The 108,250-nt window shown below is 68.1% G+C and carries 116 protein-coding genes, 2 tRNA genes and 1 pseudogene (1 of these 119 cut by a window edge); 81 read left to right on the forward strand and 38 right to left on the reverse strand.

Features of this window, described 5'->3' with window-relative positions:
• Positions 1 to 1,670: pseudogene (locus ACFPOE_RS05745) on the forward strand (hypothetical protein); the annotation flags it as partial.
• A 25-nt stretch (positions 1,671 to 1,695) separates the two neighbouring features.
• Here the strand turns inward: ACFPOE_RS05745 and ACFPOE_RS05750 are convergent.
• From ACFPOE_RS05750 to purU, 4 genes are all read right to left on the reverse strand, one after another.
• Positions 1,696 to 3,189 carry an FAD-linked oxidase C-terminal domain-containing protein gene (locus ACFPOE_RS05750; protein WP_376849063.1) on the reverse strand — a complete coding sequence of 498 codons (1,494 nt, stop codon included), beginning with the start codon at positions 3,187 to 3,189 and terminating at the stop codon, positions 1,696 to 1,698.
• A gap of 64 nt (positions 3,190 to 3,253) precedes the next feature.
• A complete protein-coding gene (locus ACFPOE_RS05755; protein WP_376849064.1) occupies positions 3,254 to 4,123 on the reverse strand; it encodes a LysR substrate-binding domain-containing protein in 870 nt (289 codons plus the stop codon).
• Positions 4,120 to 5,229 carry a tetratricopeptide repeat protein gene (locus tag ACFPOE_RS05760; protein WP_376849065.1) on the reverse strand — a complete coding sequence of 370 codons (1,110 nt, stop codon included), beginning with the start codon at positions 5,227 to 5,229 and terminating at the stop codon, positions 4,120 to 4,122. The genes ACFPOE_RS05755 and ACFPOE_RS05760 overlap by 4 nt, the downstream gene beginning before the upstream one ends.
• Before the next feature lie 4 nt (positions 5,230 to 5,233).
• The gene (purU, locus tag ACFPOE_RS05765) at positions 5,234 to 6,082 is read right to left on the reverse strand and encodes a formyltetrahydrofolate deformylase (protein ID WP_376849066.1); all 849 of its coding nucleotides are present in this window, start codon (positions 6,080 to 6,082) and stop codon (positions 5,234 to 5,236) included.
• Between the two features lie 61 nt (positions 6,083 to 6,143).
• Between purU and aptA the strand changes: the two genes are divergently transcribed.
• From aptA to ACFPOE_RS05830, 13 genes are all read left to right on the forward strand, one after another.
• The gene (gene aptA, locus ACFPOE_RS05770; protein WP_376849067.1) at positions 6,144 to 7,478 is read left to right on the forward strand and encodes an omega-aminotransferase AptA; all 1,335 of its coding nucleotides are present in this window, start codon (positions 6,144 to 6,146) and stop codon (positions 7,476 to 7,478) included.
• Positions 7,479 to 7,547: 69 nt separating this feature from the next.
• Entirely contained in the window at positions 7,548 to 8,984 is a 1,437-nt protein-coding gene (locus tag ACFPOE_RS05775) for an MFS transporter (protein ID WP_376849068.1), read from the forward strand.
• Entirely contained in the window at positions 8,981 to 10,390 is a 1,410-nt protein-coding gene (locus ACFPOE_RS05780; protein ID WP_376849069.1) for a NarK family nitrate/nitrite MFS transporter, read from the forward strand. The genes ACFPOE_RS05775 and ACFPOE_RS05780 overlap by 4 nt, the downstream gene beginning before the upstream one ends.
• A gap of 23 nt (positions 10,391 to 10,413) precedes the next feature.
• Positions 10,414 to 14,229 carry a nitrate reductase subunit alpha gene (locus ACFPOE_RS05785; RefSeq protein WP_376849070.1) on the forward strand — a complete coding sequence of 1,272 codons (3,816 nt, stop codon included), beginning with the start codon at positions 10,414 to 10,416 and terminating at the stop codon, positions 14,227 to 14,229.
• Positions 14,226 to 15,749, forward strand: a complete 1,524-nt coding sequence (gene narH / locus ACFPOE_RS05790) for a nitrate reductase subunit beta (protein ID WP_376849071.1) — start codon at positions 14,226 to 14,228, stop codon at positions 15,747 to 15,749. Before ACFPOE_RS05785 ends, narH begins: the two co-directional genes overlap by 4 nt.
• 1 nt (position 15,750) lies before the next feature.
• Positions 15,751 to 16,458, forward strand: coding sequence for a nitrate reductase molybdenum cofactor assembly chaperone (narJ, locus tag ACFPOE_RS05795; protein WP_376849072.1), 708 nt, complete (start codon positions 15,751 to 15,753; stop codon positions 16,456 to 16,458).
• Positions 16,455 to 17,183: a respiratory nitrate reductase subunit gamma gene (narI, locus tag ACFPOE_RS05800; RefSeq protein ID WP_376849073.1), complete on the forward strand. Its 729-nt coding sequence runs from the start codon at positions 16,455 to 16,457 to the stop codon at positions 17,181 to 17,183. The genes narJ and narI overlap by 4 nt, the downstream gene beginning before the upstream one ends.
• Positions 17,180 to 17,968, forward strand: a complete 789-nt coding sequence (locus ACFPOE_RS05805) for a peptidylprolyl isomerase (protein ID WP_376849074.1) — start codon at positions 17,180 to 17,182, stop codon at positions 17,966 to 17,968. The genes narI and ACFPOE_RS05805 overlap by 4 nt, the downstream gene beginning before the upstream one ends.
• Positions 17,969 to 18,134: 166 nt before the next feature.
• Complete coding sequence (locus tag ACFPOE_RS05810; protein ID WP_376849075.1) at positions 18,135 to 19,370, forward strand: NAD(P)H-dependent flavin oxidoreductase; 1,236 nt, start codon at positions 18,135 to 18,137, stop codon at positions 19,368 to 19,370.
• On the forward strand, positions 19,367 to 21,760 hold the full coding sequence (locus tag ACFPOE_RS05815; protein WP_376849076.1) for an adenosylcobalamin-dependent ribonucleoside-diphosphate reductase: 2,394 nt from the start codon (positions 19,367 to 19,369) through the stop codon (positions 21,758 to 21,760). The genes ACFPOE_RS05810 and ACFPOE_RS05815 overlap by 4 nt, the downstream gene beginning before the upstream one ends.
• Before the next feature lie 26 nt (positions 21,761 to 21,786).
• On the forward strand, positions 21,787 to 22,419 hold the full coding sequence (locus ACFPOE_RS05820) for a nitroreductase family protein (RefSeq protein WP_376849077.1): 633 nt from the start codon (positions 21,787 to 21,789) through the stop codon (positions 22,417 to 22,419).
• Complete coding sequence (locus ACFPOE_RS05825; protein WP_376849078.1) at positions 22,416 to 22,964, forward strand: hemerythrin domain-containing protein; 549 nt, start codon at positions 22,416 to 22,418, stop codon at positions 22,962 to 22,964. The genes ACFPOE_RS05820 and ACFPOE_RS05825 overlap by 4 nt, the downstream gene beginning before the upstream one ends.
• The gene (locus ACFPOE_RS05830; protein ID WP_376849079.1) at positions 22,961 to 24,244 is read left to right on the forward strand and encodes an acyl-CoA dehydrogenase family protein; all 1,284 of its coding nucleotides are present in this window, start codon (positions 22,961 to 22,963) and stop codon (positions 24,242 to 24,244) included. The genes ACFPOE_RS05825 and ACFPOE_RS05830 overlap by 4 nt, the downstream gene beginning before the upstream one ends.
• On the opposite strand, the gene ACFPOE_RS05835 is transcribed toward ACFPOE_RS05830, so the two are convergent.
• Genes ACFPOE_RS05835 through ACFPOE_RS05855 form a run of 5 tightly spaced genes read right to left on the reverse strand, consistent with a single transcriptional unit; the run spans position 24,241 to position 28,256 of the window.
• The gene (locus tag ACFPOE_RS05835) at positions 24,241 to 24,648 is read right to left on the reverse strand and encodes a ribonucleotide reductase subunit alpha (RefSeq protein ID WP_376849080.1); all 408 of its coding nucleotides are present in this window, start codon (positions 24,646 to 24,648) and stop codon (positions 24,241 to 24,243) included. The two genes, ACFPOE_RS05830 and ACFPOE_RS05835, sit on opposite strands and share 4 nt — an antisense overlap.
• 57 nt (positions 24,649 to 24,705) lie before the next feature.
• Complete coding sequence (locus tag ACFPOE_RS05840; RefSeq protein WP_376849081.1) at positions 24,706 to 25,452, reverse strand: ChaN family lipoprotein; 747 nt, start codon at positions 25,450 to 25,452, stop codon at positions 24,706 to 24,708.
• A 52-nt stretch (positions 25,453 to 25,504) separates the two neighbouring features.
• Positions 25,505 to 26,482, reverse strand: a complete 978-nt coding sequence (locus tag ACFPOE_RS05845) for a Bug family tripartite tricarboxylate transporter substrate binding protein (protein ID WP_376849082.1) — start codon at positions 26,480 to 26,482, stop codon at positions 25,505 to 25,507.
• A complete protein-coding gene (locus tag ACFPOE_RS05850) occupies positions 26,479 to 27,465 on the reverse strand; it encodes a TauD/TfdA dioxygenase family protein (RefSeq protein WP_376849083.1) in 987 nt (328 codons plus the stop codon). Before ACFPOE_RS05850 ends, ACFPOE_RS05845 begins: the two co-directional genes overlap by 4 nt.
• 38 nt (positions 27,466 to 27,503) lie before the next feature.
• Positions 27,504 to 28,256, reverse strand: coding sequence for a class II aldolase/adducin family protein (locus ACFPOE_RS05855; RefSeq protein WP_376849084.1), 753 nt, complete (start codon positions 28,254 to 28,256; stop codon positions 27,504 to 27,506).
• 69 nt (positions 28,257 to 28,325) lie between these two features.
• Between ACFPOE_RS05855 and ACFPOE_RS05860 the strand changes: the two genes are divergently transcribed.
• Together ACFPOE_RS05860 and ACFPOE_RS05865 are read left to right on the forward strand one after the other, a co-directional pair.
• On the forward strand, positions 28,326 to 28,868 hold the full coding sequence (locus ACFPOE_RS05860) for a MarR family winged helix-turn-helix transcriptional regulator (RefSeq protein WP_376849085.1): 543 nt from the start codon (positions 28,326 to 28,328) through the stop codon (positions 28,866 to 28,868).
• Between the two features lie 5 nt (positions 28,869 to 28,873).
• Positions 28,874 to 29,953: an AbrB family transcriptional regulator gene (locus ACFPOE_RS05865; RefSeq protein ID WP_376849086.1), complete on the forward strand. Its 1,080-nt coding sequence runs from the start codon at positions 28,874 to 28,876 to the stop codon at positions 29,951 to 29,953.
• Here ACFPOE_RS05865 and ACFPOE_RS05870 read toward each other — a convergent pair.
• The 3 genes from ACFPOE_RS05870 to ACFPOE_RS05880 form a co-directional block, all read right to left on the reverse strand.
• Entirely contained in the window at positions 29,943 to 30,215 is a 273-nt protein-coding gene (locus ACFPOE_RS05870) for a BTH_I0359 family protein (RefSeq protein ID WP_376849087.1), read from the reverse strand. The genes ACFPOE_RS05865 and ACFPOE_RS05870 overlap by 11 nt on opposite strands.
• Before the next feature lie 110 nt (positions 30,216 to 30,325).
• Positions 30,326 to 31,384, reverse strand: coding sequence for a DUF3108 domain-containing protein (locus tag ACFPOE_RS05875; protein WP_376849088.1), 1,059 nt, complete (start codon positions 31,382 to 31,384; stop codon positions 30,326 to 30,328).
• The gene (locus ACFPOE_RS05880; protein ID WP_376849089.1) at positions 31,381 to 32,160 is read right to left on the reverse strand and encodes an IclR family transcriptional regulator; all 780 of its coding nucleotides are present in this window, start codon (positions 32,158 to 32,160) and stop codon (positions 31,381 to 31,383) included. Before ACFPOE_RS05880 ends, ACFPOE_RS05875 begins: the two co-directional genes overlap by 4 nt.
• A 98-nt stretch (positions 32,161 to 32,258) precedes the next feature.
• Between ACFPOE_RS05880 and ACFPOE_RS05885 the strand changes: the two genes are divergently transcribed.
• The gene (locus ACFPOE_RS05885; protein ID WP_376849090.1) at positions 32,259 to 33,272 is read left to right on the forward strand and encodes a fumarylacetoacetate hydrolase family protein; all 1,014 of its coding nucleotides are present in this window, start codon (positions 32,259 to 32,261) and stop codon (positions 33,270 to 33,272) included.
• A 41-nt stretch (positions 33,273 to 33,313) separates the two neighbouring features.
• Positions 33,314 to 34,276: a Bug family tripartite tricarboxylate transporter substrate binding protein gene (locus tag ACFPOE_RS05890; protein ID WP_376849271.1), complete on the forward strand. Its 963-nt coding sequence runs from the start codon at positions 33,314 to 33,316 to the stop codon at positions 34,274 to 34,276.
• 163 nt (positions 34,277 to 34,439) lie between these two features.
• Here ACFPOE_RS05890 and ACFPOE_RS05895 read toward each other — a convergent pair whose 3' ends face one another.
• The 4 genes from ACFPOE_RS05895 to otsB all read right to left on the reverse strand — a co-directional run bounded on the left by ACFPOE_RS05895 (position 34,440) and on the right by otsB (position 39,091).
• Positions 34,440 to 35,030, reverse strand: a complete 591-nt coding sequence (locus tag ACFPOE_RS05895) for a fasciclin domain-containing protein (protein ID WP_376849091.1) — start codon at positions 35,028 to 35,030, stop codon at positions 34,440 to 34,442.
• A 95-nt stretch (positions 35,031 to 35,125) separates the two neighbouring features.
• The gene (gene otsA / locus ACFPOE_RS05900) at positions 35,126 to 36,547 is read right to left on the reverse strand and encodes an alpha,alpha-trehalose-phosphate synthase (UDP-forming) (protein ID WP_376849092.1); all 1,422 of its coding nucleotides are present in this window, start codon (positions 36,545 to 36,547) and stop codon (positions 35,126 to 35,128) included.
• 1 nt (position 36,548) lies between these two features.
• Positions 36,549 to 38,348, reverse strand: coding sequence for a glycoside hydrolase family 15 protein (locus ACFPOE_RS05905; protein WP_376849093.1), 1,800 nt, complete (start codon positions 38,346 to 38,348; stop codon positions 36,549 to 36,551).
• Positions 38,345 to 39,091: a trehalose-phosphatase gene (gene otsB / locus ACFPOE_RS05910; RefSeq protein ID WP_376849094.1), complete on the reverse strand. Its 747-nt coding sequence runs from the start codon at positions 39,089 to 39,091 to the stop codon at positions 38,345 to 38,347. Before otsB ends, ACFPOE_RS05905 begins: the two co-directional genes overlap by 4 nt.
• 203 nt (positions 39,092 to 39,294) lie before the next feature.
• Between otsB and ACFPOE_RS05915 the strand changes: the two genes are divergently transcribed.
• From ACFPOE_RS05915 to ACFPOE_RS05940, 6 genes are all read left to right on the forward strand, one after another.
• Entirely contained in the window at positions 39,295 to 40,020 is a 726-nt protein-coding gene (locus ACFPOE_RS05915; RefSeq protein ID WP_376849095.1) for an enoyl-CoA hydratase/isomerase family protein, read from the forward strand.
• A gap of 13 nt (positions 40,021 to 40,033) precedes the next feature.
• Positions 40,034 to 40,387 (forward strand): hypothetical protein, encoded by a 354-nt coding sequence (locus ACFPOE_RS05920; protein ID WP_376849096.1) that lies wholly within the window; start codon positions 40,034 to 40,036, stop codon positions 40,385 to 40,387.
• Positions 40,388 to 40,467: 80 nt separating this feature from the next.
• Complete coding sequence (locus tag ACFPOE_RS05925; protein ID WP_376849097.1) at positions 40,468 to 41,337, forward strand: copper chaperone PCu(A)C domain-containing protein; 870 nt, start codon at positions 40,468 to 40,470, stop codon at positions 41,335 to 41,337.
• A gap of 58 nt (positions 41,338 to 41,395) precedes the next feature.
• A complete protein-coding gene (locus ACFPOE_RS05930; RefSeq protein WP_376849098.1) occupies positions 41,396 to 42,115 on the forward strand; it encodes a PhaM family polyhydroxyalkanoate granule multifunctional regulatory protein in 720 nt (239 codons plus the stop codon).
• A 14-nt stretch (positions 42,116 to 42,129) separates the two neighbouring features.
• Complete coding sequence (locus ACFPOE_RS05935; protein ID WP_376849099.1) at positions 42,130 to 43,401, forward strand: FIST signal transduction protein; 1,272 nt, start codon at positions 42,130 to 42,132, stop codon at positions 43,399 to 43,401.
• Between the two features lie 4 nt (positions 43,402 to 43,405).
• Entirely contained in the window at positions 43,406 to 44,533 is a 1,128-nt protein-coding gene (locus ACFPOE_RS05940; protein ID WP_376849100.1) for a DUF535 family protein, read from the forward strand.
• Between the two features lie 6 nt (positions 44,534 to 44,539).
• On the opposite strand, the gene ACFPOE_RS05945 is transcribed toward ACFPOE_RS05940, so the two are convergent.
• Positions 44,540 to 45,271, reverse strand: coding sequence for a helix-turn-helix domain-containing protein (locus ACFPOE_RS05945; protein ID WP_376849101.1), 732 nt, complete (start codon positions 45,269 to 45,271; stop codon positions 44,540 to 44,542).
• Between the two features lie 117 nt (positions 45,272 to 45,388).
• Here ACFPOE_RS05945 and ACFPOE_RS05950 point away from each other — a divergent pair, with 117 nt between their 5' ends.
• Positions 45,389 to 46,201 (forward strand): hypothetical protein, encoded by an 813-nt coding sequence (locus ACFPOE_RS05950; RefSeq protein ID WP_376849102.1) that lies wholly within the window; start codon positions 45,389 to 45,391, stop codon positions 46,199 to 46,201.
• A 19-nt stretch (positions 46,202 to 46,220) separates the two neighbouring features.
• Positions 46,221 to 48,137 (forward strand): MFS transporter, encoded by a 1,917-nt coding sequence (locus tag ACFPOE_RS05955; protein WP_376849103.1) that lies wholly within the window; start codon positions 46,221 to 46,223, stop codon positions 48,135 to 48,137.
• Here the strand turns inward: ACFPOE_RS05955 and tgt are convergent, their stop codons facing one another.
• Positions 48,138 to 49,298 (reverse strand): tRNA guanosine(34) transglycosylase Tgt, encoded by a 1,161-nt coding sequence (gene tgt / locus ACFPOE_RS05960; RefSeq protein ID WP_376849104.1) that lies wholly within the window; start codon positions 49,296 to 49,298, stop codon positions 48,138 to 48,140.
• Complete coding sequence (queA, locus tag ACFPOE_RS05965) at positions 49,291 to 50,325, reverse strand: tRNA preQ1(34) S-adenosylmethionine ribosyltransferase-isomerase QueA (RefSeq protein ID WP_376849105.1); 1,035 nt, start codon at positions 50,323 to 50,325, stop codon at positions 49,291 to 49,293. Before queA ends, tgt begins: the two co-directional genes overlap by 8 nt.
• Positions 50,326 to 50,384: 59 nt before the next feature.
• On the opposite strand from queA, the gene recG reads away from it, so the two are divergent.
• Genes recG through ubiA form a run of 4 tightly spaced genes read left to right on the forward strand, consistent with a single transcriptional unit; the run spans position 50,385 to position 55,275 of the window.
• A complete protein-coding gene (recG, locus tag ACFPOE_RS05970) occupies positions 50,385 to 52,457 on the forward strand; it encodes an ATP-dependent DNA helicase RecG (RefSeq protein WP_376849106.1) in 2,073 nt (690 codons plus the stop codon).
• 48 nt (positions 52,458 to 52,505) lie between these two features.
• Positions 52,506 to 53,459 carry a LysR substrate-binding domain-containing protein gene (locus tag ACFPOE_RS05975; protein WP_376849107.1) on the forward strand — a complete coding sequence of 318 codons (954 nt, stop codon included), beginning with the start codon at positions 52,506 to 52,508 and terminating at the stop codon, positions 53,457 to 53,459.
• A 59-nt stretch (positions 53,460 to 53,518) separates the two neighbouring features.
• The gene (locus ACFPOE_RS05980; RefSeq protein ID WP_376849108.1) at positions 53,519 to 54,412 is read left to right on the forward strand and encodes a Dyp-type peroxidase; all 894 of its coding nucleotides are present in this window, start codon (positions 53,519 to 53,521) and stop codon (positions 54,410 to 54,412) included.
• On the forward strand, positions 54,412 to 55,275 hold the full coding sequence (ubiA, locus tag ACFPOE_RS05985) for a 4-hydroxybenzoate octaprenyltransferase (protein ID WP_376849109.1): 864 nt from the start codon (positions 54,412 to 54,414) through the stop codon (positions 55,273 to 55,275). Before ACFPOE_RS05980 ends, ubiA begins: the two co-directional genes overlap by 1 nt.
• 2 nt (positions 55,276 to 55,277) lie before the next feature.
• Here the strand turns inward: ubiA and proC are convergent, their stop codons facing one another.
• Positions 55,278 to 56,111 carry a pyrroline-5-carboxylate reductase gene (gene proC, locus ACFPOE_RS05990; RefSeq protein ID WP_376849110.1) on the reverse strand — a complete coding sequence of 278 codons (834 nt, stop codon included), beginning with the start codon at positions 56,109 to 56,111 and terminating at the stop codon, positions 55,278 to 55,280.
• Between the two features lie 40 nt (positions 56,112 to 56,151).
• Here proC and ACFPOE_RS05995 point away from each other — a divergent pair, with 40 nt between their 5' ends.
• From ACFPOE_RS05995 to ACFPOE_RS06090, 20 genes are all read left to right on the forward strand, one after another.
• Positions 56,152 to 57,744, forward strand: a complete 1,593-nt coding sequence (locus ACFPOE_RS05995; protein WP_376849111.1) for a glycerol-3-phosphate dehydrogenase/oxidase — start codon at positions 56,152 to 56,154, stop codon at positions 57,742 to 57,744.
• A gap of 143 nt (positions 57,745 to 57,887) precedes the next feature.
• A complete protein-coding gene (gene rplN, locus ACFPOE_RS06000; RefSeq protein WP_048438475.1) occupies positions 57,888 to 58,256 on the forward strand; it encodes a 50S ribosomal protein L14 in 369 nt (122 codons plus the stop codon).
• Positions 58,257 to 58,266: 10 nt separating this feature from the next.
• Positions 58,267 to 58,587, forward strand: coding sequence for a 50S ribosomal protein L24 (rplX, locus tag ACFPOE_RS06005; protein WP_376849112.1), 321 nt, complete (start codon positions 58,267 to 58,269; stop codon positions 58,585 to 58,587).
• Between the two features lie 2 nt (positions 58,588 to 58,589).
• A complete protein-coding gene (rplE, locus tag ACFPOE_RS06010) occupies positions 58,590 to 59,129 on the forward strand; it encodes a 50S ribosomal protein L5 (RefSeq protein ID WP_376849113.1) in 540 nt (179 codons plus the stop codon).
• A gap of 9 nt (positions 59,130 to 59,138) precedes the next feature.
• Entirely contained in the window at positions 59,139 to 59,444 is a 306-nt protein-coding gene (gene rpsN, locus ACFPOE_RS06015; protein WP_376849114.1) for a 30S ribosomal protein S14, read from the forward strand.
• A gap of 15 nt (positions 59,445 to 59,459) precedes the next feature.
• The gene (gene rpsH / locus ACFPOE_RS06020; RefSeq protein ID WP_376849115.1) at positions 59,460 to 59,855 is read left to right on the forward strand and encodes a 30S ribosomal protein S8; all 396 of its coding nucleotides are present in this window, start codon (positions 59,460 to 59,462) and stop codon (positions 59,853 to 59,855) included.
• A 15-nt stretch (positions 59,856 to 59,870) separates the two neighbouring features.
• Complete coding sequence (gene rplF, locus ACFPOE_RS06025) at positions 59,871 to 60,404, forward strand: 50S ribosomal protein L6 (RefSeq protein ID WP_376849116.1); 534 nt, start codon at positions 59,871 to 59,873, stop codon at positions 60,402 to 60,404.
• Between the two features lie 11 nt (positions 60,405 to 60,415).
• Complete coding sequence (rplR, locus tag ACFPOE_RS06030) at positions 60,416 to 60,781, forward strand: 50S ribosomal protein L18 (RefSeq protein WP_376849117.1); 366 nt, start codon at positions 60,416 to 60,418, stop codon at positions 60,779 to 60,781.
• Between the two features lie 18 nt (positions 60,782 to 60,799).
• Positions 60,800 to 61,318, forward strand: coding sequence for a 30S ribosomal protein S5 (gene rpsE / locus ACFPOE_RS06035; RefSeq protein ID WP_376849118.1), 519 nt, complete (start codon positions 60,800 to 60,802; stop codon positions 61,316 to 61,318).
• A gap of 17 nt (positions 61,319 to 61,335) precedes the next feature.
• Positions 61,336 to 61,521: a 50S ribosomal protein L30 gene (gene rpmD / locus ACFPOE_RS06040; protein WP_376849119.1), complete on the forward strand. Its 186-nt coding sequence runs from the start codon at positions 61,336 to 61,338 to the stop codon at positions 61,519 to 61,521.
• A 20-nt stretch (positions 61,522 to 61,541) separates the two neighbouring features.
• Positions 61,542 to 61,994 carry a 50S ribosomal protein L15 gene (gene rplO / locus ACFPOE_RS06045; RefSeq protein ID WP_376849120.1) on the forward strand — a complete coding sequence of 151 codons (453 nt, stop codon included), beginning with the start codon at positions 61,542 to 61,544 and terminating at the stop codon, positions 61,992 to 61,994.
• A gap of 30 nt (positions 61,995 to 62,024) precedes the next feature.
• Positions 62,025 to 63,344, forward strand: a complete 1,320-nt coding sequence (secY, locus tag ACFPOE_RS06050) for a preprotein translocase subunit SecY (protein WP_376849121.1) — start codon at positions 62,025 to 62,027, stop codon at positions 63,342 to 63,344.
• Positions 63,345 to 63,355: 11 nt separating this feature from the next.
• The gene (gene infA, locus ACFPOE_RS06055) at positions 63,356 to 63,574 is read left to right on the forward strand and encodes a translation initiation factor IF-1 (protein WP_007869286.1); all 219 of its coding nucleotides are present in this window, start codon (positions 63,356 to 63,358) and stop codon (positions 63,572 to 63,574) included.
• Between the two features lie 80 nt (positions 63,575 to 63,654).
• Positions 63,655 to 63,768, forward strand: coding sequence for a 50S ribosomal protein L36 (rpmJ, locus tag ACFPOE_RS06060; protein WP_011481465.1), 114 nt, complete (start codon positions 63,655 to 63,657; stop codon positions 63,766 to 63,768).
• A 24-nt stretch (positions 63,769 to 63,792) separates the two neighbouring features.
• Positions 63,793 to 64,158, forward strand: coding sequence for a 30S ribosomal protein S13 (rpsM, locus tag ACFPOE_RS06065; RefSeq protein WP_376849122.1), 366 nt, complete (start codon positions 63,793 to 63,795; stop codon positions 64,156 to 64,158).
• An 18-nt stretch (positions 64,159 to 64,176) separates the two neighbouring features.
• Positions 64,177 to 64,581 (forward strand): 30S ribosomal protein S11, encoded by a 405-nt coding sequence (gene rpsK, locus ACFPOE_RS06070; RefSeq protein WP_013902952.1) that lies wholly within the window; start codon positions 64,177 to 64,179, stop codon positions 64,579 to 64,581.
• Positions 64,582 to 64,704: 123 nt separating this feature from the next.
• Entirely contained in the window at positions 64,705 to 65,328 is a 624-nt protein-coding gene (gene rpsD / locus ACFPOE_RS06075) for a 30S ribosomal protein S4 (protein ID WP_376849123.1), read from the forward strand.
• Between the two features lie 135 nt (positions 65,329 to 65,463).
• Positions 65,464 to 66,453 (forward strand): DNA-directed RNA polymerase subunit alpha, encoded by a 990-nt coding sequence (locus ACFPOE_RS06080; protein ID WP_376849124.1) that lies wholly within the window; start codon positions 65,464 to 65,466, stop codon positions 66,451 to 66,453.
• 65 nt (positions 66,454 to 66,518) lie between these two features.
• Positions 66,519 to 66,911, forward strand: a complete 393-nt coding sequence (rplQ, locus tag ACFPOE_RS06085; protein ID WP_376849125.1) for a 50S ribosomal protein L17 — start codon at positions 66,519 to 66,521, stop codon at positions 66,909 to 66,911.
• Between the two features lie 32 nt (positions 66,912 to 66,943).
• Positions 66,944 to 67,020, forward strand: a tRNA-Met gene (locus tag ACFPOE_RS06090).
• 73 nt (positions 67,021 to 67,093) lie between these two features.
• Here ACFPOE_RS06090 and ACFPOE_RS06095 read toward each other — a convergent pair.
• Together ACFPOE_RS06095 and ACFPOE_RS06100 are read right to left on the reverse strand one after the other, a co-directional pair.
• A complete protein-coding gene (locus ACFPOE_RS06095) occupies positions 67,094 to 67,900 on the reverse strand; it encodes a 2-keto-4-pentenoate hydratase (RefSeq protein WP_376849126.1) in 807 nt (268 codons plus the stop codon).
• Positions 67,901 to 67,931: 31 nt separating this feature from the next.
• Positions 67,932 to 68,007, reverse strand: a tRNA-Arg gene (locus ACFPOE_RS06100).
• A gap of 130 nt (positions 68,008 to 68,137) precedes the next feature.
• Between ACFPOE_RS06100 and ACFPOE_RS06105 the strand changes: the two genes are divergently transcribed.
• Positions 68,138 to 69,043 carry a c-type cytochrome gene (locus ACFPOE_RS06105; protein ID WP_376849127.1) on the forward strand — a complete coding sequence of 302 codons (906 nt, stop codon included), beginning with the start codon at positions 68,138 to 68,140 and terminating at the stop codon, positions 69,041 to 69,043.
• Positions 69,044 to 69,087: 44 nt separating this feature from the next.
• Here ACFPOE_RS06105 and ACFPOE_RS06110 read toward each other — a convergent pair whose 3' ends face one another.
• The 7 genes from ACFPOE_RS06110 to ACFPOE_RS06140 form a co-directional block, all read right to left on the reverse strand.
• Positions 69,088 to 69,618 carry a DUF2946 family protein gene (locus ACFPOE_RS06110; protein WP_376849128.1) on the reverse strand — a complete coding sequence of 177 codons (531 nt, stop codon included), beginning with the start codon at positions 69,616 to 69,618 and terminating at the stop codon, positions 69,088 to 69,090.
• Between the two features lie 233 nt (positions 69,619 to 69,851).
• Complete coding sequence (locus ACFPOE_RS06115; RefSeq protein ID WP_376849129.1) at positions 69,852 to 71,489, reverse strand: GMC family oxidoreductase; 1,638 nt, start codon at positions 71,487 to 71,489, stop codon at positions 69,852 to 69,854.
• Entirely contained in the window at positions 71,486 to 72,649 is a 1,164-nt protein-coding gene (locus ACFPOE_RS06120) for an acyltransferase family protein (RefSeq protein ID WP_376849130.1), read from the reverse strand. Before ACFPOE_RS06120 ends, ACFPOE_RS06115 begins: the two co-directional genes overlap by 4 nt.
• Positions 72,646 to 74,481 carry a beta-galactosidase gene (locus tag ACFPOE_RS06125; RefSeq protein WP_376849131.1) on the reverse strand — a complete coding sequence of 612 codons (1,836 nt, stop codon included), beginning with the start codon at positions 74,479 to 74,481 and terminating at the stop codon, positions 72,646 to 72,648. The genes ACFPOE_RS06120 and ACFPOE_RS06125 overlap by 4 nt, the downstream gene beginning before the upstream one ends.
• Positions 74,478 to 76,019 (reverse strand): CoA-acylating methylmalonate-semialdehyde dehydrogenase, encoded by a 1,542-nt coding sequence (locus ACFPOE_RS06130; RefSeq protein ID WP_376849132.1) that lies wholly within the window; start codon positions 76,017 to 76,019, stop codon positions 74,478 to 74,480. The genes ACFPOE_RS06125 and ACFPOE_RS06130 overlap by 4 nt, the downstream gene beginning before the upstream one ends.
• Complete coding sequence (locus tag ACFPOE_RS06135; RefSeq protein ID WP_376849133.1) at positions 76,016 to 77,863, reverse strand: acyclic terpene utilization AtuA family protein; 1,848 nt, start codon at positions 77,861 to 77,863, stop codon at positions 76,016 to 76,018. The genes ACFPOE_RS06130 and ACFPOE_RS06135 overlap by 4 nt, the downstream gene beginning before the upstream one ends.
• Positions 77,863 to 78,636 carry an enoyl-CoA hydratase/isomerase family protein gene (locus ACFPOE_RS06140; RefSeq protein ID WP_376849134.1) on the reverse strand — a complete coding sequence of 258 codons (774 nt, stop codon included), beginning with the start codon at positions 78,634 to 78,636 and terminating at the stop codon, positions 77,863 to 77,865. Before ACFPOE_RS06140 ends, ACFPOE_RS06135 begins: the two co-directional genes overlap by 1 nt.
• A gap of 111 nt (positions 78,637 to 78,747) precedes the next feature.
• On the opposite strand from ACFPOE_RS06140, the gene ACFPOE_RS06145 reads away from it, so the two are divergent.
• From ACFPOE_RS06145 to ACFPOE_RS06165, 5 genes are read left to right on the forward strand one after another with little or no spacing between them, the layout of a single operon-like run.
• Complete coding sequence (locus tag ACFPOE_RS06145) at positions 78,748 to 79,866, forward strand: MlaE family ABC transporter permease (RefSeq protein ID WP_376849135.1); 1,119 nt, start codon at positions 78,748 to 78,750, stop codon at positions 79,864 to 79,866.
• Positions 79,866 to 80,702: an ABC transporter ATP-binding protein gene (locus ACFPOE_RS06150; RefSeq protein WP_376849136.1), complete on the forward strand. Its 837-nt coding sequence runs from the start codon at positions 79,866 to 79,868 to the stop codon at positions 80,700 to 80,702. The genes ACFPOE_RS06145 and ACFPOE_RS06150 overlap by 1 nt, the downstream gene beginning before the upstream one ends.
• A 12-nt stretch (positions 80,703 to 80,714) precedes the next feature.
• The gene (locus ACFPOE_RS06155) at positions 80,715 to 81,692 is read left to right on the forward strand and encodes an MlaD family protein (protein WP_376849137.1); all 978 of its coding nucleotides are present in this window, start codon (positions 80,715 to 80,717) and stop codon (positions 81,690 to 81,692) included.
• Complete coding sequence (locus ACFPOE_RS06160; RefSeq protein WP_376849138.1) at positions 81,689 to 82,327, forward strand: ABC-type transport auxiliary lipoprotein family protein; 639 nt, start codon at positions 81,689 to 81,691, stop codon at positions 82,325 to 82,327. The genes ACFPOE_RS06155 and ACFPOE_RS06160 overlap by 4 nt, the downstream gene beginning before the upstream one ends.
• Positions 82,324 to 82,869 (forward strand): cyclic nucleotide-binding domain-containing protein, encoded by a 546-nt coding sequence (locus ACFPOE_RS06165; RefSeq protein WP_376849139.1) that lies wholly within the window; start codon positions 82,324 to 82,326, stop codon positions 82,867 to 82,869. The genes ACFPOE_RS06160 and ACFPOE_RS06165 overlap by 4 nt, the downstream gene beginning before the upstream one ends.
• A gap of 3 nt (positions 82,870 to 82,872) precedes the next feature.
• Here the strand turns inward: ACFPOE_RS06165 and ACFPOE_RS06170 are convergent, their stop codons facing one another.
• Together ACFPOE_RS06170 and ACFPOE_RS06175 are read right to left on the reverse strand one after the other, a co-directional pair.
• Positions 82,873 to 83,505, reverse strand: a complete 633-nt coding sequence (locus ACFPOE_RS06170; RefSeq protein WP_376849140.1) for a MarC family protein — start codon at positions 83,503 to 83,505, stop codon at positions 82,873 to 82,875.
• Positions 83,505 to 84,251 carry an SDR family oxidoreductase gene (locus ACFPOE_RS06175; protein ID WP_376849141.1) on the reverse strand — a complete coding sequence of 249 codons (747 nt, stop codon included), beginning with the start codon at positions 84,249 to 84,251 and terminating at the stop codon, positions 83,505 to 83,507. The genes ACFPOE_RS06170 and ACFPOE_RS06175 overlap by 1 nt, the downstream gene beginning before the upstream one ends.
• 93 nt (positions 84,252 to 84,344) lie before the next feature.
• Here ACFPOE_RS06175 and ACFPOE_RS06180 point away from each other — a divergent pair, with 93 nt between their 5' ends.
• From ACFPOE_RS06180 to ACFPOE_RS06190, 3 genes are read left to right on the forward strand one after another with little or no spacing between them, the layout of a single operon-like run.
• Positions 84,345 to 84,944, forward strand: coding sequence for a 2-hydroxychromene-2-carboxylate isomerase (locus ACFPOE_RS06180; protein WP_376849142.1), 600 nt, complete (start codon positions 84,345 to 84,347; stop codon positions 84,942 to 84,944).
• Between the two features lie 26 nt (positions 84,945 to 84,970).
• Positions 84,971 to 85,654 (forward strand): dienelactone hydrolase family protein, encoded by a 684-nt coding sequence (locus ACFPOE_RS06185; protein WP_376849143.1) that lies wholly within the window; start codon positions 84,971 to 84,973, stop codon positions 85,652 to 85,654.
• A gap of 51 nt (positions 85,655 to 85,705) precedes the next feature.
• Complete coding sequence (locus ACFPOE_RS06190) at positions 85,706 to 86,356, forward strand: glutathione S-transferase family protein (RefSeq protein ID WP_376849144.1); 651 nt, start codon at positions 85,706 to 85,708, stop codon at positions 86,354 to 86,356.
• 34 nt (positions 86,357 to 86,390) lie between these two features.
• Here the strand turns inward: ACFPOE_RS06190 and ACFPOE_RS06195 are convergent, their stop codons facing one another.
• From ACFPOE_RS06195 to hemB, 3 genes are read right to left on the reverse strand one after another with little or no spacing between them, the layout of a single operon-like run.
• Positions 86,391 to 87,134 (reverse strand): DUF72 domain-containing protein, encoded by a 744-nt coding sequence (locus ACFPOE_RS06195; RefSeq protein WP_376849145.1) that lies wholly within the window; start codon positions 87,132 to 87,134, stop codon positions 86,391 to 86,393.
• Positions 87,135 to 87,140: 6 nt separating this feature from the next.
• Complete coding sequence (locus tag ACFPOE_RS06200; RefSeq protein WP_376849146.1) at positions 87,141 to 88,244, reverse strand: magnesium transporter CorA family protein; 1,104 nt, start codon at positions 88,242 to 88,244, stop codon at positions 87,141 to 87,143.
• Positions 88,245 to 88,257: 13 nt separating this feature from the next.
• Positions 88,258 to 89,259 carry a porphobilinogen synthase gene (hemB, locus tag ACFPOE_RS06205; RefSeq protein WP_376849147.1) on the reverse strand — a complete coding sequence of 334 codons (1,002 nt, stop codon included), beginning with the start codon at positions 89,257 to 89,259 and terminating at the stop codon, positions 88,258 to 88,260.
• A gap of 290 nt (positions 89,260 to 89,549) precedes the next feature.
• Here hemB and ACFPOE_RS06210 point away from each other — a divergent pair, with 290 nt between their 5' ends.
• The 10 genes from ACFPOE_RS06210 (at position 89,550) to rpsJ (ending at position 98,306) form a co-directional block, all read left to right on the forward strand.
• The gene (locus ACFPOE_RS06210; RefSeq protein WP_376849148.1) at positions 89,550 to 89,972 is read left to right on the forward strand and encodes a CopD family protein; all 423 of its coding nucleotides are present in this window, start codon (positions 89,550 to 89,552) and stop codon (positions 89,970 to 89,972) included.
• Positions 89,973 to 90,024: 52 nt separating this feature from the next.
• The gene (locus tag ACFPOE_RS06215; protein ID WP_376849272.1) at positions 90,025 to 91,095 is read left to right on the forward strand and encodes a VanZ family protein; all 1,071 of its coding nucleotides are present in this window, start codon (positions 90,025 to 90,027) and stop codon (positions 91,093 to 91,095) included.
• Positions 91,096 to 91,105: 10 nt separating this feature from the next.
• Positions 91,106 to 91,447 carry a (2Fe-2S) ferredoxin domain-containing protein gene (locus ACFPOE_RS06220; RefSeq protein ID WP_376849149.1) on the forward strand — a complete coding sequence of 114 codons (342 nt, stop codon included), beginning with the start codon at positions 91,106 to 91,108 and terminating at the stop codon, positions 91,445 to 91,447.
• 12 nt (positions 91,448 to 91,459) lie between these two features.
• Entirely contained in the window at positions 91,460 to 92,083 is a 624-nt protein-coding gene (locus ACFPOE_RS06225; protein WP_376849150.1) for an alpha/beta hydrolase, read from the forward strand.
• A 4-nt stretch (positions 92,084 to 92,087) separates the two neighbouring features.
• A complete protein-coding gene (locus tag ACFPOE_RS06230; protein ID WP_376849151.1) occupies positions 92,088 to 93,287 on the forward strand; it encodes a D-alanyl-D-alanine carboxypeptidase family protein in 1,200 nt (399 codons plus the stop codon).
• Positions 93,288 to 93,462: 175 nt separating this feature from the next.
• Positions 93,463 to 93,840: a 30S ribosomal protein S12 gene (rpsL, locus tag ACFPOE_RS06235; RefSeq protein ID WP_376849152.1), complete on the forward strand. Its 378-nt coding sequence runs from the start codon at positions 93,463 to 93,465 to the stop codon at positions 93,838 to 93,840.
• A gap of 160 nt (positions 93,841 to 94,000) precedes the next feature.
• On the forward strand, positions 94,001 to 94,474 hold the full coding sequence (gene rpsG / locus ACFPOE_RS06240) for a 30S ribosomal protein S7 (protein WP_376849153.1): 474 nt from the start codon (positions 94,001 to 94,003) through the stop codon (positions 94,472 to 94,474).
• Positions 94,475 to 94,543: 69 nt separating this feature from the next.
• Positions 94,544 to 96,646, forward strand: a complete 2,103-nt coding sequence (gene fusA, locus ACFPOE_RS06245) for an elongation factor G (protein WP_376849154.1) — start codon at positions 94,544 to 94,546, stop codon at positions 96,644 to 96,646.
• A 145-nt stretch (positions 96,647 to 96,791) separates the two neighbouring features.
• Positions 96,792 to 97,982: an elongation factor Tu gene (tuf, locus tag ACFPOE_RS06250; protein WP_376848347.1), complete on the forward strand. Its 1,191-nt coding sequence runs from the start codon at positions 96,792 to 96,794 to the stop codon at positions 97,980 to 97,982.
• A gap of 9 nt (positions 97,983 to 97,991) precedes the next feature.
• Positions 97,992 to 98,306, forward strand: a complete 315-nt coding sequence (gene rpsJ / locus ACFPOE_RS06255) for a 30S ribosomal protein S10 (RefSeq protein WP_298932673.1) — start codon at positions 97,992 to 97,994, stop codon at positions 98,304 to 98,306.
• 60 nt (positions 98,307 to 98,366) lie between these two features.
• Here rpsJ and ACFPOE_RS06260 read toward each other — a convergent pair whose 3' ends face one another.
• Entirely contained in the window at positions 98,367 to 100,370 is a 2,004-nt protein-coding gene (locus tag ACFPOE_RS06260) for a M3 family metallopeptidase (RefSeq protein WP_376849155.1), read from the reverse strand.
• A 245-nt stretch (positions 100,371 to 100,615) separates the two neighbouring features.
• On the opposite strand from ACFPOE_RS06260, the gene rplC reads away from it, so the two are divergent.
• From rplC to ACFPOE_RS06315, 11 genes are all read left to right on the forward strand, one after another.
• Complete coding sequence (rplC, locus tag ACFPOE_RS06265) at positions 100,616 to 101,308, forward strand: 50S ribosomal protein L3 (protein WP_376849156.1); 693 nt, start codon at positions 100,616 to 100,618, stop codon at positions 101,306 to 101,308.
• Positions 101,308 to 101,928 carry a 50S ribosomal protein L4 gene (rplD, locus tag ACFPOE_RS06270; RefSeq protein WP_376849157.1) on the forward strand — a complete coding sequence of 207 codons (621 nt, stop codon included), beginning with the start codon at positions 101,308 to 101,310 and terminating at the stop codon, positions 101,926 to 101,928. The genes rplC and rplD overlap by 1 nt, the downstream gene beginning before the upstream one ends.
• Positions 101,925 to 102,242 carry a 50S ribosomal protein L23 gene (gene rplW, locus ACFPOE_RS06275; protein ID WP_376849158.1) on the forward strand — a complete coding sequence of 106 codons (318 nt, stop codon included), beginning with the start codon at positions 101,925 to 101,927 and terminating at the stop codon, positions 102,240 to 102,242. The genes rplD and rplW overlap by 4 nt, the downstream gene beginning before the upstream one ends.
• 12 nt (positions 102,243 to 102,254) lie before the next feature.
• Entirely contained in the window at positions 102,255 to 103,079 is an 825-nt protein-coding gene (gene rplB / locus ACFPOE_RS06280) for a 50S ribosomal protein L2 (protein WP_376849159.1), read from the forward strand.
• A 10-nt stretch (positions 103,080 to 103,089) separates the two neighbouring features.
• A complete protein-coding gene (gene rpsS, locus ACFPOE_RS06285) occupies positions 103,090 to 103,368 on the forward strand; it encodes a 30S ribosomal protein S19 (protein ID WP_013899633.1) in 279 nt (92 codons plus the stop codon).
• A gap of 9 nt (positions 103,369 to 103,377) precedes the next feature.
• Positions 103,378 to 103,707, forward strand: coding sequence for a 50S ribosomal protein L22 (rplV, locus tag ACFPOE_RS06290; RefSeq protein WP_376849160.1), 330 nt, complete (start codon positions 103,378 to 103,380; stop codon positions 103,705 to 103,707).
• Between the two features lie 17 nt (positions 103,708 to 103,724).
• Positions 103,725 to 104,630, forward strand: coding sequence for a 30S ribosomal protein S3 (rpsC, locus tag ACFPOE_RS06295; RefSeq protein ID WP_376849273.1), 906 nt, complete (start codon positions 103,725 to 103,727; stop codon positions 104,628 to 104,630).
• A gap of 2 nt (positions 104,631 to 104,632) precedes the next feature.
• Positions 104,633 to 105,049 carry a 50S ribosomal protein L16 gene (gene rplP / locus ACFPOE_RS06300; protein WP_376849161.1) on the forward strand — a complete coding sequence of 139 codons (417 nt, stop codon included), beginning with the start codon at positions 104,633 to 104,635 and terminating at the stop codon, positions 105,047 to 105,049.
• 17 nt (positions 105,050 to 105,066) lie between these two features.
• Complete coding sequence (gene rpmC, locus ACFPOE_RS06305; RefSeq protein ID WP_376849162.1) at positions 105,067 to 105,300, forward strand: 50S ribosomal protein L29; 234 nt, start codon at positions 105,067 to 105,069, stop codon at positions 105,298 to 105,300.
• Between the two features lie 10 nt (positions 105,301 to 105,310).
• Positions 105,311 to 105,580: a 30S ribosomal protein S17 gene (gene rpsQ, locus ACFPOE_RS06310; RefSeq protein WP_376849163.1), complete on the forward strand. Its 270-nt coding sequence runs from the start codon at positions 105,311 to 105,313 to the stop codon at positions 105,578 to 105,580.
• A gap of 129 nt (positions 105,581 to 105,709) precedes the next feature.
• Positions 105,710 to 106,216, forward strand: a complete 507-nt coding sequence (locus ACFPOE_RS06315; protein WP_376849164.1) for a peroxiredoxin — start codon at positions 105,710 to 105,712, stop codon at positions 106,214 to 106,216.
• A gap of 15 nt (positions 106,217 to 106,231) precedes the next feature.
• Here the strand turns inward: ACFPOE_RS06315 and ACFPOE_RS06320 are convergent, their stop codons facing one another.
• Positions 106,232 to 106,690 carry a GNAT family N-acetyltransferase gene (locus ACFPOE_RS06320; RefSeq protein WP_376849274.1) on the reverse strand — a complete coding sequence of 153 codons (459 nt, stop codon included), beginning with the start codon at positions 106,688 to 106,690 and terminating at the stop codon, positions 106,232 to 106,234.
• A 128-nt stretch (positions 106,691 to 106,818) separates the two neighbouring features.
• The gene (locus ACFPOE_RS06325; protein ID WP_376849165.1) at positions 106,819 to 107,484 is read right to left on the reverse strand and encodes a cytochrome b/b6 domain-containing protein; all 666 of its coding nucleotides are present in this window, start codon (positions 107,482 to 107,484) and stop codon (positions 106,819 to 106,821) included.
• A gap of 172 nt (positions 107,485 to 107,656) precedes the next feature.
• On the opposite strand from ACFPOE_RS06325, the gene ACFPOE_RS06330 reads away from it, so the two are divergent.
• Complete coding sequence (locus ACFPOE_RS06330; protein WP_376849166.1) at positions 107,657 to 108,112, forward strand: c-type cytochrome; 456 nt, start codon at positions 107,657 to 107,659, stop codon at positions 108,110 to 108,112.
• A 61-nt stretch (positions 108,113 to 108,173) separates the two neighbouring features.
• On the opposite strand, the gene ACFPOE_RS06335 is transcribed toward ACFPOE_RS06330, so the two are convergent.
• Positions 108,174 to 108,250 carry the end of a TlpA family protein disulfide reductase gene (locus ACFPOE_RS06335; RefSeq protein WP_376849167.1) on the reverse strand. The gene runs 421 nt beyond the window's last position, so the window shows 77 of its 498 coding nt (coding positions 422-498); its start codon lies off the right edge, out of view — the gene reads right to left on this strand; its stop codon occupies positions 108,174 to 108,176.

The following is a 108,250-nucleotide window of genomic DNA, read 5'->3' on the forward strand; positions in this document are numbered from 1 at the left end:
AGATCGCCCGCACCGGCGGCAGCTTCAACCTGACCGGCGTCCTGGACCTGGGAGGCGGCACCCTGGACATCGGCTCGGCCACCTTCGGCACCGGCGGGCTCAGCCAGATGTACGGCACGCTCAGGAACGGCACGCTGGTGAGCGGCGACGGCACCCCCCTGTATGGCTATGGCGGATGGCTGGACGCGATCGGCATCGGCAGCAACCTGTCGCTGGTCGGCGGCGGCTACCTGAACGTCAAGAACGGGCTGGCGCTGGCCAACGGCGTCACCTTCAACGCCGGCAGCTCGACCCTGTCGATGTACGGCAGCCAGTCGATCTCGGTTGGCGGCTCCGGCGGCGCGGCGACCTTCCTGAGCCCGGGCGGATACATCTACATCAATGCCGGCGGCACCGGGGAGACGCTGACGCTCGGTTCCGGCATCACGTACCGCGGCCATGGCGGCTTCTATAACTACACCGGCGGCACACTCATCAACAACGGCACCATCGATGCGAGCGACACCGGCCAGACGCTGTACATCCAGCCCGATACGTTCACCAACAACGGAACCTTGAACATCGCGAGCGCAGCGACGGTCTACCGCGGTGTCGGCATGACCAACCCCGCCAGCGGCGTGATCTCGGGCAGCGGCTCGCTCAATCTCGGAACCGGCACGCTGGTGAACCTGGGGACGCTGGCGCCCGGCAGCGCCACGGCGACCGGCACGCTGTCCATCGCGGGCAACCTCGATACCAGCGCCGGCACCGTGGTGCTGAAGACTGCGTCGACAACTGCGTACGACGCCGTGTCGGTGTCGGGCGCCGTCGCCGTCAGTTCGGGCACGGTCATCAACCGCACCGACATGGCGGGTGCGAGCTATGTGGCGAACGATACTTTCGACGTGATCCGCAGCGCCGCCGGGACTGTCAGCGGCGGGCTGCCGACGGTCCCCGGCTTCAACGTATCGGTCACGCCTGCGCCCGCGCCGGTGTCGCTGCGACTGACGGCCCAGGCGCCAGCACCCACTTCAGCGCCTGCACCGACCCCGGCGCCGACGCCTGCGCCGTCGCCGGCACCCACACCCGCGCCGTCACCCGCACCGACGCCCGCGCCATCTCCAGCGCCGACGCCTGCGCCTTCCCCGGCGCCTACGCCAGCGCCGTCGCCGGCACCCACACCCGCGCCTTCCCCGGCGCCTACGCCTGCGCCGTCGCCGGCACCCACACCCGCGCCGTCACCCGCACCGACGCCTGCGCCATCTCCAGCGCCGACGCCTGCGCCTTCCCCGGCGCCTACGCCAGCGCCGTCGCCGGCACCCACGCCCGCGCCGTCGCCAGCCCCGTCGCCGGCACCCACACCCGCGCCGTCGCCAGCGCCGTCCCCGGCACCCACGCCCGCGCCGAGCCCTGCACCGACACCCGCGCCCGCGCCCTCGCCGGCGCCGGCGCCTACGCCTGCCCCGAGCCCCGCACCCGCACCCGCACCCGCGTCGCCGACCGTCCAGCAGATCATCGAACTGCTGCCGACCGCCGCCCGGGACGTGGTGCAGCTGGCGGTGACGGAGCAGCAGAACGTGGTGACCGTGTTCGTGGCGCTGGCGCAAAAGGAGGAAACGCCCCCCGGGCGCGACGACAAGAAGGAAAGCGCCGTCACCTCCAATGTCACCGCCACGCAATGCAAGCCGTGAGCCTTGAGCCGGGCTCCGGCGCCGGCTAGAAGCGCGGCAGCTCGGGGTGCGCGAGCTGGCCGCCGCGCACCAGCATCTTCCCGTACTCGGCGCAGCGGTTCAGCGTCGGGATGACCTTGCCGGGATTGAGCAGCTGCCTGGGGTCGAAGGCGCGCTTGACGCCGAACATCTGCTCGTTCTCGGCGGCGCTGAACTGCACGCACATCGAGTTGAGCTTCTCGTAGCCGACGCCATGCTCGCCGGTGATGGTCCCGCCCATCGCCACGCTGGTCTCCAGGATGTCGGCGCCGAACAGCTCGGCGCGGTGCAGCTGGTCGGCGTCGTTGGCGTCGAACAGGATCAGCGGATGCAGGTTGCCGTCGCCGGCATGGAACACGTTGGCGCAGCGCAATCCGTACCTGATCTCCATCTGCTGGATCGCCAGCAGGATGTCGGCCAGCCGCTTGCGCGGGATGGTGGAGTCCATGCACATGTAGTCCGGGCTGATGCGGCCCGACGCCGGGAAAGCGTTCTTGCGGCCGCTCCAGAAGCGCAGCCGCTCGGCTTCGTCGCGGCTGACCGCCAGCGCGGTGCAGCCGCAGGAGCGCAGCACGTCGCTCATGCGGCCGATCTCTTCTTCCACTTCCTCCGGCGTGCCGTCGCTCTCGCACAGCAGGATGGCCTCGGCCGTCAGGTCGTAGCCGGCGTGGACGAAGTCCTCCACCGCCGCCGTCATCGGCTTGTCCATCATCTCCAGGCCGGCCGGGATGATGCCGGCGGCGATCACCGCCGCCACCGCATCGCCGGCCTTGCGCACGTCGTCGAAGCTGGCCATGATGCAGCGCGCCAGCAGCGGCTTGGGCACCAGCTTGACCGTCACCTCGGTGGTGACGGCCAGCATGCCCTCGCTGCCGACGATCACGCTCAGCAGGTCCAGTCCGGCGCAATCGAGCGCGTCGCCGCCGAACTCCACCGGTTCGCCTTCCACCGTGAAGCCCTTGACCTTGATCACGTTGTGCAGCGTCAGGCCGTACTTCAGGCAATGCACGCCGCCGGAGTTCTCGGCCACGTTGCCGCCGATGGTGCAGGCGATCTGGCTGGACGGGTCGGGCGCGTAATACAGGGCGTGCGGCGCCGCGGCCTCGCTGATCGCGAGGTTGCGCACGCCGCATTGCACCAGCGCCGTGCGGCTGAACGGGTCGACCTTGACGATGCGGTTGAACTTGGCCAGCGACAGCGTCACGCCCAGGGCATGCGGCATCGCGCCGCCGGACAGCCCGGTGCCGGCGCCGCGCGCCACCACCGGCACCTCCAGCGCGTGGCAGGCCTTCAGCACCGCCTGCACCTGGTCGTGCGTTTCCGGCAGCGCCACCACCAGCGGACGCTGGCGGTAGGCGGTGAGGCCGTCGCATTCGTACGGGGTGGTGTCCTCGGCGTTCCAGAGCAGCGCATGGGCGGGCAGCACCGCCTGCAACGCGCGCACCACCTGCGCCTGGCGTTCGGCGCGATTCAGGACAGCGGTGTCGATCGGTGCATTCATGCCGCCACTGTAGGCCAGTTGCGGGCCCGCCCGGCTGAAGTTTTTTGCGGCCTGGGCTGAAATATCAGCCCAGGCTTTTCTTCAGCCACTCGGCGAAGGCGGCGCATTCCCAGCGGTCCATCGTGCCGGCCCGCCAGCACAGGTAGTGTGCGTGCGGGCTGGGTACGTTGCGCTCCGAGATGCGTTCCAGCGTGCCGTTCTCCAGCCAGGGCTGGCCGAGCTTGAGCCGCACCAGCGCGATGCCCAGGCCCTGGGCGGCGGCGTCGCACATCAGGCCGATGTCGTTGAAGGAGGAGCCCTCGCCCGGCTCGCCGGCATCCACGCCATGGGCCAGGAACCAGGTGCGCCAGGGCTCCAGCGGGCTCTTGATCAGCTTGGCGGCGAGCAGCTCCTCGATCGAATCGAAGGGCCCGTTCTCGCGCAGGTAGGCCGGCGACGCGAGCGGCGTCACCTCGTCGGTCATCAGGCAGACATGCTCGACGTCGGCGTAGCGGCCGGTGCCGAAGCGGATCATCAGGTCGGCGTCCTCGGCCACCACGTCCAGCAGCGGGATCGAGACCTGCAGCATCAGGTCGATCTCCGGATAGGCCTCGATGAAGCCGCGCAGCCGCGGCATCAGGATCGAGCGCGAGAAGGTCGGCGTCACCGCCACCTTCAGCTTGCGCTTGCCCTGGGCCGACTCGCGGCCGGGAAAGCGCTCCAGGATGGCGATGCCTTCGCGCACATGGGCCAGGTACTCGCTGCCTTCGGTCGTGAGCGAGAAGTCGGCGCGGCCGAACAGCTTGGCGCCGATGATCTGCTCCAGCTGGCGCACGCGGTGGCTGACGGCGCTCGGCGTCACGCACAGCTCCTCGGCCGCCTGCGTCACCGAGCGCAGGCGGGCCAGCGCCTCGAACGTCAGCAGGCACTGGATCGGCGGAATGCGGGCGGTCATGGCGTGGTTCCGGTGGCGATCCGGTTGCGGGCCTGTTCCAGCTGGCCGGCGTCCAGCGATTGTTCCAGCTGCGCGAGTTCGGCCGGCGCGGCGCCGTTGCCCCCGTTGGCCGCCAGGGCGAACCATGCATACGCGGCCACCGGGTCCGGCGCCACGCCGGTGCCGTCGCGCAGCGCCCGCGCCCACATGACCTGCGCCGGCGCGAAGCCCTTGCGGGCGCCTTGTTCGAACCACCTGGCCGCCGCCGCCGGATCCGGCTCCACGCCCGCGCCCAGCAGGTAGGCGACGCCGACATGCCAGGCATAGCGGCCCTGGGTCGGCGCGTCGTAGGCCACGTGCGCCCGCCCGGAGCGCAGCAGGATGGCCGGGATCTCGCCGCGCCCTTCCGCCAGCGCTTCCATGTCCCGCAGGCGAGCCTGCCGGAAGGCGGCGGTGCGTTCGCGCGCCTCCTGCGGCGACAGCCCCAGGTCCTGCTGCGCCAGCACGGCGTCGCTCAGCACGACGAGCGCGGCCAGCGGCGTGCTGCCCGGCGGCAGGCGCGCCGAATACCAGGCGGCCAGCATCAACTGGTCCAGTTCCATCAGCCGGTCGCGCCGGTAGGGGAAGTAGCTCAGCACCGTCCGGCCCGAGGGATGGCCGGCGATGCCCATGGCGTGCACCGCCTCGTGGTAGGCGCAGCGCCACACTTCGCCGGACCGCATGCGGACATGGACCCGCTCGAGCAACCAGTTGCGGACCTGGAGATATTCCGTCACGCAGGCGTCGCTGCCCAGGTCGTCGTCGCTCACCACCTCGATGTCCAGGCCGGCGGTGGAGGCCGCGTCCGCCTGCTGCGAGACGTCGACCAGGGCGATGCCGGCGGCGTCGCCGGCGGCGGCCAGCGCATTGCGCAGATGCTGGACGTGGCGCGCCGAGTCCGGGCCGTGGATGCGGTAAGCGACGGGGGACTTCCAGCGCATGGTCTGGCGCGCGGTGCCGCCCTGGTCCCACAGGCTTTCCCAGACCGTGCGCAGGCTGTCGTCCAGGGTGTCGGCGCGGACGGCACCCGCGAGCAGCAGCAGCGCGACCAGCAGGCTGGCCCAGGCTGGTGTCGCGCGAGTGCTCATGGCCCTACTTGAAGATCACCGTCTTGTGGCCGTTGAGCAGCACGCGGTGTTCGCTGTGCCACTTGACGGCGCGGGCCAGCACCTGGCTCTCGGTGTCGCGGCCCATCGCGGTGAGGTCTTCCACCGTCTTGCTGTGGTCGGCGCGCGCCACGTCCTGCTCGATGATCGGGCCTTCGTCCAGATCCGCCGTCACGTAGTGCGCGGTGGCGCCGATCAACTTCACGCCGCGGTCATGGGCCTGGTAATACGGCTTGGCGCCCTTGAAGCTGGGCAGGAAGCTGTGGTGGATGTTGATCGCCCGGCCGGCCAGCTTGCGGCACATGTCGTCCGACAGGATCTGCATGTAGCGGGCCAGCACCACCAGCTCCGCGCCCTCGGCCTCGATGATCTCGAACTGCCTGGCTTCCACCTGCGCCTTGGTTGCGGCAGTCATCGGCAGGTGGTGGAACGGCACGTTGTAGCTGGCCGCCAGCTGGTAGAACTCGCGGTGGTTCGAGATGATGGCGGCGATGTCCAGGTGCAGCAGGCCGGAGCGCCAGCGGAACAGCAGGTCGTTCAGGCAGTGGCCTTCCTTGCTGACCAGGATCACGGTGCGCATCGGCTGGGTGGTCGCGTGCAGCTTCCACTGCATCTTGAACGGCTCGGCGAAGAACCGCAGCTGGGTCTTGAGGTCGTCGTGCGTGTGCTGGTCGCAGGCGAACTGCACGCGCATGAAGAACAGGCCGGTGTCGTGGTCGTTGTACTGGGCCGCTTCTTCGATGTTGCCGCCGTGCTCCAGCAGGAAGCCGGAAACCGCGTGCACGATGCCCGGGCGGTCCGGGCAGGAAAGGGTGAGGACGTAGGCGTGGTTCATACGCCTTCAATTGTCGCAGGTGCGAAAATGCCCTTTTGGACCGTTCGATTTGGAGATTTCCATGGCGTACAACGACTTCAACATGGACAGCCAGTGGCTGCCCTTCACCCCCAACCGCAGCTTCATGAAGAACCCGCGGGTGTTCGTGGCCGCCGACGGCATGGAATTCACCACGCACGACGGCAGCAAGGTGATCGACGGCATCTCCAGCCTGTGGTGCGTCGGCGCCGGCCACAACAGGAAGCCGATCAACGAGGCGATCAAGAAGCAGCTGGACACCCTGGATTACTCCACCGCCTTCCAGGCCTCCAACGACCGCGCCTTCCAGGCCGCCGAGATGATCGCGGCCATGGCGCCGGGCGACCTCAACAAGGTGCTGTTCTGCAACTCCGGCTCGGAGGCGGCGGACACGTCGCTGAAGCTGGCGCTGGCTTACCACCGGGCCCGCGGCGAAGGCCATCGCACCGTCTTCATCGGCCGCGAGAAGGGCTACCACGGCGTCGGCTTCGGCGGCATGAGCGTGGGCGGCATCCCGGCCAACCGCAAGGCATTTAGTTCGGCCTTGCTGCCGCGGGTGGACCACATGCGCTTCATCCACGACCCGGTCAACAACGCCTACATCAACGGCGTCGAGCCGGTGTCGCAGGAAGACATGCTGCTGGAGCTGGAAAACCGCATCCTGCCGCTGCACGACCCGTCCAACGTGGCGGCGATCATCGTCGAGCCGGTGGCCGGTTCCGCCGGCTGGTACCTGCCGCCGCAGGGCTACCTCAAGCGGCTGCGCGAGATCTGCGACAAGCACGGCATCCTGCTGATCTTCGACGAGGTGATCACCGGCTTCGGGCGCATGGGCACCAACTTCGGCGCCGATTTCTACGGCGTGGTGCCGGACATGCTCAACTTCGCCAAGTGCGTGACCAACGGCGTGATCCCGATGGGCGGCGTGATCTGCCGCGACAAGCTGTACGACACGATGATGAAGACCGACGCGCCGCCCCACGTGATCGAGTTCTTCCACGGCTACACCTATTCCGGCCATCCGGTGGCCTGCGCCGCCGCCATCGCCACACTGGAGCTGTTCCAGCAGGACAAGCTGTTCGCGCGCGCGGGGGAAATGGGCAAGGTTCTCGGCAACGCGTTCCACAGCACCTTCAAGGGCATGCCCAACGTGATCGGCATCCGCAGCCTGGGCCTGGCCGCAGCGGTGGAGCTGGCGCCGATCGCCGGCTCGCCGGGCAAGCGCGCCTACGACATCTTCATCGACTGCTTCAACAACGGCGCGCTGGTGCGGCCGGCCGGCGACGTGCTGGTGATCGCGCCGCCCTACATCGTGGAAAAGTCGCACATCGACAAGCTGGTCAACACGCTGGCCGACTCGATCCGCAAGCACGCCTGACCGCCGGCTTCTGCGCCGCACTTGATGTAGGTTAAATGCGCACCGGGCCGGCTGCCCTAAGCTGGCCCGATGCAAGCGCGCTGGCCCGTCCCACACGGCCAGGCCGGTGGGGACCGGCCTGAGCCGCCCCCTGCCTGCGCCGGGAAAGAGCCCGGCAACCCAGGCGCGGCCACGGCCGCCACCGGCCCGCCCACCGTCACCCGCCAGGCCTGGTCGGTGCTGGCGGTGAGCACGCTGTCCTTCACCGTCTGCTTCATGGTCTGGATGATGTTCGGCGTGATCGGCATCCCGATCCGCAAGACCCTGAACCTGAACGCCACCGAGTTCGGCCTGCTGACGGCCATGCCGGTGCTGACCGGCTCGCTGGTGCGGGTGCCGCTGGGCATCTGGACCGACCGCTACGGCGGCCGCATCGTGATGGCGCTGCTGATGGCGGCGACGGTGCCGGCAATCTGGCTGATGTCCTACGCCACCGCCTACTGGCACTTCCTGGCGATCGGCCTGTTCGTCGGCCTGGCAGGGGGCTCGTTCTCGGTCGGCACGCCCTATGTCGCCCGCTGGTTCCCCAAGAAGCGGCAGGGCTTCGCGATGGGCGTGTACGGCGCCGGCAACTCGGGGGCGGCGGTCAACAAGTTCGTCGCGCCGGTGCTGCTGGTCAGCTTCGGCTGGACCATGGTGCCGCAGGTCTACGCGGCGGTGATGCTCGGCACGGTGATCCTGTTCTGGTTCTTCAGCTACAGCGACCCGTCGCACCTGGTGCCCAGCAGCGTCCGCTTCAGCGACCAGCTCAAGATGCTCAAGGATCCGCACGTGCTGCGCTACTGCCAGTACTACAGCATCGTGTTCGGCGGCTATGTCGCGCTGTCGCTGTGGATGGTGCAGTACTACGTCGGCGAGTTCGGCCTGGACATCCGCATTGCCGCCCTGCTGGCGGCCTGCTTCTCGCTGCCCGGCGGCGTGCTGCGCGCCGTCGGCGGCTGGCTGTCGGACAAGTTCGGTGCCCACACGATGACCTGGTGGGTGATGTGGGTGAGCTGGATCTGCCTGTTCCTGCTGTCCTATCCGCAGACCGATTTCACCATCCTCACCGTCAACGGTCCGCGCAGCTTCCACCTCGGCCTGAACGTCTACGCCTTCACCGTGCTGATGTTCGTGCTGGGCATCGCCTGGGCCTTCGGCAAGGCCAGCACCTTCAAGTACATCAGCGACCAGTATCCGGAGAACATCGGCACCGTCTCGGGCATCGTCGGCCTGGCCGGCGGCCTCGGCGGCTTCGTGCTGCCGATCATGTTCGGCGCCCTGATGGACCTGACCGGCATCCGCTCCAGCGCCTTCATGCTGATGTACTGCGTGGTCTGGGTGTCGCTGATCTGGATGTACTTCACCGAAGTTCGCCGTACCGAAGTCATGGGCAGCCACGCGGCCGAGGGCCCGTCGTTCCCGCATCTGCTCCAGCCATCGTCGCCACCGCCCCTGGGCCAGGCCTTTCAGAAAGCGTCATCATGAGCACCACCACCGCACCGGCTCCGCACGGCCGCGTCCTGTCGATCTGGACGCCCGAGGACAAATCATTCTGGGAACGCGAGGGCGAGGCCATCGCCAAGATCAACCTGTGGATCAGCGTGCCGGCGCTGTTCCTGGCCTTCGCCGTCTGGCAGGTCTGGAGCGTGGTGGCGGTCGGCCTGCCGGCGCTGGGCTTCAAGTATTCGACCAACCAACTGTTCTGGCTGGCGGCGGCGCCGGCGCTGTCGGGCGCGACGCTGCGGATCTTCTATTCGTTCATCGTGCCGCTGGTGGGCGGCCGGCGCTGGACCGCGATCTCCACCGCCTCGCTGCTGATCCCGGCGATCGGCATCGGCTTCGCGGTGCAGGACAACACCACCAGCTATCCGACCATGATGCTGCTGGCGCTGCTGTGCGGCTTCGGCGGCGGCAACTTCAGCTCCAGCATGGCCAACATCAGCTTCTTCTTCCCGAAGGAGCGCAAGGGCTCGGCGCTGGGCGTCAACGCCGGCCTGGGCAACCTGGGCGTGTCGGTGGTGCAGTTCCTCAGCCCGCTGGTGGTGACCATGGGCATCTTCGGCATCTTCGGCGGCGACCCGCAGACCATCACCAGGAACGGCCAGGCGGTGCAGGTCTGGACCCAGAACGCCGCCTTCATCTGGGTGCCGTGGATCCTGCTGGCCTCGCTGGCGGCGTGGTTCGGCATGAACGACATCGCAGCCGCCAAGGCCTCGTTCGCCACCCAGGCCACCATCTTCCGGCGCAAGCATAACTGGCTGATGTGCCTGCTGTATCTCGGAACCTTCGGCTCCTTCATCGGTTATGCGGCGGGCTTCCCGCTGTTGATCAAGAGCCAGTTCCCCGGCGTCAACCCGCTGGCGTACGCCTGGCTCGGTCCGCTGGTCGGCGCCGTGGTGCGGCCCTTCGGCGGCTGGCTGGCCGACAAGGTGGGCGGCGCCAAGGTGACCTTCTGGAACTTCATCGTGATGGCGTCCGCGGTGGTCGGCGTTCTTTACTTCCTGCCCTCGGGCCCGTCGGGCGGCAGCTTCGCCGGCTTCTTCCTGATGTTCCTGGTGCTGTTCCTGACCACCGGCATCGGCAACGGCTCCACCTTCCGCATGATCCCGGTGATCTTCCTGAACGAGGCGCTGGCGCGGGTGAACCAGTCCGACCCGCAGCAGGTGGCGCTGGCCACCAAGGAAGGCAACACCGAAGGCGCCGCCACGCTAGGCTTCACCGCCGCCATGGCGGCCTACGGCGGCTTCTTCATTCCCAAGAGCTACGGCAGCTCGATCACGCTGACCGGCGGTCCGGAGGCGGCGCTGTACGTCTTCGTCGCCTTCTACCTGGTGTGCATCGCGGTGACGTGGTGGTACTACGCCCGCAAGAACGCGCCGATGCCCTGCTGATATTACCCGCCCGGAGAACAAGAATGAGCCACTTCCTGGATCGCCTGACCTACTTCTCGCAGCCGCGCGAAAGCTTTGCCGACGGGCACGGCCGCACCACCGGCGAGGACCGCACCTGGGAAGACGCCTACCGCAACCGCTGGGCCCACGACAAGATCGTGCGCAGCACCCACGGCGTCAACTGCACCGGCTCCTGCTCCTGGAAGATCTACGTCAAGGGCGGCATCGTCACCTGGGAAACCCAGCAGACCGACTACCCGCGCACCCGCTGGGACATGCCCAACCACGAGCCGCGCGGCTGCGCCCGCGGCGCCAGCTACAGCTGGTACCTGTACAGCGCCAACCGGGTCAAGTACCCGATGGTGCGCGGCCGGTTGCTGCGGCTCTGGCGCGACGCGCGCATCACCCTGGGGCCGGTGGAGGCCTGGGCCTCGATCGTGGAGAACGAGGCCAAGCGGCGCAGCTACCAGCAGGTGCGTGGCCTCGGCGGCTTCGTGCGCTCGGCCTGGGACGAGGTCAACGAGATGGTCGCCGCGGCCAACGTCTACACCATCAAGAAGCACGGGCCGGACCGCGTGATCGGCTTCTCGCCCATCCCCGCGATGTCGATGGTGAGCTATGCGGCCGGCAGCCGCTATCTCAGCCTGATCGGCGGCGTCTGCATGAGCTTCTACGACTGGTACTGCGACCTGCCGCCGGCCAGTCCGCAGGTCTGGGGCGAGCAGACCGACGTGCCCGAATCGGCCGACTGGTTCAACTCCAGCTTCATCATCGCCTGGGGCTCCAACGTGCCGCAGACCCGGACGCCGGACGCCCACTTTTTCACCGAGGTCCGCTACAAGGGCACCAAGACGGTGGCGATCACGCCCGACTATTCCGAGGTGGCCAAGCTGGCCGACATCTGGATGAACCCCAAGCAGGGCACCGACGCGGCGGTGGCCATGGCGATGGGCCACGTCATCCTCAAGGAGTTCTACTTTCCCGAGGGCGGCCAGCGCAGCGCGTATTTCGACGACTACGTGCGCCGCTACACCGACATGCCGATGCTGGTGCTGCTCAAGGAACACACGCTGCCCGGCGGAGAAGTCATCACGGTGCCGGACCGCTACGTCCGCGCCTCCGATTTCGACGCCAACCTCGGCCAGGCCAACAACCCGGAGTGGAAGACGGTCGCCCTCGATGCCTCGGGCAAGGTGGTGCTGCCCAACGGCGCCATCGGCTTCCGCTGGGGCGCGGACGGCCGCGCCGACGTCGGCCAGTGGAACCTGGAAGCCAAGGAAGCGCAGCACGGCGGCGAGGTCAGGCTGAAACTCTCGGTGCTGGAGGGCGGGCAGGCCTCGACCGAGACCGTGCGGGTGGGCTTTCCCTACTTCGGCGGCATCGTCAGCGAGAACTTCCCGAACAACGTCCAGACCGACGTCCTGGTCCGGACCGTGCCGGTGCAGCGCCTGTCGCTGGGCCAGGCCGGCGCGGAGCGCTCGGTGCTGGTCGCCACGGTGTTCGACCTCCAGGTCGCCAACTACGGCGTGGCCCGCGGCCTGCCGGGCGAGTTCGCGGCCAAGAGCTTCGACGACGACACGCCCTACACGCCGGCCTGGCAGGAGCGCATCACCGGCACGCCGCGGGCCCAGCTGATCACGGTGGCGCGCCAGTTCGCCGAGAACGCCCACAAGACCCAGGGCCGCTCGATGGTGATCATCGGCGCGGCGATGAACCACTGGTACCACAGCGACATGAACTACCGCGGCGTCATCAACATGCTGATGCTGTGCGGCTGCATCGGCAAGAGCGGCGGCGGCTGGGCGCATTACGTCGGGCAGGAAAAGCTGCGGCCGCAGACCGGCTGGACCGCGCTGGCCTTCGCGCTGGACTGGATCCGCCCGCCCCGGCAGATGAACAGCACCAGCTTCTTCTACGCCCACACCGACCAGTGGCGCTACGAGAAGCTGGGCATGGACGAAGTGCTGTCGCCGCTGGCCGACAAGAAGCTCTATGCGGGCAGCATGATCGACTACAACGTGCGCGCCGAGCGCATGGGCTGGCTGCCCAGCGCGCCGCAACTGCAGACCAATCCGCTGCAGGTGGTGCGCGATGCGGCCGCCGCCGGCGTCGAGCCGAAGGAGTACGCCGTCAAGGCGCTGAAGGACGGCTCGCTCAAGATGAGTTGCACCGACCCCGACCATCCGGACAACTGGCCGCGCAACATGTTCGTCTGGCGCTCCAACATCCTGGGATCCTCGGGCAAGGGCCACGAGTACTTCCTCAAGCACCTGCTGGGCACCAGCAACGGCGTGCAGGGCAAGGACCTGGGCGCCGAGGAGGCGAAACCCACGGAAGTTGTCTGGCACGACAAGGCGCCCGAAGGCAAGCTGGACCTGCTGGTGACGCTGGACTTCCGCATGAGCACCACCTGCCTGTACTCCGACATCGTGCTGCCGACGGCCACCTGGTACGAGAAGAACGACCTCAACACCAGCGACATGCATCCCTTCATCCATCCGCTGTCCACGGCGGTGGACCCGGCCTGGCAATCGCGCAGCGACTGGGACATCTACAAGGGCTTCGCGAAGAAGTTCAGCGAGGTCTGCGTCGGCCACCTGGGCGTGGAAAAGGAACTGGTGCTGGCGCCGCTGATGCACGACAGCCCCGCCGAGCTGGCCCAGCCCTTCGAGGTGAAAGACTGGAAGCGCGGCGAGTGCGAGCTGGTCCCGGGCAAGACCGCGCCAAACATGCTGGTGGTGGAGCGCGACTACCCCAATGTCTTCAAGCGCTTCACCGCGCTGGGCCCGCTGATGAACAAGGTGGGCAACGGCGGCAAGGGCATCGCCTGGAACACCCAGGCGGAAGTGCAGCAGCTCGGCGAGCTCAACGGCTTCGTCACGGCCGAAGGCGTGACGCAAGGCATGCCCAAGATCGAGACCGACATCGACGCCTGCGAGGTGGTGCTGCAGCTCGCGCCCGAGACCAACGGCCATGTCGCGGTCAAGGCCTGGGCCGCGCTGGGCAAGCAGACCGGGCGCGACCACACGCACCTGGCGATCCACCGCGAAGACGAGAAGATCCGCTTCCGCGACATCCAGGCCCAGCCGCGCAAGATCATCAGCTCGCCGACCTGGAGCGGCATCGAGAGCGAGACGGTCTCTTACAACGCCGGCTACACCAACGTGCACGAGATGATCCCCTGGCGCACGCTGACCGGGCGCCAGCAGTTCTACATGGACCATCCCTGGATGATCGCGTTCGGCGAGGGGTTCTCCAGCTACCGGCCGCCGGTGGACCTCAAGACCACGGCCGGCATCCACGGCATCAAGCCCAACGGCAACACCGAGATCGCGCTCAACTTCATCACGCCGCACCAGAAGTGGGGCATCCACAGCACCTACACCGACAACCTGATGATGCTCACGCTCAGCCGCGGCGGCCCGTGCGTCTGGATCAGCGAAGACGACGCCAAGCGCGCCGGCATCGTCGACAACGACTGGATCGAGCTGTTCAACATCAACGGCGCCATCGCGGCGCGGGCGGTGGTGAGCCAGCGGGTCAAGCCGGGCATGGTGATGATGTACCACGCGCAGGAAAAGATCGTGAACACGCCCGGCTCTGAGATCACCGGCGCGCGCGGCGGCATCCACAACTCGGTGACGCGGATCGTGCTCAAGCCCACCCACATGATCGGCGGCTACGCGCAGTTCAGCTACGGCTTCAACTACTACGGAACCATCGGCACCAACCGCGACGAATTCGTGGTGGTGCGCAAGATGAACAAGATCGACTGGCTCGACACTCCTGTCGCAGAACAACTGGTCAAGGCGACGCTGGAACAAGGAGAGTCAGCATGAAGATCCGCGCGCAAATCGGCATGGTGCTGAATCTGGACAAGTGCATCGGCTGCCACACCTGTTCGGTCACCTGCAAGAACGTCTGGACCAGCCGGCCGGGCATGGAATACGCCTGGTTCAACAACGTCGAGACCAAGCCCGGCATCGGCTACCCCAAGGAATGGGAAAACCAGGACAAGTGGAACGGCGGCTGGGTGCGCAAGGCCAGCGGCGCGATCGAGCCGCGCCAGGGCGCCAAGTGGAAGCTGCTGATGCGCATCTTCACCAATCCCAACCTGCCCGAGATCGACGACTACTACGAGCCCTTCACCTACGACTACGCCCACCTGCAGTCGGCGCCGGAAATGAAGGCCACGCCGACCGCGCGGCCGCGCAGCCTGATCACCGGCAAGCAGATGGACAAGATCGTCTGGGGCCCAAACTGGGAGGAGATCCTGGGCGGCGAATTCGCCGGCCGCAGCAAGGACCGCAACTTCGACGACATCCAGAAGGAGATGTACGGCCAGTTCGAGAACACCTTCATGATGTATTTGCCGCGGCTGTGCGAGCACTGCCTGAACCCGGCCTGCGTCGCCTCCTGCCCCTCGGGCTCGATCTACAAGCGCGAGGAAGACGGCATCGTGCTGATCGACCAGGACAAGTGCCGCGGCTGGCGCATGTGCGTCTCGGGCTGTCCCTACAAGAAGATCTACTACAACTGGAAGAGCGGCAAGGCCGAGAAGTGCATCTTCTGCTACCCGCGCATCGAGGCCGGGCAGCCGACGGTCTGCTCGGAAACCTGCGTCGGAAGAATTCGGTACCTGGGCGTGCTGCTGTACGACGCGGACCGCATCCAGGAAGCAGCCAGCGTCGAACACGACCGCGACCTGTACCAGGCGCAGCTGGACATCTTTCTGGATCCGTTCGATCCCAAGGTGATCGAGCAGGCCCGCGTCGACGGCATTCCCGACAAGTGGATGGAGGCCGCCCGCAACAGCCCGGTCTACAAGATGGCGGTGCAATGGAAGGTGGCCCTGCCGCTGCATCCCGAATACCGGACGCTGCCGATGGTCTGGTACGTGCCGCCGCTGTCGCCGATCAGCGCCGCCGCCAATGCCGGCCACCTTGGCAACAATGGCGAGATCCCCGACGTCAACCAGTTGCGCATTCCGGTCCGGTACCTGGCCAACCTGCTGACGGCTGGCGACACCAAGCCGGTGGTGCGGGCGCTGGAGCGGATGCTGGCGATGCGCGCCTACCAGCGCGAAAAGCATGTGGACCAGCGCATCAACCAGGCGGTGCTGGACCAGGTCGGCATCACGAAAGCCGAGGTCGAGGAGATGTACCACGTGATGGCGATCGCCAACTACGAGGATCGCTTCGTCATCCCCAGCACCCACCGCGAGTACGCCGAGAACACCTTCAACGTGCGCGGCGGCTGCGGCTTCAGCTTCGGCAACGGCTGCTCCGACGGCAGCACCGAGGCCAGCCTGTTCGGCGCCGAGAAGAAACGCACCATTCCCATCAAGGCGGAGATCTGAGATGAAACAGAACAACAGCTCCGCACCGAAGCGCACCCCCGGTGCCGTCGCGCTGCGCATCCTGGCGGGCCTGCTCGGTTACCCCGACGCGCAACTGCGTTCTTATCTTCCCGAGATGGCGGCGCTGCTGAAGGAAGAGAGTGCGCTCAAGCCCACGCGCCGCGGCGAGCTGCTCGCGCTGATGGACGCCCTGGAATGCGGCGACCCGCTTGAAACCGAGGCCGCCTATGTCGAACTGTTCGACCGCGGCCGCGCCACCTCGCTGCACCTGTTCGAGCATGTGCATGGCGATTCGCGCGAGCGCGGCCCGGCGATGATCGACCTGGGCCAGACCTACGAGACGGCCGGCCTGGTCCTGGCCGAGGGCGAGCTGCCCGACTACCTGCCCGCGGTGCTGGAGTTCGTCTCCACCCAGCCGCAGGCCGAGGCAAAGGCTTTCCTGGGCGAGATCGCGCACCTGCTGCAGGGCATCTTCGGCGCGCTGCGCCAGCGTGACAGCGCGTACGCCAGCGTGCTGGGCGCGTTGCTGGAGCTGGCGGGCCAGAGGGCCGAGGCCATCGAGCCGGCGCCCGAGCCGCCGCTGGACGAGAGCTGGGCCGAGCCGGTGGTGTTCGACGGCTGCTCCACCCAGGGCCAGGCCCGTCCGGGCCAGCCGCAGCCGGTCCACATCGTTCGCAAGACAAGTTACGCGCAAGGAGCAGCGTCATGAGCGGCGTCTACGGTTTCCTGTTCCAGGTCTATCCCTATGTCTGCTTCACGGTGTTCGTGGTCGGCAGCCTGATCCGCTTCGACCAGAACCAGTACAGCTGGAAGAGCGACTCCTCGCAGATGCTGCGCGCCGGCACGCTGCGCTGGGGCAGCAACCTGTTCCACGTCGGGGTGCTGTTCCTGTTCTTCGGCCACATGGTGGGGCTGTTCACGCCGCACTCCGTGTACGGCGTCTTCATGAGCGCGGCGTCCAAGCAGATGCTGGCCATCACGGCCGGCGGCATCGCCGGCCTGCTGTGCTTCGTGGGGCTGAGCCTGCTGCTGTACCGGCGGGTGTTCGACGACCGCATCCGCCACACCAGCCACCCGACCGACATCGCGATCCTGCTGGTGCTGTGGGTGCAGCTGGTGGTCGGCCTGATCACCATCCCCCTGTCCTTCCAGCATTCCGACGGCAGCGTGATGCTGATCCTGGCCGACTGGGCCCAGCGCATCGTCACCCTGCGCCCGGTCGATGCCACGGCCATGTCCGAACTGGCCTGGCCCTACCTGTTCCACGTGGTGTTCGGCATGACCATCTTCCTGCTGTTTCCGTTCAGCCGCCTGGTGCACGTCTGGAGCGGCTTTGCCACCGTCGGCTTCCTGTTCCGGCCGCACCAGGTGGTGCGCAGCCGGCGGCTGAACCTGCCGCCCGGCCACGCCGTTCCGACCAGGCGGCTGCCATGAGCGGCGCCACCGCCACCGCCACCGCGATCGCCAGCGTCAACGGCGTGCCGCTGCACTCGCCGCAGGAAACGCTGTCCGCCGGGGAGCTGCGCCAGCGCGCCTGCACCGAGCTGCTGCGCCAGGCGGCGATGCAGGACGGCCTGCTCGCCGGCGACGATCCGGTTCCGGTCGATGGCGCGATCAGCGAGCCGGCCTGCGACGCGATCGACAGCTGGCTGGATCGCGAGCTGCAGGTTCCCGAGCCCTCCGACGAAGCCTGCCGCCGCCATTTCGACGCCCAGCCGGCGCGCTACCGCAGCGGCGAGCGGGTGCGGGTGCGGCACGTGCTGTTCGCCGTCACGCCCGGGATGGACGTGGTCGCATTGCGCAACCGCGCCGAGGCCTGCCTGCTGGACGTGCGCTGCCACGACGGCAGCGCCGGCGACGGCTTCCCCCGCGCCGCCCGCGAGCTGTCCAACTGCCCCAGCGGCCAGCAGGGCGGCGATCTGGGCTGGCTGGCGGCGGCGGACTGCGCGCCCGAGTTCGCCCGCGAGCTGTTCGGCCACGTCGAGGTCGGCGTGCTGCCGCGGCTGGTGCACAGCCGCTTCGGCCTGCACGTGGTGGAAGTACTGGAGCGCGAACCCGGCGCGGCGCAGCCGTTCGCCTCGGTGCAGGGCGCGGTGCGCATGGCCCTGCGCCAGCAGGCGTATGCCACGGCGCTGCGCCAGCGCCTGCAGCTGCTGGCCGGCGCCGCCCGGGTGGAGGGCGTCGAGCTCGATGCGGCGCAGACACCCCTGGTGCAATGACCACATGGGCCGCAGGCGCACGCAGCGGCCATCTGAAGCTGCAGGGTCGGCATGGCGTGCTCAGGCTCGCAAAAGTGCGTGTCTTTGATGCATGACAAGGTGGCTTCGTCCCGGTTTCGGTAGCCTCCAACGGTGGAACCGGCCCGTACCAACCTTGTGGAACACGATGGACACCTCATCTCGGATTGAAGAGGGCGCAGCAGCGCTCAAGGCGCTGGCGCGCGCAGCGGGCCTGAGGCCTTGGACGCTGGGGGAACGGGAACTGGTGCCGGTGGTGCAGGGCGGCATGGGCATCGGCGTGTCGGCCGGCGGGCTGGCCGGCACGGTCGCCGCGGAGGGCGCCGTCGGGACGATCAGTTGCGTCGACCTGCGCCGGCTGCACCCGGACCTGATGGAACAGACCCAGGCCCTCGAAGGCGAGTCCGCCAAGCCCCTGATCGACGCGGCAAACCTGGTGGCCCTGGGCCGCGAGATCGCCAAGGCGCGCCAGCTGTCGGCAGGGCGGGGCCTGCTGGCCGTCAACGTGATGCGGGCGGTGAGCGAATACGAACACTATGTGCGCCATGCGCTGGACTGCGGCATCGACGCGGTGGTGGTCGGTGCCGGCCTTCCGCTGGACCTGCCCGAACTGGCGCGCGATTACCCGAAAGCGGCGTTGATTCCGATCCTGTCGGATGCGCGCGGCGTGCAACTGGTGGTGCGCAAGTGGGAAAAGAAGGGACGCCTGCCGGACGCGGTCGTGATCGAGCATCCCGGACTAGCCGGCGGCCACCTCGGCGCCGCCAAGGTCGCCGACGTGCATGACAAACGCTTCGACTTCGACGTGGTGCTGCCTGAGACGCTGGCCTTCCTCCGGTCGGTGGGGCTGGAAGGCAGGATTGCGCTGATCGCGGCCGGCGGCGTCACCAGCCTGGACGACATCAGACGGTTGCAGGACCTGGGGGCTGCCGCGGTCCAGGTCGGTACTGCCTTCGCCGTCACCACCGAGGGCGACGCTGCGCCCGAGTTCAAGCGCGTCCTGGCCGAGGCCAGGCCAGAGGACCTGGTGGAGTTCACCAGCGTCGCCGGCTTGCCGGCGCGCGCCGTCCGCACCCCGTGGCTGGAAAAGTACCTGCGGCTGCAACCGCGGCTGCAGGCCCATGCCCACGTCAAACCCCACTGCACCATGTGGTTCGACTGCCTGGCCCATTGCGGGCTGCGCGACGGCAATGCGGCGTGGGGCCAGTTCTGCATCGACAAGGTGCTGGGGCATGCGGCGGCGGGCCACATCGACCGGGGGCTGTTCTTCCGCGGCGCCGGCGCGTTGCCGTTCGGCAGCGCAATCCGGTCCGTCCACGAGTTGATGCAGTGGCTGCTGGGCGGCGTCCGCCCGCCGGACCTCGGGCAGGGCGCGGCGGCATGAAGCGCGACCCCAGCCCGGCCGGCACGCTGCCGATGCAGCCGATCAGCCGCGACGTGCTGCAGGAGAAGTACCTCCGGCCCGGCGAAGCGGACGTCGAGGACGTGTACGCGCGCGTGGCGGACGCGCTGGCCTCGGTGGAGCCCGAAGGCCAGCGCGCGCAGTACCGCGAGCTGTTCCACGCCAACCTGCGGGCCGGCGCCATCGGTGCCGGCCGCATCATGAGCGCGGCCGGCACCGGGCTGCAGTCGACGCTGATCAACTGCTTCGTGCAGCCGGTCGGCGACTGCATCCAGGGCCAGGACGACGGCGGCTATCCCGGCATCTACGAGGCCCTGCGCGAGGCGGCCGAAACGATGCGCCGTGGCGGCGGCGTCGGCTACGACTTCTCGCGCATCCGGCCACGCGGCGCCATGGTCAGCAGCACCGGCTCCTTCGCATCGGGCCCCTGCAGCTACATCGACGTGTTCGACCATTCCTGCGCCACGGTGGAAAGCGCCGGCTCGCGCCGCGGCGCCCAGATGGGCGTGCTGCGGATCGACCATCCCGACGTGCTGGAATTCATCACCGCCAAGCGCACGCCGGGGCGCTGGTCCAACTTCAACGTCTCGGTCGCCGTCACCGACGAATTCATGCGCGCGCTGCAGGCCGGCGAGGACTGGCCGCTGCTGCACCGGGCCCAGCCCGGCGCCCCGCTGGTCGCGCAGGGCGCGCACCGGCGCGAGGACTGCTTCTGGGTCTACCGCAGCGTGCCGGCGCGGGAGCTGTGGGAGACCGTGATGCGCTCGGCCTACGACTTCGCCGAGCCGGGCATCCTGTTTCCCGACACCATCAACCGCGACAACAACCTGGGTTACTGCGAAGAGATCAGCGCGACCAATCCGTGCGGCGAGCAGCCCCTGCCGCCCTACGGCTGCTGCGACCTCGGGCCGGTGGTGCTGCCGCGTTTCGTGCGCCATCCCTTCGGTTTCGGCGGCACGCCGCAGTTCGACTTCGAGGCCTTCGCGCAGGCGGTTGCGCTGCAGGTGCGGGCGCTGGACAACGTGCTGGACCTCACCTTCTGGCCGCTGCCGCAGCAGCGGGTGGAGGCGATGGCCAAGCGCCGCATCGGGGTCGGCTTCACCGGCCTGGGCAACGCGCTGGCGATGCTGTGCCTGCGCTACGACCAAGCGGATGGCCGCGAGCTGGCGGTGCGCATCGCCCGCTGCATGCGCGACTCGGCCTACGCCGCCTCGGTGGCGCTGGCGCGCGAAAAGGGCGCCTTCCCGCTGTTCGACGCCGGCCGTTACCTGGAGGGCGGCACCTTCGTCAGCCGGCTCGATCCGGCGCTGCAGGAGCAGATCCGCGCCCACGGGCTGCGCAACAGCCACCTGCTGTCGATCGCGCCGACCGGCACGGTGAGCCTGGCCTTCGCCGACAACGCGTCCAACGGCATCGAGCCCTCGTTCGCCTGGACCTACCGGCGCAAGAAGCGCGAGGCCGACGGCACCACCACCGAGTACATGGTGGAAGACCATGCGTGGCGGCTGTACCGTTCGCTGGGCGGCGACACGACGCAGTTGCCCCGCTATTTCGTCTCGGCACTGGAGATGCCGGCGGCCGGCCACCTGGCGATGATGGAGGCGGTGCAGCCCTTCGTCGACACCGCCATCTCCAAGACGGTCAACATCCCGGCCGACTATCCTTACGAGGATTTCAAGGGGCTTTACCTCGAGGCCTGGCAGGCCGGCCTGAAGGGGCTGGCCACCTACCGGCCCAACAGCATCCTGGGCTCGGTGCTCAGCACCGCGGCACCGGCACTCGACGCGGCGCCGTCGCAGTCCGGCGCCGACCCGATGCGCTCGGTGATCGAGAGCCGGCCGCGCGGCGCGCTGCCCTCGGTGGCGGAGAAGCTCGAATACTGGACCCAGCAGGGCCGGCAGAACCTGTACCTGGTGGTGTCGTTCCTGCCGGTGGCCGGCGGCCGCGAGCGCGCCATCGAATTTTTCATGCCGGTCGGCCAGAGCGCGCAGTCGCAGCAGTGGATCACGGCCAGCATGCGGCTGCTGTCGCTGGCGGCGCGCGGCGGCTTCCTGGAGCGTGCGCTGGCCGACATGCGCAAGGTGGCCTGGGACCGCGGGCCGGTGCGGCTGGGAACCTATGTGCGCGCCGACGGCAGCGAGGTGCCGCTGTGGCATGACTCGGAAGTGGCGGCCATCGCCTATGCGATCCAGAACATCATCGCCCGCCGCGGCGGCGGCGAGGTGCCGGCGCTGGCCACGCCGGCGCACGGCGCCGCCGAGCCGGGCGCGATGGCCGGCGCCAAATGCTCCGAATGCGGGGCCAACGCGATGATCCGCAAGGACGGCTGCGATTTCTGCACCTCCTGCGGCCACGTCGGCGCCTGCGGCTGAGGCGAAGGACCGTAATGCACGCCGTGATGCAAGCAGCAAGGGCGCCGGCCACGGCGGCCGGCGCGGTCGATGCCGCCAGCGCCGGCGAATGGGCCGCTGCCCTGATCCAGTCGCGCTGCACCGTGCTGCCCAAGCGGCTGGCGGCGCCGGGTCCGGACCGGGCCCAGCTCGCGGCGATCCTGGGCGCGGCCGCGGCCGCGCCGGACCACGGCGAGCTGCTGCCCTGGCGCTTCGTGCTGGTGCCCGAGCGCGCGCGTCCCGCGCTGGCCGATGTGTTCGAGCAGTCGCTGCTGGAACGCGATCCGGCCGCCAGCCCCGCGCAGTGTGCCCAGGCCCGCGAGAAGGCATTCCGGGCGCCGGTGCTGCTGCTGGCGATCGCCGCCCTGGGCGGCGCGCCGGAGATCCCCGCGGCCGAGCGGCTGGTGTCGGCCGGCTGCGCGCTGCAGAACATGCTGCTGATGGCGACCGCGCTGGGATTCGGCTCCGCGCTCACCAGCGGCAAGGCGCTGCAGTCGGACGGCCTGCGCCGCCTGTTCGCCCTGCGTCGCGACGAGCAGGCGCTGTGCTTCCTCAGCCTGGGCACGGTGGCATCGAGCCGGCCGCGCCGCGCCCGGCCCGGAATGGAGCAGTATGTGAGCGAACTGGAGGTGCCCTCATGAACCAGACCGTGCGCGTCGACTCCCTGATCTCTTCCCCGGCGGCCAGCTTCGAGCAGCCGTTCGACATGCTGCATGCCTGCCACGAGCGGATGCAGCGCATGGTGGCGCTGCTGCAGCGGCTGCGCGAGCACATGCGCACCCACGGCGCCGACGAGCAGGCGCGCGACGCCGCCCGCGACGTGCTGCGCTACTTCGAGCGGGCGGCGCCGCAGCACCACCAGGACGAGGAGCTGCACGTGTTCCCGCCGCTGCTGGCCAAGGGCGATCCGGCCACCCGGGAGCTGGTCGGGCGGCTGCAGCAGGAGCACCTGCAGATGGAGGAGCACTGGGTGGTCGCGCGCCGGGTGCTGGACGCCGTCGCCGCCGGCCGTCTGCATGCGCTGGCCGCCGCCGACGAGGCGGCGCTGGACGCCTTCTCCGGCCTGTACGCGGGCCACATCGCCGCCGAGGAACAGGTCGTCTATCCGGCCGCGGTGGCGCTGCTCGATGCCGGCGCAGTGCAGGCGATGGGCAAGGAAATGGCGCAGCGGCGAGACGCGGCGTGAACTTCTCTCCCTCCGCGCGGGCCGAGGGCCTGCTCCAGCAGCTCGATGCGTTCATGCAGCGCTACCTGCTGCCGTACAACGCGGCCTGGCACCGCTCGGTGCAGCAGGGGATCTACCCGCCGCCCTTCCTCGACGACCTGAAGGTGCTGGCCCGCGAGGAGGGCCTGTGGAACCTGTTCCTGCCCTCCCTGCACGCGGACGAGCCCGGCACCGCGCTGGGCCATCTCGATTACGCGCCGCTGGCCGAGGCCATGGGCCGGCTGCCGTGGGCGGCGGAGGTCTTCAACTGCAGCGCGCCGGACACCGGCAACATGGAGCTGCTGCACCTGTTCGCCACGCCGGACCAGGGCGCCCAATGGCTGGCGCCGCTGCTGGAGGGCCGGATCCGCTCGGCGTTCGCGATGTCGGAGCCGGACGTCGCGTCGTCCGACCCGACCAACCTGCAGACCACGGTGCGGCGCGAGGGCGGCCAGCTGGTGCTCAACGGCCGCAAGTGGTTCATCACCGGCGCCGCCCACCCCCACTGCCGGCTGCTGATCGTCATGTGCCGCAACGACGGCGAGGCGCAGGCGGACGGCCACCACCGCCACAGCATGGTGCTGGTGCCGCTGGCCACCGCCGGCGTCACGGTGCTGCGCAACATCAGCGTGGTGCATCACCTGGCGCCTGAAGGGCACTGCGAGATCCTGCTGCGCGACGTGCGGGTGCCGGCCGCCAACCTGCTGGGCGCCTGGGGCGAGGGCTTCGCCATGGCGCAGGCCCGGCTCGGGCCGGGCCGGGTGCACCACTGCATGCGCACCATCGGCCAATGCGAGCTGGCGCTGGCGTTGACCAGCGAGCGCGCGCTGGAGCGCGAGGCCTTCGGCCGGCACCTGTCCGATTTCGCCAACGTGCAGGAATGGATCGCAGAGTCGCGCATCGAGATCGACCAGGCCCGGCTGCTGGTGCTGCAGACCGCCTGGCTGCTGGACCGGCAGGATGCGGAGCCGGCGTTGCTGCGGGCCCGGGTGGCCGCGATCAAGGTGGTGGCTGCGCGCCTGCAGACCCGGGTGGTCGACCGCGCGATGCAGGTGTTCGGCGCCATGGGCCTGTCGCCCGACACGCCGCTGGCCGGCTTCTGGACCTGGGGCCGCGCGCTGCAGCTGATGGACGGCCCGGACGAAGTGCACCTGCGCACGGTGGCGCGCCACGAACTGGCGCAGGCCCGGGCCCGGCTGGGCGCGACGGCGGCGTATTACACGACGCCGGAGCAGCTGCTGGCCGAACCCAGAATTCGTTAGCAAAACTCCAGCGGCTGGCCCTGCGCGTCGAGCGTCAGGCAGCCGCAGAACTCGCCGCGCCGCACGCCGTTCACCATCGCGGTGAGCGAGGCATCCACTTCCTGGTCCGAGGGCGGTCGGCCGTCGCGACCGGACAGGCCGGCGACGAAGACCACCTGCCAGGGCGGACTGGCCGTCCGCGATTCCGCCACCAGCGCCTCGAAGGTGCTCAGTTCGTCGGGCCTGCGGTCGACGCAGGCCAACGGCTCGAGCGCGCCGCCCCGGCCCTGCGCGAAGCGCTCGCGTTGCACCGGCGTGGCGTCGGCAGGGAGTTCGGCGGCGGCAAAGACGAACAGCAGGCGCTGCGGATCGGGCTGGGCGGCGGCGGCCTGCAGCAGCTGCTCGAAGACGGTGGATTCGGCCATGCGCCATCCTCGCCGCCCGGCCGCCGCCCGCGTTTGCGCCAGATCAAGCGCCGCGCGTCAGGACGCGGCCGCGGGCGGCAGGCGCTTGCGCATGTCCTCGCAGTAGTCGCGCCTGGGCGTCAGCGGCGTCGGCAGCAGCACCGACTTGCTCACCAGCCCCGCCGGCAGGTGCTGCGGCACGCCGACGTCCGGATCGGCATGGCCGCCGCCGGCGATCAGCAGCACCGTCTTGCCCGGCACCGCCAGCGCCGCCAGCGTCGCCGCCATCGACCGGTCGCGCGCGATCTGCACCCGCGTCATCGGACCGATCTGGCTTTCCGGCAGCAGCCCGCAATGGCCTTCGCGGATCGCCTGTTGCTGGGCCTTGACCGCCGGCCCGCGCAGCAGTGCGTCCAGCGTCGCATCGGCCATCGCGGTGTGAAGTTGCTGGCGTGGCAGGTTGGCGCCGACCACCGGCACGCCGGCCGCCACGGCGGCCATCACGGCCGGCGCGTAGTCGGCCCAGGGCCATCCTTCGTGCTCCCAGCGCAGCGCCCGCCGCACCTCGTCTTCGCTCGCCGTGGGCGCCAGGCCGGCGGTGCTGGCGCCGCGGTCCGCCATCTCCAGCGCCAGCGCCGCCAGCACGCCGCGGCCGGCCAGCGCCGACACCATCTCGCGTTCCAGCGTGTGGTGCCCGGGCTCGTCGTGCTGTTCGCCCAGCAGCAGGATGGGGGTGTCGGACTGGATGGGGTCCGGCGCCTGCGGCGGCGCGGCACAGGCAGCGGCCAGCAATCCGGTCAGCAGCATGGCGAGTCGGCGCTTCATGGCTTCATCCTACAGGCTGCGCCGGCAGGCATCCGGATGCGCGCACGGCGGCTCAGTTGGCCTTGACGCCGACCGCGCGGACGAGGTCGCCGAAGCGCTTCTCGTCGCTGGCGATCAGCTCGTTGAGCGCGGCCACCGACATCGGGCTGGCCTCGACGCCGACCCGTTGCAGCGCCGCGTGCATCTCGGGCGTGTCGAGCAGCTTGTTGATCTCCGCGTTCAGCCGGTTCACCAGCGCCAGCGGCGTCGCCTTGGGCGCCGCGATGGTCTGCCAGGCGAACATGTCGATGCGCGGATAGGTTTCGGCCACGGTGGCGACCTGCGGCAGCGTCGGATGGCGCCTGGCGCCCGCCACCGCGATCACGTTGACCTTGCCGGCCTGGATCTGCGGCAGCCCGGCGACGGCGTCGATGAACATGAAGTCGATCCGCCCCGTCATCAGGTCGCTCAGCGCGCCCATGCTGCCCTGGTACGGCACGTGGGTGGCGTGCACCTTCTCCTGGGTCTTGATCATCTCCACCAGCAGCTGGTGCATCGTGCCGTTGCCCGGCGAGCCGAAGTTGTAGCGGGACGGCTGCGCGCGCAGCAGCGCCACTAGCTCGGCCAGGGTCCTGGCCTTGAGGTCGGGGCGGGTGACCAGCAGCAGCGTGACGTTGCCGATCATCGCCACGCCGATGAAGTCCGCCGCCACCGCGGGCGGCGTGGTGAACATCGCCGGCGCGATCGCCAGCGTGGTGCTGGTGGCCACGATCAGGGTGTAGCCGTCGGGCGCCGACTTGGCCACCTGGCTGGCGCCCAGCAGGGTGCCGGCGCCCGGCCGGTTCTCCACCACGATCGGCTGGCCCAGCACCGGGCGCAGCTTCTCGGCCACCATGCGGCCCAGCGTATCGGTCAGCGCCCCGGCCGGGAACGGCACCACCAGCTTGATCGGCCGGTCCGGGTAGCCGGCCTGGGCGAACGCCGGGAGCGTGCAAGCGCCCAGCGCGAGCGCGGTCCCCTGCAACAGCCGGCGGCGGGAAACCGCCTTCATGCCGATTCCTTGCTGGCCAGGCCGCGCTCGAACTCGCGGATCGGGCGCTTCGCACCCGCCGCCGGCTTGACGTTGTGGCCGTCCGGCAAGGGCTCCACGCCCTCTTCCGGCGTGTAGCTGCCGCTCACGCCCTGCACCGGTTCGCCGCTGATGGTGACGCGGTTCATGGTGCGGCGCTGCGGGTAATAGTCGTGCGGCGCGTAGTGGTGGGTGGAGCGGTTGTCCCACATCACCACGGTGTGCGGCTGCCACTTCACGCGCAGCTGGAACTCCGGGATCTGCGCCCGGCTGTACAGGTACTGCAGGATCATGTTGCTCTCGTCCTCCTTCAGCCCCTTGATCTTCGTGGTGAACTGCGCGTTGACGTTGATCGAGCGGCGGCCGCTGACCGGGTGCAGCCGCACCACCGGATGCGACGGATTGGGGAACTGCCGCTCCAGCTCGCGCAGCTTGGCCTGGTGCGCCTCCGAGCTGGTGAACAGCGGGCGCCAGGGCTTGAAGTCGTGGATCGCTTCCAGCCCGTGGATGTACTGCTTCATCCGCTCCGACAGCCCGGTGTAGGCCGCCGTCATGCTGGCGAACAGCGTGTCGCCGCCGTACTGCGGCACCACCTTGGCCCGCAGGATGGTGATCGACGGCGGGGCGGCGCGGAAGGTCTCGTCGGCGTGCCACTGGTCCGTCAGCGCCGGCGGGTTGTCGGCCGAGTAATCGAGCACGATCACCTCGCGCTTGTCGTCCAGGTTGGGGCTGAACGGGTGGATCGACAGCTCGCCGAACAGGCGGCCGAACGCCATCTGCTGCTCCAGCGTGATGTCCTGGTCGCGCAAGACCAGCACCTCGTGCCGCACGAAGGCGGCGTGCAGCGCCTCGAACTGCCGCGGCGCCAGCGGCTGCGTCAGGTCCAGGCCGCGGATCTCGGCGCCGATGTTGCCGCCGAGGCGGATGACCTCGAAGCCGGCGGCGGTTGGTGTGGGTGTGGGCATGGGATCTCCAGGAAATGGGGTGGCGTGGGGCACCGGGGTCAGAGCGCCTCGGGCCGGATTCCGGCCTTGCGCAACATGGCGTCGAACATCTTGCGGGCGTTGCCTTCCTGGTCGACGTTCATCTTGGCGCGGGTGGCGGGCACCCGCTCCAGGATGTCAACCGGGATGGCGCGGTTGGGGCCCAGCCCGGCGTCGCTGGCCAGCTGGATCTCGCAGGCCCGCTGCAGCATCCACAGCCGCTGGAACGCCTGCGGGATGTCCTGCCCGGTCACCAGCAGCCCGTGGTTGCGCAGGATCAGGCAGCGCCTGGAGCCGAGCGCCTGCACCAGCCGCGGCCGTTCCTCCAGCCCCGTGGTCACGCCCTCGTAGTCGTGGTACGCGACGTCGCCATAGAACGCGGCGCTGTAGAAGTTGTCGTGGCGCAGCCCGCTCTCCTTGCACGCCACCGCGCAGCCGGCCGTCGTGTGCACATGCATGATGCAGTGGGCGTCGTCGCGCGCCTGGTGGATGGCGCCATGGATCACGAAGCCGGCCTGGTTGACCGGGCGGCCGCAGCGGTCGATGTCGTTGCCGTCGACGTCGATCTTGACCAGGTTGTCGGCCGTCACTTCGCTGTAATGCAGCCCGAACGGGTTGATCAGGTAGTGGGGCCGGCCGCCCGGACCGGAATCGACCCGCAGCGTGATGTGGTTGAAGATCATCTCGGTCCAGCCGAGGAAATCGAACAGCCGGTAGCAGGCGGCGAGCTCGCGGCGCGCGCTGGCTTCGTCGGGCAGGAGGGCGTCGGTCATCGAGCCTCCCATTCTGGGTGAACTGCAATAATGGTTGAAAGACACTGTCCTGCGTGTTTCCCCTAGCCAATGAGCATCACCGAGGCGGCCGTCCGCCTGCGCCATCCCCAGGGCTTGCCCGACATGCTGCTGTACCGCCTGAACCGGATCCGGGCGGTCGGCGGAGGGATGGTGCTGCGCTATTGCGAAGGCCAGTTCGGCGTCACCCGGCGTGAGTGGGTGGTGATTGCGTTGCTGGCGGCCGGCGGCGCGACCACCTCGTCGGAGCTGGCGGCGCGGGCCGAACTGGACAAGTCCGCCACCTCCAAGGCGATCGTCAGCCTGGTGAAGAAGGGCCTGGTGACGCGCTTGCCGCGGCCGGGCGACCGGCGCTACATCGAACTGGCGCTGACTGCCGGCGGCAACGACCTTTACCGGCAGATCCTGCCGGTGGTGCAGGAGGTCAATCGCGACCTGATGTCCGGCCTGACCGATGCCGAGATCGCCGTGCTGGACCGCCTGCTGGAGCGGGTCGGCCAGCGCGCTGGCGAAATGGCCGGCAGCGCGCTGTCGCTGCCGCGGGCCGATCGCCGGCGCGGCGGCAGCGCCCGCCGGGCGGCGCCGGCGGCTTAGGGCACATGCCTTCGCGCGCCGCCGCCCGCATCGCCTTGTCCCTGCTGCTCGCGCTGGCCGCCGCCCTGGCCTGTGCGTGGCTGCGAACCCCGCTGCCCTGGATGATCGGCCCGCTGGTGGCGACCGCGGCGGCCTCGATGCGCGGCGCGCCGACCCAGAGCTGGAGTCCGCTGCGCAACCTGGCGCAATGGACCATCGGGACGGCGCTGGGCCTGTACTTCACGCCGCAGGTGGCCGGCCTGCTGGCCAGCCTGTGGTGGGTGATCGGGCTGGCGGTGTTGTGGGCGCTGGCCCTGGGCTGGATGTTCGGCGCCTGGATGTACCGCTGCGAGGCCGGGCGGCTCGCCGGCACCGAGCACCAGAAGCGCGCCACCTGCTATTTCGCCGGCTCGATCGGCGGGGCGTCCGAGATGACGCTGCTGTCCGAGCGCGAAGGCGCGCGCACCGACCTGGTCGCCGCCAGCCACAGCCTGCGCCTGTTGTCGGTGACGATCCTGATTCCGTTCGCCTTCACCTTCAGCGGAATGCACGGCCTGGATCCGACGCCACCCGGGCCGCGGCTGGTGCAGTGGGGCGGGCTGGGGCTGCTGGCGCTGGCCACCGGCGCCGGCTCCTGGCTGGCCGCGCGCAGCGGCCGGCCGAACCCGTGGTTCCTGGGGGCGCTGCTGGTGTCGATGGGGCTGACCACCTTCGGCGTCGAGCTGTCGGCGCTGCCGGACTGGATGACCAAGGCGGCGCAGCTGGTGATCGGCGTCAGCCTGGGCGTGCGCTTCGAGGGGCGCTTCGTCCATACCGCGCCGCGCTGGCTGCTGTCGGTGCTGCTGGGGACGCTGGGAATGATCGCGCTGAGCGCGGGCTTTGCCGCGCTGCTCGCGTGGGGGACCGGGGTGCATCCGGCGACGATGATCCTGGGAACTTCGCCGGGCGGCATCACCGAGATGGCGATCACCGCGAAGGTGCTGCAGCTGGGCGTCCCGATGGTCACCGCCCTGCAGGTCTGCCGCCTGGTGGCGGTGCTGGTGCTGGTCGGGCCGCTGTTCCGCTGGCGCTACGGCCAGGCGAAACAGGAGGGATTCAATGCATGACGAGCGGGTTCTGCGCCAGTTCGGCGTAGCCGTCCAGCGTGGTTTCGACTTCTTCCTGGGTGGGCGTGTTCACCTGCCAGGCGTTGATCTGGCGCTGGAAGGCCTCGGCCCACGAGCCGTCCAGATACACCTCCTTGTTGGAGCGCTTGTCGACGATCTCGAAGCCGTGCCGCGCGATGCCCGGCGCCGGCTCGCCCTCCAGCGGCTCGTTGGCCTGCATGTGCACGACCACGAAGGCGTCTGAGTCATAGAGCATTTGCATGGTGGATTTCCTTTACCGCGTTATCTGGCAACGTTTGAACCCATTTCAAGGTGGACCGGGATAACGCTGGTAGGCCCTTCCTCTGGTTCCCAGACTAAGCAAGAGCGGGCTCAGGACCTGTCGGTTGAGGTCCACTGCTGGTCGACATAATCCCCATTCGACTGTGTCAGACGAATGCGCACGGGCACGTAGTCCATGCCGGTGCCCAGCCAGAGTTCGACACGGATGTCGTACTCGCCGCGCGGCTGGCGCACCAGCTTGCGGGTGGCGACCCTGCCGCCGGGAAGGTCGAGCGATTCCTCCCCCTCCACCGTGAAGACCCAGGCCTGCGCGTCGCGGGTGCCGACCGTCTGCATGGTGATCTCGGTGCCGGGGGGGAACTTGGCCGGCGCGGCCGCCAGCATCGAGGCCAGTTGCAGGAACACGCTCAGGCGGTCCTGCGCGCCGGGCGGCAGCGGCAGCTCGGGCGCGTTGTTGCTGAAGACCAGGGTGCCTTTGTCGCGCACGAAATGGGTGGCCTGTTCGGTGCGGCTCTTGTCGGAAAAGCGCTGCGGGGCCAGGCCTTCGGGCGTGATGCTCCCGGTGCTTTGCTGGGCGCGCGAAGGCAGCAGCGGCGCCGAGTATTCCAGTCGCGCCTCGTACCGGCTGCCGTCGTGGCGCCAGAGCAGCTGGCCGTTGAGCGACCAGCGCTGGCCCTTGACGACGCCGTTGACGGCGTATTTCAGGCGCACCGAGCCGGGGATGGCCAGCGCGATCGCGGCGGCCGGCGCAGTTGTCGGCGCCGCAGGCGGGGGACTGTCGATCAGGGGCGGCGGCGCCGAGGCTGCGGCGACGGCCGGCTCCGCACTCGCGGCTGCCACCGCTGCAACGGGCTCGGGCAGGGGCACTGGCGTGACCATGGGCGCCGGGGCTGGCCGCGGACGCGAGGCGCGCGGAGGTGGGCGGACGCGCGGAGCGACCGGCCTGTCCGGATCGACCTGCCGTTGGACCGGCGCGGGCGGTTGCACCTCGGGGATGAAATTCACGACCCGCGTCACCAGTGCCTTCATCCCGGGCGGCCGGGGCGCCTCGAAGGACGTCGACCACGACAGCAGCAGCGCATGCGCCGCCACCACCGCCAGCGCCAGCAGCACCAATGGCCGCCAGGCCACCGGCTGCCGGGCGATCATCCCCGCCACCCCAGGTCGCTGGACAGCTGCAGGGCGGCCGCGCGCAGCGGCCCGTCGACGGCGCCGTCCCATTCCGGGTCGAAGGTGGCCATCGAGCCGACGGCGATGATGCCCAGCGCGATGTGGCCGTCCGAATCGAACACCGGCACGCAGAAGCCGACGATGCCGGGCAGCAGCGTGTCCACCACCCGCGCCGCGCCGCGCCGGCGCACGTCGTCCAGCAGCTGCCGGGCCTCGGTCAGCGTGCTGGGCAGGTCGGTGCGGCCGGACTTCTGCGCCCGCGCGATCTCCTCCTTGAGCATCGGCGCGATCGCCTCGCGCGACATGTAGGCGGCGAAGCAGCGCCCGGTGGCGGACGTCAGCAGCGGCATCACGTCGCCCAGGCGCAGGTTGACGGTGACGGTGTGCGGCGACTCCTCCCAGTGGATGATGGTCGGGCCGTGGTTGCCCCAGACGGCGAGCGCCAGCGTGTGGCCGCCGATCTGCTCCACGATCTTGGATACGCGCTCGCGCGCCAGCTTGACGGCGTCGATCCGCGACAGCGAGGCCAGCCCCAGCTTCAGGGCCGCGGGCCCGAGGTCGTAGCGGGTGCTGATCGGGTCCTGCGCCACCAGCTCCAGCCGCTGGAAGCTCACCAGATAGCGGTGCGCCTTGGCGGCGCTCATGCTGGCGGCGGCCGCGAGGTCGCGCAGCATCAGCGGCCCGGCGGCCTGTCCCAACACCTGCAGCAAGCCGAAACCCACCTCCACCGACTGGATCCCAGCGCGCTCCTTCATCGCCGGTCCGTTCCGTTAGAATTACGTTTAGGTAAATTCATTTCACAATGCGTAATGTGCTGGGACTCTAGCGCGTTCGCGGTCCCGGGGCAAATCCGATGAAGCTTGCAACGTACAAGGACGGCTCGCGCGACGGCCAGCTGGTGGTGGTGTCCCGGGATCTGGGGACGGCGCATTATGCGACCGGCATCGCGGCCAGGCTGCAGCAGGCGCTGGACGACTGGAGCTTCATCTCGCCGCAGCTGCAGGACCTGTACGAGGCGCTCAACAGCGGCAAGGCGCGCAACGCCTTTCCCTTCGATCCGGCGCAGTGCATGGCGCCGCTGCCGCGCGCCTACCAGTGGGCCGACGGCTCGGCCTTCATCAACCACGTGGAACTGGTGCGGGCGGCCCGCAACAGCGAGGTGCCCAAGACCTTCTACGAGGACCCGCTGATGTACCAGGGCGGCAGCGACGATTTCCTGGGCCCGCGCGACGACGTGGTGGTGCCGTCGGAGGACTACGGCATCGACTTCGAGGCCGAGGTGGCGGTGGTCACCGGCGACGTGCCGATGATGGCCACGCCGGAGCAGGCGCTGGACGGCATCCGGCTGCTAATGATCGCCAACGACGTGTCGCTGCGCAACCTGATCCCGGCCGAACTGGCCAAGGGCTTCGGCTTCTTCCAGAGCAAGCCGGCCACCGCATTCGGGCCGGTCGCCATCACGCTGGACGAAGTGGGCGACGCCTGGGACAAGGGCCGCCTGAACCTGACGCTGCAAAGCGCCTGGAACGGCCGCAAGGTCGGCATGTGCGACGCCGGGCCCGAGATGACCTTCCACTTCGGCCAGCTGATCGCCCACATCTGCAAGACCCGCAACGTGCGCGCCGGCAGCATCGTCGGCTCCGGCACGGTCAGCAACAAGGGCGTCGCCGGCGCCAACGGCAAAACCGAGTGGCCCAAGGGCTACAGCTGCATCGCCGAGAAGCGCGCCATCGAGACCATCCAGGACGGCAAGCCCTCGACCGAATTCATGAAGTTCGGCGACACCATCCGGATCGAGATGAAGGGCAAGGACGGCCAGAGCCTGTTCGGCGCCATCGAGCAGAAGATCGTCCCCGCGGCGAAATGAGCGACAAGAATCCCAACAACGAGACCGACGAGACCACCACCATGCAACGCAGACATTTCCTCCTGGCCGGCGCGGCGCTGGCCGCCGCCGGTGCGCATGCCCAGAGCTATCCGGAGCAGCCGATCCGCTGGATCGTGCCCTATCCGGCCGGCGGCGGCACCGACGTGCTCGCGCGCACGGTGGCGGAGGCGATGCGCCCGGCGCTGGGCCAGCAGATCCTGGTGGACAACCGTCCCGGCGCGTCGACCAACATCGGCGGCGAACTGGTGGCGCGGGCCAAGCCCGACGGCTACACCGTGATGTCGGCCGACAACGCCATCCTGGCCTACAACGAGCACCTGTTCGGCAAGCTGCCCTTCAATCCGGAAAAGGACTTCAGCTACATCGGGGCCATGGCGCGCTTCCCGCTGGCGCTGGTGGTGAACCCGAACTTCCCGGTGAAGACGCTCAAGGAATTCATCGCCTATGCCAAGGCCAACCCCGGCAAGCTCAATTACGCCTCGCCGGGCAACGGCTCGCCGCATCACCTGGCGATGGAGCTGTTCAAGAACCGCACCGGCACCTACATCACCCACATCCCGTACCGCGGCGCCGCGCCGGCGGTGCAGGACGTGATGGGCGGCCAGGTGCCGTGCATGTTCCTGGACCTGGCCGGCGGCCTGGCGGTGATGCAGGCCGGCAAGGTGCGCGTGCTGGCGATCGGTTCGGCCAGGCGCGCGCCGTCGCTGCCCAATGTGCCGACGCTGGCCGAAGCCGGCGTGTCGAACGCCGAGGTGTATGCGTTCCAGGGCCTGCTCGGCCCGGCGGCCCTGCCCGAGGCGATCGTGGCGCGGTTGAACAGCGAGTTGAACAAGGCGCTGCTGAGCGCGCCGGTGCAGAAGCGCGCCGCCGACTACGGCATGGAATTGCTGCCCGGCACGCCCGCGCAGTTCAAGGCCATGGCCCGCGCCGAGGCCATGCGCTGGGGGCCGATCATCAAGGCGGCGGGCGTCAAGCTGGATTGACCGGGCCCTGTCGTCCCGGGATCGAACCGGGACCCCGACGCTGGAAATCCCAACAGCCGTCGATCAATGAGAAGCGCACCAACCGCCCTTCCTTGATGACGGCTGTTTCGTTGGCGCCGAGAGCTCCGGGTCCCGGATCGGGTCCGGGGACGACAACCGTGCATCACCCCGGCAGCAGCACCTTGTCGACCACGTGGATCACGCCGTTGGACTGGTAGACATCGGCGATGGTCACGGTGGCGGAGCCGCCCTTGGCGTCGGTGATCAGCACCTTGTTGCCGCTCATGGTGGCCACCAGGGTGTCGCCGCCGACGGTCTTGAGCAGCGCGCGGCCGTTGCCGGCGCGGATCATCTGCGCCAGCGCGGCCGAGTCCACGCGGCCTGCGACCACGTGATCGGTCAGCACGTGCGTGAGCATCTTCTTGTTCTCGGGCTTGAGCAGCGTGTCGACGGTGCCGGCCGGCAGTTGCGCGAACGCCGCGTTGGTCGGCGCGAACACGGTGAACGGACCGGGGCTCTTGAGCGTGTCGACCAGGCCGGCGGCCTTGACGGCGGCGACCAGCGTCGTGTGGTCCTTCGAATTCACGGCGTTGTCGACGATGTCCTTGCTCGGGTACATCGCGGCGCCGCCGACCATCGGCGCGCCCATGGACATCGAGGACGCGGGCGAGGCGGCCATCGGGCCGTCCATCGAGGTGGCGCAGGCGCCGAGCAGGGACGTGGAAACACAGGCGGCAAGCAGCAGCTTCTTCATGGGGATCGCTCCGGTTGGATGCAGGAGAGGAAGTCCCCTGCTGCCATCGAATACGCGCTCCCCCGGCCGCTGGATGCGGACTTATTGCTCGCTTGCTACAGGCGCAGCCACGGCGTGCCGCTTTCCTCGGCGCTGGCTTCGCCCAGCACCTCCAGGAAGGAATCGCACCACCAGTGCACGTCGTAGCGCCGGATGCTGTTCATCAGGCCCTGGTGGCGCTCGCGCCGCTCCTCCAGCGGCATCATCAGCGCCATGTGGATGGCGGCAGCGGTGCCGGCCGTGTCGTACGGATTGACCAGCAACGCGTCGCGCAGCTGCTCCGCGGCGCCGGCGAACCGCGACAGCACCAGCACGCCCGGGTCCTCGGGATCCTGCGCGGCGATGAACTCCTTGGCCACCAGGTTCATGCCGTCGCGCAGCGGCGTCACCAGGGCCACGCGGCTGGCGCGGTACAGCCCCGGCAGCCGCGCCCGGGCCACCGTGCGGTGCATGTAGCGCACCGGCATCCAGTCCAGCTCGCCGAAGTTGCCGTTGATCGAGCCGCACAGGCTCTCCAGCTCGTGCAGGATGTCGCTGTAGGCGCTGACGTCCTCGCGGCTGGGCGAGGCGATCTGGATCAGCGTCGCGCTGTCACGCGTGTCCGGGTAGCTGGCCAGCAGCTCGCGGAACGCCCGCATGCGCTGCGGCAGGCCCTTGGAGTAGTCGAGCCGGTCGACGCCCACCAGCAGCTTGCGGCGTGAATACTCCTCCTTCATCCGCACGTACATGTCCAGGCCTTCCTTGGCCTGCGCCAGGCCCTGGAATTCGTCGACGTCGATGCCGATCGGGAAGGCGCCGGCATGCACCGTGCGGTTGAAGGCGCGCCAGCGGCCCTCGCCGACGTTCTGCGCATGGGCCTCGGCCTGCGCATAGGCGGTGAAGTGGCCCAGGTCCGCCTTGCTCTGGAAACCGAGCAGGTCGAACGAGAACAGCGCGCGGATCAGCCAGTCGTGGCCGGGGATCGCCGCCAGGATCAGCGGCGGCGGCAGCGGGATGTGCAGGAAGAAACCGATCCGGTTGGCGCAGCCGAGCGCGCGCAGCTCCGCGGCCAGCGGGATCAGGTGGTAGTCGTGCACCCAGATGATGTCGTCCGGCTGCAGCAGCGGCAGCAGCTTGCGCGCGAACAGCTGGTTCACGCGCCGGTAGCCGGCGATGTAGCCGGTGTCGAAATCGGCCAGGTCGAGCCGGTAGTGGAACACCGGCCACAGCACGCCGTTGGAATAGCCGGCGTAGTAGGCGTCGTGGTCCTCGCGCGAGAGGTCGACGGTGACCAGCTTCACCGCGCCGGCCTGGTGCGTGTGCACCTCGCCTTCGCCGGCGACGCCGCCCTGCTCGGCCTCGATCACCTTGCCGCTCCAGCCGAACCACAGGCCGCCGGTCTTGTTCAGCACGTCGCCCAGGGCGACCGCCAGGCCGCCGGCGGCGGTCTTGCGCGGATCGGCAACCCGGTTGGAAACGACGACCAGTCTCGACGACATCCTAGATCACCGAATCCCACGGTGCCGACAGGCGCACCGCGGCATTGATGATTCCCACCATCGAATAGGTCTGCGGAAAGTTGCCCCACATCTCGCCGGTGACCGGGTGCGTGTCCTCCGACAGCAGGCCCAGCGGGTTGCGGCTCTTGAGCATCACCTCGAAGATCTCGCGCGCCTGCGCCTTGCGGCCGATGCGCGCCAGCGCGTCGATGCGCCAGAAGGTGCAGATGTTGAAGGCGGTCTCCGGCTTGCCGAAGTCGTCCGGCGCCTCGTAGCGGCGCATGTAGGGCCCGTCGCACAGGGACTTCTCCAGCGCGTCGACGGTGGCGACGAAGCGGCTGTCGTTCGGGTCGATGAAGCCCACTTCCGCCATCAGCAGCGCGCTGGCGTCCAGGTCCTTGCCGCCGAAGCTCTCGGCGAAGGCCTGGCGCTGCTCGCTCCACGATTCGCGCAGGATCCGCTCGCGGATGATGTCGGCGCGCTCGCGCCAGTAACGGATGCGCTGCGGCAGGCTCAGCGACGCTGCCACTTTGGCCAGCCGGTCGCACGCCGCCCAGCTCATGAGCGCGGAGGAAGTATGGACCCGGGCGCGGGTGCGCAGCTCCCACATGCCCGCGTCGGGCTGGTCATAGACGCGGAAGGCCTGCTCGCCCACCGCTTCCAGGTAGCCGAACTCGGCGCGGCCGGCGCGCCGCAGCAGCCGGTGGTCGTGGAAGGCCTGGGCGGCGCCCAGCACGATGTTGCCGTAGACGTCGTGCTGGAAGTGCTCCTGCGCCTGGTTGCCCACCCGCACCGGGCCGTTGCCCCGGTAGCCGGGCAGGTGCTCCAGGATCGCCTCGGGCAGCTGTTCCTCCTGGCCGATGCCGTACAGCGGCTGGATGTGGCCGCCGCCGGAGCGCACCACCACGTTGTTCAGCCAGCGCAGGTATTCCTCCATGGTGGCCACTTCGGAAATGCTGTTGAGCGCACGCACCACGAAGAAGGCGTCGCGCAACCAGCAGTAGCGGTAGTCCCAGTTGCGGCCGCTGCCCGGCGCTTCGGGGATGCTGGTGGTCATGGCGGCGACGATGGCGCCGGTGTCCTCGAACAGCGAGAGCTTGAGCGTGATGGCGGCGCGGATCGTGGCGTCCTGCCATTCCAGCGGCAGCGACAGCGCGCGGGTCCAGTTGCGCCAGTAGGCAGCGGTCTCCTGCTCGAAGCCGCGCGCCGTGTCCTCGATGCCGGACACCAGGGTTTCGTCCGGCCCCATGATGAAGTTCATCGGCCGGTCGACCACGAAAAAGGTCTCCGACAGCAGGTAGCTCAAGGGCGCGTCGCTGTTCAGGCGCAGCGTCTGGCTGGTGCCGACGTAACGGATGTGGGTGCTGCCCTGCGTCACCAGCGGCTGCTCGCGGCCCCAGTTGAAGCGCGGCCGGATCATCATGCGCATCCGCGGCGAGCCTTCGATCACCTTGACCCGGCGCACCAGCGTCAGCGGCCGGAAGGTGCGGCCGCGGCTGAAGAAGCGCGGCGCGAAATCCGTCACCTCGATGCCCTGGCCCTGGCTGTCGTACAGGCGGGTGCGCAGGATCGCGGTGTTGGGTTCGTAGTGCTGCTCGCTGCGCGCGAAGTCTTCCAGCTCCACCGCCCACGTGCCGCCCTTGTCGGTGTCGTCGAGCAGTGCGTTGAACACCGGGTCGCCGTCGAAGCGCGGCAGGCAGGACCACACGATGCCGGCGCGCTCGTCGATCAGGGCGCTGTAGGCGCAGTTGCCGATCACGCCGAGGTTGAGGGACTGCTGGACTTGCTGCGGTGCGTTCATGGGGTCACGGCCTTTCCTGTTCTTGCGGTGGCGGCTTCCTGCAACTGGTCGCGCAACTGCTGCGGCGTGGCGATCCGCTGCCAGGCGACGGTGGCGCCCTCGCCGACCTTGACGCCCAGCCCGCCCAGGCGCTGCACGCAGGCGAAGCCGACTTCGTCGGTGATGTCGTCGCCGACGAACAGCGGGGTGCGGCCGGCAAACGGCGGCTCGCGCAGGAAGGCTTCGATCGCGTTGCCCTTGGTCGCGCCGCTGGGCTTGGCTTCCACCACCATCTTTCCCTGCAGCAGGGTCACGCCGGGCGATTCTTCCACCGCCGCGCGCATCGCTGCCAGGCAGGCCTGGTCCAGCTCGGGCGCCTGCCGGTAATGCAGGGCCACCGAGCCGCGCTTGGTCTCCACCAGCAGGCCGGCGTGCTGCGCGGCGAGTTTGCGCGCAGCCTGTTCCACCAGGTCCAGCACCGGCGCCGAGATCAGCGACATCTGGCCGCCCGCGCTGCGGCGCTCGGCGCCGTGCACGCCGGCCGCCGGCAGCCGCAGCGGCCGCAGGAAGTCGTCGATCTGGTCGATCGGGCGGCCCGAGATCACCGCCAGCGCGCCGCCCAGGTAGTCGTTCAGAAGGCCCAGCGTCTGGACCAGGCCTGGCGGCACGGCGACCTCGTCGGGTTGCTCGGCGATATCGACCAGCGTGCCGTCGAAATCGAGAAACAGCGCTGTCGAGCTGTACAGAAGGTCGGAAAAATCCATGGATGCCCACCGTAGCAGAGGCTTTCCAGTCCCGCCAGACAAGCGCGACGATGACAGGCGTAGGACCGTGCCTACAGTTTCGCCGGCCGGTGCAATAAGCTTGCCGGCGTCGCAGCCCCATCGAAAGCCACCATGGATTATTCGCGCTACACCACCCTTGCCATCAGCCGCCGCGGGCCCAACCACAGCTCCTGGACATCCAGATGAAGGCGCTCAACGGCAAGCTGCCCACCGCCGGCCACGCCGGCCACGCCGAGCTGGCCGAGATCTGGCGCGACGTCGGCGCCGACAGCACCGTGCGCTGCGCCGTGCTGCGCGGCGAGGGCCTGGGCTTTTCCGGCGGCGGCGACCTGGCGCTGGTGCAGGAGATGGCGGACGACTTCGAGGTGCGGGCCCGGGTCTGGAAAGAGGCGCGCGACCTGGTCTACAACGTCATCAACTGCGACAAGCCGATCGTCAGCGCCATGCACGGCCCGGCCGTCGGCGCCGGGCTGGTCGCCGGCATGCTGGCCGACATCTCGATCGCCGCCAAGGGCGCCAAGATCGTCGACGGCCACACCCGCCTGGGCGTCGCCGCCGGCGACCACGCGGCCATCGTCTGGCCGCTGCTGTGCGGGATGGCCAAGGCCAAGTACTACCTGCTGCTGTGCGAGCCGATCACCGGCGAGGAAGCCGAGCGCATCGGCCTGGTGTCGCTGGCGGTGGACGACGACGTGCTGCTGGACAAGGCCTACGAGGTGGCCGACCGGCTGGCCCTGGGCTCGCAGAGCGCGATCCGCTGGACCAAGTACGCCCTGAACAACTGGCTGCGCCAAGCCGGCCCGGCGTTCGACGCCTCGCTGGCGCTCGAATTCATGGGCTTCGCCGGACCGGACGTGAGGGAAGGCGTGGCATCGCTGCGCGAGCGGCGCGCCCCGCGCTTCCCCTGAGATAATCGGCGCCATGCAGCGCCTGCGCCACGCCACCTTTGTCGCCCGCCTGATGCTGGCCTGGCTGGCGCTGGCCATCGGCGTCGCCACGGCGGCGCCGCTGGTGGGCGCCAGCGCGCTGGAGCTGGTGTGCTCCGGCACCGGGCTGAAGCTGGTCGCCAAGGGCGCCGGCGGCGGAACGGCGCCGGCCGGCCACACGCTGGACTGTCCCCTGTGCGTGCACATGGATGCGCCACCCGTGCTCGCGTCTGCGCGCGAGTTTCGTGCGCAGGGCACGTCCGGCCCGGTCGTCGCCGTGCGACCGGCGCGCATCGCGGTGCGCACCACCGCGCCGCCCCCGGCCCGGGGCCCGCCCGCGCAGGCTTGAATTCCCTCGACCCGGGGCCGCGCGCTTCCGGTGTTTCAATCCTTTCAAGCGGATCGGCCCTGGCCGGCTGCGCATCGACCATGAACACTTCATTCAAGACCCTCTGCTCGCTCGCCTTGTGTTTCGCCGCGCCGGCGTTCGCCCACGTCTCCCTGCAACACGCCAGTGCCGATGCCGGCAGCAGCTACCAGGCCGTGCTGCGCGTCGGCCACGGCTGCGACGGTTCGCCCACCACCGCGGTGTCGGTGCAGTTGCCGGCCGGCTTTGCCGATCCGCAGCCGCAGCCCAAGGCCGGCTGGACGCTGGAGCGCCGCGGCAACGAGGTCACCTGGACCGCGGCGGACAAGCAATCGGCGCTGCCGGCCCACGCCAGGACCGAATTCACCATCGCCGGCAAGCTGCCGGCCACGCCCGGTCCGCTGTGGCTGAAGGTGAGGCAGACCTGCGAACAGGGCCGGATCGATTGGGGCGACGTGCCGGCGCGCGGCACCTCCACCGAAGGCATGAAGACCCCGGCGGTGCTGCTGCTGGTGCAGGCGCCTGCGGCGGTGAAGGTGGAACAGGGCTGGGTGCGCCCCAGCGTGCCCGGCCAGCAGGGAACCGGCGGCTACATGCTGCTGACCGCGCGCGAAGGCCAGCGGCTGGTCGGCGTGTCCTCGCCCGTGGCCGGCGTCGCCGAAATCCACGAGATGAAGATGGAAGGCGAGGTGATGAAGATGCGCCCGGCCGGCCCGGTCGAGCTGCCGGCCGGCAAGACCGTGGAACTCAAGCCCGGCGGCCTGCACCTGATGCTGATGGACCTGAAGCAGCCGCTGGCGGCGGGCAGCAGCGTGCCCGTGACGCTGGTGCTCAAGGACGGCCACGGCGTCGAAAGCCGGGTGGAGACGCAGCTGGTGGTGGGCCAGGCCGCGCCCGGTGCGGCCCCTGCCGCCGACGTTCACAAGCACTGAACGGCGGACCGTCCTTGGGGTAAGCTGTCAGCACCCCCCGGACCCCAGGAGCGCGGACATGAGCGAGCAACAGAACTTCGGCTTCGGCAAATTCGTCCCCGGCTTCGACTTCCTGCAGAACCTGAGCAAGGGCACGCCGCAGCAGCCGGCCACGCCCAGCCTGTCCAGCTGGGTGGCGCCGACGCTGAACGTCGAGGAGCTCGACAAGCGCATCGGCGAACTCAAGGCCGTGAGCTTCTGGCTCGACCAGAACGCCAAGGCACTGGCTGCCACCATCCAGGCGCTGGAGCTGCAGAAGATGACGCTGGCCACGCTGCGGGGCATGAACTTCAACATGGGCGAGATCGCGAGCGCGCTCAAGCTCCAGCCCGATGGCCGCTCCGCCGCCGCTGCCGCCACGACGGGCGCGGACAAGGCGGCCCCGGCCGCGGGCAGCGTCGCGGGCGCCGCCAACGATGCGGTCGCCAGGGCCCGGGCCAGCAAGAAGAACGCTCCGGCGGCCGGCGCCAACGGCCAGGCCGGCAAGCCTGCCGGCGGCGGCGTCGTCGATCCGCTGCAGTGGTGGAGCGCGCTCACCACGCAGTTCCAGGAGATCGCGGCCGGCGCATTGCGCGATGCGGCCCAGGCGCCCGCCGCCGGCGACCTGGCGGTCGCCGGCAAGGCTGCCGCCAAAACGGCCGCCAAAACGGCCGGCGCCGCCCGCAAGGGCGCCGGCGCCGGCGCCAAGTCGAGCCGCGCCAAGGTCGGAGCCCGCAAGGCCGGCGCGGCGGGCCGCTGAGTGGTGGTGTCCCCGTGAAGCCGTTCCCCTACGGCCACGCCACCCACCCGCAGTGGCCGATGGCGGCTGCGCTGGTGCTGGCGCAGCTGCGCGCGCAGATGGCCCTGCGCGGCCACGCCAGCGCACCGACGCTGGGGCTGCTGTATATCACCGACCATTACGCCGGCGCGGCCCAGGAGATCCTGGACCACCTGAGCGCCGAACTGCGCGAGGTCACGGACTGGTCCGGCGGCGTCGGTGTCGGCATCGCGTCCAACAACGTCGAGTACTTCGACGAGCCGGGCATGGCCGTGATGCTGTGCGAGATTCCGTCGCACCACTACCGCGTGTTCTCCGGTGTCGCACCGCTGGGCGTGGGCGAGGGCATGGGCTTCGAGCCGCACACCGCGCTGGTCCACGCCGATGCCTCCACACCCGACCTGGCCGAACTGATCGCCGAAATGGCGGCACGCACCGCCACCGGCTACCTGTTCGGCGGGCTGGTGTCCGGCCGCGGCGAGCCGGTGCAGTTCGCAGTCGGCGGCAACGGCAACATCAAGGGCCACGGCGCCGCCGGCGGCGTGTTCCGCGGCGGACTGTCGGGCGTGGCGTTCGGCGAGGAGGTGTCGCTGGTCTCGCGCGTCACCCAGGGCTGCCAGCCGGTCGCGCCGCAGCGCATCATCACCGGCTGCGACGGCCATGTTCTCACCGAGCTGGACGGCGAGCCGGCACTGGATGTGCTGCTGGGCGACCTGGGCATCTCGCTGGAGCAGCCGCAGGCCGCGATGACGCGGCTGCGGGCCACGCTGGTCGGCCTGACCGAAGCCGGCAGCGACGCGGTCGGGCGCACCGGCAACTTCGGCGCCGACGTGACGGTGCGCCACATCATCGGGCTGGACCCGGTCCGGCGCGGCGTCGCCATCGCGCAGCAGGTGACGCCGGGCATGCGGATGGCGTTCTGCCAGCGCGACGTGCAGGCGGCGCGCGCCGACCTGATGCGCGTCTGCGCCGAGATCCGCGAAGAGCTGGAGCCCGAGGAGATGCCGCAGCCGGTCGCGGCTTCGCTGGAATCGCCGCCGGCGCTGCGCGCTTCCAGGCCGGCCAGCCGCATCGCCGGCGCCGTCTACATCAGCTGCGCGGGCCGCGGCGGGCCGCACTTCGGCGGCCCCAGCGCCGAGCTGCAGATCGTGCGCCATGCGCTGGGCGACGTGCCGCTGGTGGGCTTTTTCGCCGGGGGCGAAATCGCCCGCCACAACCTGTATGGCTACACTGGCGTTTTGACAGTGTTCCGATCTGCGTCGGACTGATTGCATGGCAAAGGCATCTTCGAACCGGATGCCCAGCGTCTGGAGCGGCATTCCCTGGGCCCTGGCGCCCGCTTCCGGCGACCTGGCGTCCCGCCTGCAGCTGGCAACCCGCGCGCTGCGCGGCGCACTATGGCACGGCAAGGCGATGCGCCGCTGGATGGCGATGGTGTACGAGCTGCGCTCGCGCGGAATCATCTCCGACCTGCCCAACGAATACCTGCGCGCGGTCCAGCCCTATGTGAACAGCGGCACCAGCATGCCGGGCCGCGTGGTCCAGCTGATCGACCACGCCGACTGGCTGGAAACCGCCCTCAAGCCCGCCGCCTACGAGCGCCTGACCTCCGGCAAGCCGCTGATCCTCGCCACCCTGGCGGCACCGCGCGGCTACGAATACATGCGCCTTCAGCTGCAGCGCGCCCCGGCGCAAAGCCCGGAAGGCGAGCTGATGCTGACGCTGGTGCTGCAGCGGGCCCAGGAAGTGCAGCAGCGCGCCGCGCCGATGGAGGCCGCGACGCTGGCCTTCAGCCGCTTCCGCATCGAGGGCCAGGGCTGCTTCGTGATCGGCGGCGTGCGCGGGCAGCGCCATCCGGTGCTGCGGCTGTCGCCGGTGGAACTGAACCAGGCGCTCAGCGGCTGGAAGCCGGCGGTGCTGATGGTGCGGGTGGCGCAGGAACTGGCCCGCTTCTGGGGCCTGAAGCTGGTGGGGCTGGACCCGGCGCGCCATCCCATGCACGGGCGGCCGTACCGCTGGAGCCGCCGCTACCGCGAGGTCGCGCGCCAGATCGACAAGAGCTACGGCGCGATCTGGAACCATTTCGAGGCGGTCCGGGGCGATCACGGCTGGATGGTGCTGCCGCTGGACTCCGACGAGAAGCTGGCGGCGACCGCGCTGTCGCCGGAAAAGCGGGCCCGCCAGAGCCGCCGCGCCGATTACTGGATCCGCACCCGCAACCTGCTGCGCACCGAGTTCGCCGAGCAGCTCAACCGGCTGGGCGCCGAGCTGGCGCTGGACGGCGCCACCGTGGCGCACGGTCCGGACACGCTGCAGCTGGCTGGTGCCGGCGCGTTCGAGGACAGCGACGAGATCGCGCCGTCGCGGGCGCTGGACACCGGTCCGAGCAGCCTGCTCTGAGGCGCTTCAACGACGCAGCCGGGTGAACGCGGCGAACTCCCAGCTGCGCATCGCCAGCAGCAGCGTGTAGCCCTCGCGCTCGCTCTGCGCCAGCTTCTGGTCGGACTGGTGCTGCTGCGCGAAATCCTGCGCCACCCGCTGCAGGCGCTCCAGGAATGCCGGCGCCAGGCTGCGGCCGATCGAGCCGTGCACCAGCAGCAGCCCTTCGCCCGGCGCGTCGAAGCCGCCGGAAAAATAATCGAGCAGCGCGTTGTCGCGGAAGTAGTTCATCACCGGGCCGTGCGGGCGCCAGCGGAAGGTCTTGGCCAGCTTGAGCCGGTAGCGGTTCAGCGGCCGCAGCTCGATGATGCCGATCCGGTCCAGCTGCGCGAAATACCGGATCGCTTGCGCCTCGTCCAGCCGGTAGGCGGCCGTCACCTGTTCCAGCGTCCACTGGCTCAGGACGCAGATGGCGCACAGCAGCAGCTTCTTGTCGGCGACCACGGCGCGCTCCTGCTCGGGCGCCAGCTGCTGCAGCAGCGGCTGCGCGTCGGCCACCCGGCGCGCCAGTTCGGCGAAGTCCAGCCGCAGTGCGCGGCAGATCGCGTCGATCCGCGACAGCGGCATGTCGCCCCGGGCCATCATCCGCTTGACGCTGGATTCGGCCATCTTCAGCGCCTTCGCCAGGTCGGCGTAGGTCATCCCTGCAGCCTTCAGCTCGAGCTTCAGCGTGCTCACCAGGTCGGCCGTCGTGCTCATTGGAAAAGTATCGAAAAGCGATACTGTTGGTGGATCGGGCCTCGAATGTAGAGTGTTTTAGCCACCGCCGCTGCCGCGCCGTCGACACTGCGGCACCTCGACCAACCAGGAGATCCGATGCGCCTGCCCTTGTCCCGTGCCGAAACCGTGCTGCTGTCAGCGGCCGTGGCACTGTTCCTCGTCGCCGTGTTCGGTCCGGCCCTCAGCCAGCCGGGTGACTACCACCGCTTCGCCGACCAGCGCGCCCTGTGGCAGCTTCCCCATGCGATGGACGTGCTGTCCAACCTCCCGTTCGTTTTGACCGCGCTGCTGGGCGGGGCGGCGCTGTGGCAGGCGCGCATGGCGCTGAGCAATGTGCAGCGTGCGATGGCAGCCCTCTTCTTCGGCGGCCTGTTGCTCGCCGCCGCCGGCTCCGGCTGGTATCACATCGCGCCCGACGATGCGGGGCTGGCGGTCGACCGTTCGGCCATGGCCGTTGCCTTCGCCGGCTTGCTGGGCCTGGCGGCCGCCGGCCGCGTGAGCGAGCGCGCCGGCGCCTGGCTGGGGCTGTCGGTGTTGCTGCTGGGGCCGCTGGCCGCGCATCTGGCGTCCGCTTCGGGCAACGTCCTGCCCTGGGCCGTGCTGCAGTTCGGCGGCATGGCTGCGGTGCTGGCCCTGGCACTGCGACCGGCCCGCGCGGGGACGCTGCCGCTGCCGCTGGCGGCGGTCATCGCCTGCTACGCGGCCGCCAAGCTGCTTGAGATCAACGACCAGGGCATCTACGCGCTGACCGGACACTGGGTCTCGGGGCACACGCTCAAGCATGTGGTCGCGGCGCTGGCCGCCTTCCCGGTGGTTGCTGCGCTGCGCGCGGCGGCCGAACCACGGCAGAATGCGCCAGGCGCCACGACCAACAGGCCCGCAGCCCGCCGCGATGCCGGCCATGCGTGAGCCCCAGAGGAGGAATTCAATGACGACAGTGACGGCACAGGCCGCGGCCGAGCCTTCGGCGCAGGCCCATCCCAACCAGTTCGCGCTGCTGCGCCAGCGCCGCTTCGCGCCCTTCTTCTGGACCCAGTTCTCGGGGGCCGGCAACGACAACCTGTTCAAGTTCGCCTTCACGGTGATGGTCACCTACCAGCTGCAGGTGGGCTGGATGCCGCCGGCGATGGCGGGCCTGGTGATCGGCGCGCTGTTCATCCTGCCGTTCCTGCTGTTCTCCGCCACCAGCGGCCAGCTGACCGACAAGTACGACAAGACCACGGTGATCCGGTTCGTGAAGAACCTGGAGATCGGCATCATGCTGCTGGCGGCCTGGGGCTTCTGGAACGGCAACGTCGCGGTGCTGCTGGCCTGCACCTTCCTGATGGGCCTGCACTCGACGCTGTTCGGTCCGGTGAAGTTCGCCTACCTGCCGCAGGTCCTGGGGGAGCGCGAGCTCACCGGCGGCAACGGCATGGTGGAGATGGGGACTTTCGTCGCCATCCTGCTGGGCAACGTGGCCGGCGGCGTGATCGTCGCCATCCCGGATGTCGGGCGGCACGACGTGGCGATCGCCTGCGTTGCGCTGGCGCTGGTCGGGCGGGCGGTGGCGCAGTTCATTCCGCCGGCGCCCGCGACCGACCCCGGCTTGAAGATCAACTGGAATCCGGTCAGTGAAACCTGGCGCAACCTCAAGCTGGCGCACGGCAACATCGTGGTGTTCCGCTCGCTGCTGGGAATCAGCTGGATGTGGTTCTTCGGCGCCGTGTTCCTCAGCCAGTTCCCCAGCTTCGCCAAGGAGGTGCTGCACGGCGACGAGCAGGTGGCCTCGCTGCTGCTGGTGGTGTTCTCGGTCGGCATCGGCACCGGCTCGCTGCTGTGCGAGGTCTTGTCGCGCCGGCACGTGGAGATCGGCCTGGTGCCGCTGGGCGCGATCGGCATGAGCTTGTTCGCGGTGGACCTGTATTTCGCCTCGCGCGCACTGCCGCCGGCGGACGCCCTCACCCTGGCGCAGTTCCTGTCCGTGCATGCGCACTGGCGCGTGATGGCGGACCTGGCCCTGCTCAGCCTGTTCGCCGGCCTGTACAGCGTGCCGATGTATGCGCTGATCCAGCTGCGCTCGCAGCGCACGCACCGGGCCCGGATCATCGCGGCCAACAACATCCTCAACGCCCTGTTCATGATCGCCAGCTCGGTCATCGCCGGCCTGCTGCTGTCGATAGGGGCGACGGTGCCGCAGATCTTCTTGCTGGTGGGGCTGGCCAACGCGGTCGTCGCGGCCTACATTTTCCTGCTGGTGCCGGAATACCTGCTGCGCTTCATCGCGTGGGTGCTGTCGCATTTCGCCTACCGGTTCCGCATCCGGGGGGAAGAGAGCATCCCGGTGGCCGGCGCCGCGATCCTGGTCTGCAACCATGTGAGCTACATCGACGCGGTGCTGCTGATGGCGGCCAGCCCGCGGCCGATCCGCTTCGTCATGGACCAACGGATCTTCAAGGTGCCGGTGCTGGGCGCGCTGTTCCGGCTGGCCAAGGCGATCCCGATCGCGCCGCGCTCGGAGGACCCCGCGGCCTACGAGGCGGCGTTCGCTGCCGCAGCGCAGGTGCTGCGCGAGGGCGACCTGCTGGGCATCTTCCCGGAGGGCGGCATCACGCGCGATGGCCATCTGCAGGAATTCAGGGGCGGCATCATGAAGATCCTGGAGCAGCAGCCGGTGCCGGTGATCCCGATGGCGCTGACCAACCTGTGGGGCTCCTTCTTCAGCCGCATCGAGCAGGGCGGCGCGATGGTGCGGCCGTTCCGGCGCGGCATGTTCAGCCGGGTGGGGCTGAACGTGGGAGCGCCGGTGGCGCCCGGGCAGGTGAGCCCGGCGCTGCTGCAGGCGCGGGTGGCGCAGCTGCTGTAGCTAGACGCCGCGCGCGCGGTCGGCCTTGAACTGCTGCACGAACGCTCCGAAGCGCCTGTCATCGAGCGCCTCCCGGACCTCGCGCATCAGGTTCAGGTAATAGTGCAGGTTGTGGATGCTGGCCAGCATCGGGCCGAGCATCTCGCCGCAGCGCTCCAGGTGGTGCAGGTAGGCGCGCGAAAAGCCGCCTTCGACGGCGCCGCCCGCTGCCGTCGTCCCCTTGCAGGCGTAGCAGGTGCAGGTCTCGTCCAGCGGCCGCTCGTCGGTGCGATGGCGCGCGTTGCGGATTTTCAGGTCGCCGAAGCGGGTGAAGAGATGGCCGTTGCGCGCGTTGCGGGTCGGCATGACGCAGTCGAACATGTCCACGCCCTGCGCTACGCCTTCGACCAGGTCTTCCGGCGTGCCGACGCCCATCAGGTAGCGCGGCTTGTCCGGCGGCAACAGGTGCGGCGTGTGCGCCACGATGCGCAGCATCTCTTCCTTCGGCTCGCCGACGCTGACGCCGCCCACCGCGTAGCCGGGGAAATCCATCTCCACCAGCGCCGCCAGCGATTCCTCGCGCAGGGACTCGAACATGCCGCCCTGGACGATGCCGAACAGCGCGTTCGGGTTGCGCAGTCGCGCGAATTCGTCCTTGCAGCGCAACGCCCAGCGCCGGCTCAGCTCCATCGAGATCCTGGCCTCCGCCTCGGTCGTGATGTGGCCCTTGGTGTCGTAGGGCGTGCACTCGTCGAACTGCATCACGATGTCGGAGTTCAGCAGGGTCTGGATCTGCATCGAGATCTCGGGCGTGAGGAACAGCTTGTCGCCGTTGACCGGCGAAGCGAACTTCACGCCCTCTTCGGCGATCTTGCGCATCTCGCCCAGGCTCCACACCTGGAAGCCGCCGCTGTCCGTGAGGATCGGCCTGTCCCAGCGCTCGAAGCGGTGCAGCCCGCCGAACTGCTCGATCACGTCCAGGCCCGGCCTCATCCACAGGTGGAAGGTGTTGCCCAGGATGATCTGTGCGTCCATCTCCTGGAGCGAGCGCGGCGTGACGCCCTTGACCGTGCCGTAGGTTCCCACCGGCATGAAGATCGGCGTCTGCACTACGCCATGGTTCAGGGTCAGGCGGCCGCGCCGGGCCAGGCCTTCGGTCTTGAGGAGTTCGAATTCAAGCATCGGGTGTGCGGGCGAGCAGCATTGCGTCGCCATAGCTGAAGAAACGATAGCGCTGCGCGATCGCGTGCCGGTAGAGAGCCATGACGCGATCGTAGCCAGCCAGGGCGCTGACCATCATCATGAGCGTGGACTTGGGCAGGTGGAAGTTGGTGAGCAGCAGGTCGGTCGAGCGGAACCGGAAGCCGGGCGTGATGAAGATGCTGGTGTCGCCTTCGGCCTCGCCGCTCAGGGCGTAGGACTCGAGCGTCCGCACGGTGGTGGTGCCGACCGCGACGATGCGGCCATCCCGCTCGCGGACCTCGGCCAGCGCCCGTTGCGTCGCCTGCGGAACGGCGTAGCGCTCGCTGTGCATCCGGTGCTCGGCCAGGTTCTCGGTCTTCACCGGCTGGAAGGTGCCGGCGCCCACGTGCAGCGTCACCGTCGCGCGCTGCACGCCCATGGCGTCCAGCGCCTGCAGCATCGGCTGGTCGAAATGCAATGCCGCCGTCGGGGCGGCGACCGCGCCCGGGTTCTTCGCGAACACGGTCTGGTAGCGGCGCTCGTCCTCGGCCGAATCGGCGTGGGTGATGTACGGCGGCAGCGGCACGTGGCCGTGCCGCTCCATCAATGCGTAGGGATCGTCGCTGAGGGTAAAGCGGAACAGCGGGCCGTCCTCCTGCGGCCAGCGGCCGGTGAGCGTGGCGCTGAAGCCGCCGACCATCTGCAATGTGGTGCCCACGGGCGGCTTCTTGCTCACCTTCATGTGGGCGACCACGTCGCGGTCCTGCAGCACGCGCTCGATCAGCAGTTCCAGCTTGCCGCCGGTGGGCTTCTCGCCGAACAGGCGCGCCTTCACCACCTGCGTGTCGTTGAACACCATCAGGTCGCCCGCGCGCAGCAGCGCCGGCAGGTCGCGGAACTGGCGGTCCACGGGGCCCGCGCCGGTGCCATCGAGCAGCCGGGAGCCGGCGCGTTCGGCGGCCGGGTGCTGGGCGATCAGGTCGGGAGGCAGGGCGAAATCGAAGTCGCCGAGAGTGAAATTGCGCATGCTTGAGGGGCGGACGGCCCCGTTCCAAGAAGAAGGACGAGAGAAGGCAGAATTGTCCCATGCCCTTGTCCCCGGCTCTTTCGGCCCCGCAGAAAGCATTGCTCAAGCTGGGGCTGGGCCGCGACATCGACCTGGCGCTGCACCTGCCGCTGCGCTACGAGGATGAAACCCGGATCGTCCCGCTGCGCGGCGCCCGCGAGGGCGACACGGTGCAGATCGAGGGCACCGTCACCGTGTGCGAGGTCGCTTTCCGGCCGCGCCGCCAGCTGGTGGTGACGCTGCAAGACGACCAAGGCGACAGCTGCGTGCTGCGCTTCTTCAGTTTCTATCCCTCGCAGCAAAAGGCGCTGGCGGTGGGCACCCGGATCCGCGCCCGCGGCGAGCTCAAGGGCGGCTTCCTCGGCTGGCAGATGGTGCATCCCGTTTGCCGCCCGGCCGAAGGCGAGCTGCCGCAGGCGCTGACGCCGGTCTATCCGACCTCGGCCAGCCTGCCGCAGAACTACCTGCGCAAGGCGGTGCTGGGCGCGCTCAAGCGCGCCGACCTGTCGCCGACGCTGCCGGCGGCGGTGGACCAGGAAATGGGGCTGCAGCCGGGATGGGACCTGCGTCGCTCGCTGGGCTTCCTGCACCAGCCGACGCCGGAGGTGTCGCTGGCCGCGCTGGAAGACCGCAGCCATCCGGCCTGGCAGCGGCTCAAGGCCGAGGAGCTGCTGGCGCAGCAACTGTCGCAGCTGCAAAGCAAGCGGGAGCGCGCCGCGCTGAGCGCGCCGGCGCTGCGTGCAGCCGCTGCCGGTTCGCTGCCGGAGCAGCTGCTGGCGGCGCTGCCGTTCCAGCTCACGCGCGCCCAGCACCGGGTCAGCGAGGAGATCGCCCGCGACCTCGGCCGCGAGCTGCCGATGCACCGGCTGCTGCAGGGCGACGTCGGCTCGGGCAAGACGATCGTCGCCGCGCTGGCGGCAGCCATCGCGATCGAGGCCGGCTGGCAGTGCGCGCTGATGGCGCCCACCGAGATCCTGGCGCAGCAGCACTTCGGCAAGTTGATCGGCTGGCTCGAACCCCTGCTCGCGCCGCGCGGCCAGCGGGTGGCCTGGCTGACCGGCAGCCAGAAGAAGAAGGAGCGCGCCGAGATGCTGCAGCTGGTGGCCAGCGGCGAGGCGGCGCTGGTGATCGGCACCCACGCCGTGATCCAGGAGCAGGTGCAGTTCCGCAACCTGGCGCTGGCCATCATCGACGAGCAGCACCGCTTCGGCGTGGCCCAGCGGCTGGCCTTGCGCAGCAAGCTGGTCGACGCGCTGCGGGAGCCGCACCTGTTGATGATGACGGCCACGCCGATCCCGCGCACGCTGGCCATGAGCTACTACGCCGACCTGGACGTGTCGACGATCGACGAGCTGCCGCCCGGCCGCACGCCGGTCGTCACCAAGCTGGTCGCCGACAGCCGTCGCGACGAGGTGATCCAGCGCATCCGCGGCCAGCTGGCGCAGGGCCGGCAGGTTTACTGGGTCTGTCCGCTGATCGAGGAAAGCGAGGCACTGGACCTGACCAATGCCACTGCGACGCATGAAGCGCTGGGCGCGGCGCTGCCGGGCGTGATGATCGGCCTGCTGCATTCCCGCATGCCGCCGGCGGAGAAGAGGGCCGTGATGGCCCTGTTCACCAGCGGCCGGATGGGCGTGCTGGTGTCGACGACCGTGATCGAGGTCGGGGTCGACGTGCCCAACGCCTCGCTGATGGTGATCGAGCACGCCGAGCGCTTCGGCCTGTCGCAGCTGCACCAGCTGCGCGGCCGGGTGGGGCGCGGCGCCGCTGCCTCGGCTTGCGTGCTGCTCTATTTCTCCGGCGAGGGCGGCCGGCTGGGGGAGACGGCGCGCTCGCGGCTGCGCGCCATGGTGGAGACCAGCGACGGCTTCGAGATCGCCCGGCGCGACCTGGAGATCCGCGGCCCGGGCGAATTCCTCGGCGCGCGCCAGTCGGGCGCTGCGCTGCTGCGCTTCGCCGACCTGGCGACCGACACCGACTTGCTGGAGGCGGCGCGCCGGCTGGCGCCGGTGCTGCTGGACCGGCATCGCGAGCTGGCGGAAAGACACGTCGCCCGCTGGCTGGGCGGGCGCCAGGACTACCTCAAGGCCTGAAGCGCAAGCTGATCAGGCCGGTGCGGGATGCGCGACAATCGACGGCTCATGACGCTTACGGAACTCAAGTACATCGTTGCGGTGTCGCGGGAAAAGCACTTCGGCAAGGCGGCCGAGGCCTGCTTCGTCTCGCAGCCGACGCTGTCCGTGGCGATCAAGAAGCTCGAAGAGGAGCTCGAGGTCAAGCTGTTCGAGCGCAGCGCCAACGAAGTGACGGTGACGCCGCTGGGCGAGGAGATCGTCCGGCAGGCGCAGAGCGTGCTGGAGCAGGCTGCCAACATCAAGGAGATCGCCAAGCGCGGCAAGGACCCGCTGGCCGGCCCGCTCAAGCTTGGCGTGATCTACACCATCGGCCCCTACCTGCTGCCGGACCTGGTGCGCCAGGCGATCGACCGCTCGCCCCAGATGCCGCTGATGCTGCAGGAGAACTTCACCATCAAGCTGCTGGAGATGCTGCGCACCGGCGAGATCGACTGCGCCATCATGGCCGAGCCTTTCCCCGATACCGGCCTGGCGATCGCGCACCTGTACGACGAGCCCTTCCTGGCGGCCGTTCCGGTTACCCATCCCCTGGCCAGCCGCAAGACGATTACGGCCCAGGAGCTCAAGAGCGAGACGATGCTGCTGCTCGGCACCGGGCATTGCTTCCGCGACCACGTGCTGGAGGTCTGCCCGGAGTTCGCCCGCTTCTCCAGCGACGCCGAAGGCATCCGCAAGAGCTTCGAGGGCTCGTCGCTGGAGACCATCAAGCACATGGTGGCCGCCGGCATGGGCGTGACGCTGGTGCCGCGGCTGTCGGTGCCCAAGGACGCGCTCGAGCCGAAGGGGAAAAGGCGGCGCGACGACCAGGCCTTCGTCAAATACATCCCGTTCGACGGCGACCCGCCGACCCGGCGCGTGGTGCTGGCGTGGCGCCGCAGCTTCACCCGCTACGAAGCCATCGCCGCGCTGCGCAACGCGGTCTACGCGTGCGAGCTGCCCGGGGTGAAGCGCCTCTCCTGAGCCCCCCGCGGGGCGTGGCGCGGCTCCAGTGGCCGGCCGGCGGCGACTAATATTGGCGCATGAGCCCTGCACAACCCGGCATCCTCGAACGCGTGCCCCCGGCGGCGCGCTATGTCTCCTTCAGCATCGGCACCGAGGCCGGCGCCATGTCGGCGCTGCCGGAAGCGCTCGGGCGGCTGGCCACCGCGGCCGATGGCAAGGGCCTGGTGGTGGGCATCGGCCCGGGGCTGGCGGCCGCGCTCGGGGCGACGGTGCCGGGCTTGGGCGAATTGCCGCCGATCGGCGGCCGCGGCGTGCAAGTGCCGTCCACGCCCATGGCTCTGTGGTGCTGGCTGCGCGGAGAGGATCGCGGCGACCTGCTGCACCTGTCGCGCCGGCTGGTGGCGCTGCTGCATCCGGCGTTCAAGCTGGGCCAGGTGGTCGATGCGTTCCGGCACGGCACCGGCCGCGACCTGACCGGCTACGAGGACGGCACCGAGAATCCCGAGGGCGAGCTGGCGCAGCAGGCGGCGCTGGTCCATGGCGCCGGGCCGGGGCTGGACGGTTCGAGCTACGTGGCGGTCCAGCAGTGGGTGCACGACTTCGACGCATTCGACCGGCTGGGCGAGGCAGACCGCGACCACCATGTCGGCCGCCGGCTGTCCGACAACTTCGAGCTGGAGGATTCGCCGACCTCGGCCCACGTGAAGCGCACGGCGCAGGAAAGCTTCGAGCCGCCCGCGTTCATGCTGCGCCGCTCCATGCCCTGGACCATGGGCATGCAGAGCGGCCTGATGTTCGTGGCCTTCGGCAACTCGCATCGCGCGTTCGAGGTGCAGATGCGCCGCATGGCCGGCGAGGAAGACGACGTGGTGGATGCGATGTTCCGGATCTCCCGACCGGTCAGCGGCGCCTATCTGTGGTGCCCGCCGCTGGCGCAGGGCCGGCTCGACCTGCGGCAACTCGGGCTGTGATGGCGTCCGCCTCCAGGGTCCGGCTCTACCTCGACCTGATCCGCTGGGACCGGCCGGCCGGCTGGCTGTTGCTGCTGTGGCCGACGCTGTCCGCGCTGTGGATCGCCGCCAGCGGATTTCCGGGCTGGCACCTGCTGGTGGTGTTCACGCTGGGCACCTTCCTGATGCGCAGCGCCGGCTGCTGCGTCAACGACGTCGCCGACCGCGAGTTCGACAAGCACGTGAAGCGCACCGCGCAGCGGCCGGTGACCAGCGGCGCGCTGTCGGTCCGGCAGGCGCTGCTGTTCGGCGCGGTGCTGGCGCTGCTGGCCTTCGCGCTGGTGCTGACCACCAATGCGGCCGCCATCGCCTGGTCGTTCGCGGCGCTGGCGATTTCACTGGCCTACCCCTATGCCAAGCGCTACGTGTCCATGCCGCAGGCGGTGCTGGGCGTGGCCTTCAGCTTCGGCATCCCGATGGCGTTCGCCGCCGTGCAGTCGCGGGTTCCCTTGCTGGCATGGGTGCTCTTGCTGGGCAACCTGTTCTGGGTGCTGGCGTACGACACCGAATATGCGATGGTCGACCGCGACGACGACCTGCGGATCGGCATGAAGACCTCGGCCATCACACTGGGAAGGGCCGACGTCGCCGTCGTGATGTGCTGCTACGGCGCCTACCTGGCGATCTGGAGCGGCGTGTTGCTGCAGCGGATGGCGCCGGCGGTGGTGGCGGGCGCGATCGCGCTGGCGGGGGCGCAGGCCGCCTGGCACTTCGCGCTGATCCGCGACCGCAGCCGCGAGGGCTGCTTCAAGGCCTTCCGCCTGAACCACTGGCTGGGCTTCACCGTGTTCGCCGGCGTCGTCGCCGGCTACGCGCTGCGCTGAATTCAGGCGCCGAATTCGTCGCCCAGTTCCCTGGCGCGGGTGTTCGCGGCGTGCAAGGCCTTGGCGAACAGCGCCTGGACCTGGTCTTGCTCCATCGAGGCGATGGCGGCGTAGGTGGTGCCGCCCTTGGAGGTCACCCGCTGGCGCAGCACCTCGGGCGCCTCGTCGGATGCCCGGGCCAGTTCGGAGGCGCCCACGAAGGTGCCGACGGCCAGCTGGTGCGCCTGCTGCGGCGACAGGCCCATCTCGACGCCGGCCTTGGTCATCGCTTCCAGGAAGAAGAAGACGTACGCCGGGCCGGACCCGGACAGCGCCGTCACCGCATCGAGCTGTTTTTCGTCCTGCACCCAGAGCGATTCGCCGGTGGTGGCGATCACCTGTTCGACCAGGTCGCGATCGGCTGCCGTCACCGCCGGCCGCGCGAACAGCGCCGTCATGCCCTTGCCGACCAGCGCCGGCGTGTTGGGCATGGAGCGCACGATCCGCTCGGTGCCGAGCCACGCCGCGATGCTGTCCGAACGGATGCCGGCGGCGACGCTCAGGTGCAGTGCTTTGCCCGTATGGCTGCGGGCCTGCAGCGCCGCCTGCTTGAAGGTCTGCGGCTTGACCGCCCACACCACCAGCTGGGCGCGGCCAAGCGCCGGACCGGCGTGCTCCTGCGCCTGCACGCCGAACTGCGACTGCAGGCGCAGGCGCGCCTCGGCGAACGGCTCGACCACCTCGATCTGGGCCGGCGCGAGGCCCTCGCGGAGCAGGCCGCCGATGATGGCGCTGGCCATGTTGCCCCCGCCGATGAAGGCGATCGCCTGCTGCCCGATTGCGGTGATGGTGCTCATGCCCGGAAGTCTAGCGTCGGGAGTCGGCGAAAATCGCCGCATGACCCGACAGGACCTGCTCGCCCGGCTTTCACAAACGACAACATGGGACGTGGCGATCATCGGCGGCGGCGCCACCGGGCTCGGGGTGGCACTGGACGCAGCCGCCCGGGGCTTCTCGGTGGTGCTGCTGGAATCGCACGATTTCGCCAAGGGCACCTCCTCGCGGGCCACCAAGCTGGTCCACGGCGGCGTGCGCTACCTCGCGCAGGGCAACATTTCGCTGGTGCGCGAGGCGCTGCACGAGCGCTCGAACCTGCTGCGCAATGCGCCGCACCTGGCCCAGCCGCTGGCCTTCGTCATGCCTTCCTACAAGTTCTGGGAAACGCCGTTCTATGGCGCCGGGCTGAAGGCCTATGACGCGCTGGCCGGCAAGGCGGGCCTGGGGTCGACCGAATTCCTCTCGCGCAGCGAGACGCTGGCGCTGCTGCCCACCCTGCGCCGCGAGGGCCTCAAGGGCGGGGTCAAGTACTGGGACGGCCAGTTCGACGACGCCCGGCTGGCCGTGGCGCTGGCGCGCACCGCTGCTGCCCGCGGCGCCCTGGTCGTCAACTACTGTCCGGTCGACGGCCTGGTGCATACGGGCGGAAAGGTCAGCGGACTGCGCTGCCACGACAGCGAAACCGGGCAGGCGTTCGAGCTGCAGGCACGTTGCGTCATCAACGCAGCCGGGGTGTGGGTGGACGCGCTGCGCCAGCTCGACGGCGAAGCCATCGGCCGCCCGGTCCGGCCGATGGTGGCGCCCAGCCAGGGCGTGCACATCGTGGTGGACCGCGACTTCCTGCCCGGCACCCACGCGCTGATGGTGCCCAAGACGGCCGACGGCCGGGTGCTGTTCGGCGTCCCCTGGCTGGGAAAGCTGATCCTGGGGACGACCGATACGCCGCGCGGCGACCTGCCGCTGGAACCCCGCCCGTTCCAGGAGGAGCTGGACTTCATCCTGGGCGAGTCGGCGCGCTACCTGGCGCGCGCGCCACAGGCGGCGGACATCCGCAGCATGTGGGTGGGGCTGCGGCCGCTGGTCAAGCCGCAGGACGAAGACGGCCAGAACACCAAGAAACTCAGCCGCGAGCACACCGTGCTGGCCAGCGCCAGCGGCCTGGTCACGGTGACCGGCGGCAAATGGACCACTTACCGGGCGATGGCCGAGGACGTGCTCCAGACCTGTTTCGACGAGGGCCTGCTGTCAAGGGTTGCGGCAGGAGTGACCGCAAACTTGACTTTGATCGGCGGCGATGGCCCGGCGGGAGGCCGGCGCCCGATCAGCGAGCCGCAAGGCTCTCATACATATGGAAGCGAGCAGGCTGCCCTGCGGGAATTGCCCGGGGCCGCCCGCCTGCTGGGCGGGGGCCTGACCGAGGCGATGGTCCGCTTTGCGGCGCGGCGCGAATATGCCCGGACGGTGGAGGATGTGCTGGCCCGGCGCTGGCGCCTGCTGTTCCTGGACGCCCGCCTGGCGGCCTCGCTGGCGCCCCAGGTCGGCGCCATCCTGCAGGAGGAAACGGGCTCGGAGCCCCGCGTGGACGAGTTCCAGGAGCTGGCTGGGCTCTACCTGTCGTTGCCGGCCCAAGCAGATCAGTTGACAGGTCGATAACCATTTGCCATAATCGCAGGCTGCGCTTTTTATCGAGCGCAGTATCTTGCCCAAAGGAAACGCCGTGAGTGGTTCACGGCGCCGACGACGGGCCCAAGACTGATCCGCAGCCTGCTGCGGATACAAGTTGGGAATATTGAAAAATGATCCAGACAGAATCCCGGCTCGAAGTCGCCGACAACACCGGCGCGAAGTCCGTCCTATGCATCAAGGTGCTGGGCGGTTCCAAGCGTCGCTACGCCAGCGTGGGCGACATCATCAAGGTCAGCATCAAGGAAGCCGCTCCGCGCGGACGCGTCAAAAAAGGCGAAGTCTATAGCGCAGTGGTCGTCCGCACCGCCAAGGGCATCCGTCGCAGCGACGGCTCCCTGGTCAAGTTCGACGGCAATGCCGCCGTTCTTCTCAACAACAAGCTGGAGCCCATCGGCACCCGCATCTTCGGCCCGGTCACGCGCGAACTGCGCACCGAGAAGTTCATGAAGATCGTGTCCCTGGCCCCCGAAGTTCTCTAAGGACGCGTTCATGAACAAGATTCGCAAAGGCGACGAAGTCATCGTGCTCGCGGGCCGTGACAAGGGCAAGCGGGGCAAGGTCTCGCTGCGCAAGGACGACTCGCACCTGATCGTCGACGGCATCAACATGGTGAAGAAGCACACCAAGCCGAACCCGCTCAAGGGCGCGACCGGCGGCATCGTGGAAAAGGCAATGCCGATCCACCAGTCCAATGTCGCTATCTACAACGCCGCGACCGGCAAGGCCGACCGCGTGGGCATCAAGCTGCAGGACGGCGGGAAGAGCATTCGCGTCTTCAAGTCCAGCGGCGAAGAAATCAAGGTGGCATGACCATGGCACGTCTTCAACAGGTTTATCGCGAAAAGATCGTTCCCGAGCTGACCAAGCAGTTCGGCTACAAGTCGCCGATGCAGGTCCCGCGCCTGACCAAGATCACCCTGAACATGGGTGTCTCGGAAGCGGTCGCCGACAAGAAGGTCATGGACAACGCAGTTGGCGACCTGACCAAGATCGCCGGCCAGAAGCCGGTCGTGACCAAGGCCAAGAAGGCCATCGCGGGATTCAAGATCCGCGAAGGCCAGGCCATCGGCACGATGGTGACGCTGCGCGGCGTCAAGATGTACGAGTTCCTGGACCGTTTCGTCACCGTGGCCCTGCCGCGAGTGCGCGACTTCCGCGGCATTTCCGGCCGCGCCTTCGACGGCCGCGGCAACTACAACATCGGCGTGAAAGAGCAGATCATTTTCCCCGAGATCGAATACGACAAGGTCGATGCCCTGCGCGGTCTCAATATCAGCATCACCACGACGGCCAAGAACGACGAGGAGGCCAAGGCGCTTCTCGCTGGCTTCCGTTTCCCGTTCAAGAACTGAGGGTGCACCGTGGCTAAAGTAGCTTTGATCCAGCGCGAACTCAAGCGCGACAAACTGGTCGCCAAGTACGCGACCAAACACGCCGAGCTGAAGGCGATCGCCAGCGACCTCAAGCGCAGCGAGGAAGAGCGCGCAGCCGCCCGCCTGGGCCTGCAGAAGATTCCCCGCAACGCGAACCCGACCCGCCAGCGCAACCGCTGCGCGATCACCGGTCGCGCCCGCGGCACGTTCCGCCAGTTCGGTCTGGTGCGCCACAAGATCCGCGAACTTGCCTTTGCAGGGGACATCCCCGGCATGGTCAAGGCCAGCTGGTAAGGCAGGAGACATTAAATGAGCATGAGTGATCCCATTGCCGACCTGCTGACGCGCATCCGCAATGCGCAGATGGTGGCCAAGCCCACGGTGTCGGTGCCCTCTTCCAAGGTGAAGATTGCCATCGCGCAGGTGCTGAAAGACGAAGGCTACATCGACGGCTTCCAGGTGAAGACCGAAGACGGCAAGTCCGAGCTTGAAATCGCGCTGAAGTACTACGCCGGCCGCCCGGTGATCGAGCGCATCGAGCGCGTGAGCCGTCCCGGCCTGCGCGTTTACAAGGGCCGCGATGCCATTCCCCAGGTCATGAACGGCCTGGGCGTGGCGATCGTCACCACCCCCAAGGGCGTGATGACCGACCGCAAGGCGCGCGCTACCGGTGTCGGTGGCGAAGTGCTCTGCTACGTGGCTTAAGGGAAGGAACCAAAAATGTCCCGAGTCGGAAAAATGCCGGTCGCCGTCCCGCAAGGCGTGGATGTGTCGATCAAGGAAGACCAGATCAACGTGAAGGGCACCGGCGGCACGCTGTCGCTGCACCTGAACAGCCTGGTCAAGGTGACGAGCGAGGGCGGCAAGCTGTCCTTCGCTCCGGCCAACGAGTCGCGTGAAGCGAACGCCATGAGCGGCACCATGCGCCAGCTGGTGAACAACATGGTGGTCGGCGTGACCAGGGGCTTCGAGAAGAAGCTGTCGCTGGTCGGCGTGGGTTACAAGGCCCAGGCCCAGGGCGCCAAGCTGAACCTGACGGTGGGCTACTCGCACCCCGTCAACAAGGACATGCCCGCTGGCATCACGGTGGCAACCCCGACCCCGACGGAAGTCGTGATCAAGGGTGCCGACCGCCAGCGCGTTGGCCAGGTGGCCGCTGAGATCCGTGCAATCCGTCCGCCCGAGCCCTACAAGGGCAAGGGGATCCGATATTCGGACGAGAAGATCACGATCAAAGAGACCAAGAAGAAGTAAGGAACGCAATCATGTTGACCAAAAAAGAGCAGCGTCTGCGTCGTTCGCGCCAGACCCGCATCCGGATTGCGACTCAGGGTGTTGCGCGCCTGACGGTGAACCGCACCAACCTGCACATCTACGCGACCGTGATCTCCGAAGACGGCAGCAAGGTGCTGGCCACGGCCTCGACGGCCCAGGCCGACCTGCGCAAGTCGCTCGGCGGCGCGGGCAAGGGCGGCAACACCGCCGCCGCCTCGCAAGTGGGCAAGCTGATCGCCGAGAAGGCCAAGGCCGCCGGCGTCGAGAAGGTTGCATTCGACCGCGCAGGTTTTGCGTACCACGGCCGCGTCAAGGCGCTGGCCGAAGCGGCCCGCGAAGCCGGCCTGCAGTTCTAACGGACACGGAAAGACATCATGGCAAGAATTCAGGCAAAGCCCCAAGGTGAAGGTCCCGAAGACGGGATGCGCGAGAAGATGATCGCGGTCAATCGCGTGACCAAAGTCGTGAAGGGCGGCCGGATCCTCGGTTTCGCCGCTCTGACGGTGGTCGGCGACGGCGACGGCCGGGTGGGCATGGGCAAGGGCAAGTCGAAGGAAGTGCCGGCGGCCGTGCAGAAGGCGATGGAAGAATCCCGCCGCAACATGATGAAGGTCACGCTGAAGAACGGCACGATCCACCACAACGTCTCCGGCCAGCACGGCGCAGCCCGCGTGATCATGTCGCCCGCCCCGCGCGGCACCGGCATCATCGCCGGCGGCCCGATGCGCGCGGTGTTCGAAGTGATGGGCATCACCGACATCGTGGCCAAGAGCCACGGCTCGACCAACCCGTACAACATGGTTCGCGCCACGCTGGATGCACTGAAGAATGCGCACACGCCTTCCGAAGTGGCGGCCAAGCGCGGCAAGTCGGTCGAAGACATCTTCGCCTGACCGCAAGGAGCACAGACATGGCAACCAAACAGAAAACCGTGAAGGTCCAGCTGGTTCGCAGCCCGATCGGCACGAAGGTGGACCACCGCGCCACCGTGCGCGGCCTGGGCCTGCGCAAGCTCAATAGCGTCAGCGAGCTGGAAGACACGCCCGCCGTGCGCGGCATGATCAACAAGATCGATTACCTGGTCCGCGTTCTCTGAACCCGGCTGAAAGCAAGACGATGGAACTCAATGGCATCAAGCCCGCAGCGGGCTCCAAGAAAAACCGCCGCCGCGTCGGCCGCGGCATCGGTTCCGGCCTGGGCAAGACGGCAGGCCGTGGCCACAAGGGCCAGAAGTCGCGTGCAGGCGGCTACCACAAGGTCGGCTTCGAAGGCGGCCAGATGCCGCTGCAGCGGCGCCTGCCCAAGCGTGGCTTCAAGTCGCACCTGCTGAAGTACAACGCCCAGGTCACGCTGGAAGCGCTGGAGAAGCTCGGCGCCGCCGAAGTGGACATGATGTCCCTGAAGCAGGCCGGCCTGATCCCCGAGATCGCCAAGGTCGTCAAGGTCATCAAGACCGGCGAACTGAAGCTGGCCGTCAAGCTGACGGGCATCTATGCGACCGCTGGTGCCAAGGCTGCAATCGAAGCTGCCGGTGGCAGCGTCGAAGCAGCCGTCGGCAAGCAGGCCTGATCTTTTCTGGACGAATGAAGGAACCATCGAGTGGCAACTAGCGCAGCCCAAATTGCAAAGACCGGCAAGTTCGGCGACCTGCGTCGCCGGCTGGTCTTCCTGCTGCTCGCGCTGGTCGTTTACCGCGTGGGCGCCCACATTCCCGTCCCCGGCATCAACCCGGACCAGCTCGCGCAGCTGTTCAAGGGCCAGCAGGGCGGGATCCTGAGCCTGTTCAACATGTTCTCGGGCGGGGCGCTGTCGCGCTTCACCGTGTTCGCGCTGGGCATCATGCCGTACATCTCGGCCTCGATCATCATGCAGCTGCTCACCTACGTCGTGCCGACGTTCGAGCAGCTCAAGAAAGAGGGCGAAAGCGGCCGCCGCAAGGTCACGCAATACACCCGCTACGGCACGCTGGGCCTGGCCCTGTTCCAGTCGATGGGCATCGCCCTGGCGCTGGAAGGCTCGGCCGGCCTGGTGCTGAACCCGGGCTTCGGCTTCCGCATGACGGCGGTCGTCAGCCTGACGGCCGGCACCATGTTCCTGATGTGGCTGGGCGAGCAGATCACCGAGCGCGGACTGGGCAACGGCATCTCGATCCTGATCTTCGCCGGCATCGCCGCGGGCCTGCCCAACGCGATCGGCGGACTGCTGGAGCTGGTGCGCACCGGCGCGATGAGCATCCTGGTGGCGCTGCTGGTGGTGACGCTGATCGCCCTGGTGACCTACTTCGTGGTGTTCGTGGAACGCGGCCAGCGCAAGATCCTGGTCAACTACGCGCGGCGCCAGGTCGGCAACAAGGTGTATGGCGGCCAGTCGTCGCACCTGCCGCTGAAGCTGAACATGGCCGGCGTGATCCCCCCGATCTTCGCCTCGTCGATCATCCTGCTGCCGGCGACGGTGGTCGGCTGGTTCGCCACCGGCGACCGGATGCGCTGGCTCAAGGACATCGCCGGCACGCTGACCCCGGGCCAGCCGATCTACGTGATGCTGTACGCCAGCGCCATCGTGTTCTTCTGCTTCTTCTACACGGCCCTGGTGTTCAACAGCCGGGAGACCGCGGACAACCTGAAGAAGAGCGGCGCCTTCATCCCGGGCATCCGTCCGGGCGAGCAGACGGCGCGCTACATCGACAAGATCCTGGTGCGGCTGACGCTGGCCGGAGCGATTTACATCACCTTCGTCTGCCTGCTGCCCGAGTTCCTGATCCTCAAATACAACGTGCCGTTCTATTTCGGCGGCACCTCGCTGCTGATCATCGTGGTGGTCACCATGGACTTCATGGCCCAGGTGCAGAACTATCTGATGTCGCAGCAATATGAATCGCTGCTGAAGAAAGCCAATTTCAAGACCTCCCTGGGCGGCTAGAGAACAAGAAGATGTCGAAGGACGATGTCATCCAGATGCAGGGTGAGGTTGTGGAGAACCTGCCGAACGCGACCTTCCGCGTGAAGCTGGAAAACGGGCACGTGGTGCTCGGACATATTTCAGGAAAGATGCGGATGCACTACATCCGGATCCTTCCGGGTGACAAGGTCACCGTGGAGTTGACGCCCTACGACTTGTCGAGGGCACGGATTGTGTTCCGGGCTAAGTAATTGCCTGGTGCCGGACCAACAAGCGTAAGCGGTTGCTCGGGCACCTCTGATTGGACGAGTTTAGGTTTTAGGAGAACGACATGAGAGTTTCGGCTTCGGTCAAGAAAATTTGCCGCAACTGCAAAATCATCCGCCGCAAGGGCGTTGTCCGCGTGATCTGCACCGATCCGCGGCACAAGCAGCGCCAGGGCTGATCGCAAGAGTAATAGAGGACGAAAATGGCACGTATCGCTGGCATCAACATTCCGCCGCATCAGCACGCCGAGATTGGCCTGACGGCTATCTTCGGCATTGGTCGCACCCGCGCTCGCATGATCTGCGAAGCCACCGGCATCCCGTACTCCAAGAAGGTCAAGGACCTGACGGACGGGGATCTGGAAAAGATCCGCGACCAGATCGCGCAGTTCACGATCGAAGGCGACCTGCGCCGCGAGACGACGATGAACATCAAGCGCTTGATGGACATCGGCTGCTACCGGGGCTTCCGCCATCGGCGCGGCCTGCCGATGCGCGGCCAGCGCACGCGCACCAACGCCCGCACCCGCAAGGGACCGCGCAAGGCCGCCCAGGCACTGAAGAAATAATCGGGAAAGAGAACAGTCATGGCAAAAGCTCCCGCCAATAACGCCGCACAACGCGTGCGCAAGAAGGTTCGCAAGAACGTGTCCGATGGCGTCTGCCACGTGCACGCGTCCTTCAACAACACGATCATCACGATCACCGACCGCCAGGGCAACGCCTTGAGCTGGGCGTCTTCGGGCGGCCAGGGCTTCAAGGGATCGCGCAAGTCGACCCCCTTCGCAGCCCAGGTGGCTTCCGAAGTGGCCGGCCGTGCCGCCATCGAGCAGGGCATCAAGAACCTGGACGTCGAGATCAAGGGCCCCGGCCCGGGTCGCGAGTCGTCGGTTCGCGCACTCGCTGCGCTGGGCATCCGCATCACGTCGATCGCCGACGTGACGCCGGTCCCGCACAACGGCTGCCGCCCGCAGAAGCGCCGTAGGATTTAAGTTCGAGGACACGGTTTGCGCAAGCAAACCGTGTTTACCTCCGTTGTGAAGCCCACCGCCGGCGGCCACAGGCCACCGGCTCCCGCAGCAATAGGCTGCGGCAGATGATGTAAAGGAAGCAAAGTGGCACGTTACCTCGGCCCCAAGGCCAAACTCTCCCGCCGTGAAGGCACTGACCTGTTCCTCAAGAGCGCCCGCCGCTCGATCGCGGACAAGGCCAAGTTCGACTCCAAGCCCGGCCAGCACGGCCGCACTTCCGGCCAGCGCACGTCCGATTACGGCCTGCAGCTGCGCGAGAAGCAGAAGGTCAAGCGGATGTACGGCATCCTGGAGCGCCAGTTCCGCAAGTACTTCACCGAAGCCGACCGCCGCCGCGGCAACACCGGCGCCAACCTGCTGTTCATCCTCGAGTCCCGCCTGGACAACGTGGTGTACCGCATGGGCTTCGGCTCGACCCGCGCCGAGGCGCGCCAGCTGGTGTCGCACAAGGCGATCACCGTCAACGGCCAGCCGGTCAACATCCCGTCGTACATGGTCAAGACCGGCGACGTGATCGCCGTGCGCGACAAGTCCAAGAAGCAGAACCGCATCGTCGAGGCGCTGCAGCTGGCGCAGCAGGTCGGCATGCCGGCCTGGGTCGAGGTGAATGCCGACAAGGCCGAAGGCGTCTTCAAGAAGGTGCCGGACCGTGACGAATTCGCCGCCGACGTCAAGGAAGCGCTGATCGTGGAGTTGTACTCGAGGTAAACAAGGAGAAAACGAGGCTGCTTCGCAGCGCTCGTCCTTGGATGTTTTTTAGTTCCTTGCCGTGGGGCACCGCGGCGGGGCACTTCACCAGCCTTACCGGTGTAACGAGCCGGGGGTATTGAGAGGAAGTCCTGCATGCAAACCAATTTGCTGAAACCCAAAGCCATCAACGTCGAGCAACTGGCGCCCAACAAGGCCAAGGTGACGCTCGAGCCGTTCGAGCGTGGCTATGGCCACACGCTGGGCAACGCCCTGCGTCGCGTGCTGCTCTCATCGATGGTCGGCTATTCGGCAACCGAAGTCACCATCGCCGGCGTCCTGCACGAGTACTCGTCGATCGACGGCGTCCAGGAAGACGTCGTTTCCATCCTGCTGAACCTCAAGGGCGTGGTCTTCAAGCTGCACAACCGCGATGAAGTCACCCTGAGCCTGCGCAAGGACGGCGAAGGCATCGTCACCGCCGCCGACATCCAGACGCCGCACGACGTCGAGATCATCAACCCCGACCACGTCATCGCCAACCTGTCGCAGGGCGGCAAGATCGACATGCAGATCAAGGTCGAAAAGGGCCGTGGCTATGTGCCGGGCACGATGCGCCGCTACGCCGACGAGCCGACCAAGTCGATCGGCCGGATCGTGCTGGATGCGTCCTTCTCGCCGGTCAAGCGCGTGAGCTACACGGTCGAAAGCGCCCGCGTCGAACAGCGCACCGACCTGGACAAGCTGGTCGTGGAAATCGAGACCAACGGTGCCATCACCGCCGAAGACGCAGTGCGCGCCTCGGCCAAGATCCTGGTGGAGCAGCTGGCGGTGTTCGCGCAGCTCGAGGGCAGCGAACTGGCCGCCTTCGACCAGCCGGTGCAGCGCAGCTCGCAGCAGTTCGACCCGATCCTACTGCGCCCGGTGGACGAGCTGGAACTGACGGTGCGTTCGGCCAACTGCCTGAAGGCCGAGAACATCTATTACATCGGCGACCTGATCCAGCGCACCGAGAACGAGCTGCTCAAGACCCCCAACCTGGGTCGCAAGTCGCTCAACGAAATCAAGGAAGTTCTTGCCTCGCGTGGGCTCACGCTCGGCATGAAGCTCGAGAGCTGGCCTCCGGCTGGCCTCGATAAACGTTAAACACAACCTGGTGAACTGGCAGTACCTGACACGGCTGCCTTTTAAGACAAGCAAAGGAACACACCATGCGTCACGGACACGGCCTACGTAAACTCAATCGCACGAGCGAGCACCGCCTCGCGATGCTGCGCAACATGATGAATTCGCTGCTGGAGCACGAAGTCATCAAGACCACGGTCCCCAAGGCCAAGGAACTGCGCCGCGTCGTCGAACCCATGATCACGCTGGCCAAGGTGCCGACGCTGGCCAACCGCCGGCTCGCCTTCGACCGCCTGCGCGATCGTGACATCGTCACCAAGCTGTTCAACGAACTGGGCCCGCGCTACAACGCCCGTCCCGGCGGCTACACCCGCATCCTGAAGATGGGTTACCGCGTCGGCGACAACGCGCCGATGGCGCTGGTCGAACTGGTGGACCGTCCCGAGATCGCCGAAGCGGATGTCCCTACTGCTGAATAAGCAGACGGGGAAGGTATATAATTCAATCTTGCCGCGCGATGGAGCAGCCTGGTAGCTCGTTGGGCTCATAACCCAAAGGTCGCAAGTTCAAATCTTGCTCGCGCAACCAACAAAGAGCCTAAAAAACTCTGCAAAAAAAGCCCACTTTCAGGTGGGCTTTTTTGTTTCCGCGTCTTGCTGCGTCAGTCGACCGCCAGATGCACTTCGCCAAGGCCCGGCAGGCTGAAGGCGACGCGGTTGCCGGCCACCGGGAACTGCGACTTGACCAGGCTTCCCGTGGTGACGATGTCGCCGCCGTGCAGCGGCAGCCCGCGTGCTGCCAGATGGTTGGCCAGCCACGCCAGCGCATCGAGCGGATGGCCCAGCACATCGCGGCCGCTGCCGCGGCCCACTTCGCGCCCGTCGATCATGGCCACTCCCTGCAGCGCCTGGATGCCGTCCGCATCCATCCCCGCCACCGGATCGCCAAGCACCAGGCCCTGATTCCATGCGTTGTCGGCGATCAGCGTCAGCACCGACCGGTTCAGGCTGGCGTAATCGGCCTGGCGGTCGTCGGCGATCTCCAGCGCCGGGTAGGCGAACTTCACATGTTCCAGGATGGTGGCGCCGGTCCAGGCGTTTGCACGCACGGGCAGATCGCGGGCCAGTTCGAATGCAATCTCGAATTCGACGATCAGCCGCACGTAATCGCGCGAATTCAGCGAGTGCCCCGAGCGATACAGCTGGTCGGCGAGCAGGCGGCCGGAGACCGAATCCTGGAAGCCCACCATGTCGCGCATCGCTGGCGTCGTGATCGCGATCTTGTAGCCGGCTAGCGTGGCCTGGCGCTGCTCGCGCAGCTGGGCGACGTAACTGTCCTGGATGCGGTAAGCCGCCGGGGTGTCCGCTGGGGCGAGCGCGCCGGCCAGCGCGCGGAAGGTTTCGCGGGCCGCATGCTGGCGAAGCAGCTCCGCTGCGGATGCGTATGCTGGGGCGGAAGGCGCGGTCATGCTGCGAGGCATCCGGAAGGAGATGAATTGCTGGTGCGGCTGGCGGGGATCGAACCCACGACCCTTGGCTTCGGAGGCCAATACTCTATCCACTGAGCTACAGCCGCACTGAAAACAGCAGGCTGCATTATCCCTCAAGCGCGCCGCGTTCTCGCGCACGTTCATGCATCTCAATTCGCGCTGGAGGGGCTGGCTATAATCGAAGGTTGATTTCACGCCCGAATTTTTGAGGACGCCATGAGCGATACGACGCAGGAAGAGGCCCACACAGGCCCCATCAGGACACCCGGGCAGCTGCTGCTGGCGGTGTTTTTCTCTTTCGTGATTCCGATTTTCGGGGTCATCGGCCTCGTCTATTACGTCGTCTCGGAAATCAAGCCATCGGGTGACGCGCACGTGGAGAGTTACTCTCTGGCGGGCGTCGGTGCCGACGACCTGCAGAAGGGCGTGATGGCGCGCATCCAGAAGGTCGGCTCGGTGGAAATCCGCGACCCCAACCGCCCGCTCAAGACCGGCGAGGAAGTGTTCAAGGCCCAGTGCACGACCTGCCACTCCACCGGCGCGGCCGGCTCGCCGAAGTTCGGCGATGCGGCAGCCTGGGGCCCGCGCATCCGCACCGGCTTCGAGGCGCTGGTGAATTCCGCACTGCACGGCAAGGGCGCGATGCCGGCCCAGGGCGGCGGCGATTTCGACGATGTGGAGGTCGCCCGCGCGGCGGCTTACATGGCCAACGCGGCCGGCGCCAATTTCCCCGAACCCCAGCGCGCTGCCACCACGGCCGCAGCGCCTGCTGCCCCAGTGGCAGCGGCGGTGCCCGTGGTCGCAACTGCCGGTGCGATGGCAGCCGCTCCCGCCGCAGCGCCGGCCCCGGCGGCCGCGCCCGCCACCCAGGTTGCAGCAGCCAGCGGCGGCGGCGAGGCGCTGTACAAGCAAGCCTGCTTCGCCTGCCATGCCACCGGTGCGGCGAATGCGCCGAAATTCGGCGACAAGGCCGCCTGGGCGCCACGCATCGCGCAAGGCATCCCCACGCTGGTCCAGCACGCCATCGCTGGCAAGGGCGCGATGCCGCCCAAGGGCGGCACCAACGCGTCCGAGCCCGAGATCCGCGCCACCGTGGAATACATGGTGAACGCGGCGAAGTAATCCTTCGCAACCCGCAAAAAAAAGGCCGGTCTTCCGGCCTTTTTCTATTGCTGCGCCTGCAGCGCCTGCGGACTTCGCACGAAGCCGAAACGCCGCGGCAGCGTATCGGCAAGCAGCTCCAGCGGCGTCCAGGCCCGGCGCTCCACGGCATCGGCTGCCTGCTCCATGTCCATGGTGTGGATCAGGCCGAAGCCGAGATCCGTTTCCAGGTAAAGGCGGCCCTGTTCGTCCAGGACGCAGGCGCTCGCGACGGCGGCGCGGCCGCTGTGCGATGTAACGCTGCCGTCCGCGGCCAGCCGCCACACCCAGGGCGCCGCTTCCAGTTCCACGTACACGCGCTGCGGTCCGTTCTGGAAGAACCAGCAGCCGCGGTCGTCGGCTTCGTAGTTGCGTTGGATGAAGTCCACCAGCTTCTCGTGCTTGAGCAGCGAGCCCTTGTTCTGCGCGAACGGTCCGGCGGCCTGGATGCGGTCGTCGCGCATGTACCAGTTGCCGCGGGCATCCAGCCCGAGCCAGCCGTAGCAGTGGGGAACGTTGGGCCATTTCGCGATGGCCTGGCGCACGATGTCGTCCATGCCGACGATTATGGAGTTCGCCGTCCACAAAAACAAAAGACGCCGGGGTAACGGCGTCTTTCAAATGGCATCCTGAGGATGCGTGACCTGTCCCGGCCCTTGTGTTGTTCTGGGGAGTCTCCTCGGACCCTCGCCCTTGCTAGCCTTGGCAGGCCGGTTGCGAGTCGGTGGACTCTACCCGGCGCACCGGCATAGTGCATCGGTGATTTCCCGATGCGACGCCAGCCGCTTTGCTAAGCGTCGGCCTCGGCAGCGCGGATGATCCAGTCCGCCGCCTTTTCGGCCAGCATCAGCGTGGGCGAATTGGTATTGCCGCTCGTGATGGTGGGCATCACGCCGGCATCGACCACGCGCAAGCCGGCGATCCCGCGCACCCGCAGCTGCGAGTCCACGACCGCCATCGGATCGTCGTCGCGTCCCATCCGGGTGGTGCCCACCGGATGGAAGATGGTGGTGGCGATGTCGCCGGCCAGCCGCGCCAGGTCTTCGTCGCTCTCGAACTCGATGCCGGGCTTCCATTCCTGCGGCTGGTACTTCGCCAGCGCCGGCTGGCCGACGATGCGCCGCGTCACGCGCAGCGAATCCGCCGCCACCTTGCGGTCTTCCGGCGTGCTCAGGTAGTTGGGCGCGATCAGCGGCGCGTCCTCGAATTTCCCGCTGCGGATGCGCACGCTGCCGCGGCTGGTCGGGTTGAGGTTGCACACGCTCGCCGTGAACGCGTCAAAGCCATGCAGCGGTTCGCCGAAGGCGTCCAGGCTGAGCGGCTGCACGTGGTACTCGATGTTCGGGTACGGATGGTCGGGGGAGCTGCGGGTGAATGCCCCCAGCTGCGACGGCGCCATGCTCATCGGGCCGCTGCGCTTGAACGCGTATTCGAGCCCGATCCTGGCCTTGCCCCACCAGCTGCCGGCCAGCGTGTTGAGCGTCTCGACGCCGCTGACCTTGAAGACCGCGCGGATCTGCAGGTGATCCTGCAGGTTGGCGCCGACGCCCGGCAGGTCATGCACCAGCGGAACTCCCAGGCCGTGCAACAGCGGCGCGGGGCCGATCCCGGACAGCTGCAGGATCTGCGGCGAGCCGATGCTGCCGGCGCACAGGATCACCTCGCGCGTTGCCGTCACCGCCACCTTTTCCGTGCCGGTCCAGACCTCGGCGCCGGTGCAGCGCATGGTGCCGTCGGCCTGTGGCCGCACCACCAGCCGTGCGACCTGCGCATTGGTCCACATCTCGAAGTTGGGCCGGCCGTAGCAGACCGGCCGCAGGAAGGCCTTGGCGGTGTTCCAGCGCCAGCCCTGCTTCTGGTTGACCTGGAAGTAGCCGACGCCCTCGTTGTCGCCGCGGTTGAAGTCTTCGCTGTGCGGAATGCCGGCCTGCTGCGCCGCCTGCGCGAACGCGTCCAGCACGTCCCAGCGCAGGCGCTGCCGCTCCACCCGCCACTCGCCGCCGGCACCGTGCATCGCGTCGGCGCCCTTGTAGTAATCCTCGTGCTTCTTGAAGTACGGCAGGCAGCTGTCCCAGGTCCAGCCGGCGTCACCGGTCAGGCGCGCCCACTGGTCGTAGTCGCGTGCCTGGCCGCGCATGTAGATCATCCCATTGATGCTGGAGCAGCCCCCCAGCGTCTTGCCGCGTGGATAGCGCAGCCGGCGGCCGTTCAGCCCCGGGTCGGGCTCGGTGTTGTACAGCCAGTCGGTGCGCGGATTGCCGATGCAATACAGGTAGCCGACCGGGATGTGGATCCAGTGGTAGTCGTCGCGCCGTCCGGCCTCGATCAGCAGCACCCTCTTCGCAGGGTCCTTCGACAGGCGGTTGGCCAGCAGGCAGCCGGCGGTGCCGGCGCCGATGATCACGTAGTCGAAGCTGGTGTCGCTCATGGCTGGGGGGAAGTGGCGTCGAGTCTGCCATTGTTCACGAGATCGGGCGACATCCGCTCGACCAGCAGGCGGCCGCGCCGGCGCCAGGGCACTTCGACCAGCCGATAGCTCGCCTCCACCAGCAGCGCCAGCACCACCAGTCCCGTCGTCAGCGTGAGGCCCAGCTTGAGCGGACCGTCCGGCGTGTCGGCCGGCAGGATCCGTTCGACCAGCTTGCGGGCGATCAGGAAGCAGACGATCTGCGCGAGATAGATGGAAAAGGAGCGGGCCCCGATCGTCACGGCCACGGTGCGCAGCCAGCCGGCGGGCATCAGGTAGCCCTTTGCGTACGAGGCGATCCACACCAGGACCGCGCTCAGGATTGCCACCGCCCCCATGTAGGGCGGAAACGGCCGCTTGTGGGCGATCACGCCGAAGCCGACCAGCAGCAGCACAGACACCACGGGTCCCGCCCAGCCGGCCAGCAGTTTCGGCTCCAGCGCGCGGTAGCCCTGGCGCCTGGAGGCCACCGCGAGCAGCACGCCCAGCGCGATGGCGTCAGTGCGCAGGAAGCCGGACAGTCCGGTCCAGTGATGGCGCGCCAACCCCAGCTGCGCCAGCGCGAGCGCCGCGACGAACCACCACAGGCGGTTGCGGAACAGGAAGGCGGCAAACGGGATGACCAGGTAGAACTGCTCCTCCAGCGACAGGCTCCAGTAAGGCTGGAACGAGCCGCAGTGGAGCCGGGCGTCGACGGTGCAGCGGTAGAAATGAAGGTTCGCGTACTGGAACATGGCAGCGAAGGTGTCGTACCAGAAGATCGAATTGCCCTTGATGCCCTTCAGGCCGATCACGATCATCAGCGCGACGATCCACAGCCAGGCCGCGGGGATGATGCGGTACCAGCGCTTGATCCAGAACTTCGCGACCTCCCGCCAGAAGGGCCGGCCGCGCTTGCCTTGCAGCGCCGGCAACAGGCTGCGCGCGATCACATAGCCGGAGATGCAGAAGAACAGGTCCACCCCCGACCACATGCCTTCGACATACCCGTAGAACTGCGGGTAGCCCAGCACCAGGCCCTGGTAGTGGTGGAACAGGACGAAGATGACGGCCACCGCGCGAAGGACTTCGATCTCTTCGTTGCGTTGCTCGTGCACGGCCGCCGCCGCAATGGGATTCACTGCGCCGCCATCGCCTGGATGGCACGATAGAGCTGGTCGGAGCCATCCAGCGAGTTGTTCGGGCGGATCTCCATCCGGTTCAGGGTGGCGCCGGCCTTCTGGTTGCGGTCGCCGATGACCGACATGTAATACGGGCTGACGAAACGCGCCCCCAGCCGCTGGTGCAATGCCAGCGCCCGGGCCGCCGCATCCGGCCGCTTCCACTGCTGCTGGTGGAACTCCGGAACGCCGTAGTCCGTGAGGTGCATTTCCTGAATGTACCGCTGCGTCCACGTGCTTCCCGCCGCGCCGCCGTAGGTGTTGATTCCCTGTTTCCACGGCAGGGCCGCGCCGACGCTGTCGTCGGTAGCAAAGAACTGCGCGTTCCAGCTCGAGTTGGCCCGCGGCAGGATCTGGTGGGAGTACAGCTTGTCGGCAGGCAGTCCGGCCGAACGCGCCACCCGGTACATGCTGGCGATGAACTCTTTCACCTGCCAGGCCCGGTAGCCGTTCCAGTCGCGCGCCAGCCGGTTGAACATCACCTTCTGGACCGGCTTGGGCAGGTCCAGTGACGCCCGCACGTCGGACAGCGTTGCCAGCGCGGGCAGCCGCACGAGCCGGCCCGCGTGCCGTTGTTCGCCGCCGGGGCGAGGCGGTGCGCCGGCTTCCACCTGCAGCGTGGCGTGCCCGAGTTCTTGGTTGCCCGCCGCCGTGCGGGCAACGACCTGCAGCGCATATTCTCCGGGCGCCCAGCTGGAAAAATCGAGGTCGTGGCGAAAGCCCACGCTCGGGTCGTCGACCGCGTCCAGGGTGCGGTAGACGTCCAGCCGGTTGAAGTCGCCCGGCACCTGCGCCACCGATTGGCCGTCGACGTACAGCTCGAGGCCGGCGATGCGGTGCTTCGGGTCCCACAGCCAGCCGCTGACGGCCAGCCAGCCGTCGGCAGCGCCGTCGAAGTGCTGGAGCGCATTTGCGTGCGCCGCCAGCATGCTGCGGGCGGGCGGCTGCACCTCCTCGAACGAACCGTAGCGCGCGCCGGTCGCCTGATTCAACGCGTCGACGGATCGGTATGCGTTGCGCAGCCAGCGGCGGAATCCGGCAACCGAGGCCGGGCTGTAGTCCGTCACGCTGAGCTGCTCGAAGTTGCCCATGCCGCCTTCGAAGTTGGGGAACATGTGGTGGACCTCGCCGGCCAGGGTGATCGCCACCAGCCGATCGCGCGTGGCCTTGGGCAGGGCCACCACGCTGGCCGCCACGCGGCGCAGCGCATCGAAGCGCAGGCGGTTGACCGGGATCGACTCGTCGGTCTGCAAGGTGTACGGCACGATCTTGTAGCCGAAGTAGGCCGAGCCCGGCACGCTGCCGTCGGCCAGGTGCATCAGGTTGGCGGGATCGGACTCCAGGAACGACGTGATCTCGCCGCTGGTGTCGAAGTGGTTGGCGGCCAGGTAGAGAACCGCCGGCCGCTTCAGCGCGTTCAGCACGTCCATCACCCGCTTGATCCGGGCCTCGTCGATCGCCCAGCGCCCTTCCCGCTTGCGGTACAGGCTGAGCAACTGCACGGTGACCGTGTAGCCGACCTGCACGGCGCCCCTGGGGCCGCCCGGTTCCAGTGCGTCCAGCAGGCTGGCCGCGGCTTCGACGGCATTGTTGTTGTGCGCCGCGCATTGCGAGCGGGCGTCGATCAGGTTGCGGTATTCGTTGTCCGGCCTGGCATCGCAGATCAGCAGGCCCTCGATGACCGGCGCGATGACCAGCGGCCTGCGCGCCTGGGGCAGCGCAGGCGCCGCCGCAACCGACGCGACCAGTGCGGCCGCCGACAGGGCAAGCCCCGCCTGCAGCCGGAAGTTCATTGCGCCGTCGGCATGGTGAACTCGGCGCCCTTGCCGATGCTCTCCGGCCAGCGCTGCATGATCGACTTCTGCTTGGTGTAGAAGCGCACGCCTTCCTCGCCGTAGGCATGCATGTCGCCGAACAGGCTCTTCTTCCAGCCGCCGAAGCCGTGCCAGGCCATCGGCACCGGGATCGGCACGTTGATGCCGACCATGCCCACCTGCACCCGGCGCGAGAACTCGCGCGCCGCGTTGCCGTCGCGGGTGAACAGCGACACGCCGTTGCCGTATTCGTGCGAGTTGACCAGCGCCAGCGCCGCAGCCATGTCGGGCACCCGGATGCAGCCCAGCACCGGGCCGAAGATTTCTTCCTTGTAGATCTTCATCTCGGGCGTGACGTTGTCGAACAGCGAGCCGCCGATCCAGAAGCCGTTGTCGCAGCCGGCGCCGGCCTTGGCCGCATGGAACTTGCGTCCGTCCACCAGCAGCTTGGCGCCTTCCTTCTCGCCGGTGTCGATGTAGCCGGTGATGCGCCCGTGGGCGGCGCTGGAGACGATCGGGCCCATCTCGGCGTCCAGCTCCAGGCCGTTCTTGATCTTCAGGTGGCGCGTGCGCTCGGCCAGCAGCGGCATGATCTTGTCGGCCGCGTTGCCCACCAGCACCGCCAGCGAGATCGCCATGCAGCGCTCGCCGGCCGAGCCGTAGGCCGAGCCGATCAGCGCGTCCACCGTCTGCTCCAGGTCGGCATCGGGCATCACCACCATGTGGTTCTTGGCGCCGCCCAGCGCCTGCACCCGCTTGCCGTGGCGGGCGCCGGTCTCGTAGATCTTCTGGGCGATGGCGGTGGAGCCGACGAAGGACAGGGCCTTCACGTCCGGGTGCACCAGCAGCGCGTCGACCGCGTCCTTGTCGCCCTGCACCACGTTGAACACGCCGTCCGGCAGCCCCGCCTCCTTCAGCAGTTCGGCCATCATCAGGGAGGCAGTCGGGTCCAGCGGGCTGGGCTTGAGCACGAAGCAGTTGCCGGCCGCGATCGCCACCGGGTACATCCACATCGGCACCATCACCGGGAAGTTGAACGGCGTGATGCCGGCCACCACGCCCAGCGGCTGGCGCATCGTCCAGTTGTCGATGCCGGTGGAGACCTGGTCGGTGTAGTCGCCCTTGAGCAGCTGCGGGATCCCGCACGCAAACTCCACGATGTCGATGCCGCGCGACACCTCGCCGACCGCGTCGGTGAACACCTTGCCGTGTTCGGCCGTGATCGCGCACGCCAGTTCGTCCTTCTTCTGGTTCAGCAGCTCCAGGAACTTGAACATCACCCGCGCCCGGCGGATCGGCGGCGTGTCGGCCCACTTGGGGAAGGCGGCCTGCGCCGAGGCGACGGCGACATCGACCTCCGCGCTGCTGGCCAGCGCCACCTGGCCGCTGACGCTGCCGGTGGCCGGATTGAAGACGTCGGCGCGGCGGCCGCTGTTGCCCGGCACGATGCGCCCGCCGATCCAGTGTTCGATCGAGGCGATGGCGGCGGACTTGGAGGACTTGTCAGGTGCGTTCATTGGATGCTTTCGTCAGGAGTATCAAGAATAGCGTCTCCCGCCGGCCCTTCCCAGGCAGCGGGAACGCGGATCGGCAGGGTCAGCAGGATCTGCGCCATGCCCTTGCCCAGCGGATCGTTGCGCAGCGAGGCCATGCCGCCGCCGTCCAGCGCCCGGGTGCACAGGAAGTTCATCGCGTGGATGCCGGGAACGTCGAAGCGCGTTACCTGGCCATGGACCAGATGGCCCAGCCAGTCGGCCACGCGCCCTTCGGTCAGCTGCTCGCGCAGCAGTGGCAGCCATTCGGGCCGGCGGGCGATCACGCCGATATTCGAGCTGTCGCCCTTGTCGCCGCTGCGGGCATAGGCAAGGCGGATCAGCGGCACTTCCACAAGGCCCGTTCGGGCTGAGCTTGTCGAAGCCCCAGCGTGTCCTTCGACAGGCTCAGGACGAACGGGATTGGTGGGCGCGGGAACGGGGGGCTGTCCGCAAGGGATGGCGATTTCCAGTTCCTTTCCATCCAGCAGCACGACCGGTTGCAGCCTGCGCTTGTCCAGCAGGAAGGCGAACTGCCGGATCGCCGGCGCGGGGCTGGGCCGGCCGTCGGCGCCGGTGGTTCCCGGCGACCATGAGGTGCCGGCCGGCGCGATCTCGCGCGCGAACAGCTCCAGCGCCGCCTTCTGCGGATGCATCACCGCCAGCCGCAGCACGGCTTCGCGGACCGCGCCGGTGCGGGCCCGCGGCCCGAAGTAGGCCGCCTCCGAGCCGAGCACCTCGAGATTGGTGCGGCTGTAGTCGGCCAGGCCCTGCTGGGCGAACAGCTCGCGCGTGCGCTCCAGGATCGCTTCGCCGGTGCGGCGGGCCTTCCTTGCGGCGTCGATGCCGATGATGGTGAGCTGGCCGGTGCAGCGAAAGCCGTCCATGTAGGTGGCGCTGACCTTGTACTCGGGACCGGGCGCCAGCCCGCGGGCGCCGCGCACCTCCACCCGGTCCGGCCCGGCCTGCGCCAGCGTCACGCCGGTGAAGTCGCAGCTCACGTCCGGCAGCAGGTAGCGGCGCGGATCGCCGATCTCGTAGAGCATCTGTTCGGCGATCACGGCGGTGTTGACCAGTCCGCCGGTCCCGGCCGGCTTGGTCGCGACGAAGCTGCCGTCGGCGCGGCATTCCAGCACCGGGTAGCCGATGTGGGCCCAGTCGGGCACGCTCTCCCAGTCGGTGTGCAGCCCGCCGGTGGCCTGGCAGCCGCACTCCAGGATGTGGCCGGCCAGGCTGCCCTGCGCCAGCCGGTCGTAGTCGTCCGGGCGCCAGCCGAACTCGTGCATCAGCGCACCGAGGGTGACGGCGCTGTCCACGCAGCGGCCGGTCACCACGATCTGCGCGCCTTCGTCCAGGGCGCGGCGGATCGGCAGCGCGCCGAGGTAGGCGTTGGCGGTCAGGACTTTGTCGGGCAAGGCGGCGCCGGACTGCATCTCGCGCACGCCCTCGCTGCGCAGCTGCGGCAACAGCGCCGTGGCGTCGTCACCCAGGACCACGGCAACCTTCACCTGCACGCCCTGCTGCGCGGCCAGTGCGGTGATGGCATCCGCGCAGGCCTGCGGGTTGACGCCGCCGGCGTTGCTGATGACGCGGATGTTGCTGGCCACCACCTCCTTCAGGATGGCCTGCATCGTCACGGTGACGAAGTCGGTGGCGTAGCCCAGGTCCGGGTTCTTGCCGCGGGCCGCCGCCAGGATCGACATGGTGAGTTCGGCCAGGTAGTCGAACACCAGGTAGTCGACCTCGCCGCGCGCCACCAGCTGCGGCGCGCCGACGCTGCTGTCGCCCCAGAACCCGCTGGCACCGCCGATGCGCACGACCGGCCGCATCAGCTTCCCTTCCAGGCCGGCGGCCGCTTCTGCTGGAACGCCTGCTGGCCCTCCTTCGCATCCTCGGTCAGCGTGAACAGCGCGATCTGGCTTTCGGTGAAAGCCATCGATTCCTCGAAGGCCATGGTCTCGATGCTCTTCATGGTGTAGACGCCGCGCCGGATCGCGGCCGGCGACTTGTCCAGGATGCGCGCCAGCAGCCAGTCCAGCCGGGCGTCGAGGTCGTCCGACACGTAGTTCACCAGCCCGCACGCCAGCGCCTCGGCAGCCGTGAGCGGCTCGCCGGTCAGGCACATCTCGGCCAGCTTGCGGCGCGGGATCAGGTGCTGCAGCACCGTGAGCACCTGGGCCGGGAACACGCCGACCTTCACTTCCGGCAGGCCGAACACCGCGCTGCCGGCGGCCACCGCCAGGTCGCACATCGACAGCAGGCCCATGCCGCCGGCCATGCAGGCGCCGTTGACGCGCGCGATCAGCGGCAGGTTGCTGGCCCGGGCCTGCCGCAGCAGCTGCGCCAGCTGGCCCCGCGGCTCGGAATAGTCGGTGGTGAAGGCCTGCGCGGCCTGCAGGTCGGCGCCGGCGCAGAACGCCTTGCTGCCGGCGCCGGTCACGACGATGGCTCTCAGCTCGCGCTCGGACTGGGCGGCAGCGATCGCCAGGCCCATGCCGGCCAGCACGGCGTGGCTCATCGCGTTGCGCCGCTGTTCGCGGTTGATGGTCAGCCAGAGCACGGGGCCCCGCCGCTGCACCAGCAGATCGTCGCTCTCGCTCATGCCGTCTCCTTGCCTTTTCTCCTTTATACCGCCGCCCGGCGACGGCCCGTCCTCCTACACCCATTCCCGTGGCCCAGCAGTTAGGATGGCAGGCTTACCCTTTCGGCCCTCATGGACCAACCCACGCCACGCATCGAGCAGCAGTCCACCCCCCAAGGCCAAAGCACCCTGGTGCTGGGTCAATGGACCGCTGCCCAGTTTGCGCAGCCCAAGCTGCTGGAGACGCTGGAAGCCGGATTGACCAAGGTGGCCGCTGCCGGCGGCTGGGACCTGACCCGCGCCGAGCAGATCGACCACGTCGGCGGCCAGCTGCTGTGGGACCACTGGGGCCGGCGCTGGCCGGAGCCGATCGAGCTGCTGCCGCCGCAGCGCGCCGTACTGGAGCGGGTGGCGCAATTCACGGCGGCGCCGCCGGCGCGCAAGAAGACGACGCTGCGCGCCCGCTACCTGGCCATCGGCGGCGCGGTGCTGCGGGTGCTGGAGCACTTGCAGTCGTTCCTGCGCCTGATCGGCGAACTGACGCTGAACCTCTTCAAGCTGGCCAAGGCGCCGCAATGGGGCCCCTGGCGCGATTTTTCCGGCCACCTGTACCGGATCGGTGCCACCGCGATGCCGATCACGGCGCTGGTCGGCTTCCTGATCGGCGTGGTGCTGGCCTACCTCACCTCGCAGCAGCTGCGCCAGTTCGGCGCCGATGCGTACATCGTCAACATCCTGGGCATCGCGCTGATCCGCGAGCTCGGGCCGATGCTGGCGGCCATCCTGATCGCGGGCCGGTCCGGCTCCTCCATCACGGCGCAGATCGGCGTGATGCGGGTGACCGAGGAACTGGATGCGATGCGGGTGATGGGCATCTCGCAGGGCTTCCGGCTGGTGATGCCGCGCGCCATGGCGCTGGCGGTGGTGATGCCGCTGATCAGCGTGTGGACGACGATCTGCGCCCTGGCCGGCGGCATGCTGGCGGCCGACGTGTCGCTGGGCATCACGCCCACCTATTTCCTCAATGCGCTGCCGCAGGCCGTGAGCCCCGGCAACCTGGGCCTGGCCAGCAGCAAGTCGGTGGTGTTCGGCATCCTGATCGCGCTGATCGGCTGCCACTTCGGGCTGAGGGTCAAGCCCAACACCCAGAGCCTGGGCGAGGGCACGACGGCGTCGGTGGTCACCTCCATCACGGTAGTGATCCTGGTGGACGCGCTGTTCGCGGTGCTGTTCAAGGAAGTGGGTCTTTGATGGCCACGGCGCTCGCACCGGCCGCCGCGGCGGCGCCCGGCCCGGCGGCGGCCGGGCCGATGGTGGAAATCCGCAAGCTGCAGACGGTGTTCACCAGCCCCGAGCGGCGCCTCGTCGTCCACGACGACCTGGACCTCACGGTGCGGCGCGGCGAGGTGCTGTCGCTGGTGGGCGGCTCCGGCACCGGCAAGACCGTGCTGCTGCGCCAGATCCTCGGGCTGGAGAAGCCCTCGATGGGGGAAATCCACGTGCTGGGCCAGTCTGTGTCCGAGCTGGGGCGCAAGGGCGCGGCCAGCCGGATCGGCATGCTGTTCCAGCATGGCGCGTTGTTCTCCGCCTTCAGCGTGCTGGAGAACATCGCCTTCCCGCTGCGCGAGCTCAAGACGCTGACCCCGACCCTGATCCGCGAGGCGGCGATGGTCAAGCTGCAGATGGTGGGCCTCAAGCCCGAGGTCGCCGACAGCATGCCGGCCGACCTGTCCGGCGGCATGATCAAGCGGGTGGCGCTGGCCCGGGCGCTGATCATGGACCCGCCGCTGCTGCTGCTGGACGAGCCGACCGCGGGCCTGGACCCGGACAGCTCCGACGGCTTCGTCACCCTGCTGCGCTCGCTGCACCGCGACCTGGCGCTGACGGTGGTGATGGTCACGCACGACCTGGACACCCTGTTCGAGCTGTCGACCCGGATCGCCGTGCTGGCCGACAAGAAAGTGATCATCGCCGCCGCACCCAAGGACGTGATTGCTTTTACCCATCCCTTCATCCGCGACTTCTTCCTCGGCCCCCGTGGCCAGCGCGCGATGGAGCTGCTGCGCGAATACCCGTTCGCGATCTAGAAAGGCAACGCTATGGAAAACAAGGCCCATGCCCTCGCCGCCGGAGTCTTCGTGGCGCTGCTCAGCCTGCTGCTGCTGGGCCTGGCGTCCTGGCTGACGCGCGACACCGGCAAGCGCGACATCTACGAGATCTCCACCCGCGAGACGGTCACCGGGCTGCAGCCGCAGGCGCCGGTGCGCTACCGCGGCGTCGACGTCGGCAAGGTCGAGACCATCGGCTTCGACACCAAGACGCCGGGCAACGTGCTGCTGCGGCTGGAAGTGGACAGCGCGGCGCCGATCACCGCCGACACCTTCGCCACCCTCGGATTCCAGGGCGTCACCGGCCTGTCGTTCGTGCAGCTCGACGACAGCGGCAAGCCCTCGCCGCGGCTGGTGCCGAACAAGGACGACCCGCCCCGCATCCCGCTGCGTCCCGGCCTGCTGGCCAAGCTGCAGGACAAGGGCGAGAAGATCCTGGACCAGGTGGAGCAGGTGTCGGTCAAGCTCAACCAGGTGCTGTCCGACCCGAACCAGAAGCGGCTGGCCGCGGCGCTGGACAACGTGGGCGAGGCCGCCGCCAGCGTCAGCAAGCTGTCCACCACCATGGCGGCCATCCTCAATGCGCAGCTGGGCCCGGAGCGGGTCAACATCCCGGCCTTCGTCAAGAATGCCGATGCGACGCTGACCTCGGTGCGCGGCACCTCCGACGAGGCGAAGAAGGCGATCGCCGAGATCGGCGACACCGCCCGCCGCCTGAACGCCAAGGATGGCCCGGTGGACCGGCTGGCCGAGGGCGCGGAAGGCCTGGCCCACGCCGCCGACTCGTTCAACGCCGCCACCCTGCCGCGGATCAACCGGGTGACGGAGGACACCTCGCGGGCCGTGCGCCAGCTCGGTCGCGCCGTGAACGGCATCAACGACAACCCGCAGTCGCTGATCTTCGGAGCGGGCCCGGCCCAGCCGGGGCCGGGCGAAGCGGGCTTCACGCCTCCAGGAGCCAGCCGATGAAAACCGTGTTCAGAATTGCAGCCTCGCTGCTGGTCGCTGCGCTGGCGGGCTGCGCCGGGCTGGTGGACAAGCCGGTGCGCGCCACGCTCTACGACTTCGGCCCGGGCCGGGTCACGCCAGCGGCGGCGCCGGCGCCGCAGGCCACCCGGCCGGCGCTGGTGCTGGCCGATGTGGATGCGGCCGGCGCCCTCGACGGCTCGGCCGTGCTGTACCGGCTGGGGTATGCCGACGACCACCAGCTGCGCCCTTACGCGCAGGCCCGCTGGAGCGCGTCGCCGCCGCAGCTGGTGCGCCAGCGCCTGCGCGAGCAGATCGGCCGCGACCGCATCGTGCTCAACCCGGGCGAAGGCGCGGCGCTGGCGCGCAGCGGCGGGCTGCTGCCGCGTGCCCTGCGCATCGAGCTGGAAGAGTTCTCGCAGTTCTTCAGCAGTCCGACCGAGAGCGTCGGCCTGGTGCGGCTGCGCGCCACGCTGCTGGAGAACACGGCCGGCGGCGAGAAGCTGCTGGCGCAGCGCGACGTGGTGGTCCAGCGCCCCGCACCCAGCGCCGACGCGGCCGGCGGCGTGCGGGCGCTGTCGGCGGCGGTCGACGCCGCGGCCGACGAACTGGTGCAGTGGCTGGCGCAGGTGCCGTGAAAGACATCGAGGAACAACTGCTTGCCGCCGGGCTCGAGAACCTCGGCCCGGTGGAGCATTTGTCGCATTGGCCGCGGCTGATGCAGGAGTCGCCGCTGATGCAGGACTTCACGCCGGCCGAGGCGGACATCCTCGGCTCGGTGATGCTGCGCGTGCGGGCCCAGCCCGGCCAAGTGCTGATCTCCGAGGACGACGCCAGCGACTTCATGATGCTGCTGCTCTCGGGCACGGTGGACGTGGTCAAGCGCAAGGTCGGCGCCGACGTCGACGCGGAGGAGCCGGGCGGCACCACGCGGCTGGCGGTGCTCAAGGACGGCGCCTCGCTCGGCGAGATGTCGATGCTCGACGGCGAGCCGCGCTATGCCAGCTGCATCGCCCTGACCGAGGTCGAAGCCGCGGTGCTGGTGCGCTCCGGCGTCGCCCGCCTGATCGTGTCCCACCCCACCGTCGGCGCCAAGCTGCTGGTGAAGATCACCCAGCTGCTGGCCCAGCGCCTGCGCAACACCAGCAACCAGGTGATCCGGCTGCTCAAGGAACAATAGGCCTCAGCGTCCCAGGATCGGGAACAGCTTGTGCAGGCCGTCGGCCATCACTTCGACCGCCAGCGCCGCCAGGATCAGGCCCATCAGGCGGGTCATCACGTTGATGCCGGTCTTGCCCAGCACCCGGGCGATCGGGTTGGCCAGCGCAAAGCAGAGGGCGGTGGCCAGGCCGATCACCACGCCATAACCCACCAGCAGCGCCAGGTCCAGGAAGTGGCGGGCCCGTTCAGCGTAGATCACCACCGTTGAAATGGTCGCCGGCCCGGTGAGCAGCGGAATGGTCAGCGGCACCACCGCGATGCTGGCGCCCATCGCCGCCTTTTCCACGCCGTCCTGCAGCTCGTTGCTGCTGGACTTGGCCTCGGCCGGATGGGCGTTGAGCATGTTCAGCGCGCTGGTCAGCAGCAGCATGCCGCCGCCGACCTGGAAGCTGGCCAGCGAGATGCTGAAGAACTCCAGTATCCGGGTTCCCAGCAGCGCGCTGCTGGCGATCACCACGAACGCCGCGAAGGAGGCGGTGACGATCGTGCTGCGCCGCTGCTGGCGGCTGAAGCCCTCGGTGTAATGGATGAAGAAGGGCACGATCGCCAGCGGGTTGACGATCGCCAGCAGCGTCACCAGCGGCTTGAAGTCCATCAGCGTCCGCCCGAGACGTCCAGCAGCGACATCGTGGTGTAGCTGGCGGCCGGCGACAGCAGCCAGACGATCGCCTGCGCCACCTCGTCGGCCGTGCCGCCGCGCTGCATCGGCACCAGGTGGGCCAGCTGCGCGACCCGGTCCGGGATACCTCCGGAAGCGTGGATCTCGGTCTCGATCAGCCCGGGCCGCACGGCGTTGACGCGGATGCCTTCCGCCGCCACCTCCTTGGCCAGCCCGATGGTGAAGGCGTCGATCGCCCCCTTGGCGGCGGCGTAGTCCACGTACTGGCCCGGCGCGCCCAGCCGGGCGGCGGCGCTGGAGAGATTGACGATGGCGCCGCCGCTGCCGCCGCGCCGCGTGCTCATGCGGCGCACCGCCTCGCGGGCGCAGACCATGGAGCCGATCACGTTGACCTCGAACATGCGCTTGAGCCGGGCCACGCTCATGTCTTCCACCCGCGCCGTCACGTCGACGATGCCGGCGTTGTTGACCAGGCCGGTCAGCCGTCCCAGCTCGGCATCGATGCGCGCGAACATCGCCAGCACCTGCTGCTCGTCGGCGACGTCGGCCTGCAGGGCGATCGCCTTGCCGCCTGCCTCCTTGATCTGCCGCGCCACACTGTCCGCCGCGCCGGCGTGGGCCGCGTAGTTGACGGCCACGGCCCATCCCGCGCGGGCCGCCAGCAGCGCGGTGGCGGCGCCGATCCCGCGGCTGCCTCCGGTGACCAGTAGTACTTGTTCCAAGACCTGTCTCCTGCAGAAAGTCGTCGGGTAGGCTACAAACCGCCATTACAGCGCACATCGCGCCGCCCCGAGAACGACAATCAGGAGACCCCCATGGCCCGCAGCATCGACTACTACTTCACCCCGCAGAGCCCCTGGACCTACCTGGGCCACGAACGCCTCACCCGCATCGCCAGCGACGCCGGCGCCACGGTGAACGTGCTGCCGACCGACTACGCCAAGGTGTTTCCCATCTCCGGCGGCCTGCCGCTCGGGCAGCGGGCGCCGCAGCGGCAGGCCTACCGCCTGGTCGACCTGGCGCGCTTTTCCGCCCAGCTGAAGCTGCCGTTGAACCTCAAGCCGAAGTTCTTCCCGGTGGCCGGCGACGACGCAGCGCGGCTGATCATCGCCGTGAACCGGCAGGACGGCGCCCACGCCGCGATGAAATTCTGCGGCGCGGTGTTCGCGGCGGTCTGGGTGCAGGAGCGCAACATCGCCGATGCCGCGACGCTGGCGCAGCTGCTGGCCGAGACCGGCCTGCCCGCCGAGCGGCTGGCCCAGTCGCGGGAACCGCAGGTCCAGCAGCAGTACGAGGCGAACACCGCCAAGGCGATCGAGGCCGGCGTCTTCGGCGCGCCCAGCTACGTGATCGATGGCGAAATCTTCTGGGGACAGGACCGGCTCGAGTTCGTCGAGCAGGCGCTGCGTCCCTGACATCCACCAACAACAGGAGCATCCGCATGGGCAATTTCATCGACCTCAAGGCCGCCGACGGCTTCAGCTTTCCCGCCTACGTGGCGCAGCCTCAAGGCAAGGCGCGCGGCGCCATCGTGGTGCTGCAGGAGATCTTCGGCGTCAATTCGCACATCCGGCAGGTGACCGACGGCTACGCCGCCGCCGGCTACCTGGCAGTTGCGCCGGCCACCTTCCACCGCGTCAAGCAGGGCGTGGAACTGGGCTACACGTCCGATGACATCAGCGCCGGCGCAGCGCTGAAGGCCCAGGTGGAAGCGCTGCCGGCTCCCGGCGTGCTGCAGGACATCCAGGCGGCGATCAACCATGCATCGCAGGCCGGCAAGGTCGGGATCGTGGGCTACTGCTGGGGCGGGCTGCTGACCTGGCGCGCGGCCTGCATGCTCAACGGCCTGGCCGCGGCGGCGCCCTACTACGGCGGCGGCATGACTGTGGCACCGGAGATCTCGCGCGTGCCCAAGGTGCCGGTGATGGCCCACTTCGGCGACCAGGACGCCCACATCTCGATGGAGAGCGTGCGTGCGTTCGAGAAGGCACAGCCCGGGGTCGAGGTGCACGTCTACGCCGCCAACCACGGATTCAACTGCGACCAGCGCGGCTCGTACAACGCGGGCGCGGCCGCCACGGCGCGCGAGCGCACGCTGGACCACTTCCGCCGCCACGTCGGCTGACGCCGGGCATCGCCTGGAACGAAGGCCGCGCTGCTGCGGGATGGAACGCCGATGATCGAGCTGCATTACTACCCCAGCACCGCGGCGATGGTGCCGCACATCCTGCTGGAGGAAATCGGCGTGGCCTACCGGCGGGTGCTGGTCGACCGCGCGGCCGGCGCCCACAAGCGGCCGGAGTATCTGCAGCTCAATCCGAACGGCCTGCTCCCGGTGCTGGTGGATGGCGGACAGGCGATCTACGAAACGGCCGCCATCGCGCTGCACCTGTGCGACACGCATCCGCAGGCAGCGCTGGCGCCGCCCACCGGCTCGATGCAGCGGGCCCTCTTCTACCAGTGGCTGGCATGGCTGACCAACACGCTGCAGGCCGCGCTGCTGGTGTACTTCTATCCCGAGCGCTGGATGGACGAAGGCAATGCCGCCGGCGCCGCCGAACTCAAGGCCAATGCGGAGCGCCGGATCGGCGTGCTGCTGGACATGCTGGAAGCGGAGCTGGCGCGCCACGGCGGGCCGTGGTTCGGCGGCGAGCGCTACAGCGCGCTCGATCCCTATGTGTTCACGCTGTGCCGCTGGACCCGCAATTTCAAGTCGCGGCCGGCGCGCGAGCGGATGCTGCTCGGTCCTTACCTGCAGCGGGTGCTGGCGCGGCCGGCGGTGCAGCGCGTGATGGCCGCCGAGAAGCTGGTCCCGCCCTTCGTCTGAACGGGCTGGCGTGGCCGTGGGCCGCGCCCCTCGCTCACCCGAGTTGCTGGTCCAGCGCCAGCCTCAGGTCGAGCCCGTTCTGGGCCGCGGCGTTGCCGGCAGTGTTGTCGAAGATGCACCAGACCTCGCGTCCTTCGGCCGCCGCCAATGCGATCCGCTTCGCCAGCGCCTGCAGCGTCTGCGGTTCGTACGACGAGTAATACATCCGCGGCGATCCGTGCAGGCGCAGGTAAATGCGATCGGGCCAGCCGCCCGGCAGCCGGCCGCCCTCGTGCCGCACCGGGTCCGCCAGCACGCGTGCGACGCGATGCTGCGCCAGCCAGGCGTCCACCGCCGGCGTGAACCAGCTGGCGTGGCGCGGTTCCAGCGCCACCGGCCCGGCGTGGCGCTGGCGCAGCGCCGCGAAGAAGCCGCCGGCCGGCGCCGGCTGGAATTCCAGGCTGGGTGGCAGCTGCACCAGCAGGCAGCCGAGCCGCTGGCCCAGGCCGTCGATCTGCCCGAAGAAATCGTCCAGCAAGGCGTCCGCGGCCAGCAGCCGCAGGTCGTGCGTGATCGTGCGCGGCAGCTTCACGCTGAAGCGAAAGGCTGGCGGCACCGCCTCGGCCCAGCGTTCATAGGTGGCGCGGCTGTGCGGCCGGTGGAAGGAGGAATTGATTTCGACGCCGTTGAACCGGCTGGCGTAGCGCTGCAGATGGCTGCTGTCGGGGGCGAAGGCGGACTGCACGTCGCGCGGCAGGCTCCAGCCGGCGCAGCCGATGAAGATGCCCGGGCCCTGCATCCGGGCCTAGCGTCCCGCGCGCGCGAGATAGCGTTTGCGCCAGAACACCAGCAGCACGAACATCGCCACCCACAGCATCATGCCCAGGATCACCCACATCGCGTGCTCGGAATGGATCAGGGGCAGGTACTCGAAGTTCATGCCGAAAAAGCCGGTGATCAGGTTCAGCGGCAGGAACACGGCGGTCAGCGCCGTGAGCGTGCGCATGATCTCGTTGGTGCGGTGGCTCTGCGCCGCGAAGTGGATCTGCACCGCGCTTTCCGCGCCCTGCTCCATCCGCCGCACATGGTGGACCACCCGCTGGACGTGTTCGATCACATCGCGCGCCCGCGCCAGCAGGCCGTCGCGCTCGGCCGGCGCCAGCGTTGCCGAGGGCTGTTCGCGCGCGGTGTCCAGCCATTCCTGCATCGCGTCGTTCTGTTCCTCGCACAGGTCCTCGAGCTGGTGCAGCTCGGAGCGCGCCAGCAGCAGCGCGTTCCAGTTGGCCTGGCGCGAATCGGGCCGCAGCAGCTCGCGTTGCCAGCTGTCCATTTCCGCGCTCAGCTTCTTGCGCAATTCCAGGTAGCTGTCCACCATCACGTTGACCATCCGCAGCATCAGGTCCGACGGGCTGGACGGCAGCCGGTTGCGCCCGCCCGCGGCGCCGTCGTTCTGCACTGCGTCGGAGAGATAGCGCTCCACGAAGGAGCGGGCCGTGTAGCAGCCGCCCGGATGCACGGTGATCAGCAGCCGGTCGAACGCCACGAAGCCGACGGCCCGGGTGCGGATGCGCTGGAACGAAGGCAGCGCCGCGTCCGGGTCGAGCTTGGTGCCGTCACCCTGCAGTTCGAGGTCCACTTCCTGCGCGGTCGCCAGCCGCCGGAAGATCACCACGTCGTAGATCGACGTGTAGTCGTAGTAGGACGGATGGGCCCGGTTCTCCAGGTCCTGCAGGTGCAGGTCCAGCAGCGCGGAGCCGCCCAGCCGCTGGGCCGCATGCTGCAGCGACGCCAGGTGGCTGCGTAGCGATTCGCGCTCCAGATAGACCCAGATGAAGCCATCGGCGGGAGGTCGTTCCGGAATCGCCTCCAGGAACCGCAGCGTGCCGCCGCCGAATTCGACGATTTGCATGGACTGCGCGCGCTCAGTTCTTCAGTTGGCGCGCGGCATCCAGCGCAAAGTAGGTCAGCACGCCGTCAGCGCCGGCGCGCTTGAACGCCAGCAGGCTCTCCATCATCACCGCGTCGTGGTCCAGCCAGCCGTTCTGCGCCGCGGCCTTGAGCATCGCGTATTCGCCGCTGACCTGGTAGGCGAAGGTGGGTACGCGAAATTCGTCCTTCACCCGGCGCACGATGTCCAGGTAGGGCATGCCGGGCTTGACCATCACCATGTCGGCGCCCTCGGCGATGTCCATCGCCACTTCGCGCAGCGCTTCGTCGCTGTTGCCCGGGTCCATCTGGTAGACCTTCTTGTTGCTCTTGCCCAGGTTGCCGGCCGAGCCGACGGCGTCGCGAAACGGCCCGTAGAAGGCGCTGGCGTACTTGGCGCTGTAGGCCATGATCCGGGTGTGAATCGCGCCGGCCGACTCGAGTGCCGCCCGGATCGCGCCGATCCGGCCGTCCATCATGTCGCTGGGCGCCACGATGTCGACGCCGGCCTCGGCCTGGGCCAGCGCCTGGCGCACCAGCACTTCCACCGTCTGGTCGTTGAGGATGTAGCCGGTTTCATCCAGCAGGCCGTCCTGGCCGTGGCTGGTGAAGGGATCGAGCGCGACGTCGGTCATCACGCCCAGCTGCGGGAACTGCTTCTTGAGCTCGCGCACCACCCGTGGCACCAGGCCGGCGGGATTCCAGGCTTCCCTGCCATCGGGGGTCTTCAGCGAGGCGTCGATCACCGGGAACAGCGCCAGGGCCGGAATGCCCAGCTCCACGCACTGCGCGGCGACCGGCAGCAGCAGGTCCAGGCTGAGGCGCGCGACGCCGGGCATGGAAGCGACCGCGTCGCGCCGCTGCTTCCCTTCCTGGACGAACACCGGATAGATCAGGTCGTGCGCCGTCAGCGCGTTTTCGCGCACCAGGTTGCGGGTGAATTCATCCCGTCGCAGCCGCCTGGGGCGGCCGTGGGGATAGGGGGCGTGAACGGTCATGGCGAAAATTGTGCCCGAAGGCCGGGCGTCGCGTCCGGCTCATTTGCCGGCATTTGTGCCGCACCCCGGCGCTTTCCGTCACGAAATACCGGGCCTGGACCGCAGTTGCCACCTTGAAACTGCGCACCCGCTTTGTTAAATTAGCCGTGGGCGGTTTGCCGCTCCCCGCTTTTCCTCCCTGAGCGGGCGCCTTAATGTGTGACAGCAAAAAGGCTTCCAACCCCGGCCCGCGAGGCCGGGGTTTTTTTTGCGCGCTCCGACCGGTCCGCCGGCCCATACACTTGCGGCAAATGCTTTGGGTCAAGGGCTTCCATATCGTGTTCGTGGCCAGCTGGTTCGCGGGCCTGTTCTATCTGCCTCGCATCTTCGTCAACCTGGCGATGGTCGAGCCGCAGTCGATCGCCGAGCGCGAGCGGTTGCTGCTGATGGCGCGCAAGCTGCTGCGTTTCAGCACCCTGATCGCCGTGGTGGCCGTCGCGCTCGGGCTGTGGCTGTGGCTGGGCTTTGGCATCGGCCGGGGCGCGGGCTGGATGCACGCCAAGCTGGGGGTCGTGGTGCTGGCGATCGGCTACCACCATGCCTGCGCCGTGCTGCTGCGGCGCTTCGTCGACGGCCGCAACCGGCGCAGCCACCGCTGGTATCGGTGGTTCAACGAACTGCCGGTGCTGCTGCTGACCGCAGCGGTGCTGCTGGTCGTGCTCAAGCCGTTCTGACGTCGTGACAACCCACAAGACTTCGGCCTGGCCGCTGGCGCAGGCCTATGCCATGCTGATCGTGTACGCGAGCCTGTATCCGTTCACCGGCTGGCGCGACCAGGGCATTGCGCCGTGGGCGTTCGTCAGCAGTCCCTGGCCCAAGTATTGGACCGCCTTCGACGTGGTCGCCAACCTGCTCGGGTACGCACCCCTGGGCTTCCTGCTGGCGCTGAGTTTCCTGCGCAAGGGCGGCAAGCCGGCGATGCCGAGCAACTGGTCGGCGATCACGATCGCCACGGCGGCGGCCGGGCTGCTGTCGTTCAGCATGGAGTCGCTGCAGAGCTATCTGCCGGCGCGGGTGCCGTCGAACGTCGACTTCGCCCTCAACACCCTCGGGGCCCTGGCCGGTGCCGTCAGCGCAGGTGGGCTGGAACTGGCCGGCGCGATCGACCGCTGGAGCCGGTTTCGGCTGCGCTGGTTCGTCGCCGAAGCGCGCGGTGCGCTGGTGCTGCTGGCGTTGTGGCCGTTCGCGCTGCTGTTTCCGGCGTCGGTGCCGCTGGGCCTGGGCCAGGTGTTCGAGCGGCTGGAGTCGGCGCTGGCCGACTGGCTGCTGGACACGCCTTTCCTCGAGTGGCTGCCGGTGCGCGACATCGAATTGCAGCCGCTGATGCCGGGCACCGAGATGCTGTGCGTCGCTTTCGGGGCGCTGATTCCCTGCCTGCTGGGGTTCTCGGTGATCCGCTCGCTCGGACGGCGGGCCGTGTTTGCGGTGATTGCGGTCGCAGTCGGCATTTCGGCCACGGCGCTGTCGGCGGCGTTGAGCTGGGGGCCGGGCCATGCCTGGGCCTGGCTGAGCCAACCGGTGCAGCTCGGCCTGGCGGTCGGCCTCGGGCTGGCGCTGGCCTCGCTGCCCCTGCCCCGGCGTGGCTGTGCCGCGGTGCTGCTGCTGGCGCTCGTCGTCCACCTGAGCATGTTGAACCAGGCGCCGGCCAGCGCCTATTTCGCCCAGACCCTGCAGACCTGGGAGCAGGGCCGCTTCATCCGCTTCAACGGGCTGGTGCAGTGGCTCGGGTGGCTGTGGCCTTATGCGGCGCTGGTCTATGTGCTGGTGCGGGTCTCGGCGCGGGAACGCCAAGCCTAGAATCGTGGCGATGACCGACGGCACTCCTTCCTACTACAAGCACCACATCTTCTTCTGCCTGAACGAGCGCACCAACGGGGAGGCGAGCTGCTCCCAGCACAATGCGCAGGGCGCTTTCGACCGCTGCAAGCAGCTGGTCAAGGCGGCCGGCCTGGCCGGACCAGGGAAGGTGCGTGTCAACAAGGCCGGATGCCTGGACCGCTGCGCCGGCGGCCCGATCGCCGTGGTCTATCCCGAGGAGGTCTGGTACACCTATGTGGACGAACAGGACATCGACGAGATCGTCGAGTCCCACCTGAAGAGCGGCAAGGTGGTCGAGCGGCTGCTCACGCCGCCCGGCGTCGGCCGCTAGGACCGCCTGCCGATGAATTCAAGGACAGAGCGGTTCCAGCTGCAGGGCGCGTCCGGTGCCATCGAGGCGCTGCGCGACACGCCCGAGGGCGCGTCGCGCGGCGTCGCCGTCATCGCGCATCCGCATCCGCTGTTCGGCGGCACCATGGACAACAAGGTGGTGCAGACCATGGCCCGCGCCTTCGTGCAGGCCGGCTGGACCGCGCTGCGCTTCAATTTCCGTGGCGTCGGCGCCAGCGCCGGCGTGCATGACGAAGGGCGCGGCGAAACCGAGGACTTGCTGGCATTGGTCGCTTCCCAGGCTGGCGAGGGTCCGCTGGCGCTGGGCGGTTTTTCCTTCGGCTCCTTCGTCGCCAGCCGCGCACTGCAGAGCCTGTGGGCAACGCGCAGCGTCGAGAAGATCGTCCTGGTGGGGACGGCTGCCGCGCGCTTCGACGTGGCGACGCTGCCGCCCGAGTCGCACGACCGCACGATCGTGATCCATGGCGAGCGGGACGACACCGTGCCGCTGCAGGCGGTACTCGACTGGGCCCGGCCGCAGTCGCTCCCCGTCACGGTCATTCCCGGGGGCGAGCACTTCTTTCACGGACAACTGCCGCTCCTGAAAAGCCTGGTGCTGCGGCACCTTCGCAGCTGACCTGATGAATAGAAGATTCCTGCAGGCGCTGGCCGCGCCGCTTCTGGCGTTGCTGTGTTTCGCGGCCGCCGCCCAGGCGCCGCAGCCGCCCGAGATCGCCGCCCGCAGCTACTTGCTGCTGGACGTCACGGCCAACCAGATGCTGGCATCGCACGACATCGATTCGCCGGTGGAGCCGGCCTCGCTGACCAAGCTGATGACGCAGTACCTGGTGTTCGACGCGTTGCGCGCCAAGAAGCTGGACCTGCAGCAGCGCCTGCCGGTGAGCGTGCGGGCGTCGAAGGTGGGCGGTTCCGCCATGTTCATCGACCCGAAGATGACGGTGCCGGTGGACGACCTGATCAAGGGAATGATCGTGCAGTCCGGGAACGACGCCGCCGTGGTGCTGGCCGAGGGCGTCGGCGGGACGGTGGAGCACTTCGTGGAGATGATGAACAACCAGGCCAAGGTCCTGGGCATGAAGTCCACCAGCTACAAGAACCCGGAAGGCCTGGCCGAACCCGGCCACACCACCACCGCCCGCGACCTGGGCGTCCTGGCCTCCCGGCTGGTGCAGGACTTTCCGCAATACCTGCATTACTACTCGATCAGGAAGTACCGCTACGAAGGCACGCCGACGGCGAACGACACCAACCGCAACCTGCTGCTGTTTCGCGATCCGACGGTGGACGGCCTGAAGACCGGCCATTCCGCGGCGGCCGGCTACTGCCTGATCGCCACCGCCAGGCGCGATTTCCCGAATCTTGCAAACCCCGGGGCCACCGCCGGAACACCGGAAGCGGCCGGCAGCCGCCGGCTGCTGTCCATCGTGCTGGGGGCAACCAGCGAAAATGCCCGCGCGAACGAATCCCAGAAGCTGCTGAACTGGGGCTACACCGCCTACGAGGGGGTCAAGCTGTTCGCCGCCGGCCAGCCGGTGGTGGAGCCGATGGTCTGGAAGGGCACTCAGGGAACGGTCAAGCTGGGCCGCCCCCAGGCCGTGGTGGTGGCGGTGCCGGCGGGGACCGCGGGCAAGCTCAAGACGCAGGTGTCCCGTCCGGACCCGCTGGTCGCCCCCTTCGCCAAGGGCCAGCAGGTCGGCACCCTCAAGGTGATGGCCGGCGACCAGCCCCTGGTGGACGTGCCGCTGGTCGCGCTCGAGGCGGTGGACCAGGCCGGGGTCCTGGGCCGGGCCTGGGACGCCGTGCGCCTGTGGATCAAGTGAGCGCGCCAGGCGCCGACTGACCGGCGGGCAGGCCCCGCGATTGCGGGAAAACCCGCCTCGGGATATACTCATGGGCTTTCCCGCAATTGGGTGCGGAGGAAAGCGTGTCCGCTTTCGCGGTTATCGGCCGCATTCGCGGTGATCAGTTTCCATAGACGTTTAGGGACGTTTTTTCATGCCAACCATCAATCAACTGGTGCGCCAGGGACGCGAGGTCGAGAAGACCAAGTCCAAGAGCCCTGCGCTCGAGAACAGCCCCCAGCGCCGGGGCGTGTGCACTCGCGTGTACACCACCACGCCGAAGAAGCCCAATTCGGCCCTTCGCAAGGTCGCCAAGGTCCGCCTGACCAACGGCTTCGAAATCATTTCCTACATCGGCGGCGAAGGCCACAACCTGCAGGAGCACTCGGTGGTGCTCGTGCGCGGCGGCCGGGTCAAGGACTTGCCCGGTGTGCGTTACCACATCGTGCGCGGTTCGCTCGACCTGCAGGGCGTGAAAGACCGCAAGCAGTCGCGTTCCAAGTACGGCGCCAAGCGCCCGAAGAAGGCCTAAAAGGCTTTGGCCCGAACCGGCCTAAACGTATTTCAAGGTGTTGACCGGGCTGTGGCGGCCTGATTCAACGAAGTGACCCGCTGTTGGGTCGAGTAAGTGAGGGCCTGTATGGCTCTCGCGGCGTCCGAAAGGGCGCCAACTGAAGCAAAGAGGTGAAACCATGCCACGTCGTCGCGAAGTCCCTAAGCGTGAAATCCTGCCGGATCCCAAGTACGGCAATGTCGAGCTTGCCAAGTTCATGAACGTCATCATGCAAGGCGGCAAGAAGGCGATCGCCGAGCGCATCATCTATGGCGCGCTCGAGCAGATCGAGAAGAAGAACCCGGGCAAGGACCCGGTGGAAGCCTTCACCATGGCGATCAACAACGTCAAGCCCATGGTCGAAGTGAAGTCCCGCCGCGTCGGCGGCGCCAACTACCAGGTCCCGGTCGAGGTTCGTCCCGTCCGCCGCCTGGCGCTGGCGATGCGCTGGCTCAAGGAAGCCGCCAAGAAGCGCGGCGAGAAGTCGATGGCCCTGCGGCTGGCCAACGAATTGATGGAAGCCACCGAAGGCCGCGGCGGCGCCATGAAGAAGCGTGACGAGGTTCACCGCATGGCAGAGGCGAACAAGGCCTTCAGCCACTTCCGCTTCTAACCAGAGCCCCCATATGGGAGTGCGGGCCCGCCATGAGCGGGCCTGTTCCCTTTTTAACGAAAGATCATCATGGCCCGCAAGACGCCTATCGAGCGCTATCGCAACATTGGTATTTCGGCTCACATCGACGCCGGCAAGACCACGACCACGGAGCGCATCCTCTTTTATACCGGTGTGAACCACAAGATCGGCGAAGTGCACGACGGCGCCGCCACGATGGACTGGATGGAGCAGGAGCAGGAGCGTGGCATCACGATCACGTCAGCTGCGACCACCTGCTTCTGGAAGGGCATGGACCTGTCGTTCCCCGAGCACCGCATCAACATCATCGACACCCCCGGCCACGTGGACTTCACCATCGAGGTGGAGCGTTCCATGCGCGTGCTGGACGGCGCCTGCATGGTGTACTGCGCCGTGGGCGGCGTGCAGCCGCAGTCGGAAACGGTCTGGCGCCAGGCCAACAAGTACCGCGTGCCGCGGCTCGCGTTCGTCAACAAGATGGACCGCACCGGCGCCAACTTCTTCAAGGTCTACGAGCAGATGAAGCTGCGCCTGAAGGCCAACCCGGTGCCGATCGTGATTCCGATCGGCGCCGAGGAAAACTTCAAGGGCGTGGTGGACCTGCGCAAGATGAAGGCCATCTACTGGGACGAAGCGTCCCAGGGCATGAAGTTCAACTACGACGAGATCCCGGCGGAGCTGCTCGAGCAGGCCAAGGAATGGCGCGAGAAGATGGTGGAGGCCGCGGCCGAAGCCAACGAAGAACTGATGAACAAGTACCTGGAAGAGGGCGACCTGTCCGAGGACGAGATCACGCTCGGCCTGCGCACGCGCACCATCGCCAGCGAAATCCAGCCGATGCTGTGCGGCACCGCCTTCAAGAACAAGGGCGTGCAGCGCATGCTGGACGCCGTGATCGAACTGATGCCCTCCCCGGTGGACATTCCCCCGGTCAAGGGCATGGACGACGACGAGAAGCCGGTCACCCGCAAGGCGGACGACAGCGAGAAGTTCTCGGCCCTGGCGTTCAAGCTGATGACCGACCCGTTCGTCGGCCAGCTCACCTTCGTGCGCGTCTATTCCGGCGTGCTGACCAAGGGTGACAGCGTGTACAACCCGATCCGCGGCAAGAAAGAGCGGATCGGCCGGATCGTGCAGATGCACGCCAACAACCGACTGGAAGTCGACGAGATCCGCGCCGGCGACATCGCCGCCTGCGTCGGCCTCAAGGACGTGACCACCGGCGAAACCCTGTGCGACCCGAGCGCCATCGTGATGCTCGAGCGCATGGTGTTCCCGGAGCCGGTGATCGCCCAGGCCGTCGAGCCCAAGACCAAGGTCGACCAGGAAAAGATGGGCATCGCGCTCAATCGGCTGGCGCAGGAAGATCCGTCGTTCCGCGTCCGCACCGACGAGGAATCGGGCCAGACCATCATCGCCGGCATGGGCGAGCTGCACCTGGAAATCATCGTCGACCGGATGAAGCGCGAATTCGGCGTGGAAGCCAACGTCGGCAAGCCGCAGGTGGCCTACCGCGAAACCATCCGCAAGACGATCGAAGACGCCGAAGGCAAGTTCGTCCGCCAGTCGGGCGGCAAGGGCCAGTACGGCCACGTCGTGCTCAAGATCGAGCCGAACGAGCCGGGCAAGGGCATCGAGTTCATCGACGCCATCAAGGGCGGCGTGGTGCCGCGCGAGTACATCCCCGCGGTGGAAAAGGGCATCAACGAAGCCGTCACCCAGGGCGTGCTGGCCGGCTACCCGGTGGTGGACGTCAAGGTGACGCTGCACTTCGGCTCGTACCACGACGTGGACTCGAACGAACTGGCGTTCAAGATGGCCGCCATCTTCGGCTTCAAGGAAGGCTGCCGCAAGGCCAGCCCGGTGATCCTGGAGCCGATGATGTCGGTGGAAGTCGAGACGCCGGAAGACTACGCCGGCAACGTGATGGGCGACCTGTCGTCCCGCCGCGGCATGGTGCAGGGCATGGAAGACATGGTCGGTGGCGGCAAGGCCATCAAGGCCGAAGTGCCGCTGTCGGAAATGTTCGGCTATTCCACGACGCTGCGCTCGATGTCGCAAGGCCGTGCAACCTACACGATGGAGTTCAAGCACTACAGCGAGGCTCCGCGCAACGTGGCCGAGGCGATCGTCGCGGCCCGCAGCAAGTAAGAACGGGGGACAGGCGGCGCAGCTGCCTTGTCTTCACTGCTAGTTTTTGTCTGCGATCACACACCCCGCTGTGCCCGTGCGGTGGGATCGGTGATGTGATGCAGACGTTAAACCTCACACGGGCATTGCTCTTTGGAGATTAGAAATGGCAAAAGGAAAATTCGAGCGGACCAAGCCGCACGTCAACGTGGGCACCATCGGCCACGTGGACCACGGCAAGACGACGCTGACGGCGGCGATCACCTCGGTGCTGGCGGCCAAGTTCGGCGGCGAAGCCAAGGCCTATGACCAGATCGACGCGGCTCCGGAAGAAAAAGCGCGCGGCATCACGATCAACACCGCCCACGTGGAGTACGAGACCAAGAACCGTCACTACGCGCACGTGGACTGCCCCGGCCACGCCGACTACGTGAAGAACATGATCACCGGCGCCGCCCAGATGGACGGTGCGATCCTGGTTTGTTCCGCCGCCGACGGCCCGATGCCCCAGACCCGCGAGCACATCCTGCTGGCGCGCCAGGTGGGCGTGCCTTACATCATCGTGTTCCTGAACAAGTGCGACATGGTCGACGACGCCGAGCTGCTCGAGCTGGTCGAGATGGAGCTGCGCGAGCTGCTGGACAAATACGACTTCCCGGGTGATAGCACCCCGATCATCCACGGCTCGGCCAAGCTGGCGCTGGAAGGCGACAAGGGTCCCCTGGGCGAAGAAGCCATCATGAAGCTGGCCGACGCCATGGACAGCTACATCCCCCAGCCCGAGCGAGCCATCGACGGCGCGTTCCTGATGCCGGTGGAAGACGTGTTCTCCATCTCCGGCCGCGGCACCGTGGTGACGGGCCGGGTCGAGCGCGGCATCGTCAAGGTCGGCGAGGAAATCGAGATCGTGGGCATCAAGCCGACCATCAAGACCACCTGCACCGGCGTGGAAATGTTCCGCAAGCTGCTGGACCAGGGCCAGGCCGGCGACAACGTCGGGGTGCTGCTGCGCGGCACCAAGCGCGAAGAAGTCGAGCGCGGCCAGGTGCTGTGCAAGCCCGGTTCGATCAAGCCGCACACGCACTTCACCGCCGAAGTCTATGTGCTGTCCAAGGACGAGGGCGGCCGCCACACGCCGTTCTTCAACAACTACCGGCCCCAGTTCTACTTCCGCACCACGGACGTGACCGGCGCCATCGAGTTGCCCAAGGACAAGGAAATGGTCATGCCCGGCGACAACGTGTCGATCACCGTCAAGCTGATCAACCCGATCGCCATGCAGGAAGGCCTGCGCTTTGCCATCCGCGAAGGCGGCAAGACCGTCGGCTCCGGCGTCGTTGCCAAGATCTTGGAATAAGGAACTGACATGGCTACCCAACAGAAAATCCGCATCCGCCTGAAGGCCTTCGATTACAAGCTGATCGACCAGTCCGCAGCCGAGATCGTCGACACCGCCAAGCGCACCGGCGCGATCGTCAAGGGCCCCGTGCCCCTGCCGACCCGCATGAAGCGTTTCGACATCCTGCGTTCGCCGCACGTCAACAAGACCAGCCGCGACCAGTTCGAGATCCGCACCCACCAGCGCCTGATGGACATCGTCGACCCGACCGACAAGACCGTCGACGCCCTGATGAAGCTGGACCTGCCGGCCGGCGTGGACGTCGAAATCAAGCTGCAGTAAGCGCTTCTGCGCAATTGAAAAAGCCGCCCTCGGGCGGCTTTTTCGTTGGTGAGCGGAACGTCAGTCGCCGTTCAACCAGGCCTCGAAGGGTTTGAAGCTGTAGGGCCGGCCGAGAAAGTCCTGCACCAGCTGGGCCGCGGGCTTGGAGCCGCCCGGCTCCAGCACGAGCCGCCGGTAGCGGGCGGCGACTTCCGGTTTCATGATGTCGCCCTGGGCAGCGAAGGCGCTGAACATGTCTTTTGCGATGACGAGCGACCACATGTACGTGTAGTACACGGCGGAATAGCCGTCGAGGTGCCCGAATGACTCCTGGAAATAGGTGCCGGGCACGTACTTGAACGGCGTATATCTTTCCTGCAGCTGCGCGCTGAGCGCGGTGGTGTCCAGGCCCTTCGGGTCGCGGTTGTGGAAATCGAGGCTGGTCGCGGCGTAGTACATCTGCTGCCGCGTGAACAGGCCCCTGCCGTAGTCGTCGGCGGCCCGCAGCTTGCCGGCCAGCGCCAGAGAAATGGGCTGTTTCGTCTGGTAGTGGATCGCGAACGACTGGAGGGTCTTCGGGTCGCGGGCCCACTCCTCGAGCATCTGCGAGGGCGCCTCCACGAAATCCCGCTCCGTCGTGATGCCGCTGATCCCGGCCCAGCGCTGGTGCCCACCCAGCACGCCATGCAGCAAGTGGCCGAATTCGTGGAAGAAGGTGATGACGTCCGAGTATTCGAGTAGCCCGGGGTCGCTGGCGGTGGGCTTGGCGAAATTGCAGATGAGGGCGCCCTCGGGCAGCGCGACGCCTTCCTTGCCGCGCAGCACCCCGAAATTGGCGTAATGCTTGTACTTGTCGTCGCGCGGGTGCATGTCCAGGTAGATGCGCCCCAGCAGGCGCGGGCCGTCGTACACGTCGTAGGTTTCCACGTCCGGGTGCCAGACTTTCGCGTCGGGCACGCGCTGGTAGCGCAGCCCGAACAGCTTGCCGGTGGTTGCGAGCACCGCGTTCTTCACGTTCTCGTACTGAAAATAGGGACGGACCTCGCTCGCGTTCACGCCGTACTGCTCCGCCTTGATGCGGTCGTTCAGGTAACTGGCGTCCCACGGCTTGACCTCGGTCGCCGCCGGGTCGTCCTGCTTCTTGCGCGCCAGCAGATCGGCGTAATCGTGCCCGGCGCGCGCGGCCGCGGCGGCTGCGATCCCCTCGATGAAGTCCGCGGCCTTCTTGCCGTCGCCGATCATCTTGTCTGCGGTGACGTAGTCCGCCCAGTTCGCGAAGCCCAGCAGCAGAGCGTTCTCGTTGCGCCGGGCCAGCATCTGGTCCAGAACGGCGAGGTTCTTCGGGTGGGCGCGCAGCCGGTACAGCTTCCAGAACTGCTCACGCACCGCGGCGCTCTTGGCATACGCCATGAACGGGACATAGTCCGTGTTGTCGGTCTTGAGGACAATCTTGCCGGCGGCGTTCGGCGGGTGGCCCTTGATGAAATCCTCGGGCAACCCTTGCAGGTCCGCCGGTGCGACTTCCATCGACAGCACGCCCTCGCGGATGTTCTTGCCGAACTCCTGGCTGAGCTTGACCAGATCGGCGTCGATCTGTTTCAGGCGGGTGCGGGTGGGCTCGTCCTTGTCGACGCCGGCCAGCCGGAAGTGAAGCAGGGTGCGCTCCACGTAGTAGCGCCCGGCCGGGTCCAGGGCGTTGCGGTCGATTTTCGCGAGCGCGTCGTAGATCCCGCGGTCCAGGGAAAAATCGGTCGCCAGCGCCGACGCCTCCTGGTCGCAGGTCTCGGCGGCCGCCCGCACAGCCGGGTCCGGGTGCGTCTCATGGGCCAGTCCGGCCCGGGCGTCGACGGCGCCCAGCGTCCACTGCGCGTTGTCGTAGAAATCGAGCGTTTGCGCCGCCGGCGCGCCCTGCGCCGCCTTGAACCGTTCCATGCCGGCGCGCGCCTTGGCCATGTCCGAATGGCAAGCCTCCAGGAATTCCCCGGGGCTGACGGTCAGCGCGGCCGACGCACCTGGTGCCATCGGGGCGGCTGCGGCCATCAGGCAGGCGAGGCTGGCGGCGGCGGGAACGAGCAAAAACTTCACAAAAGACTCCTTGGGATCTCGGGCGGGGCTGATTGTTGCAGAGCGCGGCGCCGCCCGCGGAGCGGGCAAACGCGAGGACTATGCAAAGGGCCCCGCCTTGGGCTATAATTTGCGGCTTCGCTCAGATCGGGCGGAGCAGGGGCCGCAGGGGCCGATTTATCAACCTTCTTTCGCCGTTCCCTCCGGGGGACGTCAAACGCAGAAGCCAATTGCAGCGGCTGCGGCGGGAGCAACGGAGCAACAATATGAGTCTGAGCACCTCAATGGGGTTGCTGGGCCGCAAGGTGGGCATGATGCGCCTCTTCACCGATGAAGGCGATGCAGTGCCTGTCACGGTGGTGGACGTGTCCAACAACCGCGTGACCCAGGTCAAAACCGAAGAGAACGACGGCTACGTGGCCCTGCAGGTCACGTTCGGCTCGCGCAAAGCGTCGCGCGTGACCAAGCCGCAAGCCGGCCACCTTGCCAAGGCAGGCGTGGAAGCCGGTGAAGTCATCCAGGAATTCCGCGTTTCCGCCGAAACCGCCGGCAAGTACGCCGCCGGAGCGACGGTGCCCGCCGCCGACGTGTTCGCCGTGGGCCAGAAGGTCGACGTGCAGGGCACGACGATCGGCAAGGGCTTCGCCGGCACCATCAAGCGCCACCACATGAAGTCCCAGCGCGCGTCGCACGGCAACAGCCGTTCGCACAACGTGCCCGGCTCCATCGGCATGGCGCAGGATCCCGGTCGCGTGTTCCCCGGCAAGCGGATGACGGGCCACCTGGGCGACGACACCGTCACCACCCAGAACCTGGACGTTTTCCGCATCGACGAAGCCCGCCAGCTGCTGCTGATCCGCGGTGCCGTTCCCGGCTCTAAGGGCGGCTTCGTCACCGTGCGTCCTGCCATCAAGGCAAAGCCTGCAGGCGCCGCAACGACCGCGAAGGGAGCCAAGTAATGCAACTCGAACTCCTGAACGAACAGGGCCAGGCCTCGTCCAAGTACGAAGCGCCGGAAACCGTGTTCGGCCGTGAATACAACGAAGACCTGGTGCACCAGATCGTCGTCGCCTTCCAGGCCAATGCCCGCCAGGGCACGCGCGCCCAGAAGGACCGCGAGCAGGTCAAGCACTCGACCAAGAAGCCGTTCAAGCAAAAGGGCACGGGCCGCGCCCGCGCCGGTATGACGTCCTCGCCGCTGTGGCGCGGCGGCGGCCGGATCTTCCCGAACATGCCGGACGAGAACTTCACCCAGAAGATCAACAAGAAGATGTACCGCGCCGGCATGGCGTCCATCTTCTCGCAGCTGGCCCGCGAAGGCCGCCTGGCCGTGGTCGACTCCATGAAGGTGGATTCGCCCAAGACCAAGCAGCTGGCCGCCAGGTTCAAGGCCATGAACCTCGAATCGGTTCTGGTGATCGCCGAGGAAGTCGACGAAAACCTGTACCTCGCATCGCGCAACCTGACGAACATCCTGATCGTCGAGCCGCGTTACGCCGACCCGCTGTCGCTGGTGCACTACAAGAAGGTGCTCGTCACCAAGGGCGCCGTCGACAAGCTCAAGGAGATGTTCGCATGAGCACCCCGAAGAAATACGACGAAGGACGCCTGATGCAGGTCCTGGTCGCTCCCATCGTGTCCGAGAAGGCCACCATGGTTGCCGACAAGAGCAATGCCGTCACGTTCAAGGTCCTGCAGAACGCCACCAAGCCCGAAATCAAGGCCGCCGTCGAACTGATGTTCAAGGTGGAAGTGAAGGGCGTCTCCGTGGTGAACATCAAGGGCAAGACCAAGCGCTTTGGCAAGTCCACCGGCCGCCGCGACAACATTCGCAAGGCCTACGTGATGCTCAAGCCGGGGCAAGAGCTGAACCTCGCAGGGGAGGCCGCTTAAGCGGAACACACCATGGCAGTCATCAAGATGAAACCCACTTCACCAGGCCAGCGCGGCATGGTGAAGATCTCCCGTGACCACCTGCACAAGGGTGAGCCGTACGCGCCGCTGCTGGAGCCGCAATTCCAGAAGTCGGGCCGCAACAACAACGGTCACATCACCACCCGTCACAAGGGCGGCGGTCACAAGCACCACTACCGTGTCGTGGACTTCGTCCGCGCCAAGGACGGCATCCCGGCCAAGGTGGAGCGCATCGAATACGACCCGAACCGCACGGCGCACATCGCGCTGGTCTGCTACGCCGACGGCGAGCGCCGCTACATCATCGCCCCGCGCGGTCTTGAAGTGGGCGCATCGCTGCTGTCCGGCGCGGAAGCTCCGATCCGTGCAGGCAACACCCTGCCGGTTCGCAACATCCCGGTCGGCTCGACGATCCACTGCATCGAGCTCAAGCCGGGCAAGGGCGCGCAGATCGCCCGCTCGGCCGGCACCTCCGCGACGCTGCTGGCGCGCGAAGGCACCTACGCCCAGGTCCGCATGCGGTCCGGCGAAGTGCGCCGCATCCACATCGAGTGCCGCGCCACCATCGGCGAAGTCGCCAACGAAGAACACAGCCTGCGCCAGTTGGGCAAGGCCGGTGTCAAGCGCTGGATGGGCATCCGCCCGACCGTGCGCGGCGTGGTGATGAACCCGGTGGACCACCCGCACGGCGGCGGCGAGGGCAAGACCGGCGAAGGCCGTCACCCTGTCGACCCGTGGGGCAACCTGACCAAGGGTTACCGGACCCGCAACAACAAGCGCACGCAGGTCATGATCGTGTCGCGTCGCAAGAAGTAAGGGGTAGCCAATGACTCGCTCACTCAAAAAGGGTCCCTTCGTCGACCACCATCTGGTGGCCAAGGCCGACAAGGCCGTGACCACGAAGGACAAGAAACCGATCAAGACCTGGTCGCGCCGCTCCATGATCCTGCCCGAATTCATCGGGCTGACGATCGCCGTCCACAACGGCAAGCAGCACGTGCCGGTCTACATCACCGACCAGATGGTGGGCCACAAGCTCGGCGAATTCGCCCTGACGCGCACCTTCAAGGGTCACCCGGCGGACAAAAAAGTCCAGAAGAAATAAGGAAAGACCATGGAAACACGTGCAGTCCTCAGGGGTGTCCGTCTGTCGGTCGACAAGGGCCGTCTGGTCGCAGACCTGATCCGCGGCAAGAAGGTGGACCAGGCGCTCAACGTCCTGGAATTCACCCAGAAAAAAGCCGCCGTGATCATCAAGAAGGTTCTTGAGTCCGCGATCGCCAACGCCGAACACAACGACGGCGCCGACATCGACGAACTGAAGGTCAAGACCATCTACGTCGAACAGGGCGCTTCGCTCAAGCGTTTCACCGCGCGCGCCAAAGGCCGCGGCAACCGGATCGTCAAGCCCACGTGCCACGTGTACTTGACCGTCGGCAACTAAACAGGCTCAGGAAAGTTATGGGACAAAAAATCCATCCTACCGGCTTCCGCCTGTCGGTGAGCCGCAACTGGGCCAGCCGCTGGTACGCCAACAACCGTGACTTCGCCGGCATGCTGGCCGAAGACATCAAGGTGCGCGAGTACCTCAAGACCAAGCTCAAGAACGCGGCCGTGTCGCGGATCCTGATCGAGCGTCCCGCCAAGAACGCGCGCATCACCATCTTCTCGGCGCGTCCGGGCGTGGTGATCGGCAAGAAGGGCGAAGACATCGAGGCGCTGAAGAAGGAACTGGGCAAGCGCCTGGGCGTGCCGGTCGCAGTGAACATCGAGGAAGTGCGCAAGCCCGAAATCGATGCCAAGCTGATCGCCGACAGCATCACCCAGCAGCTCGAAAAGCGCATCATGTTCCGCCGCGCCATGAAGCGCGCCATGCAGAACGCGATGCGCCTGGGCGCCCAGGGCATCAAGATCATGTCCGCCGGCCGCCTCAACGGCATCGAAATCGCGCGTACCGAGTGGTACCGCGAAGGCCGCGTGCCGCTCCACACCCTGCGTGCCGACATCGACTACGGCTTCTCCGAAGCCAAGACGACCTACGGCGTGATCGGCGTGAAGGTCTGGGTCTACAAGGGCGACACGCTCGGGCGCAACGACGCGCCGGCCGTGGAAACCCCGCGTCCCGACGAAGAACGCCGCCCGCGTGGCCCGCGCCGCGACGCCCGCCCGGGCGACCGCCCGACGGGTGACCGCCGTGGTCCCGCTCCCCGCCGCCCCGCAGCTGGCGCGGGCAATGTTGCGCCGGCCGACGGCAGCGACAAGCCCGCCGAAGCAACCCCAGGTGCAGAAGCACCGAAATCTACCGTTAAGCGTGTCCGCAAGGCAGCCACGCCAGCCGCTCCCGCGGCTGACGGTAAAGGAGAATAAACATGCTGCAACCAGCACGCCGCAAATACCGCAAAGAGCAGAAGGGCCGTAACACCGGCATCGCCACCCGGGGCAACTCGGTGGCCTTCGGTGACTTCGGCCTGAAGTGCACGGACCGCGGCCGCCTGACGGCCCGCCAGATCGAAGCCGCGCGCCGCGCGATTTCCCGCCACGTCAAGCGTGGCGGCCGGATCTGGATCCGCGTGTTCCCCGACAAGCCGATCTCCCACAAGCCCGCCGAAGTGCGGATGGGTAACGGCAAGGGCAACCCCGAGTACTACGTGGCCGAAATCCAGCCGGGCAAGGTCGTGTTCGAGATCGTCGGCGTGCCCGAAGAACTCGCCCGCGAAGCGTTCCGCCTGGCGGCAGCCAAGCTGCCCCTGCGCACCACGTTCGTCAGCCGCATGATCGGCGCGTAATTCAGGAGAATGAAGAAATGAAAGCTGCTGAACTGCGCAAGAAGGACATCGCCGGCATCGTGACCGAAGTCAAGGAGCTGCAGAAGGCTCACTTCGGCCTGCGCATGCAGAAGGCCACGCAACAACTCACCAACACCGGCACGCTGCGCATCACGCGCCGCGACATCGCCCGCGCCAAGACCATCCTTGCCCAAAAGCAGGCTGAAGCCCCTCAGGGCGACTCAAAGTCTTCGGCGAAGACCACCAAGTAAGGACCGCACCATGACGGAAGCCAAAAAATCCCTCAAGCGCACCCTGATCGGCAAGGTCGTCAGCGACAAGCGCTCCAAGACCGTGACGGTCCTGGTCGAACGCCGCGTGAAGCATGAGCTGTACGGAAAGATCGTCGCCAAGTCGAGCAAGTACCACGCGCACGACGAAAAGGGCGAGTTCCACACCGGCGACGTGATCGAGATCACCGAGAGCCGTCCCATCTCCAAGACCAAGAACTGGGTTGCCACCCGCCTGGTCGAGAAGGCAGCCGCGGTTTAATCCCCGCCCTGCGCTCTCCCCGAAAACGGCCCACAATGTGGGTCGTTTTGCTTTGGCGGACCAGCGCTTCGCGCGGCTGCCGGCCAACTTGCAATCGACACATCGATTGAACATTTTCAGGAGCACACCATGATCAAAGTCGGCGACACCCTTCCTTCCGCAACGCTGATGGAGTATTCCGAAGTCGAAGGCAACGGCTGCAGCATCGGCCCGAATCCGGTCGACGTGAGCAAGGCCGCGGCCGGCAAGACCATCGCGATCTTCGGCCTGCCGGGCGCCTTCACGCCCACCTGCTCGGCCAAGCACGTGCCCGGCTATGTGGAAAAGGCGGGCGACCTCAAGGCCGCCGGCGTCGACGAGATCTGGTGCGTCAGCGTCAACGACGCATTCGTGATGGGCGCCTGGGCGCGCGACCAGAAGACCGGCGGCAAGGTCCGGATGCTGGCCGACGGCAGCGCCGACTTCGCCAAGGCCACCGGCCTGACGCTGGACCTGACCGGCAAGGGCATGGGCGTGCGCAGCAACCGCTATTCCATGCTGGTCAAGGACGGCAAGGTCAAGGCACTCAACATCGAGGGCCCGGGCAAGTTCGAGGTCAGCGACGCCGCCACTTTGCTGGCGCAAGCCAAGGGCTGACGCGGGCGCGCAGCGCTACCACCCGGTCGTGCGTTCGACGTCGGCCTTCAGGTAGTGCGCGCCAGCAATCGGGTTGTGATAGTAGGGCGGGATTTCCTCGAATCCCAGGTCCTCGTACAGGCCCCGTGCCGCTTCCATGTCGTCGAGCGTGTCCAGCAGCACCGACGAATAGCCGGCCTGGCGCGCGGCGTCGAGCACCGCTTCGGCCAGCTGCCGGCCCAGCCCCAGCCCGCGAAAGGCGCGGCGCACGTAAAGGCGCTTCATCTCGGCCGCGTTCGGATAGTCGGCGGCGTCCATCGGGCGCAGCGCGCAACAGCCCGCGAGGCGGCCATCCACGGTGGCCAGCAGCAGGGTTCCGCGCGGCGGGGCATATTCGCCCGGCAGGGTGGCCAGCTCGGTTTCGAAGTCCTGGAAGCACAGGTCCACGCCCAGGCCCTGCGCGTACTCGCGAAAGATCTCGCGCACCGCTTCCATCTCGGACGCCGATGTGGGCGTGTACAGCTCGATCTTCGGGATCAGGGAGGCTTGCAAGCTCGTGCCATGGCTGTGGAGAGCATTCCAGTTTAGCGGTTTCGGGCGCCGGCAAGGCCAGCGCTGTAACCCTAACCGCCCAGGCTGACCAGCCAGGCGACCGCAGCCGAGCAGGCCACCAGCACCGCCAGCGCCAGCAGCCGGGTACCGGCGGTGTCTAGCGACGGCGCCACTTGGCGCTCCAGCAGCTTGTCGCCGCCGACCATCGCCTTGATCAGGTTGTCTCTCTTCTTCAGCAGGTAATACAGCACCGCGCCGATGTGCAGCACCACCAGGGCAAGCAGCAGCCACTGCCCGATCCGCTTGTGGTACCAGGTCGCCGCCAGCCCCTTGCTGGTGGCAATGAAGCGGTTCAGCGGCCCGGTAAAGGCCGATTCGTCGTCGCCCACCAGCCCGGTCGCCACCTGGGCCAGCAGCACTGCCAGCATGGCAAACACCGATCCGGCTCCCAGCGGGTTGTGCCCGATCAGGTGGTCCGGGTGGGCACGGCCGCGCAGGTAGTTCAGGACACTGGCCGGCGAATAAAGGAAGCTGGAAAAGCGCGACCAGCGGCCGCCGACCACGCCCCAGACCAGCCGGAACAGCAGCAACGCCAGCACGGCGTAGCCGATGCGGGCATGCCAGTTCATCGCCGAGCCGCCGGTGTACCCGGTCACGACCAGCCCGACGATGCAGGCGACCAGGCTCCAGTGGAACAGGCGAGTGGGCAGGTCCCAGACCCGGACTTTGTTCGCCATCGAAGACCCCTTGTGTGGCTGCGGTGGCCCCGATTGTGCTTGCGCCCCGGGCGGCCGGCCGGCTCAGTAGATTCCCTGAGAACAGGGCGCGGAGCAGAACTTTTAGGTTCAGGCGATAGTCAGCCGCTGGCTCAAGAGCAAATTCGTCGACACCACCAAGGAGAAGAAGCCCATGAAATTCGCCATCCCGTTCGTCCTGGCCGTGGCCACTGCGGCTGCGAGCCTTCCGGCGGCCGCGCAGTTCGCCAAGCCCGAGGACGCCGTCAAGTACCGCCAGAGCGCCCTGTTCATCATGTCGCAGCACTTCGGCCGCATCGGCGCAATGGTCAACGGGCGCGTTCCGTACGATGCAGCCGCCGCGGTGCAGAACGCCGAGATCGTGGCCGAGATGTCCAAGCTGCCGTGGGCCGGTTTCGGCCCCGGCACCGACAAGGTGACGCCGACCCGTGCCAAGCCGGAGGTGTGGACCGAGCAGGCCAAGTTCAAGGAGCACAACGAGAAGCTGGTGGGCGAAACCGCCAAGCTGCTGGCCGCCGCCAAGACCAACAGCCTGGACAACCTGAAGGTGGCCTTCGGTTCCACCGCCAACACCTGCAAGGGTTGCCACGACGTCTACCGCAAGGACTGAGCGCATCCCTGCGCCAACGAAAAAGCCCGCCGGAGCGGGCTTTCTTCTTGCTGCGTGCCGGTCAGGCTTCGGCCAGCAGCTTCTCGATCAGCTTGTGCAGTTCGGCGAAATCTGGCTCGCCGACGTAGCGCTTGACGA

It is taken from the genome of Caenimonas terrae, assembly GCF_042655405.1.
Lineage (GTDB): Bacteria > Pseudomonadota > Gammaproteobacteria > Burkholderiales > Burkholderiaceae_C > Ramlibacter > Ramlibacter terrae_A.

Bases quoted from the DNA above. Each gene is read 5' to 3' on its own strand.
- ACFPOE_RS05750 (WP_376849063.1), bottom strand. From the start codon at position 3,189: ATGAATGCACCGATCGACACCGCTGTCCTGAATCGCGCCGAACGCCAG.
- ACFPOE_RS05755 (WP_376849064.1), bottom strand. From the start codon at position 4,123: ATGACCGCCCGCATTCCGCCGATCCAGTGCCTGCTGACGTTCGAGGCG.
- ACFPOE_RS05760 (WP_376849065.1), bottom strand. From the start codon at position 5,229: ATGAGCACTCGCGCGACACCAGCCTGGGCCAGCCTGCTGGTCGCGCTG.
- purU (WP_376849066.1), bottom strand. From the start codon at position 6,082: ATGAACCACGCCTACGTCCTCACCCTTTCCTGCCCGGACCGCCCGGGC.
- aptA (WP_376849067.1), top strand. From the start codon at position 6,144: ATGGCGTACAACGACTTCAACATGGACAGCCAGTGGCTGCCCTTCACC.
- ACFPOE_RS05775 (WP_376849068.1), top strand. From the start codon at position 7,548: ATGCAAGCGCGCTGGCCCGTCCCACACGGCCAGGCCGGTGGGGACCGG.
- ACFPOE_RS05780 (WP_376849069.1), top strand. From the start codon at position 8,981: ATGAGCACCACCACCGCACCGGCTCCGCACGGCCGCGTCCTGTCGATC.
- ACFPOE_RS05785 (WP_376849070.1), top strand. From the start codon at position 10,414: ATGAGCCACTTCCTGGATCGCCTGACCTACTTCTCGCAGCCGCGCGAA.
- narH (WP_376849071.1), top strand. From the start codon at position 14,226: ATGAAGATCCGCGCGCAAATCGGCATGGTGCTGAATCTGGACAAGTGC.
- narJ (WP_376849072.1), top strand. From the start codon at position 15,751: ATGAAACAGAACAACAGCTCCGCACCGAAGCGCACCCCCGGTGCCGTC.
- narI (WP_376849073.1), top strand. From the start codon at position 16,455: ATGAGCGGCGTCTACGGTTTCCTGTTCCAGGTCTATCCCTATGTCTGC.
- ACFPOE_RS05805 (WP_376849074.1), top strand. From the start codon at position 17,180: ATGAGCGGCGCCACCGCCACCGCCACCGCGATCGCCAGCGTCAACGGC.
- ACFPOE_RS05810 (WP_376849075.1), top strand. From the start codon at position 18,135: ATGGACACCTCATCTCGGATTGAAGAGGGCGCAGCAGCGCTCAAGGCG.
- ACFPOE_RS05815 (WP_376849076.1), top strand. From the start codon at position 19,367: ATGAAGCGCGACCCCAGCCCGGCCGGCACGCTGCCGATGCAGCCGATC.
- ACFPOE_RS05820 (WP_376849077.1), top strand. From the start codon at position 21,787: ATGCAAGCAGCAAGGGCGCCGGCCACGGCGGCCGGCGCGGTCGATGCC.
- ACFPOE_RS05825 (WP_376849078.1), top strand. From the start codon at position 22,416: ATGAACCAGACCGTGCGCGTCGACTCCCTGATCTCTTCCCCGGCGGCC.
- ACFPOE_RS05835 (WP_376849080.1), bottom strand. From the start codon at position 24,648: ATGGCCGAATCCACCGTCTTCGAGCAGCTGCTGCAGGCCGCCGCCGCC.
- ACFPOE_RS05840 (WP_376849081.1), bottom strand. From the start codon at position 25,452: ATGAAGCGCCGACTCGCCATGCTGCTGACCGGATTGCTGGCCGCTGCC.
- ACFPOE_RS05845 (WP_376849082.1), bottom strand. From the start codon at position 26,482: ATGAAGGCGGTTTCCCGCCGCCGGCTGTTGCAGGGGACCGCGCTCGCG.
- ACFPOE_RS05850 (WP_376849083.1), bottom strand. From the start codon at position 27,465: ATGCCCACACCCACACCAACCGCCGCCGGCTTCGAGGTCATCCGCCTC.
- ACFPOE_RS05855 (WP_376849084.1), bottom strand. From the start codon at position 28,256: ATGACCGACGCCCTCCTGCCCGACGAAGCCAGCGCGCGCCGCGAGCTC.
- ACFPOE_RS05860 (WP_376849085.1), top strand. From the start codon at position 28,326: ATGAGCATCACCGAGGCGGCCGTCCGCCTGCGCCATCCCCAGGGCTTG.
- ACFPOE_RS05865 (WP_376849086.1), top strand. From the start codon at position 28,874: ATGCCTTCGCGCGCCGCCGCCCGCATCGCCTTGTCCCTGCTGCTCGCG.
- ACFPOE_RS05870 (WP_376849087.1), bottom strand. From the start codon at position 30,215: ATGCAAATGCTCTATGACTCAGACGCCTTCGTGGTCGTGCACATGCAG.
- ACFPOE_RS05875 (WP_376849088.1), bottom strand. From the start codon at position 31,384: ATGATCGCCCGGCAGCCGGTGGCCTGGCGGCCATTGGTGCTGCTGGCG.
- ACFPOE_RS05880 (WP_376849089.1), bottom strand. From the start codon at position 32,160: ATGAAGGAGCGCGCTGGGATCCAGTCGGTGGAGGTGGGTTTCGGCTTG.
- ACFPOE_RS05885 (WP_376849090.1), top strand. From the start codon at position 32,259: ATGAAGCTTGCAACGTACAAGGACGGCTCGCGCGACGGCCAGCTGGTG.
- ACFPOE_RS05890 (WP_376849271.1), top strand. From the start codon at position 33,314: ATGCAACGCAGACATTTCCTCCTGGCCGGCGCGGCGCTGGCCGCCGCC.
- ACFPOE_RS05895 (WP_376849091.1), bottom strand. From the start codon at position 35,030: ATGAAGAAGCTGCTGCTTGCCGCCTGTGTTTCCACGTCCCTGCTCGGC.
- otsA (WP_376849092.1), bottom strand. From the start codon at position 36,547: ATGTCGTCGAGACTGGTCGTCGTTTCCAACCGGGTTGCCGATCCGCGC.
- ACFPOE_RS05905 (WP_376849093.1), bottom strand. From the start codon at position 38,348: ATGAACGCACCGCAGCAAGTCCAGCAGTCCCTCAACCTCGGCGTGATC.
- otsB (WP_376849094.1), bottom strand. From the start codon at position 39,091: ATGGATTTTTCCGACCTTCTGTACAGCTCGACAGCGCTGTTTCTCGAT.
- ACFPOE_RS05915 (WP_376849095.1), top strand. From the start codon at position 39,295: ATGAAGGCGCTCAACGGCAAGCTGCCCACCGCCGGCCACGCCGGCCAC.
- ACFPOE_RS05920 (WP_376849096.1), top strand. From the start codon at position 40,034: ATGCAGCGCCTGCGCCACGCCACCTTTGTCGCCCGCCTGATGCTGGCC.
- ACFPOE_RS05925 (WP_376849097.1), top strand. From the start codon at position 40,468: ATGAACACTTCATTCAAGACCCTCTGCTCGCTCGCCTTGTGTTTCGCC.
- ACFPOE_RS05930 (WP_376849098.1), top strand. From the start codon at position 41,396: ATGAGCGAGCAACAGAACTTCGGCTTCGGCAAATTCGTCCCCGGCTTC.
- ACFPOE_RS05940 (WP_376849100.1), top strand. From the start codon at position 43,406: ATGGCAAAGGCATCTTCGAACCGGATGCCCAGCGTCTGGAGCGGCATT.
- ACFPOE_RS05945 (WP_376849101.1), bottom strand. From the start codon at position 45,271: ATGAGCACGACGGCCGACCTGGTGAGCACGCTGAAGCTCGAGCTGAAG.
- ACFPOE_RS05950 (WP_376849102.1), top strand. From the start codon at position 45,389: ATGCGCCTGCCCTTGTCCCGTGCCGAAACCGTGCTGCTGTCAGCGGCC.
- ACFPOE_RS05955 (WP_376849103.1), top strand. From the start codon at position 46,221: ATGACGACAGTGACGGCACAGGCCGCGGCCGAGCCTTCGGCGCAGGCC.
- tgt (WP_376849104.1), bottom strand. From the start codon at position 49,298: ATGCTTGAATTCGAACTCCTCAAGACCGAAGGCCTGGCCCGGCGCGGC.
- queA (WP_376849105.1), bottom strand. From the start codon at position 50,325: ATGCGCAATTTCACTCTCGGCGACTTCGATTTCGCCCTGCCTCCCGAC.
- recG (WP_376849106.1), top strand. From the start codon at position 50,385: ATGCCCTTGTCCCCGGCTCTTTCGGCCCCGCAGAAAGCATTGCTCAAG.
- ACFPOE_RS05975 (WP_376849107.1), top strand. From the start codon at position 52,506: ATGACGCTTACGGAACTCAAGTACATCGTTGCGGTGTCGCGGGAAAAG.
- ACFPOE_RS05980 (WP_376849108.1), top strand. From the start codon at position 53,519: ATGAGCCCTGCACAACCCGGCATCCTCGAACGCGTGCCCCCGGCGGCG.
- ubiA (WP_376849109.1), top strand. From the start codon at position 54,412: ATGGCGTCCGCCTCCAGGGTCCGGCTCTACCTCGACCTGATCCGCTGG.
- proC (WP_376849110.1), bottom strand. From the start codon at position 56,111: ATGAGCACCATCACCGCAATCGGGCAGCAGGCGATCGCCTTCATCGGC.
- ACFPOE_RS05995 (WP_376849111.1), top strand. From the start codon at position 56,152: ATGACCCGACAGGACCTGCTCGCCCGGCTTTCACAAACGACAACATGG.
- rplN (WP_048438475.1), top strand. From the start codon at position 57,888: ATGATCCAGACAGAATCCCGGCTCGAAGTCGCCGACAACACCGGCGCG.
- rplX (WP_376849112.1), top strand. From the start codon at position 58,267: ATGAACAAGATTCGCAAAGGCGACGAAGTCATCGTGCTCGCGGGCCGT.
- rplE (WP_376849113.1), top strand. From the start codon at position 58,590: ATGGCACGTCTTCAACAGGTTTATCGCGAAAAGATCGTTCCCGAGCTG.
- rpsH (WP_376849115.1), top strand. From the start codon at position 59,460: ATGAGCATGAGTGATCCCATTGCCGACCTGCTGACGCGCATCCGCAAT.
- rplF (WP_376849116.1), top strand. From the start codon at position 59,871: ATGTCCCGAGTCGGAAAAATGCCGGTCGCCGTCCCGCAAGGCGTGGAT.
- rplR (WP_376849117.1), top strand. From the start codon at position 60,416: ATGTTGACCAAAAAAGAGCAGCGTCTGCGTCGTTCGCGCCAGACCCGC.
- rpsE (WP_376849118.1), top strand. From the start codon at position 60,800: ATGGCAAGAATTCAGGCAAAGCCCCAAGGTGAAGGTCCCGAAGACGGG.
- rpmD (WP_376849119.1), top strand. From the start codon at position 61,336: ATGGCAACCAAACAGAAAACCGTGAAGGTCCAGCTGGTTCGCAGCCCG.
- rplO (WP_376849120.1), top strand. From the start codon at position 61,542: ATGGAACTCAATGGCATCAAGCCCGCAGCGGGCTCCAAGAAAAACCGC.
- infA (WP_007869286.1), top strand. From the start codon at position 63,356: ATGTCGAAGGACGATGTCATCCAGATGCAGGGTGAGGTTGTGGAGAAC.
- rpmJ (WP_011481465.1), top strand. From the start codon at position 63,655: ATGAGAGTTTCGGCTTCGGTCAAGAAAATTTGCCGCAACTGCAAAATC.
- rpsM (WP_376849122.1), top strand. From the start codon at position 63,793: ATGGCACGTATCGCTGGCATCAACATTCCGCCGCATCAGCACGCCGAG.
- rpsK (WP_013902952.1), top strand. From the start codon at position 64,177: ATGGCAAAAGCTCCCGCCAATAACGCCGCACAACGCGTGCGCAAGAAG.
- ACFPOE_RS06080 (WP_376849124.1), top strand. From the start codon at position 65,464: ATGCAAACCAATTTGCTGAAACCCAAAGCCATCAACGTCGAGCAACTG.
- rplQ (WP_376849125.1), top strand. From the start codon at position 66,519: ATGCGTCACGGACACGGCCTACGTAAACTCAATCGCACGAGCGAGCAC.
- ACFPOE_RS06095 (WP_376849126.1), bottom strand. From the start codon at position 67,900: ATGACCGCGCCTTCCGCCCCAGCATACGCATCCGCAGCGGAGCTGCTT.
- ACFPOE_RS06105 (WP_376849127.1), top strand. From the start codon at position 68,138: ATGAGCGATACGACGCAGGAAGAGGCCCACACAGGCCCCATCAGGACA.
- ACFPOE_RS06110 (WP_376849128.1), bottom strand. From the start codon at position 69,618: ATGGACGACATCGTGCGCCAGGCCATCGCGAAATGGCCCAACGTTCCC.
- ACFPOE_RS06115 (WP_376849129.1), bottom strand. From the start codon at position 71,489: ATGAGCGACACCAGCTTCGACTACGTGATCATCGGCGCCGGCACCGCC.
- ACFPOE_RS06125 (WP_376849131.1), bottom strand. From the start codon at position 74,481: ATGAACTTCCGGCTGCAGGCGGGGCTTGCCCTGTCGGCGGCCGCACTG.
- ACFPOE_RS06130 (WP_376849132.1), bottom strand. From the start codon at position 76,019: ATGAACGCACCTGACAAGTCCTCCAAGTCCGCCGCCATCGCCTCGATC.
- ACFPOE_RS06135 (WP_376849133.1), bottom strand. From the start codon at position 77,863: ATGCGGCCGGTCGTGCGCATCGGCGGTGCCAGCGGGTTCTGGGGCGAC.
- ACFPOE_RS06140 (WP_376849134.1), bottom strand. From the start codon at position 78,636: ATGAGCGAGAGCGACGATCTGCTGGTGCAGCGGCGGGGCCCCGTGCTC.
- ACFPOE_RS06145 (WP_376849135.1), top strand. From the start codon at position 78,748: ATGGACCAACCCACGCCACGCATCGAGCAGCAGTCCACCCCCCAAGGC.
- ACFPOE_RS06150 (WP_376849136.1), top strand. From the start codon at position 79,866: ATGGCCACGGCGCTCGCACCGGCCGCCGCGGCGGCGCCCGGCCCGGCG.
- ACFPOE_RS06155 (WP_376849137.1), top strand. From the start codon at position 80,715: ATGGAAAACAAGGCCCATGCCCTCGCCGCCGGAGTCTTCGTGGCGCTG.
- ACFPOE_RS06160 (WP_376849138.1), top strand. From the start codon at position 81,689: ATGAAAACCGTGTTCAGAATTGCAGCCTCGCTGCTGGTCGCTGCGCTG.
- ACFPOE_RS06170 (WP_376849140.1), bottom strand. From the start codon at position 83,505: ATGGACTTCAAGCCGCTGGTGACGCTGCTGGCGATCGTCAACCCGCTG.
- ACFPOE_RS06180 (WP_376849142.1), top strand. From the start codon at position 84,345: ATGGCCCGCAGCATCGACTACTACTTCACCCCGCAGAGCCCCTGGACC.
- ACFPOE_RS06185 (WP_376849143.1), top strand. From the start codon at position 84,971: ATGGGCAATTTCATCGACCTCAAGGCCGCCGACGGCTTCAGCTTTCCC.
- ACFPOE_RS06190 (WP_376849144.1), top strand. From the start codon at position 85,706: ATGATCGAGCTGCATTACTACCCCAGCACCGCGGCGATGGTGCCGCAC.
- ACFPOE_RS06195 (WP_376849145.1), bottom strand. From the start codon at position 87,134: ATGCAGGGCCCGGGCATCTTCATCGGCTGCGCCGGCTGGAGCCTGCCG.
- ACFPOE_RS06200 (WP_376849146.1), bottom strand. From the start codon at position 88,244: ATGCAAATCGTCGAATTCGGCGGCGGCACGCTGCGGTTCCTGGAGGCG.
- hemB (WP_376849147.1), bottom strand. From the start codon at position 89,259: ATGACCGTTCACGCCCCCTATCCCCACGGCCGCCCCAGGCGGCTGCGA.
- ACFPOE_RS06210 (WP_376849148.1), top strand. From the start codon at position 89,550: ATGCTTTGGGTCAAGGGCTTCCATATCGTGTTCGTGGCCAGCTGGTTC.
- ACFPOE_RS06215 (WP_376849272.1), top strand. From the start codon at position 90,025: ATGCTGATCGTGTACGCGAGCCTGTATCCGTTCACCGGCTGGCGCGAC.
- ACFPOE_RS06220 (WP_376849149.1), top strand. From the start codon at position 91,106: ATGACCGACGGCACTCCTTCCTACTACAAGCACCACATCTTCTTCTGC.
- ACFPOE_RS06225 (WP_376849150.1), top strand. From the start codon at position 91,460: ATGAATTCAAGGACAGAGCGGTTCCAGCTGCAGGGCGCGTCCGGTGCC.
- ACFPOE_RS06230 (WP_376849151.1), top strand. From the start codon at position 92,088: ATGAATAGAAGATTCCTGCAGGCGCTGGCCGCGCCGCTTCTGGCGTTG.
- rpsL (WP_376849152.1), top strand. From the start codon at position 93,463: ATGCCAACCATCAATCAACTGGTGCGCCAGGGACGCGAGGTCGAGAAG.
- rpsG (WP_376849153.1), top strand. From the start codon at position 94,001: ATGCCACGTCGTCGCGAAGTCCCTAAGCGTGAAATCCTGCCGGATCCC.
- fusA (WP_376849154.1), top strand. From the start codon at position 94,544: ATGGCCCGCAAGACGCCTATCGAGCGCTATCGCAACATTGGTATTTCG.
- tuf (WP_376848347.1), top strand. From the start codon at position 96,792: ATGGCAAAAGGAAAATTCGAGCGGACCAAGCCGCACGTCAACGTGGGC.
- rpsJ (WP_298932673.1), top strand. From the start codon at position 97,992: ATGGCTACCCAACAGAAAATCCGCATCCGCCTGAAGGCCTTCGATTAC.
- rplC (WP_376849156.1), top strand. From the start codon at position 100,616: ATGAGTCTGAGCACCTCAATGGGGTTGCTGGGCCGCAAGGTGGGCATG.
- rplD (WP_376849157.1), top strand. From the start codon at position 101,308: ATGCAACTCGAACTCCTGAACGAACAGGGCCAGGCCTCGTCCAAGTAC.
- rplW (WP_376849158.1), top strand. From the start codon at position 101,925: ATGAGCACCCCGAAGAAATACGACGAAGGACGCCTGATGCAGGTCCTG.
- rplB (WP_376849159.1), top strand. From the start codon at position 102,255: ATGGCAGTCATCAAGATGAAACCCACTTCACCAGGCCAGCGCGGCATG.
- rpsS (WP_013899633.1), top strand. From the start codon at position 103,090: ATGACTCGCTCACTCAAAAAGGGTCCCTTCGTCGACCACCATCTGGTG.
- rplV (WP_376849160.1), top strand. From the start codon at position 103,378: ATGGAAACACGTGCAGTCCTCAGGGGTGTCCGTCTGTCGGTCGACAAG.
- rpsC (WP_376849273.1), top strand. From the start codon at position 103,725: ATGGGACAAAAAATCCATCCTACCGGCTTCCGCCTGTCGGTGAGCCGC.
- rplP (WP_376849161.1), top strand. From the start codon at position 104,633: ATGCTGCAACCAGCACGCCGCAAATACCGCAAAGAGCAGAAGGGCCGT.
- rpmC (WP_376849162.1), top strand. From the start codon at position 105,067: ATGAAAGCTGCTGAACTGCGCAAGAAGGACATCGCCGGCATCGTGACC.
- rpsQ (WP_376849163.1), top strand. From the start codon at position 105,311: ATGACGGAAGCCAAAAAATCCCTCAAGCGCACCCTGATCGGCAAGGTC.
- ACFPOE_RS06315 (WP_376849164.1), top strand. From the start codon at position 105,710: ATGATCAAAGTCGGCGACACCCTTCCTTCCGCAACGCTGATGGAGTAT.
- ACFPOE_RS06320 (WP_376849274.1), bottom strand. From the start codon at position 106,690: ATGGAAGCGGTGCGCGAGATCTTTCGCGAGTACGCGCAGGGCCTGGGC.
- ACFPOE_RS06325 (WP_376849165.1), bottom strand. From the start codon at position 107,484: ATGGCGAACAAAGTCCGGGTCTGGGACCTGCCCACTCGCCTGTTCCAC.
- ACFPOE_RS06330 (WP_376849166.1), top strand. From the start codon at position 107,657: ATGAAATTCGCCATCCCGTTCGTCCTGGCCGTGGCCACTGCGGCTGCG.